Below are 91,030 nucleotides of genomic sequence, written 5' to 3'. Positions count from 1 at the left end.
GCAGCCAAAGCTTGGGCCTCACATTACCCGAACTTGGTTAAAGTATTAATTAATTTATGGGTTTATTATCCATACAAGAAATTAAACAAGGACAAAAAACAGTTGGCTTTTTGTTCACTACGTTCACTTATTTTAGCCAACTATTTTTTGCCTTTTAATTAGGCGTTATGTTTAAAAGGTATTTATGGAACCCGATACAATAACCACTGTAATAAACTCTCCTGAAAATTGGGTAAGATTTCTAGCAATTATTATTTCTGTTGTGATTGCGATACTTGTGCTCTTAGCTAATCAATATTTTGCAAATAAGCGTGAAAGGAAAAAAATCATTTGTGAAAAAATAGAAGAATTTTATGAAGCATCAATCAGTTATACAAAAGCATGTGATGAACTGATTACTGATATTCAACTTATGAAGTATAAAAGGGAAAGCGGTTATTATGATAACGACCCTGTAATTTATTCTCAACTCGTTGATTCACTAATTAAAATGGAGATGCTTCAAGGCTTATACTTTCCAAATATGGATTTTAAGAAAGAAGACTATAGTATCAACAAAATGCCAATAATTTGGGATGCAATTAGTGGTGAAATGGCTAGAAGAACAAGTGATGTAGAATCTAGCTACAAGCAATCCCGTAAGCACGTAGAAGTTAGCTCGGAGCATTTTCGCGAAATTTGTATATCGCTTATGCAGAAAACTAAAATTTAAACATAACAAGCGCTTCAAAACGGAACAAAAATAGCGGGCTATGTTTCGTTTCTCAACAAATTTTAGCCCACTATTTTAGTCCGCTTAAGCGGACGTTATATTCTCTAAGGTTACAATGAAAAAATCTATTCTATTAATAGTATTGTTAGTGCTAGCAATACCCATTATCTCTCCCGCTATTATTCGTATTTACCTTGAGTATATGCCTGGTGAAATGATTGGTAGTGTAGATGGTTGGCTAAGTTATCTAGGCGGTTACTCTGGTGGATTTTTAGCATTTATATCGGCTTACTTAATTTATAGAAATGACCAAAAAGGCAAAGAACGTACTCAATTGGTTATAAAGTCAGCAGAACTAACTGAAACAGATGATATTGATGATTTTATAGTTGTTTTTACTACTTTACCTTATGACCAAATATATAATCTGAAACGTGGTGAATTAACTGTACGTTATCCTATTTTCAATTGTTCCTTGAAAAATGTAAGCCCAAACTTTGCTAATTCAATTCGTTTAAACTTAAAACAAGGCAGGAAGTTACAAGCACCTTGGTCTTATGAGCGATCATTTAACCTCTATAGGCAGTATGATTCAATAGCTACTTTAGAAAGCAATCAAACAATTGATTTTAAGTTACAGTTGGATCCCATATTATTAAACTCGCATGAGCATCTAGATTTTGAGCTTTCATCTATAAATTTACAAGGTTGTACAGAAGTTCAAAAAGTAAGGGTATATTTCCAAAAAGACCATAAAAATTTCGTATTTGAACACCGAATATAACAAGTTGCTTCATCGGAAAAACTACTCGCTGGCGCTCCTATTTTTCCGCTGAACAAGGCGTTGAGGCTGTAGAATTACTCTTTTTAGGAACATATTCTACTATTTTCAATTGTTTGCTTTTAAGTTAATAAACAATAATAAACAAGACACCCATCCTAAAAGTTGTATTGCCTTTCGAGAAATTAACAAGACACCCATCTTAAATTTTGAAATTAAGATAGGTGTCACCCATTAGGAAAGATTAACAGAGACACCCATCCTAAATTTTGCTCTTTTCAAAATTTAGGACTACGTTTTAGTTAGTGCAAAAAACGAGCAGGGTGTCTTATGGCAATTGCAAGAAAGCGTCAAGTAAGTTTGGTTGATACAAAATACTATCACTGTATTTCACGCTGTGTTCGTCGTGCACTTTTATGTGGAGAAGACCGTTTTACTGGTCAATCTTACGAGCATCGACGAGGGTGGGTTGAAGATAAGCTGCTTGAATTAGCGAAGGTATTTTGTATTGATGTTTGTGCTTATGCTGTTATGAGTAATCACACTCACTTAGTCCTGTATGTAGATGATAATCAAGCAAACAGACTGAATGATAAAGCGATTGTTATTCGCTGGCATAAACTGTGTAAAGGCACAGTGTTAACGCAGAAATATGTACAAGGTGAAAAGTTAAGTAAAGTTGAGCTCATCTTTTTCAACCAAACGGTTAAACAATACCGCGAACGCTTATCAAGTATCAGCTGGTTTATGCGGCTCTTAAATGAAGACATTGCGCGCAGAGCAAATAAAGAAGATAACTGCACAGGACGATTCTGGGAGGGCCGATTCAAATCGCAGGCATTACTAGATGAAGCAGCACTTGCAGCTTGTATGGCCTATGTCGATTTAAATCCCATTAGGGCTAAAATGGCTAACACACCAGAAGAGTCAGACCATACCAGTGTACAAAAGCGCTTAACATGCGCGACAGAAGGTATACAGCCTAAACAGTTACTACGTTTTGCAGGTATGCCTCGTCAGATTATGCCCAAAGGGCTGCCGTTTGAGCTTAAATCGTACCTTGAACTTGTTGAGCTAACAGGGCGAATAATACGAGAGGATAAGCGTGGGCATATTGATAATATGACCCTTCCTTTGTTAGAAAGGCTTAATATATCCCCAGAAAACTGGTTAAAACTCACCACACAATTTACGCGCGTATTCCATGGTGCAGTAGGTAGGCCCACTTCACAAGCAAGTTACTGTGAGAATTTAAAGCGTAAACGGCGATCAAATATTAGCAATTGCGAAAAGCTACTCGCATAAAACTTAAGCTACTCAATAAAACTATTCAGTAATAAATCACAACTGCATTATGCAGTTATTTTCATGCGTGTAACTTAGGTTTAATAGGGCTAATGACTCATTTAACGGATGAAATAAAGTAACCCAGTAATAAAAGATAAATTCTTAACCTGAAGAGCGAATTTTTTGGCATAGTTTTGTTTGTTCAATTAAAGTGGCTGTCTAGTTTAGTCAGCTGTCTAGTTAAGTTTGCTAAATAAAAAATAGCCAAAAGGGTATTATTTTACCTAAAACCGTAAAATGAAGGAATATCCTGTACTTGCATGTCTTCATTTAATTAGTTGCACAATTTTAAAATATTTTTTATTGTTAACTACTTAATAGCTAAGTCATTACGGAGTCAAATCATCAAAGAGTTAACACCCAGAGACACAAGAGATATTGAAATATTTGAAAGTGTTGTAGGTATTGGATTTACTGCAATTGAGCGTTACCAATCTGGTGAGTGGGAGTGGTATAAGCTTTGGGATTACAATTTTGAAAAAGCTAAACCTCAAGTAGGGAAATGCGCATGTAAATTTGAAGCTCTCAGATTCTCGGGTAGGCGAAAAGGTTATCCATTAAGCATAATGGATTTGAAGCAATTAGGATTTAGCTTTATTTTGGTAGAAGGTGAAGATAGTTTGTATGTAGATTCGTTTTATGAATGTTCATGTGGACAAAAATGGAAAGAAGAATTTGTTGAAGCAATGCAATATAATGGTAATCATGCTTGGCCAATTAGTGATGGTCAGTTCAATTCACGAATATAAGAGCCCAAAAGCTTAGATTTTGTCTTGAGTAGATAAGCACTCCCCAAAAATTATTCTACTTGTATACATAAAAGGCAAGGGGTCAAATATTGACTTCATACATCAAAATATAAATTGGTTAAAAGGTTTTGATATTAGCTATTTTTACCCCTCTAAAAGCGCAGCGCCTCATAGCCTCTTTGTGAATTAGTCTTTAGAGATTACGAAGAGGGCATTAACTTGGGATGCAGTAGACGAACGCTTTAAGTTGAAAGTGGGCGTCACTTTAAACGTAAAACATCGGCGAATTAGCATCTCTAATACACGCCGATGTTTATAACTTATTTAAGTAACTACCTTATTAATAAGGTATTTAGCCTTAGTCTTGTTTACGGTTAAGGCTTATTAAACAGATTGCTAAAAGTAACGTTGCAATCATGCCTGAAGCGCCAGCAACAGCTGATGGAAGGAATCCATCACGGCCAAAGGTAATTAAAATACCATTGGCAAGCATTGCAACTCCGCCTGCTAGGGCTGTAAGGCCTCCAATGGCTTTGCCACCTTTAGCTATAAAAGACAGGCCAAAAACAAGAGCTGCTAATCCTAATAATAATTTAGCTGCGTAGTAAATCATGAATGACAAAGAAACCACGCCACCTATTAAAGGTTGTGCGCCTTCTACAGTGCCCGCAACTTTTCCAAATGTAGAAAACAAAGTAAGGCCAATACTCACCTGTACTATGTTAAGTACTGCGCTAAACGCGATTGCCGACCAGCCTAGTTGAGCGTTTTTTGCTTGCACCATAGATGTGCCTGCAAAGGCAACAAGTAAAGTAAATACCAGCGCTTCTAGCCCCCAAGCCACCTGCCTTGAAAAACTAATTTCTGCACTGTAAAGAACAGAATAAATACCCTGTGATATCGCCAATACCAATAATAAAGATGCTGTAATTAGCATGGTGCGTTTATTCGTAAATTCCATTATTTACCTCTTATAATTTTATATTTAATGCTTTAAAAAGATTCGACAGGTTTGAATACATCAAACAGGGAGCTTTTTAGCTAATTAGCTTTTACACTTAGCCTATAAGACAGGTAAAGCTATTTAATTATTTCATTTAAACCTATAAAAGTATTAATTAATAATAAATAGGCTAAAGCTTTGGCTTTTTAAATCAAAATTAAATTGTAAAACTGTTTTGATTCAAGCCATTTATGCTCTTAAAAGTGCAGCGACTAATTCCCTCTCAGTAAATCAACGTTTAACTATCTTAATTATCAAGAGGGCATTAATTTTGAATATGTGGTTAAACGGCTTAATACTTACGGCGTTAAGATAAAAACGTAAAATGAGACCAGTCACTTAACGCTGTAATAGTTTGCTTTGTAGGGGGCGCAACATAGATTAAACCTGCAATGGCAATAATTGATGCTAGCGTAATTAATTTGTTATCGAAGTCGGCTATTTTTAAAGCTGTCCCGAAAGAGCGTTTAATAGTGACATTGCTTAAATCTACACTGTAAATTTCATCTAGCAATAAATGAATTAACCCGCCTAATAAAATAAACCCACCCGTTAACCAGGCGAAAACGGCTGCTTGTGTGGTTGATTGGTCATTTAGTTTCCATACTACTTGGGTCGTTAATAGTGCGCATAACACTATAAATAGTAAAGAGTGGCAACTGCCTCTATGTACTGTGATCCATTCAAAAATTGGCCTAATAATGTATTTCATACATCCGTAAACCAATAACGGCACTACAATTAACTCAATAAAGCTAATTGTAATAATGAGCTCCGTGGTTATGTAATGCAGTACCAGTAATACAGCGCTGAGTGCAAATAAGTTAAAAATAGTATCGAGTGATGTGGAGTTATCTGAATCTATGTCGGGTAATAAGCCGCCGATTGAGCCTAAAAACCATAACCAGAGCGCGCCCTTTAATTCAATATGTCCTGCAGATAATAAGGTGGCGGAGGCTAAGCCTGTGATGATTACGGCAGTATTAAGATGAGTATTGAAGTTTGCCATTGTATCTCTTGATGGGAAAAAGTAGGGCATTCTATCAATTGAAAAGTTTATTGTTCAATGTTCTTTTTAAATAGATTTTGTATTACTTTGATTAATCGCTAATAGTACAATTGTTATTCTGTATTGTGGTTAGTGGTGCGAGCAAGTTGTAATTTTTTTGATAAAAATCAATAATACAGATAGTTTTTATTGCCTATTGGCCTTTTGTATTTTTACTAAAAGCCTAGCTATCAACTTATAAAACGGCTTAACTGAAATCCACATGAACCAAAATAGATATAAAGCATCGTTTCCTGCGCCTAATATTGGTAGTGAGTACTTTGTTTCATCAACATGGAGCAGTTATGGTTTCTGGGCTTTATTAGCACTGACTCCGCTTGCTCATTACATGATGTACTATAGCGTTGACGGTTTAGAACATGGCAAAGATTTAAACGCTGTAGGAATTATTGCGCTTGGTGCTCTTGCTTTGTTTGTTTTAAATATAGCAGCCCAATCTATACGTTGGTTAGGCAGGCTTTTGGCAGTGGTTTGCTTTAGCATTAGTCTGTTTTTTATATTATTGCTTATTTACCTCAGTGTATATTCACACTTTCCAATTGCTTATTTAGGTGCTATTTCTTATTTTGGGTTAGCGGCTTATTTTTATAATAAAGACTATTTGAAAGCCATAAAAACACTATAGCATTTACTATGTAGTTACTAATTCACGCCATCTAATTTTTTATATCGTCATAAAATGCAATTTTCCCTCGGCCTGTTTCTTTTATGTGGTAGAGCATATTGTCTGCGTTTACCATTAACGTAACTAATTCGTTGCCATCATTTGGGGACACTGCAATACCTATGCTTGCACCTACTGCGCATGTTTTATTTTGCGCAATATTAATATCGTGTTTTAACTCATTGAGTAAGGCGTTCGCTTTTTGTTGTGTTGCCGTTTTATCGTAGGTTTTAATTTGCTGTGCAACAATAAATTCGTCACCGCCTAGGCGGATACACATGTCGTTTTTTTCATGAAAAAGTGTTTTAAATCTATGCGCTATTTCAATTAGCACTTTGTCGCCAGCTTCGTGGCCGTAGGTGTCATTTATTGGTTTAAACTTATCTAAATCAATCATCATAAGCACTAAATGTTCATTATGTTTAATACATTCACGTAGTGCTTTTTTAAGGCGTTTTTCACCGGCGCGTCGGTTTAATAAGCCAGTGAGCGGGTCGTGATCGGCTTCAAAACGGGTTTGAAATTCGCGTTCTGCGCGCTCAGTTACATCATGTAAAATGACTTCAACTAAGTGTTCTTGCTGAGCGCTTCGCTTTGTTTCACGTTGCTCAGTTAATCTTACAAATAAGCAGTGCAACCAAATGGTTTTATGGCCCACTTTACACTCTATATCTAGGGTCGCTTGTGGCGGGTTTTTATCACAACGAATATCTGCAAGCAGGCTTTGTAACTCATCTACGTTATTTAATAGAGCAGGAAAGTGCAAGGTTGATAATTCTTCTTCGCCGGGTACGGTAAAGTAATGTTTAAACGCGGGATTAAAGGTGGTGATAATATTATTGTCATCTAATAAACAAATACCGGCGCTGGCTTGTTCAAAAATAAGTCTAAATTTTGCTTCTAGTTCTTGAGTTTTTTTACGAAGGGATTGCTCATTACTTATGGTTAACTTTAACTCATGCATTAGAGCGTTTATACCATGCGTTAGCCTGCTTATTTCGTCTCGCTTACCTTGTCTAAATTCTAGCATTGTCATGGTTTCGGGATTGGTAGGGTCAATTGTCGCAAAGCTGTCTGTTAGGTTTTGAATAGGCTGAGTAAGCCATTTGCGTACAACTAACGACACAAAAAAAGCGATGACGATTGATTGAATCAGCATTAAAAGAAATTCTTTTATAAGTGATGACTTTGCTTGCTGTTCAATAAATTTATCGTCGGGGTATATGGCAAGTACACCTATAAAGGAGCCTTCTATAAAGGGGTGAATTAATTTAATTAAAACAGCTTCATTTTTTTTGTTAGTAGAACCACTTGCAATAAATAACTCCATTTCGCCTTTTGCATTTGCTTCTCCTTCTAGGCTTGCGCCTTGCACTAAATCGTTACTTAGTAAGCCATTAATAATTTCTTGGCTTAATTCACGATCGTTTAAGTAGGCTGCTATTGCGGCTGTTTTTCTCATTGTTTGTGCTAACTGCTGCACGAGTAGGTAATTGGTGTTTTTCTTTTCTTTAAAACCCGAGTAATAAGAAAGTGTTGACGATACTAACGTAACTACAATAGCGACAATGGCGATTGATAGGGCAACGCGTACGTAAAGTGCTTGGCTAATTTTTATCAAATGTGTATACCACTTTTACTGCGTCTGTAACCTGCGATTGGGGAATATAGCCAATTGCAAATTGTGATGCCGCTATTTTGTTTAACGCGTCTTCAACGGATGTTGACGGTGTTGGGGGCTTTGCGCGCCCTGAAAACAATAACCTAGCCCAATAAGCATTAATTTTTTGCTCATCTTTGTTGACCAGTTGTAGGTAAAAGTCATTTTTTAATGCTGATTGCGCCGGCAAATCGAGTGGTTTAGAGGTTTCACCATCAGGGAACGTTAAATAACGGCCCATGTAAATATCAATAACTTCGCGCTTAGACAAGGCGTTAATTGTATTGCTTTTATTTACCACCACTACAAATTCTGTAGATTTTGCATTAACACTAACAAGGAGCAGGCATAGTGGCTGCAACAGATAAAGGAGTACGTTACGATAGCTCATCATTGTTAAAACACCATACTAGCGTTCAAACTTAGCATATGTACTTTGTGGCCTTCGTCTACATCAGCCGGATTACTAAGGCTCCATAACCCCGCGCCTACGGGCTTTATATCAAAGCGGTCTAGTTGGGCTTTTAGCACTAAGCGCTCCGATAGCTGCCATTTTACACCTATGTTAATTGAATTCTGATGAACATAAGGCACTTTAATAGCAGCTTGTGTTGCAAGTGCTAGCTGTTGTATTGGTTCTGAAATTTGCTCGGGTGTGCCTGGTGAAAAAACAGGAGCGTTTACTTGTATAACATCATGACGATTTTTTGCTGCTGAAAAGCTCGTGTAAAATATTGCATTGTTTACCCTATACCCAGCGCTAATATAAGTGCTGAAAACTGAGGGGGCAATTATCCAATCAGATTCTGAAATACCTACTTCAGATTGAATAAGCCAATTATCATGGTCGTAGGTAAGTCCAAACGCGGCATATTCTATACTGTGGCCTTTGGTATTAAATTTGTTAGATATAGTGTCTGCTTGTGGCCATATACTTTGTGGGACAGCGTCTAGTAAAGCTAAAAACTCATCTAGTGAGTCCAGCTTATAGTCACCAAAATCAGACTTTGAAAGTGAAAAGCGCACTGTCCAAGAATCCAGTGAATAGGTAGCACTTAAGGTTGTTAAATTATCAAAATCTATAAAAAAGTCTTTGTTGTATGCTTGCAGCTTTGCTGTAGAGCTACCATAGGCGAGCTTTAAGCGTAAAAACCCTTCATTAATGGCTTTACTGTATTCAATATCCACGCCGTCGTAATTTCCTGCAATGTTTGCAAAAGAGTAGTATTCGTGAGGAGGGCGTATCCATAAGTAGGCGTATCCTACATAAGGATATTCAGAGAGTAAGTAAAGATCGCTATTTAGCCGACCAGCACGGATAGCCCAATGGCGTGAGGGGCGGTAACGTACAAAGGCGAGCTCTAAAAAATTATCAAGACTTTTAAAGGTATGATCTTGTAAAACGACTTGTACCACGGAGTCCCAGTTTTTTGAGAGTGAGATATTAGCTTGCCCACCTAAAATTGAATCACGCGTTGCTGAAAAGCCTGTATCGTTTTCGTTTAAGTAATTAGATGCAAAGGCGATATCTGAATCGTCAGTGTAACTGAGTGTTAAGGATGCAAAACCGCTAAATTGCACGTCTATTTCATTTGCATAGCTTTTATTAGCAGCAGAAATAACCAATATAGCTATGGCAATTGTACCTCGGAACAACATGTTAGCGCTTATTTTTATGATATAGATAATAAAAAGATAGCACATTTTTTTAAATTACCAACTTTACTAACATACGTTTTTACCATAGGCATTAGGATGGCATGGGCAGGCAGCTTACATCCTTTAGTGTTGGTTTTTAATTTAACTTAAATTGTAAATTTAAAACATAACACTATTCTAAGTTTCACATAAAAGAGGCTATTTTAAGTTGCTTTAATTTTTACCTCTCAAAGTAATATTATATTAACTACGTAACGTTGTTTATCTTATTTGTTAATTTACAATGTTATATTGTTGCAATGCATATTTGATATAGTATAACATTCGTTCCTATGTAATTTCCCTAATTAGAGTTTTAGTGTGACAACACCTACCGCGATTAATAAAACACCACCAATTGAACAAAAAACGTTTGATAAACACGTTAGCAACACAGGCGCCACTTTAAACGATACGATGATTGAAGTGAGCTCTTTAAATTTTAGTATTAAAAATAACGCTATTTTAAAAAACTTAAGCTTTAGTGTAGCTGCAGGCGAGGTGTATGCGCTACTCGGTGGTAATGGTGCAGGTAAATCAACTACATTAAAAACGTTACTCGGGTTTAATAAACCAACTCAAGGCTCTGTAAAAGTAGCCGGTAAAGAGGTTACTCAAGCGCTTGATTTTGTACGTGGCAAAACCGCGTATTTGCCAGAGTCGGCAACACTTTACCCGCATTTAACTGCTCGCGAAAATGTTGAATATTTTTTATCACTTGCTGATATTAAAAAATCAGATGAACAAATTAACGCAGCTTTTAATCGTGTTGCATTACAGCGCGATGCGTGGGACCGCCACATGCAAACTTATTCAAAAGGCATGAGGCAAAAAACAGCAATTGCACTTGCGATACTACGTGAAGCTCCAATATTTTTACTAGATGAGCCTACATCGGGCCTAGACCCTGTTGCCATTGATGAATTTAATCAACTTGTACGCGAGCTTGCATTAACTGGTGCGACTATTTTAATGGTTACCCACGATGTATATGGCGCGTGCCAAGTGGCAAATCGTATTGGTTTACTTAAAAACGGTGAGCTGGTGGGAGAGTATGATGCGCCCCAAAGTGGGCGTATTGATACCGAGCAAGTACACGCTGCATTTGGGCATCACGCTAATAGAGGTGCTTAATGAGTATAAATAACTTTTCAAAGGTGGTGATTGTTGCCAAAGATGAGTGGCGTTATTGGCTTCGCTCAAAATTAGCAATGACCGTGCTTGCTATTGGTTTGGTGCTCACGGTTGCTTCGGTGATTGTAACGGCTATTACCATGATGGAGCTAAGCCACACACGGCATGAGTTACAGGCAACTAGCGATAAAAGCTTTGTTGATCAACCCGACCGTCATCCACACAGAATGGTGCATTATGGGCATTATGCATTTAGAACGCCTTCACCACTTAGTACGCTTGACCCTGGTATTGATGCCTACACAGGCAACTCAATATTTTTAGAAGGGCACAGACAAAATAGCGCAATGTTTGCAGATAGCCGCCAAGGTACTGCATTAACTAAATTAGGTAGTTTAACGCCTGCATTTATTGTACAAACACTCGCACCTTTATTACTGATATTAATTGGCTACAGCGGTATTAGCCGCGAGCGTGAGTCACAAACACTCTCGTATTTGTTATCGCAAGGTACATCGGGCGCAACGCTTATTGCAGGTAAAGGGTTGGCGCTACTTTCTGTTGTGGCTTTAATTTTAACTCCGCTAACGATATCGGCTTTATTTACACTTGGCTCAGGCGAAGGCTTACTTGCTGTTGCAAGCTTTGTGCTTGGCTACGCTTTATATTTAATTGTGTGGGTGCTGCTTATTTTACTGGCATCGAGTGTGTTTAGTAAAAACAGCGGCAGCTTTACAGCACTTGCCTTTGTTTGGATTTTACTGTGTATTGTAATGCCACGAGTAGCGAGTACAACAGCCTCCACGGCAGTGCCATCAGCAGGCAAAATAGAAACCGACTTTGCTGTAAAAGCCGAACTTAGAAAACTAGGCGACGGCCACAACACAAACGACCCCGCATTTAAGCAATTTAAACAATCGCTCCTTAATAAATACAATGTGAGCAGTATTGATGAGTTACCCGTTAATTTTAGAGGGCTAGTGGCAAGCGAGTCTGAGGCTAAACTCACAAGCGTACTCAATAAGTTTGCTGAGCAGCGTATGCAAGCTGAGCTTAAACAAACAAAGGTATCGCGTTATTTTGGTTGGGTTTCACCTATGGTGGCTATTCGGTCGTTATCGATGATTGTGGTAGGCACGAGTATTGAAACCCATCATCGCTTTTTACGCGAAACCGAGCAGTTACGTTTTGATTTTGTGCAAGGGCTTAACAAAGTTCATGTAGAAAAGCTTAGCTACCAAGACGACATGAACCGCAATGCTGATACTGCTGCAACCCAAAAGGCACGTGTAAGTGCTCAAAACTGGCAAATACTGCAAGACTTTACTTTTAATGTAGACAGGTCAAAAGCGAGAGCGCAGCGAAGTATCCCTGCTTTTTTACAGCTACTACTTTGGATTGCGGTGCTGTTAGGCGGTATTAAATTTGTAGGGAGGCGTTTGTTATGAGTTACCTATTAAAACAGCTTGCGCGTGAATGGCGCTTTTTACTTCGTCAAAAATACTTAGTGGTATTACTGGTGTGTACCTTTGTAATGTCGGGGTTTGCAGTTTTCAGTGGGCTTAGTGAAGTAACACAGCAAAAGCAAACTATTGAGCGCTTAAAAGCCGCCGATTTAACAGACCTAACTAACGTTCAACATAAATACGAAGATCCAGGCTTGCTTGCCTATTACAGTTTTCACTTAACGTATTCATCGCCTTCAAATTTAGCGTTTGCTGCTTTAGGCGAGCGCGATATTTACCCGTGGAAACACCGCTTAAATTTACTTGCCCTAGAGGGACAAATATACGAAAGCGATGCGCAAAACGCAGAGCTAGCGCAGGCAGGTAAAATTGATTTTGTATTTGTAGTAAGTGCATTAGCACCACTGATAGTTATTTTACTATTTCATGATTTGTTTGCTAATGAGCGAACAAGCGGTAGGCATGACTTATTAGTAACTACTGCTAGGTCTTACTTTGCATTATGGGGGGCACGTATAACCGTGCGGTTGATTGCGGTAATAGTGTGTTTAATGCTGCCATTTTATATAGGTACATTGCTTAGTCATTCGGCCCTTGCTGATGTGGCGTTTGTTACTTTTATTTGTGTAATTTACATTGCGTTTTGGACTGCGCTCAGTGTGTGGTGGGGTAAAAACGCCAGCAGTGCGCCGCGTGTTGCTTCAACGTTAATTGGTTTTTGGGTGTTAGTTGCTTTTATTATTCCTATTTTAGGCGATTTAGTTATAAACAAAACGGTGCACTCACCAAAGGGCGGCGACATTGTTCTTACTCAAAGAGAGGCCGTTAACGATGCATGGGACTTACCAAAGAAAACAACAATGGATGCTTTTGTTGCTTCAAATCCACAGTGGAAAGATCACGTTGATATGCAAAGCGAGTTTGAGTGGAAATGGTATTACGCATTTCAACAAGTTGGAGACGAAAAAGCAGGTGAACTTTCACATGCGTATCGTGATGCTGCGCATACAAAGTATCAATTAGCGGGAATTGTATCGTGGTTTTCACCGCCATTACTGTTACAACGCAGTTTTACACGACTGGCGAGCACTGATGCTTTAGCTGCATTTAGATACGAATACCGTATGCGAGGATTTCATAAAAGTTTAAGGGAGTTTTACTACCCTTGGCTCTTTATAAAGGGTAACCCACCAAAAGCGGCGCTTGAGAATATGCCTAGCTTTAAAAAAACAATGCTTAATGAAATGGATGAGCCTGAAGTTACAGGCGTTAAGCTAAAAGAAAATTTATCAGTTAACTAATTAACAAGGTTTATAATGAATACCAATAATAAAGGGCTAAAGCTCACCTATTTAAGCGCATGCTTAGTCAGTTTATTTAGCAGCCATGCTATGGCAGTTGAGCAAAACCAAAATGATGACAGCGTTAATAATAGCCCTATTGAAAGATTGGCTGTAATTGGTTCGCGTCAAGCGTATCAAGGTAAATTTAGTGCGTTAGAAACACCGCAATCAGAACTGAAAATAGATTTAGAAGCCCTTGAAAACGCAGGTGCGATAGATTTAAACCAAGCACTTGATTTATCGGCTTCGGTTGCTCGTCAAAATAACTTTGGTGGGCTTTGGAATAGCTTTGCACTACGTGGTTTTGTAGGCGATGAAAACTTACCAAGTAATTACCTTGTAAATGGGTTTAATGCCGGGCGTGGTTTTGGTGGTTCGCGTGATTTGTCGGGTATTGAGTCGGTTGAGGTTTTAAAAGGCCCACGCGCGGCTTTATTTGGCCGTGGAGAGCCTGGTGGTACAGTAAACCTTGTTACTAAACGCCCAACATTTGATACAAGTGGCGAGCTCAAGCTAAGCGTAGGCAGTTTTGATACCTACCGTGCTGATGTAGATTACACAACGCCCCTTAACGACGATGTAGCAATTAGACTGGTTGGTTTTTATGAAGACGCGAAAAGCTTTCGCGATACGATAGAAACAACTAAACAAGGCTTTAGCCCATCAATAACGTGGAATATTAATGATAATAGCCAACTAATATATGAGCTTGAATACAGCGACCAAGAAGTCCCTTTTGATAGAGGTGTATTAGCTATTGATGGTGAACTTGGTTTAATACCAGAAAGTCGCTTTTTAGGAGAACCAGGTGATGGCCCAATAGAGGCAGATGTACTTGGTCATCAATTAGAGTTTGTTCATGACTTTAATGATAACTGGAGCGTATTACTGGGCGCTAACTACCGAGATACATCGCTTGAAGGGTTTGCTACCGAAACCGGTTTTGCAGGTGTTGTTGATGGCGAGGTAAATCGCTTTAGGCGTTATCGTGATTACGATGCTAAATATCAGGTGTTTAGAGCTGAAGTAACCGGTAATTTAGAGGTTGCTGGGTTAGAGCACCGCTTAATAATTGGTGTGGATTCTGATAAATTCGAAAATGATCAATTTGTTCTTCGCGTGCGTGGCGATCAGTTTATTAATGTATTTAACCCCGTGTATGGTGCGTATGAGTTACCTACGCCAACGGCCAATACCGATAAGTTAGAAGTGCAAGAGTCGTTAGGTATATTTATACAAGACCAAATAAGCCTAACCGATAAGCTAGATATACGTGTAGGTGCACGTTTTGATGACTACGAACAAACACTTAATAACCGTTTAGCTGATACTCAATCAAAGCAAAACGAATCGCGTGTTAGTCCGCAGTTTGGTGTCGTGTATGAGGCGAGTGAGTTTTTATCTGTTTATGCTGCTTATGGCGAAAATTTTAGGCCTTTATCAGGCACTGATACAAATGGCGATGGTTTTGAGCCAAATCAATCAACGTCGTCAGAGGTAGGCGTTAAATTTACTTTAAACGATGGCGCACTGTTTGGCACCGTTGCTGTATTTAAAGTAGAACAAGACAATATGCTGGTAGTTGACGATCCGACTGCATTTACTTTTGCTGCAATTGGCGAAGCACAAAGCAAAGGCATAGAAATTGATATAAACGGTGATCTTACTGATGATGTAAGCCTTTGGTTATCTTATGCGTTTGTTGATGCAACCATTGAAAACTCATTTTTTGATGCGAACTTTGGTTATACAGTAGAAGCGGGAAGCTCTTTATTAAATATTCCTGAGCATCAATTTAGTTTACAACTAGTTAAATCGTCTGAATTATATGGTAAAGCCGTTAAATTTGGTGGAGGCTTAGTTTATGTAGGCTCACGAAACGGCTTTTTTGGTACCGATTTTGAGTTACCAAGTTACACAACAGCGCGTACATTTGTTGATGTTGACGTAACTAAAGCATTTGGTTTACGCGCAGAGGTAGACAATCTGTTTGATGAAACCTATTACACTAACTCATTTGCTGATGCGTGGGTTCAACCGGGGACACCGCGTAGCGTAAGGTTAAGTGCGACTTTTAAGTTTTAAACGTACACATTAAAATGATACAAATGAAAAGGCTGCTTTATTTAAGCAGCCTTTTTTGTGACTTAAGTCGTTTAATAATAAATACTAATGAGTTGCTCTGTCGCCCCAAATATCTTCTAGGCGGCTATCTCGACCACAACGCCAGCGATAGGTGTTGTAACGGATTGGGTTGTTTTTGTAATAATCTTGATGAAAGCTTTCTTTTCCTTTAATAGGGTAAAAGGTACTTGCGTTTAGTATTGGTGTAACCACAGTTTGATTAGGGAACTCGGCAACTACTGCAGCTTTTGTTTTTTCAGCTAATTTACGTTGTGCGTCGTTTTCAACAAATATAGCACTTAAGTAACTAGGGCCTTTATCGCAAAATTGGCCTCTGGCATCAAAAGGATCAATATTAACCCAGTAATGATCAAGTATGCCCTTGTAGCTTACTATGGCTGGGTCGTAAGTAATTTCTACGGCCTCGTAATGGCCTTTATGATTACCATTGTACGTTGGGTTTTTAAGTTTACCGCCAGTAAAGCCCGATATTACATCGGTTACGCCTTCTAGTTTTTCAAAGTCGCTTTCCATACACCAAAAGCAACCTCCAGCTAAAACGGCTTTTTCGGTTTTAGCTGCATGAGTAAATGTGCTAAACAATATTGCGGCAGATGTTAATGCTAATGCGAGTGATTTTTTCATAAAATTATCCACCTGTAGAGTGAGTTTATAAATGCTTGTAAAGTTAGACCCGCTAAGTGCTAATACTATTTCATTGTAGAGGCATTGTATTAGCAGGCTAACACTTATCTATGGTGCAAAATAATGTGCTTAAGTAAGTTTTATAGTGATAGGGCTTGTTGTTAGATCACTTTATAAGTGAGCAGCATGGTTTAATTAGTTTAGTCATATAAGTGTTATTTAATGGTGTGTTGAATTATGCTGGCTTGTTCATTAAAGTGACAACATTCGAGATATAAATTAGCAGGTGATAAATGAACCAGTTAACTGAAAAATCAATAAGCTGCCCTTATTGCGGCGAAAGTATAGAAGTATTACTTGATGCAGCAGATATTGATGAGCAATACATAGAAGACTGCCAAGTATGCTGTAAGCCTATTTCGTTTGTAGTATTTGAAGATGAAGACGAGTTAAACGTTAATGTTTATAGCGAAGACGAAGCGTTTTAATGAGTTAATTAGATACTAGGGTCTGTTGATCTTTCAAGGTTAAATTTGCAGCAGTCTGTTTGGTATTTAGGCAAGGCAGAGCCTATACAGTGTGGTTATTCCCCATAAATAGGCGATAACGTAGCATTAATGCCAAACAGGCGCTGCCCAAAGGGTTCTTCCTAGGGGCTATTTACTCTTTGTTGCTCGGTTTTTACTTAGCCCACTAGGTTACAAACCTCGCGCCGCGATTAAATAGCCCCTAGTTTGAACAAATTTCAATCCGCAAAGATCAACAGACCCTAGGCTGCAATTTTGCAGCCTTTTTAATGCGTATGTGTTTGGTTAGCTATTTTGTTCTCGCGCTAGTTGGTTAGGGAGAAGTTCTTCTACTATTTCGCGTGCTGGAAGTGTATAGCGTGTGCCGTCAAACATTACTGAGGTAAACTCGTTAATATTAGTAATGCCTGTTAAGGTCCAGCCTTCGCCGCGCTTTGGGCAATATACTGTGGTAGTGGGTTGTATTACTTTAAAATCGTCACTCATTACGTTATCTACTCTTTTTGCTTTAAAGATAATGCTTGTTAATGGGGTATGGTAAGTTAATAATGCTTGCCCATAAAGAGCTAATTTAACTAACCACTTAAATAAAATGTTTAATACCACAAAGCTTGAACGCGTTACGCTGCGTTTAATTACCCACAAACACGCTGCGTGTTTATTTAATATTTTAAACCATCCGCACGTGTCAGAATTTAACGACTACGATACACCCATTAGCAAAACACAAATTAAACAATTAATACAAGATGATATTAGCGCCTATTACGAAGGCGAAGTGATTAGAGTTGCAATTGAACATAATACATCTGGAAAGTTAATGGGTACTTGTGGGCTTTATAATTTAACGCCCTGTAAAAGTAATGCATTTATAGGATTTGAGCTGCACCCCGACTTTTGGGATAAAGGCGTAATGTTTGAAGTAGTCACTGGTTTCACTAAAGAGTTACTTGAGCATATTCCGCTTAAACATTTATCGGCTGAGGTGAGTGCACACAATGCACGCTCTCATAATTTACTTATGAAGTTAGGCTTTAGTTTAAGAGAAAATTCTATTTGGCATAAATCGCTTTAACGTAAAACGACAAATTATTAAATCTTTGCGAGTGTAAATAAAATACAAAAAATAACGGCTTTCTATTATAGTTAAGCGTAAGCAAATGAATTTGTTACCCGTGTTTTATTAAATATTTACGCTTAACAAGGATTTTATATGCTAGAAAAACTCTCTCAAGATGCACTTGTTATTTGGGCTACCATTGATCCAATAGGCACGATGGCGTTGTTTGCTGCGCTCACTTCTCACTTAACCGATAAACAACGTCGTAAAACAGCTTTTAAAACGGTGCTTTATGCAGGCTGTGTATTATTGGGTTCTATTTTAATAGGGCAACTAATACTTAATGCGATGGGAATTAGATTGGTGTCGTTTCAGTTAGGTGGCGGTATTATATTGTTTTTGTTTGGCCTGCAAATGATTTTTGGAAACGATTCTAACAAAGCTAAACAAGACCCTGAACACGATATTGCGGTGTTTCCGCTAGCTATACCAGCAACTGCGACCCCTGGTGCTATTTTGGCGGTGATACTACTTACCGATAACCACATACACCCAATTACCACTCAAATAGGCACAGCGCTTGTTACACTTGGTGTGCTTGGTATTACATTAATATTGTTGCTGCTTTCGGGTAAAATAATTAAGCTTATTGGTACTGGCGGCGCGTCTATTTTAACGCGTGTTATGGGGATGATTTTAGCCGCATTTTCGGTTGAGCTTATTATGACCGCGCTTGAAATAAAACAATGGGTTAAGCTCGATTAAATAACTCCTAAACATTTAAAGGAATGCCGCATGGCAATAAAAATAACAAAACACTATTTTATTAATTTAAGTTTAGCCGTAGTCATTTTTGCTATCGGTATTTTAGCTATACGTTATTACAACCATTATGTATCGGCCTATACCGATGTAACAATTAACTCAAGCGTGCTTAATGAGTCGCGCAAAGTGTTTATAAGATTACCCGCTAATTACAATCCTAAAAGAGCGTATCCGTTAATTATTAAAACCGACGGTAACTTTAATTTAGATACATGGGATAAAGCACTTACAAAACAAGCTAAGAGCGAAAAAGGGGATAAGGCTATATTGGTGTCTATTCCTAATTTGTTTTTTACAGATACACGTAATCGCGATTTAGTGCCTCCTTATGCTCGCCAAGATGTAAATACACAAGCGCGACCAGAGGGAGAAACACTTATAGAGCCAAATGGTGAAGCCGACAAGTTTTTAGCGTTTATTGAAACTGAGTTACTCCCTTATTTATCAGCAAAATATAAGCTTAGTAATAACCGTGTGTTAAGTGGTTTTTCGGCCGGTGGCAGCTTTGTACTTTATACACTGCATACAAGGCCTGAACTGTTTAATGGCTACTTTGCCTTTAGCCCAGCGGCTTGGTATGACGATATGACAGTGGTTAATAATGTAGAAGCATTTTTAACTACTCAAGCAAATAAAATTAAGTCGCCTACTTATTTATACCTTTCTGTGGGTGGAGCAGAGCATCCGTTAATGTTAAAAGCGTTTGATAATTTAGAGTCTGCTTTAACAGCAAACCCTAATAATAACCTTGTGTGGCAAAGCGCTATAAACGAAGGTGCTGAGCATTCAGATAATCCAACACTGAGTGTATCAAAGGCATTAGCTGGTTTTAGTAAGTTTATTAAAAAGTAGGTTAGATAGGTTTAATCGGTAGCTGTATGCATATACAGCTACCGGTGTTTTAACTATTTATGATAACGAATCAGCTTCATAGCACTTTACTTAGTTTAATGTTATTAACGACTTACAAAGGGAGTTGTTTTAATTTATTTTTACACAGTAAATACGCGCACTGTGTTTATATACAGCACGTAGGTGTTGAGTTAGAATACAGGCAGTACCTATGAGCATATATCACACCTATTTGTTACTGCTTTTAATTAGCCTTACGCCTTTGTGATCAGCAGTAATCAGTGCAAGCACTTTGCAATTTCAATATAGTTTAACCATTTTTATATACTCTTAATGCAATTAATATAAGTTAGCTGGTGGCTTTACAGCAAAAGAACACATCATACTAAATATTACTATAATGCTAAGCTTAGCAATAGAGTCAAATTGAAAAAAAAGTAATCAGGAAGGTAGTGCAAATAATCAAGTCTACGGTAACTTCAGCCAATAAAGATATAGATGCGAGTAGTTAACCTATTTGTGATTCGTTAAAATTTTGCTCGTTCATTGTATTGGGCAGCAAACGGTAGACGTAAAAAATAGGGGCATCGTGAGTTGATGTTATTACACATTAAAAAAACAATACCAGTGCGGCTGTTAATGCATTTGTTGAAATAGCCTTAAATGCAAAACCAAATATTCAACAAAGCATGGCGAAATAAAAAAAGCCCAGTTAAAAAAGTTAAAAGGGCTAAAAGGGTTGTGCTTAGGGAAGTTGTAGTCGTTTTTAACTTATATTTAGAGCTTATATTTAGAGCTTATATTTAGAACTTATATCTAAAACCAAATGCTATACCGTCGTCTTCCGACTGTTCCATTTGTGCTTGTTGATCGTCGTTATCACTTTCAAAGTCACTAAAGTCCTTACGTGCTTCTATGTAGGCAATAGTGGCTTCGTCAATTAAGTAATGTAGGCCAATAACAGCAAACTGACGCTTAAATACATCGTCAGGATCGGCGTTAAAGTTTGGCTGAATTACGTAATCATCGCCGGCATCAAACACGTTGTAGGCAATAAAAGGGCGAAAGTCGTTATCAAAACGGTATGATGCGAATGTTTCTATACCAATTGCGTCTTTAATTAAGCGACCAATGTTATCTGTGTCGTGGTTTTTGTTTTTATTTACGTTGGCAGCAACGTAAAGGCCGCGTTTATCAATGCTGCCCCACATAATACCGGCACCGTAAATAAGATCTTCAACATTACGAGTAGAGCCATCGCCAAACGTTAAATCAAACTCACCTCGGTTAACACCTGCCGTAAGCGTTAGCATATCGGTAGGGGTATAAGTAACAGACGCACCAAATGTGTAGTTAAATTCAACTTCTTGGGCTGCACTATCACCAGAGTTCCAAAGCGTTTCGCATTCTTCTTCTGAAATATCGCTTACGTCACAGGTATAAAACTCGCTGTTTTTAAGCTGCGCTTGTACTGCAAAGCTAAAATCGTTATAGCTATTGCGGTACTGGACTAACTTATCACCACGGCCAGTGCCATTTACAGCGCCATCGTCTTTGTTATAAGTGTAAACACCTGCTGCATTACCATCCCATACAAAGCTATTATTTGTTCCATAAACTACGTCGTACCATGCACCCCATTGTTTACCAATGGTAAGTTGACCGTATTTTTCGTGTGAAAGGCCTGCGTAACCTAAACGGTTATACAAAAATTCGTCCTGAATTGACTCAAAACGATTGTTATAAATAATATCGCTACTACCAACAGGGTTTACTCCCCATTCTACAAGAGCAAGGGCAGTCCAATCTTTCTTTAGCTCTCTAGTAAAACCAAAGTTAATGCGCGACGTACCGTTAACAACTTCGGTTTCGTTTTGTGTGTTAATTACACGCACATCAAGATATCCACCTACTTCTAGAGTGTTTTTGTCATCTTTGTATAACTCTACCGCCGAGACAGCGGGTGCGAATACAATACTTGCGCTAATCAGTGTCGCTAATTTTTTGCTCATCTTGTGTGTTGCCCTGTGTAAATTTTTAGTGTTTTTACGTAGGTAAAAATTCAGATTTGAAGACTAACAAAGCAATAAAGAGCTCAAAAGTGAAAAATACTCAACAAAATTGACAGGCAAATTCTATTGATATTCACTAGAGGTTAATTTTGTTTTTCAGGTGTTGCAGAAGTTTGTTTTTATATTGAATATATAGGTAAATAGGATGGTAAATTTGTGGTGTGTTAAAAATTTTATTTGAATTAATTTCATCTTGTTCAAAAAGTAGCAACTAGTGCAAAAGCTCTAAAAGTGCTTTATTTTCATAAATATAACTTTTTATTGTTACTTCGTGTACAAAAATGAGTTAAGTAAACACACAAACACGTTAAAAGTGTTTTTACTCTAATTCAGTATACGTAATTCTAAACTCCCTAGACGTATTAAAGTGAATATATTGATGAATTTTTACTTGTGTAAGCTGAATAAAAATTTACAAAACCATTTAATTTAATCTGTTATTTGAGTTACCTACTATACAGTGCTAATAAATGGCTAAAACGCGTTAGTTTGCCTTTAAACTTTCATAGAAAAACAGGCCATTTTGGTTTAAACTGCGCGCAATTTAATTACATCCATACTCCCTTGGAGGGTAGCGCTATTATTAGTACAGCTAATGTCACCATGCAATTTGGTGCTAAACCATTATTTGAAAATATCTCAGCAAAATTTGGCGATGGAAACCGTTACGGTTTAATCGGTGCAAATGGTTGTGGTAAATCAACATTTATGAAAATTTTAAGTGGTGAGCTTGAAGCGTCTTCAGGTAATGTTAGTACTGATCCTAATGAACGCGTTGCTAAACTAAACCAAGACCAGTTTGCCTACGAAGAATACTCAGTAATTGATACTGTGATCATGGGTCACAAAGAGTTGTGGAAAATTAAACAAGAACGCGACCGTATTTACTCTTTACCAGAAATGAGTGAAGACGACGGTATGAAAGTAGCCGATCTTGAAACTGAATTTGCCGAAATGGATGGTTACTCTGCTGAATCTAAAGCAGGCGAGCTTTTATTAGGCGTAGGTATTGGTACGGATCAACACTTTGGCCCAATGTCAGAAATTGCACCTGGTTTTAAACTGCGTGTGCTACTTGCACAGGTATTGTTCTCAGACCCAGACATTATGCTACTGGATGAGCCTACCAATAACTTGGATATTTACACCATCAAGTGGTTAGAAGACGTGTTAAACCAACGCGACTGTACCATGATAATCATTTCGCATGACCGTCACTTTTTAAACTCTGTGTGTACTCACATGGCCGACATTGACTACGGCGAGCTACGTATTTACTCAGGTAACTACGACGAATACATGTTTGCAGCAACGCAAGCACGTGAGCAGCTACTTAGCGAAAACGCGAAGAAGAAAAACCAAATTGCTGAACTTCAACAGTTTGTATCACGTTTCTCTGCTAACGCATCTAAAGCTAAACAGGCAACATCGCGCGCTAAACGTATCGACAAAATTCAGTTAGACGAAGTTAAAGCCTCTTCACGTCAAACGCCGTTTATTCGTTTCGACCAAGAAAAGCAGTTATTCAGAAACGCGCTTGAAATGAATAACCTAACGCAAGGTTTTGACGACAACACGTTGTTTTCTGGGCTTGAAGGTTTAGTAGAAGTTGGCGAGCGTATTGCTATTATTGGTGAAAATGGTGTTGGTAAAACAACCTTACTTAATACACTAGCAGGGCGCTTAGCACCTAAAGCCGGTGAGTTTAAGTTTTCTGAAAACGCGAACATTGGTTACTACGCGCAAGATCACGCAGATGAGTTTGCAACCGACATGAACTTGTTTCAGTGGATGGAGCAATGGCAACAAGAAGGCGACGACGAACAAGTGGTTCGCAGCTTCTTAGGTCGTATGTTGTTCTCTCAAAACGATATTAAAAAGTCAGTTAAAGTAATTTCAGGTGGTGAGCAAGGCCGCATGCTGTTTGGTAAAATTATGATGCATAAACCAAACATATTGTTAATGGATGAGCCAACTAACCACATGGATATGGAATCTATTGAAGCGCTTAACTTAGCACTTGAAGCCTACGAAGGTACATTAATGTTTGTATCGCACGATCGTCAATTTGTATCATCGGTAGCTACCCGTATTTGGGAAGTTAAAGATGGTAAAATTATTGACTTTAGAGGCAACTACGCAGAATACCTAGCGAGTAAAGAAGCTTAATTAGCTATTTACCCGTTAACCCTAAAAAGCCATGTTTAAACATGGCTTTTTTTGTTTTTGTGGCTTTGTATTAGTCGCAATTAATATGGCTTTGGGTATAATACCCGGCTTAAACAGGACATAAGTCCGCTATTTTGAAAATACATTACTGAGGAGTATTTATGACTGTTGGCATTATTATGGGTTCTAAATCAGATTGGCCAACCATGGAACATGCAGCACTTATGCTAGAGCATTTTGGCATTAAGTACGAAACTAAAGTCGTGTCTGCACACCGCACTCCTCAATTACTTGCTGATTATGCAAGTTCAGCCGCAGAACGCGGGATTAAAGTTATTATTGCAGGCGCTGGCGGCGCTGCGCATTTACCGGGTATGGCTGCTGCTTTTACGTCGCTTCCTGTACTGGGCGTGCCTGTAAAATCAAAAGCATTAAATGGTGTTGATTCACTTTTATCTATTTGCCAAATGCCTAAAGGCGTTGCAGTGGGCACACTTGCAATTGGTGAGCCGGGCGCAGCAAACGCAGGTTTACTAGCCGCGCAAATTTTAGGGTGTCAAAATCCAGAAATTTTTGCAAAAATTGAAGCGTTTCGTAAAGATCAAACCGACACTATATTAGCTAATCCAAACCCTGCAGAGTAATAATGAATATTTTAATATTAGGTGCAGGGCAACTTGCACGTATGATGAGCCTTGCAGGCGCGCCGCTTAATTTAAACGTAGTGGCGTATGATGTAGGCAGCAAGCAAATTATGCACCCGCTAACTGGTGAGGTTTATAGCACGTCACTTGAGCAAGCAATATCAAACGCTGATGCAATTACTGCAGAGTTTGAGCACATTCCTGATGACGTACTAACACTTTGTTGTAACAGCAATAAATTTTACCCAGGTAAAGCCGCGATTAAAACCGGTGGCGATCGCTCGCTTGAAAAAGCATTGCTTGATAAAACAAACGTAACTTGTGCGCCATATCAATTAATTACTGAAAAAGCGCACCTTGAACACGCTGTTAAAACCTTAGGTAAGCCACTTGTTATTAAAACATGCCAAGCGGGTTATGACGGGAAAGGCCAATGGCGTTTAAAATCAGATAGTCAAATAGACGAAATTTGGTCACAAATGGCTGATTTTATTGCATCGGGCACAGAGCTTTCGCCACATACAATTATTGCTGAAAAAATGATCCCGTTTGATCGTGAGGTATCTATTATTGGTGCGCGCGATAAATACGGTAATGTGGCTATTTATCCGCTAACAGAAAACGAGCACACAAATGGTGTGTTAACGCTTTCTATTGCCGGTAAAAATAATCAAAGTGTTGAAACTCAAGCAAACGATGCCTTTACAAAAATAGCAAACGAGCTTAACTACGTTGGCGTGTTAGCTATTGAGTTTTTTGATGTACAAGGTACGTTACTTGTTAACGAAATTGCGCCGCGCGTACATAACTCAGGCCACTGGACGCAACAAGGCTGCCATTGCTCACAGTTTGAAAACCACATGCGTGCTGTTGCAGGTTTACCGCTTGGTAATACAGAACTTAAACACATTACCGCGATGATAAACGTACTAGGGCAACCTAGTATTCCAGCTGACGTACTAAAATACGCAGATGTAACTAGCCACTGGTACGGTAAAACTGCAAAACCAGGTCGTAAAATGGGCCATATAAACGTATCGGCCAGCAGCATGAATGACCTAGCAGATAAATTAGGTGAGCTTACTGAATATTTACCTGAGCAAGACTACCCAGGTATTTTAAAAGCGGCAGCAAATTTAATACTAAGCCAATAATTTCTAATTATAGAATTAATTTGTTAATACCGGCTTGAGCCGGTATTTTTTTGTCATAAAAAAAGCTTTTGAATATGTAATACTGTTAAAGTCTAATTTTAAATTTGTGAAGTAAAACAATGAAACTAAAAACAATATATGGTGCGCTAGCCATTGCTACATTATTTAGCTTAAATGCATTTGCATCAGACTCTCTTCGTGTTGCTACTTTTAATGTAAGTATGGATGCGACAAATCACACGCCTAAAGGCGAGCAAGTTAAAAGTGATGCTTTAGTTAATGCACTTAAAGCAAACCACCAGCAAATTAAGAACATAGCGGAAATTATTCAACGAGTTCGCCCTGATATTATTTTACTTAACGAATTTGACTACATCCCAAAAGAGCAAGGCATTGAATACTTTAATAAGCATTTTTTAAATATAGGTCAGCAAAAACAAGACGCTATTAACTATCCTTACTCTTACATTGCTCCGGTAAATACTGGGCTTGCCACCGAGTTTGATTTAGATAACGATGGCAAAAAAAATGGTGTTATGGGCGATGCACAAGGCTTCGGCTTTTTTGAAGGCCATTACGGTATGGCTATTTTGTCAAAATACCCAATCGATTTTGATAAAGTAAGAACCCTTCAAACCTTTAAATATAAAGACATGCCAAATGCACTAATGCCAGTGATGCCTAAAACAGGTGAAAACTGGTATAACGCACAAGAATGGCAAGCGCTTAGACTCAGCTCTAAATCGTTTTGGGATTTACCTATTAACGTAAACGATAAAACCATTCATGTTATTGCATCTCACCCAACACCGCCTGTATTTGACGGTAAAGAGGATAGAAACGGTAAGCGTAACCATGATGAAGTAAGGCTAATTGCCGATTACGTTTCAAACGCTAAGTATATTTACGATGATAAAGGCGAAAAAGGCGGTTTAAAAACTTATTCTCGTTTTGTTATCTTAGGGGATTTAAATGCCGCCCCAGAGGGCGATAAAGCCCGTACAAATACCACAGATCAACTGCTTAAAAACCCACTTATTAACGCTCAATTTGTTCCAAAAAGTGAAGGCGCTAAAGAGCAGTATGACGTGCCCTATGCACAAAATTACAGTGCTAATTGGCAAGCGCGTGTTGATTACGTACTACCCTCAAACTATGGCTTAAAAATTAAGGACGGTGGTGTATTTTGGCCTACTAAAACTAGTAGTGAATATCGTTTAATTAAAGATAGAAACGCATCGAGCGATCACCGCATGGTGTGGCTTGATTTAATCGTTGAATAACGTCCACTAATAAAGGGGGCGTTAGTAAACTGAGCTTTACCCTGTTTAATGGCTATTTATCTTAAAAAATTGCAATAACTTGAGTGCTTCTGCTTAAATACGGTTTAATTATAATAACCGTATAGAAGCACTATGATTTTTAATCTTTCTTCATCTAAAACGTTAGTGGCCTTAGCTGTTGCCTCAAGTGTCATGCTTGCAGGTTGTAGCGCTACCGCTAACACCTCTTCAACACAGCAAAGTGCATTACCAGCAACTAAAATTGCTGCGGTTGTAAACACGCCAGCAGATATCGGCTCACAAAAAATAACGCTAGAACAAGCAATGGCCGATCCGGATTGGATGGGTAATCAGCCAGAGGGTGCTTACTGGGCGGGCGATTCGGCTACTATTATTTATGCTCAAAAAGAGCAGGGTAATACACTACGCGATTTATTTAGCCAATCGGTTACTAGCCAAACAGCAGAGCAAGTAGCTCTTAATAAACTTCATACTGTGGGTTCAAATAAAGCCGTTTATTCTAAAAATAAAACAATGGCGGCCTACACATTTAAAGGCAATGTATTTGTTAAAAACCTAAAAACCGGCGAACTTAAACAAATTACAGCTACATCAGCGGGCGAGTCAAAGCCACAATTTTTAAATAATGGCGATTTAGTTTACCGCCAAGGCAATGTATTTTTTAAAGTTGATTTAAAAACAGGCTTAACGAGCGAGCTTGCTAACTTAAAACTTGCTGATGAGCCAAAAGGTATTGAAGAGCCAAGCACGTATATTGCTAAAGAGCAGCATAAATTGATTAAATTTGTGGCGCTTCAACAAAAAAATAAAAAAGATAAGCAAGCACGCAATGAGCAAATTAATGAACAAAACGATTCAATTGCTAATACGGCTTACTACTTAGGTGACGGTAATAAAGTTGCAGAGGCTCAGCTTTCGCCAAATGGTGATGCGCTGTTAGTCGTTGTACAAAAGCAAACAGACTGGCGTGGTGATGGCGATATTATGCCTAACTACATTACAAATGACGCTACTATAGAACCTAAAAAAGCACGCCGCCGTGTAGCCGACGCTAAAGAAGAAACCTCAAAGCTTGTCTACATCAATTTAACTAACAAAGAGCAAACATCACTTAGCTTTAATACCTTACCGGGCTTTGATGAAGATGTTTTAGCCGCAGTTAAAAAAGAAAATTATGCACGTGATGGTAAAACATATAAGTCTAAAAAGGCACCTCGTGGTATTAACCTTATTATGGACTGGGGTTTTGAGCAAAGCCCAATAGTATGGAACGACGATGGCTCGCAAGTAGCTATAATGCTTGAAGCGTGGGACAACAAAGACCGCTGGCTTGCAACGGTAGATTTTAAAAACAACAAACTTGTGTCGCAACATCGCCTGCATGACGATGCATGGATTGCTTACGCATTTAACGACTTTGGGTGGTTACATAACTCAAACACGCTTTATTACCTATCGGAAGAGTCAGGTTACAGCCAGCTTTATAAAAAGCCTGTAAATGGTAATGCAACCGCACTAACACAAGGCCAATTTGAGGTTTCTAACTTAACGCTTACCAGCGACGACAGCGCAATTTATTACAAAGCGAATGTTGAGCATCCAGGGCTTTACGAAATTTACCGCGTTAACCCGCAAACAGGTAATAGCGAGCAAATTACTGACTTAAACGGCATGACTGACTACACGTTAAGCCCAGATGAAAATAAGTTACTCCTTAAGCACTCTACAATTACCATGCCTAATGAGCTTTACGTAGCAGATGCTAAAGCCAATACAAAAGCAACGCGCTTAACGCATACTGTGTCGGATGAGTTTTTAGCTAAAAAGCTAACAGCCCCTAAAATTGTTGCCGTACCATCGAGCCATACTGATCAACCAATATATGCAAAAGTATATTATCCAGCGGATTACGTTGAAGGTGAAGTAGGTAAAAATCGTAAAGCGGTTATTTTTAACCACGGCGCGGGTTACTTACAAAATTCACACATGGGGTTTTCGGTTTATTTTCGTGAATTTATGTTTCATTCATTGCTCGCTGATGAAGGTTACATAGTAATGGATATGGATTACCGCGCATCTAAAGGTTACGGGCGTGATTGGCGTACTGCGATTTATCGTCAAATGGGCACGCCTGAAACACAAGATTTAGCCGATGGCGTTAAATGGATGGCGCAAAATGCCAACGTTGATACCAAAGCAGTCGGTACTTATGGTGGCTCTTACGGCGGTTTTATGACCTTTATGGCATTGTTTACCGCGCCTGAGTTATTTCAATCGGGTGCGGCACTTAGACCTGTTACCGATTGGGCTCATTACAACACAGGGTACACGGCCAATATATTAAACCATCCTGATGTTGACCCGATTGCCTATGAGCGCAGCTCGCCAATTTATTATGCTGAGGGTTTAAACAAGCGTTTATTAATTAACTCACCAATGGTTGACGATAACGTGTTTTTTCAAGATTCAGTGCGTTTAGTCCAGCGCTTAATAGAGCTTGAAAAACAAAACTTTGAAACAGCTATATTCCCTGTTGAACCACATGGTTTTGTACAGCCTTCAAGCTGGTTAGACGAATACCGCCGTATTCATAAGTTATTTAAAGAAACACTTTAATCTTTAACTCTTAAACTCTTAAAGTATAAAAACAAAAATGCCGCATTAGTTTAGTTAACTAATGCGGCATTTTTATTGGATTGAACAAAATCTAACTTTATTTTTGCTTTTTAAAGTTCTTTTTAAAGAGCTCTATAGCCAATGGTATGGCAAGCAGAGTCCCGCCAATAACACCAATTAAATGTGCATCAATAGCTACAGTGGAGTTAATAAGCTTTCCTATATCAGCATTAGGGCCGCTAAATTGTTCAAACCCTATTTTAATCCATACGCCTATGAATAATAAATAACCCGATTTGAGCCCTACAGTTATATCTTTAACTGCACCCCAAATAATTACACCATGTAGTAGGGCACTTAATCCGGTATAAATATGTATGCTTGGGCAAAACCAATACACGCCGAGTCCGCACCACAGTGCTAGCGCAGTTGTATTAAAAGCGTAGCGAGTAGGGGATGTGTATTCGCCATGTAAAAGCCATATTAATAAAACACCACTGGCATTTAATCCCAAATGAGTCCAATTAGCATGAACAAATTGGCTTGAAAAGATTCGCCATAGTTCACCTTCGTCAATTAGACTTCGGTTAAATTCAAGTAAATTATTTAAATCAAATGCAGCAAAAATGGTACTAAAAAGCAGCAGAATAATAGGCGGTAATATATAACGAGGTTGAATAGGTAAATTAAGCATTTTATTATATTTTTTTAGTCAAAATTTTTGCATATTGTGCCCGTTTAACTTTAAGATGCCAAATACAACTACGTAATTAAGTGTTTTTAGTATTTTTATGCATTTTAAACTTAACTCATTATTTGCCATTGGACTGTGCGCAGTATCACTGCCTTCATTTGCACAGCAAGCAACTCAAATTGAAACTCGCGAACCTGAAGCCGCTACTGGATTAATCCATAAAAAAGTGGTGCAAGGTGATAAATACATGGTTGCTGCGGCAAATCCATATGCCTCAAGAGCCGGTCAACAAATTTTAGCCCAAGGCGGCAGTGCCGTAGATGCTGCCATTGCTACTCAACTAGTGCTTACTTTAGTTGAACCGCAATCGTCAGGTATTGGCGGTGGTACATTTATGATGTACTACAACAAAGCAAACAATAAGCTGACTAGTTTTGATGGCCGCGAAACAGCACCTGCAAATGCAGACGAAACTTTGTTTTTAGATAAGCACGGTAAAGCTGTTAAATGGATTGAAGCTGTAGTAGGCGGACGCTCTGTTGGCGTACCTGGTATTTTACATGCCTTTGCAAGCGCGCATAAACAATACGGTACATTGCCGTGGGAAGCGCTTTTTAAACCTGCTATTGAACTTGCAGAGCAAGGCTTTGTAATTTCGCCGCGTTTACATGGTTTATTAGCACGCCAGTTAAACCCAGGCGTGCTGAGCATGCCAATTATTAACGAATACTTTTACCCAAATGGTAAATTAATCGAAGCGGGTAGCGTTAAAAAGAATCAACCACTTGCTGATTTATACAAAGACATTGCAAAGCAGGGCATTGATGCATTTTACAAAGGCGAAAACGCTAAACAAATGGTTAATGCTGTACAGCACTCTAAAATTGCCCCTGGTAAATTAAGTGTGCAAGATTTAGCAGATTACAAAAGTAAAGAACGTGATGCGGTATGTATACAATACCGTGCTTATAACGTTTGTTCTATGGCGCCACCAAGTAGTGGCGGTGTAGCAGTACTACAAATGCTTGGCCTACTTGAGCATAAAGATATGAGCGCACTTAAACCAAATGGCGAAAAGGCGATTCATTACTTTAGCCAAGCTTCGCGTATTGCATTTGCCGATCGCGATATGTACATGGGCGATCCCGATTTCACTCAAGTACCTACAAAAGAGCTATTAAACAAAGATTACATTGCCTCACGCGCTAAATTAATTACCGAAACAGACCAAAAAGCCGTAGCCGGTAATCCAGTAGGGTACTTAAGTTATGCAATGGATGATTCATACGAGTTACCTTCTACTTCGCATGTCTCTATTGTAGATAGTAAAGGTAATGCCGTTTCGATGACCAGTTCAATTGAAATGGCGTTTGGCTCTACGGTTATGGTTAATGGCTTTATTTTAAATAACCAACTAACTGACTTTTCGTTATCGCCACGTAAAAACGGTAAGCTTGTAGCAAACCGTGTAGAGGCTGGTAAACGCCCGCGTAGCTCTATGTCACCGGTAATGGTATTTAATAAAGATGGCAGCTTACGTTTAATTGTAGGCTCACCTGGCGGTAGTCGTATCATAGATTACGTTGCACAAGTGGTTGTGGGTGTTATTGACTGGAATTTATCAGCGCAAGACGCTATTAACTTACCGCGTACAACAAATCGTAACGATTACACCAGCCTTGAAAAAGGCACAGTTATTGAAGCCATTGCGCCTGCGCTTACTAAACGCGGCCACAATGTACGTATTATTGACTTAAACTCGGGCTTACACGCAGTTGAAGTTAAAAATGACAAACTTTACGGCGGAGCTGATCCACGCCGTGAAGGTGTTGCGTTATCTGATTTAACTGATAATAACGCCACTATACAATTTTAAATTATGTATAATATACATGCGGGCAGTGAAGCCTGCATGTATTTTCTCTCAATGGTCTGACTAGCTTAATTGTCGTTGCAATTAAACCTTTAACACTGATAATGACAGATCATAACTTAAGACTCCGTTAAAGCCTGGAAATATGACAACTAATACTGATCCTAACTACTTATATATTCATCATTCTGGCCCTGGCCTAATTGAAACACCGCTATTAAATAAAGGCAGCGCCTTTAGTAAAAAAGAACGCGAAAATTTCAATCTTGCTGGTTTACTTCCTCCTCGCTTTGAAACAATTGAAGAGCAAGTCGAGCGCTGTTATCAGCAATATTCTAGCTTTACAGATAACCTTAATAAGCATATTTACTTACGTGCAATTCAAGATAACAACGAAACACTTTATTACCGTTTAGTGCGGGATCATCTTGAAGAAATGATGCCAATCATTTACACGCCTACAGTTGGGGATGCTTGTGAAAAATTCTCAGACATTTACCGCAGCGCGCGTGGCTTATTTATTTCGTATGAAGACAGATACCAAATTGACGACATTTTACGCAACGCTACTAAAGGTAAAGTAAAAGTTATTGTTGTAACCGATGGCGAGCGTATTTTAGGCCTTGGCGATCAAGGTATTGGCGGCATGGGTATCCCAATTGGTAAATTGTCACTTTACACTGCGTGTGGTGGTATAAGCCCAGCATACACATTACCTGTAATGCTTGATGTGGGTACTAATAACGAAAAGCTTTTAAACGATCCTATGTACATGGGTGCACGCCATAAGCGTATTGCCCAAGACGAATACGATGAGTTTTTAGATTTATTCATTAAAGCGGTTAAACGTCGCTGGCCAAATGTGTTACTTCAGTTTGAAGATTTTGCACAACCAAATGCAATGCCGTTACTTAAGCGCTACCGCAATGAAATTTGTAGCTTTAACGATGACATTCAAGGTACTGCGGCTGTAACGGTAGGTTCTTTACTTGCAGCGTGTCGCGTTAAAAATTCAACCCTTAGCCAACAAAAAGTAGTTTTTGTGGGTGCAGGCTCTGCTGGTTGTGGTATTGCTGAGCAAATTATTAGCCAAATGGTTTTTGAAGGTATTAGTGAAGCTCAAGCGCGTAGCCAAGTATTTATGGTTGACCGTTTTGGCCTACTTACAGAGGGTATGGAAGGCTTACGCGATTTCCAACAAGCACTTGCACAACCTCAAGGTTCAGTAAGTGATTGGACTTACAGCGGTGAATACGCATCACTTCTTGATGTTATGCACTGTGCACAACCAGACATTTTAATTGGTGTTTCAGGTCAACCTGGTTTGTTTACTGAGCAAGCTATTCGAGCAATGCACGCCGGTTGTGAACAGCCAATTATTTTCCCATTAAGTAATCCATCTAAGCAGGTAGAAGCGCATCCTGCTGATGTGATTAAGTGGACTGACGGTAAAGCGCTTGTTGCAACAGGCAGCCCGTTTGATCCGGTAGAACACAACGGTGAAATTTTTCCAATCCCACAATGTAACAATAGCTATATTTTCCCGGGTATTGGTTTAGGTGTTATTGCCGCTAAAGCGACACGCATTACAGATGCAATGTTAAGTGTGTCTAGCGAAATGCTTGCAGAGTCGTCGCCACGTGCAAACACAGGTAAAGGTAGTTTATTACCTGCCCTGACTGAAATTGAAACGCTAAGTAAGCGTATTGCATTTGCCATTGCTAAAAAAGCAATCGAAGAGGGCGTTGCTCTTGAGATTACTGATGATGCGTTATGGGCAGCAATCGACAAAAATTACTGGTTACCAAAATACCGTAACTATAAACGTTGTAGTGTTTAATAACGGTACCCGTAATTTAAAGTAAATGAGGCTGTACGCTAAGTTACAGCCATTAACAAAAAACAGGCAATTGCCTGTTTTTTTGTGCTTGTTCATATTTAATTAACCAAGTAAGGTCTTTAATAGCATTTACAAAATTAAAGGATCGACTTAATGAATACACTGACTCTTGTTTTAGGTAGTGCACTGGCTTTTAACGTACTTAGTTTTGATGCACTTGCGGCTGCGACTCCCGATGCTCCTCATATTTATGTTAAAGGCGAAGCGACTCTTACCACAATGCCAGATTACGTGCAGCTTAGCGTAGGTATTACCGAAGTTGATAAAGACTTAATTGCTGCTAAAAATAAAACCGACTTAACCATCGCTAAAGCAATTAAGCTCGTAAAAGAAATTGGTGTTAAAGAGGGAGGTATAAACGCCGGGCAAATTTCAATAAACCGTGATAGCCAATATAACCGCACTACCGGTAATCAAGAATTTAAAGGCTTTAAGGTTTCTCGTACATTAACTGTAAAACTTAGCGATATAAATAAATACCCTGAATTACTACAAAGCTTAGTTAACAACGGTATTAACGAAATTAATCAAACGCAATTTTTAGCAAGTAACTACAACGAGCTGCACAAAAAAGCGCAAAAGTTAGCAATTAAAGACGCACGGGATGCAGCAAAAGAGTTTAGTGAAGATTATGGCGTTGATTTAAAAGGATTGTACAGCGCATCACTGAGTCCACTCAATGTGCAGTCGCAGCCTTATATGCGCGCAGAAAAAGTAATGATGGCTGATAGCGCACCAAGTAACTATGTACCTGATGCCTACCATGCTGGAGAGATTAAAGTAACAGCGTCAAGCTATGCTGTGTACTACATAGATTAAAATATAGGTTCTTCCTAGGGACGATTAACTCTATGTTGCTCGGTTTTTACTTAGCCCACTAGGTTACAAACCTCGCGCCGCGATTTAATCGCCCCTAGATTGAACAAATTTCAATCCAAATAATTCAACACGCCCTAGTGGTGCTCAAAACGTGCCACCAACTTCTCCCCTTGCTCTTGGCTAATGCGCGCTATTGAGTTGAGCATATTAGTCACTTCGCGTCTGTCGTATTCATTAGTTACATGTTCATTTATGTCATCAACAATCGCATTTAAGTAATTAAATAGACTGTTTCGTGCATCGGTATCTTTATGGGCAATAAACAAAATATTTTTAAATGCCTCAAGCACATTTGTCATTACGTATGCATCGCCTTTGGCGTAATTACGCAGCGGTGTAAAATTGTCATGTAATAACTCATCAAAGCTTGTTTCATGAAGGTATAGTAATGGTCCATTATCACTGTGCTTAAACGAATAGTTAATATCGTTAATTGACAGCCGTTGAATAAGTAAAATACTCAGCATATCAATTGATTTAACCGCAGTACCTGGATCGTTTATGCCCGGGCTCATTGCCTTAACTGCAATTTCTGATATTTGCGTTAACCCATAACGGTAATGATCGCTAATGTACTCTTCTATATAAAAAATAAAGCAGTCGAGAATTTTATTTATCAGCTCTTCATCGTTTGATATGTCTTTATTACACTTTAAAAACGGATAGCCTTTAACTGTAAAATAGCCTTGGTTAACAGAGATATACACCTTTATATCTTGCTCTGCCAAAATGGCACAGAGCTTATCGGTTTGCACGCCTTTGTAATATCCCTCTGTTTTACTGCTAACCGAATGCCACTTACTAAAGTCTGGAAAGTCTTCAACTGGGTTTTCTTGTTGTCTTTGTATTATTGTTTTAATTTCGTTTTTAGTTTGGCTAAACAAGCCATTTAATACGTTATCAACCTGAATAGCACGAGAGATTGAATGTATAAAAAATACAAATAAACCTAATGAAATCAATCCAAAAACAAGTGCGAATAACACACCAATTGAAGGAATAGCCGTACTGCCACCTTCAAGTTTATTAATATTTATAAGCATAATAATTGAGTAAATTATGCTGCCTAAATAAAAGCCCAAAACCATTTGATGTGATTTACGCGTAATAAGCCCAGGCACTACGCGGGGCGATAAACTCGCACTGGCCGAATTTAAAACGACCATTACCATTGAAAAACTAAACACGGTAAGCGAAATAATACTCCCCGCTAAGGTGCTTAAAATAGTACGCGCATTTTCAGCGCTATCAACAAGTACAACTGATATAAACGATTTTAGCTGCTCAATAGGCGCTAAATATTCAACCGACATAGTAATAATGGCAAATGCTAAAAAGCCCACTGAAAGCATCGAAGGGTAAAAGCCAATACTGTTAATCATTTCACGGTAACTGTCGGCTACTTTGCGAGGTACAAACATAAAATCCTTATGTAATTTTCTACTTACTTAATACCCCTAGCTTAGCATAGGCATTTATTAAACTTCTGATAATGCTGCTCAAATTTATATGTTATTATCACGCCCACAATAATAAAGCGCATGCTTATGCGATAAAAATAACAGGAAAACGCCGTGATCATTTCAACTTATGCTGCATTACTTGCATTCTTTTACATTTATTTGAGCTTTAACGTAATAAAAGTGCGCCGCGCTGAGCAGATATCACTTGGTGATAACGGTAACGCAACGCTGCAACGTGCTGTACGTGCCCACGCTAACTTTATGGAATACGTGCCAATTGCTTTAATTTTACTCTTTTTGGCAGAGTATCAAGGACTTGCTAGCCATTACTGCCATATATTAGGTGGTGCGTTATTAATAGGGCGTGTATTTCAAAATTTAGGCATAGTAGAAAAAAGTCTGAAATATCGCCAAATTGGTACTATTGCTACATTTTTGGTGATTATTGTTAGCGCCTTTTTATTGCTAGTAACACGTGGCTAATTAAAGAAAAGCTAATGACCAAACTATTTATAATAGGTTTACCGCGTACCGGCACAACGAGTGTGTGCCACGCATTTTTAGAGCTCGGCATTACAACGGCGCATACCGCGTATACTAATGCTTGTTTTGAAAATGCTAACGCGATTGCCGACACTCCCATATTTAATGACTTTAAAACACTTGATATTCATTATCCAGACTCTAAGTTTATTTATTTAGAACGCGAGCTGAGTGCATGGCTACCTTCAATAAAACAGCTTTTAACGCGTATGCACACTAATTTAACCCGTGCAGATGGGGGCTTTAATATTCATATAAAACGCTGTTATTTAAATACGTTTAGTGAGCTTTCGCTTGATAATATTAGCGACGATAGTTACTTAGTAGACTGTTATGAAACACATTTTAATGATGCTCAAACGTACTTTAATAACCGTGACGACGATTTTTTATCCATTGATATAGCAAAGCCTGATAGTTACAAAAAGTTGTGTAATTTTTTAAGGTTAGAAAGTGATAAAACTGATTTTGAAAAAATGAATATGGGCGGAAAAGTCACCGCATGGAACGATATTAAACACCCGTTAAAAGTTGAGTCTACGGCTAAAGGGCGCATAGATAAATTACTGCCTTACAAGATTTTTTAAATCAAATACGTTAAAATCCCCGCATTATTATTTAAGTTGTACAGAACATGTTTGAATTAAAATACCACACCCCATTTGAATGGACCGAAGTTGTCCTTGCTGACTTTAATACTTTTTTACAAGATCATGCCGCTGCTGAAAAAAAAGCATCGGGTATGGCTATGTCTATGCTTTCGCATTATCCAGACAAACGTAAATTAGTAAAAGCCATGACCGATTTAGCACTAGAAGAATTAATACACTTTAAACAAGTGCTTAAGTTACTTTTAGAGCGCGATGTAAACTTAGGTGACGACAAAAAAGATCCGTACATAAAACAAATACGTGCACTATTTAGACACGGTCGTGATGGTTTTTTAATGGACCGATTACTAGTAGGTGGTGTAATTGAAGCACGTGGCCACGAGCGTTTTTCTTTAGTTGCACAAGCACTTCCCGAGGGTAAAGAAAAAGACTTTTATGTTGCTATTGCCAAATCAGAAGAAAAACATAAAAACCTATTTGTAGAACTCGCTTACGAATACTTTGAAAAAGAAGAAGTTGATGTTCGCCTAGAAGAGTTACTTATAGCTGAAGCAAAAATCTGTGAAAGCATCCCGTTTACAGCCGCTTTGCATTAATTAAAACTCGCGCAGAGCTTATTTTACTCGCTTTGCGCCATACACTTCTGCTCTTATTCCTATGATAATCTCTTCATGAATTGTTGATTTGCAATTTGCAAATCAAAATAATAAAAACCACATTTATAAACTTCAATCTACTGATAATAAAAATAAAAACCCTTGGTCTCATACTTGCTACCTATTCAATAAGCAAATTGAGGGAAAGGCTTATGTTAAAGTTTATTTTTATACTATTACTAATATCTTTTACCGCCATGGGCAGCGAAAGTCATTTAGATTATATAGAAAATGCAAATGGTGAGCGGGTACAAAAAGTATCGCACTTGGTTAAATGGACGCATACTCGCTTTGTGTTTACCCGTGATATTTCTCGCATTGCACTAGGCCACGAAACAACACTTGATGTGAACGTGGTTAATGGCCGTGAGCTACTAATTTTAGCTAAAAAGTTGGGCCGTACATCGATGATGGTATGGTACGACGATAAAAGCTCTGAAACATTTTTACTTGGCGTAACCGAAGATTACAGCGTGCTTGAAAATGCCCTCAACGATATTCACCCTGACGTACAGCTGACCATAGCGCCTGATCGCCATGCTGTTGTATTACGTGGTGAAGTACCGACTATAAATTATCGTCATGCCGCTTATGAAGCTGCAAAAAACTACCTTTATGCCAGTAGCTCACAAGCATCACAACCCGTTATTACCTCAAATCCTAACCAAGGTATGTTTAATTCACTTGCTCAACGCTTGCAAGGCTTAGGCAACGCAAACGGCGGCAGCTCTCAAAACTCGAGTAAAGTCGCTATTATTAATTTAATAAAAGTAACTCAAGCACCCAAGCCAAAAGAAGAGCGTATTAGCGAAGTAATTAAATCAATGGGTGCAGATAAAGTAACTATTAAGCGCATCTCGGTTGATGAATTGTCAAATGACGACAACGATGTGTTTTTACTCTCGGGCTCTGTAAAAAATCAGATAGAGCTAGTGCGCTTATTAAATACAATTAATAAATTATTCGAACCAGAGCAAGCATTACAAACTCAGGGTTCTCCTCTTGATCCTAATAATTTAATGGGCGGCGCAACGCAAGATAAAAGTTCAGGTATTGAAGTACTTGCCAACGAGTCAGGTGGTTTAATAAACGATGCTACATCAGGATTAAACTTAAGTAATGTGAGTTCTAATATTGCAAGAGCAACGCTTCTTTCAGTGGCTGACGGTAAAGTTTTGTCGAGTATTGAAGTTGAAGATTTACCGCAAGTGCGTGTGTCGGTGCAATTATACGAAGTAAATCAACGTAGATTAAAGCAATGGCGCCCAGATATTAGCGTGCTCTCTAATGGGTATGAAAAAGAAGCGGGCTTGTTTGGCCGTGACGGTATGACTAATCGCGAACCTGGCTCTGCAACAATAGAAAATGCGCTGCAATTAATTGGTGGTCAATTAACTAATAACTTACAGCTTTCTACCTCACAGTTTGCCATTGATATGTTGTTTTCATTACTTGAACAAGAAGGTATATCGCGAACGCTTTCTCGCCCTACAATTACGGTTTTAGCCGGTGAAAGTGCCGTATTTAAAGTCGGTGGTGAAGTACCTGTACCTACAAGTTATAGCCCATCTGGCATTACAAGCGGTCAGCAAGGTAGTAGTGGGTCAGTGTTTAGCGGTACGGAATTTAAATCATTCGGAGTTGAATTAAATGTACGCGCTATGGTTGACGACAAAGACAGAATAACACTTGATCTAAACCCAGTAATTTCACTACCCGATACCACGTTAACCGCCGAAATTGCACAAAGCACAGGCAGCAGTTTAAACAGTAGTGCATTTAATACACGCAGCATGCAAACATCAACGCGTTTAAAAGATGGGCAGCCTCTTATTATTGGTGGCTTAATTAGCACAGATAACAATGCAAGCCACGACTTTGTACCTGATGGCAACGGCAATAGCATGCTAGGCAAGTTAAGCGAAACAACCAGTAAAAGTGAAAACAACCGCGAGCTTATAATTGTTGTAACTCCAAACCTGGTGCGTGAACCAATTAACACATTACGTTCGTGGGAACAGGCAAATATAGACACACAGGTACTTAGCTATATACAGGAGCAAGGGCTATGAAAATATTTTATATTATTTTACTGCTTACTTTATCGGGTTGCGCTCATATTGATTACAAGCCAACAGTAAATCCTTACAACGCGTTGGGTGACATAGTAAAAAAATACCAATTAAATGCCCAACCATTAAAGTGCGAAGGTATTAATGCAAGTAACTGTTTGAACTTAGTCCATGAGGTGAATCAGCTCATGCTTGAACACCCTGATAACACAGCAATACTGTCGATATCGGCCTATGTACTTTATAAAAGTGGCCGTGCTAATCAATCTCAACAAGTTATAAACACTCTACTTAATAAAGCTAACCCGCCATTAAACGCAATTACTTTAGGGGTTACGTTAGCAATAGAGCAAGGTAATTTAGCTAAAGCAAAAAGCATTGCTCAATACGGCGTTGATGTTTTTGGTACACATGCTTCACCATACCTACAAATGGCCTCTATACATTATGCTCAGGGTAGTTACGTTATAGCTTCAAATTACTTAGAGCTTTCGGTTAAGTTTGGTTTAAATAGCACCGCCTATTTTTACCATAAAGGGTTAATTGAAGAAGCGAATGCTAATAATTTATTGGCCTGTGGCTACTATGAGCAAGTTTTACGTGCAGAACCCACACATCAAAAAGCACTTGCTAGGCGCGGAAAACTCTCTGTATTAGGTAATTGTTATTCTTAAGGCCTCCGGGCCTTTTTTTATGCCTACAATTTGGCATTATTAATACCAATCTGCTTATATATGGGGTCTATTTAACATTAAGAAAATTACGCTAGAACTAGGCAAAAATTTTTGTATCTAGTTGTTCTAAATAAAAAATTTTTAACGACGTTATAGTGCAATTTAATTCGTTAAATTGATCAAAGATTTATGCAGGTTGGTATAAGGAGCCAAAACCACTTTATTATTTATTAAAAATAGGAGTAAAGCTTTCGCTCATCCTACGTTTTATACGTAATCTCACAAGTCTCATTTTAATATTGATTTGCATTTTGCAAATCAAAAATAAAAAAAGCTAAAAAACACACACATAAAAACTATAACCACCTGTATTTAATAGCCATTTTCAATTGGCATGGTCCTCGCTATATATAAAGTGAGCATAAGCTCTTTTAATTTAAAGGCTACGATTATGAAAACTATTAAACATAACTTAAATGGCAAAAAGCAAAAAGGTTTTGTACTAACGTCAGAGCTAATCATTCTTTCTACATCAATGGTAGCAGCACTTGTAATTGGTTTATCTACATTACGTGACTCTGTAACCAGCGAGCTTGAAGATGTAGCTGAAGCAATTGGCTCACTTGACCAAAGCTATGTATTTGACGGCATGATTAACGCCGAAGGCACAGCTGAAGTGTCTGGCTCTGGGTTTGTAGATTCAGTTGACGTGTACGCAGGCGATGGTAGTTCATTCACTTTTGTTGCATCAGACTTTAGTGAAAGTGCCGCACTTGTTAATGCAACACCAAGCGGCGATGCTGCAACACGTACAGCAGCAGGCGGTTCACAAGGTAACTAACGCAAGGTAACCAGGTTTGAATACCAAGCTTAAGGCTCACTGCCACAAAAGTGTGGCAGTGAAAGTTACTCCGGAGGAATATTATGAAAAGTAAAAGTAACAAAGGCGCAACCACTGCGGCTCTCACATTACTCATCACCTCTGGCATGTTAGCTTCAGCTTTGGGAATTAGACAGGTAAACGATGAAAATAACGTAACAGCCTGGGTAGTAAACAAAAATATGTCTGCCGGCCAAACAGTAACTGTTCACGATGTAGAGCAAAAGAGTATAGATCCAAGTAACTATTCAAATATTGCACTGAGCGTTCAAAACCCACGTGCATTAATTGGTCAAAAATTAGCAACTAACAAAATGGTTGAACAACCCTTGTTTGACACAGATTTTATCAGAGCAAAAAGCCAAAACTTATCAGAAGCCATACCGGCAGGGCGTGTTTTATATACTTTAAAACTAAACACCTTGGATATTCCGCTTTCGCGCATACACAAAGGTGACCGACTCGACATAGTCGCTAAAACTAATCGCTTAGTAAGAACCGTTGCCCGTGATGTACAGCTTATTGGTGTTTCAAAAGGTCCTAAATCGCAAGCCGCTAAAAGTGGCGTAATGGATAATTTAGCTAAAGAGTCTAATTCTGCTGCGGGCGGTGTTTCATTAGTACTCGCGGTACTTCCAAAAGATGTTTATTCGTTGGCGGGTATAGATAACGCTGACAAAGTTTCAATTATTGTGCATAGCGCTTATGACATTGAACAAGGTCGTTTGCAAAACTTTTCACGCTTACAAACTAGTCGCACAATCGAAGTGGTTAAAGGCGTTAAAAATGAAGCTGTATATGTAGCTAAGTGAGTTTTTATGTTTAATTTATCAAGCAAACATGAAGAAGTTCAAAGCAGTTTAAGTACCTTTGAAGAGCTTAAAAAGCTATTGCATGATGCCGTTATCGAAGAGTACGAACAAGAACCAACCGCGCTTTTATCAAATAATGTTCTCGAAAAAATCTCTGCATTGTGCAGTGAAATTCCACAATTCAATCAATCTTCATTTAATCAGCATCAAAAAGAGCAGGTTGTTCAGGCTGTATTTGATGAAATTCAAGGCCTGGGTCCTATTGCACAGTTTATGCTGGACGATCAGGTAAGTGATATTTTAATAAACGACACGCAAGATATTTGGATTGATAAGCAAGGCAAACTACTTTGCACTGCCAGTAAGTTTGATGACGAACGCCATTTACGCCGATTTGTTGATCGCTTACTTGATGGCTGTGGTCGCCAGGTAAATGCGCTTATGCCAATTGTTGATGGCAAATTAAAAGATGGTAGCCGTGTTCATATTATTGTACCGCCTGCGTGTACCGGCGCCGCTATTGTGTCTATTCGTAAGTTTAATCATAAAAAAATAAACGATGACTTTTTAGTTAATAACCATTTTTTAGATAAAAACATCTTATTATTTTTAAAAAGTGCAGTTAAAACAGGCGTTAATATTTTAGTCTGTGGCAATGCGGGGGCTGGTAAAACGTCATTATTGAACGTACTTGCCAACTCAATTAATCCAAACGAACGTGTTGTAACCATTGAAGAAAGCGCTGAGCTTAATTTGCATCACAACCATGTTGTGCAATTGGAAGCCCACGACACTAACAGCGATGGTAAAGGTGCAGTAAGCCTAAGAGATTTAGTAAAAGCAGCCCTTAGAATGCGCGCAGATAGAATACTTGTAGGTGAGGTACGCTCAGGCGAAGTAATCGATATGCTCCAAGCAATGAACTGTGGCCACCAAGGTTCGATGACGACCATACATGCTAACAGTGCAAATGATGCCGTTATTCGCTTATCTACCTTAGTGCAGTTACACAATGCACAACTGAGCGATACCCATACAAGTTCGCTAATCGCGTCGAGTATTCAGCTCATAGTTCATGTTTCTCGCTCAACTAATGGCATCCGCACTCTAAAAAGTATTGGTGAAATTAAGCGTGTTAATGGCGGGGCACAATTTAGCCCGCTTTATAGTATTAACGAAGCAGAACCAGTACAAAGTGATTTAATAGATAACTCAAGTGTTATTGAGTTTATGAAAGGCCAAGGCGCAAATGCACAAGAATTGAAAGCATTACTGCACAATAACCCGGAGGCTAACAATGACTAAACTTGATTATTTATTAGCTATTGCGGCGGTTATAACTTTTGTACTGGCTGCGAGTGTATTGGCTTCTTTGTATGTGAATAATAAAAGCAACCAAAGCACTAAAAAAGCAGATATTTTAGAAGAAAAAGATGTCCTTACTCTGTCACTACGAGTGCTTGGTTTAAATATTAGTAACGCCTGGTTTATAAGCATGGCGTGCTCGCTCTCTAGTAGCTCCTGGTTTTTAGCTAAATTATATTACCCAGAGGCATCAACCAGCGCGTTTATTATTTCAATCGTGGTTTTTGTAACCTGTTTTATAACTGTGATTGACTTGGCTCATTATAAATTAGCAAAATTTGAGCATCACTTTTTAGAATTTATTGAAACCGTACAATCGTGTTTAAGCACAGGGCTATCGCTACAGCAATCAATGCAGTTTGCTGATGAACATGCAGACCCATATATAAAAAAACAAAGCACCTTACTAATACAACGCATGAGCATGGGTAGTGATGCCGAAACGTCGTTTGCCCCATTAATTGAAAGATACAACTGCGAAACCGTAAGATTGTTTGCTCATAGCATTATTACACATACACAAAGCCAATGTGATTTAACCGACATGCTAAAAAGCGTTTGCAACATGATGTCGCTAAGAACTCTCGACCGCCAACAGCTAAAAGCTAAGCTTTCGGGTACTAAATACGCTGCTGTGTTTAGCGGTTTTTTACCTTACGCACTAATTCCTTTATTTAGCTATACCGATCCAACCTGGTTTGAACCATTATTAAACGATCCTAATGGGATTGCATTTATCACGGTTGCGCTTCTTTGTCAGCTATTTGGCTTTTTATGGCTACGCCTTAGCTTAAGGGTAACATTATGATTGATATACTTTTACTTATCGGGCTTTTAGTAAGTATGGGATCATTTATCCATATTCATAGGCAATCGCTTAAAGTCGAATTAGATAAACCCGATACTAAAAACATTAACTGGTATCCGCTAATTATCATCTCTAAACGTCAACTAAGACAAGCAGGGATTCAAATTAATAAAATATTAATAAGCCTGTACTGCTTTAAAGTGGCAGCTACTTTTAGTGCATTTACTGTTATAGAGCTAACAGGGTATGAGCTGAGCCAATCGATTAAATTATTACTGTGTTTTATGTGTTTTTTTGCACCCGAATGCTGGTTTTTATTACGTAAAAATCAACGTCAAACCACTATTAATAATAGCTTAGAGTTTTTTTTACGGGTGTTACTGGTTTACATGCGCGCCGGGTTTTCGTTAGAACGTTCATTTGCACTGGCGGTTGATCATGCATTGAGTCAAAAACACCCATTATACAAAGAGCTAAAGTTATTTTTATTCGAACTAAGTGCAGGTAAAGATCGTGAATTTGCATTTAATTCACTTTTCGAAAGAACGGGTGTTATGGGCATTAAAAAGCTCGCCAACTTGATGTTAATAGGGTCAAAACTTGGTACCCCACTTATCCAAGCAGTAGAGGCTCAACTTGAAGGCCTAGCTCTAAAAAAGAACATTTTACTCGCTAAAAAAGTAAACAAAAAAGCGATGCACACAACTTTTCCCATTATCTTAATTTGTTTTCCGATGTTTTTGGTATTGGTGTTTTTTCCCGCAGCATTACAAGTAATGAACGTACTTAAAATGCTTGTAGAAGTGTTATAGGAGCCTGATATGAAAAAGCATTATCAACAAGGGTACATACTTACTATTGAGCTTATATTAATTATAACAATTTTAATTATTGGCTCAATTGGCGGGGTTATTTTAGTCAGGGATGCCCTTATTAAGCGCCATCAAACTAAGGTAGATAATCAAATTACCGTAGTCGATGCTAATAATAAACCACTCGGTATTGCAGTAAGTTTTGATGAGCACCAAGCACCACTCATTTTTTATACAGACCGTGGAGCAAACAACACGTACAGGGCATTAATAGGCATACGAGATGATAGGTTTACCTCGCGAGAAGCTGTTTATTACGATGCACCAAACTGCCAAGGTAACCCATGTTTAAAAGGCTTAAGCGACGAAGCAAGCGACAGCCAAGGCGTGAGCAAGTTAAATAATACCGGTAATGTAAGTTATATAAATGCGCTGCAGCAAGGTCCAAATTACGCAATAGGGCAGTTAGGTAATACCGCTATTGGTCAGTTGTTAAGAAGTACGCCACAACAATGCCCTGCTAATAGTGAACAAATTCTATCTCGTTATGTATCGCAAAAAGTGGTAACAGGCTCACCTTGTGAAAGCTTTGAAATAGATAAACAACCGGCCGATAGCAGTTGTTTAGTTGGGGTAACAGCTTTAGGTAATCCACTTTTAGGTACAAGCGACCAAGGTTTATCGCAATCGTGTGATACATGCCAAGCAGGCTACGAATCGCAAGGTGACATACTTGATTTATATTTACCCCAGGTAGAACCACTTTTAAATACAGCCCTTAATGCGCTGTCATTAGTTGGTATTGGAACAAGTGTTGATATAGAGCTTGGCACAATATGCTGCCCAGAAGGGACACGCTTAGAAGAAGATGAAAACATTGTAGAAACGCTTGTTTTTACTGTTTTAAAAACAACGTTTGAGCTGGTCGGAATCGACTTAGTCAACAACCTGATTATAAGCGAAACACTAAGCTTAATAGGGATTGAGCCAGGCGTTACATACTGTAAAACATCACTGAATTTAGTTAATGCAGAACAAGTAATTAATATCACCACCGGTGAACCTGCGCTTAGTAGCTTAACGCCACCATTTAAAGTTTTACTGCCAGTACACAGCGGTCAAAACAGTACAACGTGGATACATACTCCCCCAAAAGGGGAAGGAGAACGTCAATGAACGCCTCAAATATATTTACCTCACATGCTAATGTAGCAGATAAAAAAACTGATGAAATATCGACAGAAATTAAAGAAACGCTAACACTACTAAAACAGTTTTATGATGTTCCAATTGTTAAATTTATAGATTTTAGAGACATTTATTCTGAGCAGTTAATAACTTGCAACGATAAAGAAAGCGTTGAAAATGAGTTATTAAGCTATCAGCAACGCTGCACACAAGAAAAACTATATTTGTTTGAAGATACCTTTTTTGATGATGTATCAAAAAACACGCACAAGTTAATTCGTTTTTATGCACAATATCCAATTTATAGTGCCACTAATAAAATAATCGGCGTAATGCTGATGGCCGATTTAGCACCTAAAACATTAATAGGTTCACAAAAAGATCAGTTTATTTCATTTTCTCAGTTATTACAGACTCAGTTAAATAAAAATTCAAATTCAGTAAGTAATCAAAGTACTAATCCTGTGAAAAAAAATAATGGGGAAAAGTATATTCATGTATTTAGTTTAGCGCCTGTCGCTTTTTTAATTGCATTAGTATTATGCTCATTCACTGCATTACTGCTTTATACAGTAGAAAAAAAAGAGTTACAAAATAATTATAACCAACAAACCCAGCAATTACGTAAAACATTATTTAATGCATTAGAGCGATTTGATAATCAAGGATTGTATATATCGCAAAAAGATTTAGTTATTGCAGGTTTTTTACAAAGCCAAAATAACTATACAAAAGAGCAGCTTAATAATTTAGTTCAGAGCCAAGTTTCACAAAACTTAACCTACAAAGGGTATGTTGTGTTTGATTCTGAGTATAACCAACTTGCACTATGGTCAAAAAACAATTTTGATTTAGCCGCGTATGGGTTTACAAACTGGTTAGAAAAATTTAATAAAAGAGCGAATAAACAAGCAGTAGAAGTATTTACGGTTGCTGATACGGCCTTCTTAATTTCTGAAATAAAAATAAAACAAGGCTCTATTTATACGCTTACTGCATTTGATTTAAGTAAGTTTTTAAAAGCCGTTATCGGCAAATTAAATACTGAAAATTATAACGTTTTTATAGCAACACCACAGTTTACTTTAGGAAAACAAGGAGAAGTTAGCCCGAGTATAATTAAAAATAGTATTAGCGCTTTAAGTAGTCGTTTTCCACCTACATGGCGCTTACATGTGCAACCTATGAATAAAATAGTACGCCCACAAATAACTAAATATAGTTTAATTAGATTAGGGTTAATCTCTTTTTGTGTATTTGCCTTTGTGTATTATTTTTTACGTTTGCCAAGACGTTTACACAACGAAATAAAACAAAAAAATCAGTTAATACTCAATAGAGAAGAGCTTTTTTCAAGTTCTCTTGATGCACTGCCGCATGGGTTTGCTATTTTTAATAGCAACGAATTTCCTGTGATCACCAACAATGCATTTAACCTTTTATTTGCACAAGTGAATAAACAAAATAGTCAGCTATCGTATAGCCAGCTGATAAGTATTGCGCAGCAGAATAATATTATAAATCACTACCATGAACATCATAAGCTTGATGATGATCGTAACCAATTAATAGATATAGGTTTTACCGACGGGAAGTGGATAACTGTATTACAAAGACATACAGATTTTAATGGTGTCGTTTGCTACTTTAGAGATGATACAGAGGCACATCAAAAAGAATGTTTACTCGCTGATGTTCTTGAAAAATCAAAACAGACAAATCAATTAAAAGAAAAATTTGTTACAAGGCTTAGCCGTCAGTTAAAAACGCCTTTATCATCTTTAAAGTCATTAGTTGAAATATCTAAAGATCCAATAAGCTTTAACGAATTTAAAAACAATGTGGGGAATATTTCTGATGCATGCGATCAGCTCGAAAGTGTAATTCAACAACTCGTAAATATAAATAAATCGGAAATAGGTAAGTTAAAACTACAGGCCAAAAACGTTAACCTGAATCATATGATCAATAATAATATTTCGATTTTAACTAAAGAAGCTGAAAACAAAAAAATAATTCTTAAAAATAATATTACGCCTGAGTTAACCGTAGTAAGCGATGAAAAGTTAATTTCTCAATTGGTTATTCAGTTAGTGACAGAGGTTTTGGATTCATCAAATAATACAACGCTATCTATTAACGCTCAGATTAAAAATGAAAGTAATCGTAATTACTTACACCTAGACTTTTCATTAAGCAATTTAATCGACAGTAGTTACTTTATAACTGAGCTTAAAAGTATATCGGGTGATGATATAGCACGCTTTATAGATGATAAAGACGTGTCATTAGAGTTAAAGTTTTTTATCTCAATATTTAAAATGTTAGGTGGTAAAGCGATAACTGTAAGTAGTAACGCGAATAAATCAACGATAACGCTTTCTATGCTGGTAAACAAAGTAACGAAGCAAGATAAAGACAATGTGCAAAAAGTACCAAGTAGCTCATTAAATACTGATTTAGTAAAAGCGAGTTTAGTGACTAAAAATCACCAAAACACGCTACTACTTGTTGATGACGATCCACTTGTAGAAATTGTGATTAGGGCAATGCTAAAAGATCAGAATATCATAATAGATTACGCATGCAGTGCGATAGAGGCTATGTTGATGGTTTCGCAAAATAGTTACGACATTATTCTAATGGATATAGTAATGCCAGAATTGTCGGGAACTGACGCTATGTTAAAAATTAAAAAACACAGTGATAATTCTAAAACTAAAATAATTGCGCATACATCGACACCCGATACAGAATCTAAATATGTAAATCAGGGCTTTGATGACATGTTATTAAAGCCAGTGAAACAAGGTGTTTTAATAAACCAAATAACACGTATTTTAAAAAGATAAGCCGCTGGGGTAATAAATGAAAAACATTAATGAAAATATGGCAGAAGTTATCGAGTTTAAAGTAACGCCAATAAATAAAACTAAACGACTACTTTTAGTAGATGATGACTTACTAATAGAAATAGTAATAAGAAAAATGCTTAATGAAGAAAATATTTTAATAGATTTCGCATCAAGTGCTATAGAGGCGCTATTGATGGTTTCTCATAATATTTACGATATTATTTTAATGGATATAGTAATGCCGCAATTTACAGGCACTGATGCAATGCTAAAAATCAGGAAGCATGCTGACGCATCAGCAACAAAAATTATAGCTCATACATTTAGTGAAAACGAAAATAGTGATAATAAGTACGTGAAGCTTGGGTTTAACGGTCTTTTGTTAAAGCCAGTTAAGCAAAGCGTATTAATTGAAAATATTAGAACTTTCTTGGAATGATAAATAGAAACAGTAGGGCGGTTAACTATTTTTATTTATAGCTTATTAAAAAATTAAATTATAATTTTTTAAAGACTAATATTTATTTAGTGCTTTTGTGTATATGAACCTTTAATTTATTTAAATTTGTAAAAATCCTTTAATAAGAATAATTACTTCAAATTATTACAAACTACGCTTTTGTAATTGTTGCATGTATACGAGTCATCGTTTCACACTTTTTAAAGCGTTTCAATAATCTCAATTATTAAACGCTGTAATATTATAAAGTTAGTAAATTTATTTAGCCTAGAGCCCACGTATCACAAGGGTTTAACTTTTAAAACATTAATATTTTTTAATAACTAATAAATGCACATCTTGGGATGGAATTTGCTTTATAAGGTTATATTCTAATTTTATAGTTTATTAAACATTATAATTTTTAAAGTTAACGAGGCAAAATTATGAGCAAAACACAGTACGTTACAGTAGAAGGTCATCAAATTGCTTATCAAGAAATGGGACAAGGCACACCTTTATTATTAATACATGGCATACCAACCAACAAATTTCTATGGCGAAATGTGATGCCCAAACTCGAATCAGAACATCGAGTAATAGCGCCTGATTTACTAAACTTTGGTGAATCAGATATGCCAATTAACACCGATGTATCTATAAATGCGCAATGTAGAATAATGTGTAAGTTTATGGAAGAACTCGGTATTTCTAAAGTTAATATTGCTGCACATGATATTGGTGGTGGTGTTGCTCAATTAATGGCGGTAAATCATCCTGATAAAGTAAACGGATTAGTTTTAATAGATAGTGTATGTTTTGATTCTTGGCCAATACCAGAATTTGAACCTTTGCTAGAACCTGGCGTAGAAGAAAAGACAAGTGTAGCTGAATTTGTTGATACATTAAGAGATTTCATGCCTAAAGGTGTATACGATTCTAGCGTAATGACTGAAGAGTTAATGGAAATATACTTGAAACCATGGAGCAATGAGCAAGGAAAAGCCGCTTTATTTAGCAACATGCGCAGACTCAATAAAGAATATACACAAGCTATTGCAGGCGATCTTAAAAGCTTGCCTCATGAAACACTCATATTATGGGGTGAAGAAGACAAATTTCAAAAGCCAAAATATGCGCCAATGTTAGAAGAAGCAATTCCAAATTCATCATTGGTTTGGATAGATAAAGCCGCACATTGGGTTGTTGATGAGTATCCAGATAAAGTATCTGAGCTTATTAGTGAATTTATGAATGATAAAAAATTCTAAAGTCTCATCAAGTACATCAGTAGGATAGTTAAAAAGCCATTAAATTCAACATCTTGAATTTTACTGGATGAAATATCTACTAGGAAGTTATTGTTCATACCGCTTGGATATATTAATAACCAAGCGGTATTTTTATATGTTCAAGAAGCTAATAGCGTAAATGGGAAAAACATTAACTTATTAAGATGAGTAGGTTAATGCTTATTAAATAGTCAAAATGTCGCGTTTATACGTTAATTAATGAAGATGAGTAACTTAGTTATGTATTTATTTATGCTATTTAACATAATATAAATTATAGGTAGTTAATGTATATATAAGAAGAGCGCTTAAATGCGCCCTTACTATGTCCAATACTAGACGGTATCGGACATTAAGTGTTTTTATTTCAATAACTGGTATTACTAATACGGATACTTTATTTATCAAATTGTTTAATCAATACTTAGTAAACGCTCAGCTGTATATTCGTTAGTAATTAATCCACTGATCATGTTTGACCTTACTGCGCCCAAAATGGCTAACACTTTTTCTTCACCAGCAGCTATCGCATAAATCTGTTTGTTAGCATTTGTTTTTAATGGCGTACTTGCTACGCGCTGATTAACTGTGCAATCTAAAAGCATACCGTTTTTATCAAACACCCAACTAATCATTTCACCAACAGCACCAAGATCTTGCAACTCTTTAAGTTCTTGCGCATCAATAAAACCATCTATATGTAATGGCGACTTTTCACCTAAGCTACCAATACCCACAAATGTTACATCGGCATCTTTAGCGAGTTTTAAATTACCGGTAATATTTTGTTGTGCATGTAACTGTTCTTTTTCTTGAATACTTCTTGGTAAAACTGGTAATGGCATTGGGTAATGTTTTGCATTGGTGTGTTCGGCCATTCTTACTACAACATCATAAGGTGAAGCCGATCCATCTAAAGCCATATTACCTAACATTGCGACAATTTTATGTTGCGGACAATCAACGGTTCTAAGCTCATCGACACATGCACGTAAAACTCGACCGGTTCCCATAGCAAGAACTTTGGGTTGTTCTGATTTTAAATGGCGTTCTATTTCTGCCGCGCCAGCTTGAGCCAATCCTAATGTAGATGATGGTTCAGACGGATCACTCGGTACAACTTCACACGAATCTAACCCAAAACGGCTTTTTAATTTTTCGGCCAAATCCATACATTTAGCAATCGGGTGGTCAAGTCTAACTTTAATTAATCCTTGGCTAACAGATAGTGCGACCATTCTTTGTGCAGATTGACGCGATATATTTAGCTTTTTAGCAATTTCATCTTGTGTGTTACCGCCAACATAATATAACCACCCTGCTCTTGCTGCATCATCTAGCTTTCTAATTTCTGTATTTGATAGCTTTACCACGTAAACCTCTTAAAATAGAAGGAAAACCAAGTCCTTATTTTCATTACATAATTTTAATTATATGTGCTGCTATATAAATTATTTTATTAATTTTGGAGCATCTATTTATCAATAACGTTTTTGTTATTTATAATTGTAAATATACCATCCCTTAATAAAAAATACCTAGGTTTCATAGGATTATGTAATTAGAATTTAGTTAATAGCACCCTTATAAAGGTGCTATTTAAGGTAATTAAAAATAGGCTTTAGCGAATTGTTAAACCGTTATTATCAAACTTTAATACTTTATCAGCCGGTGCGCTTAGGTAAATACTGTCGCCATATTTTAATGGGCAATCACCGTCTGCTTTTACTGTTACGGTACCTTTGCCTTCAATATTTATATGTAAAAAGCTCTCCGAACCTAAATGCTCAATTACACCTACGGTTCCAGCCCAAGTACCTTGCTCAGTAGAGAGTGTTATATGCTCTGGTCGTATACCAATACAGCTAACATTCGCATCTTCATTTTGTGGAGCATCTATAAAATTCATTTTTGGCGAACCTATAAAACCAGCTACAAATTTGTTTACAGGGTTTTTATAAAGCTCTAAAGGTGTGCCTACTTGTTCAATAATACCGGCATTAAATACCGCGATTCTATCTGCCATTGTCATGGCTTCAACCTGATCGTGCGTAACATAAATCATTGTTGTAGCTAAACTTTTATGTAATTCAGATATTTCTAAACGCATATTTACACGTAATGATGCATCAAGATTCGAAAGCGGTTCATCAAACAAAAATGCCGAAGGTTGGCGTACAATTGCGCGCCCTATCGCTACGCGCTGACGTTGACCGCCCGATAATTGCCCAGGCTTTCGATCTAAATAATCGGTCAAATTAAGAATTTTAGCAGCGTTAGCAATTTTACTCTCAATTTCTGCAGGGCTTACCTTGGCTCTTTTTAAAGGAAAAGCAATATTATTACGCACGGTCATATGCGGGTATAACGCATAGGATTGAAACACCATTGCCAAGCCTCTTTTTGCCGGCGGTGTTTTTGTGGCATCAATGCCATCAATTTCTATATTGCCACTGGTGGTATCTTCAAGACCTGCGATCATACGAAGTAATGTAGATTTACCACAGCCCGATGGCCCAACAAAAACGATGAACTCACCGTCTTTAATTTCTAAGTCGAGCGGTTTAATTACGTTAACTTCATCAAAGTTTTTAGTGACTTGTTTTAGTGTGATGCTGCCCATGTGTATTCTCCTATTTTACTGCGCCGAAACTTAATCCACGCACTAATTGTTTTTGACTAAACCAACCAAGTATTAAAATTGGCACAATGGCCATGGCAGATGCTGCCGATAACTTAGCGTAAAATAACCCCTCAGGGCTTGAGTAACTAGCAATAAATGCCGTTAAAGGTGCAGCATTTGCAGCGGTTAAAATAAGTGTCCAAAACGCTTCGTTCCACGACAAAATAACATTGAGTAATAGCGTTGAGGCTATACCCGGTAAGGCTATTGGCAATAAAACATGGAATATTTCTTCACCAATTGTTGCGCCATCCATACGAGAAGCTTCAAGTATTTCGTTTGGTATTTCTCTAAAGTAGGTGTAAAGCATCCATACCATTATTGGTAAGTTAATGAGTGTCATTACAATAACCAAACCTAATTTTGTATCGAGTAATGCAAAGTCGCGAAACAATAAATAGATAGGAATAAGTACGCCTACTGGTGGTAACATTTTGGTTGAAAGCATCCACATTAATAAGTGCTTTGTTTTTTTAGTTTGCACAAACGCCATAGACCACGCAGCAGGTACCGCAATTAATAACCCCAGTAAACTTGAACCTAGTGATATAACTACAGAGTTCCAAAAATGGTTAAAGTATGGCGAGCGCGACAGTACATCGCGGTAATTTTCGAGCGTCCAATCAAACGCATATAAGCTTGGGCTTGCTGAAATTGCTTCGGCTTCCGTTTTAAAACTGGTGATTAACGTCCATAAAATTGGAAAGAAAATCATGCCGCTTATTGTCCATGCAGCAATGGTATAAATTAGTTTGGAACGACGGCTATCTTTTAAAGTCATAATTAACCCTCCAAGTTTTTGCCAATTAAGCGCATTAAAAATATAGCGACTATATTTGCAATAATAACTGCAACTATGCCCCCTGCCGAACCGCCGCCTACATCAAACTGAAGTAGCGATTGCGTATAAATTAAGTACGTTATATTGGTTGACGAATAACCAGGACCGCCACTGGTTGTAACTAATATTTCAGCAAAAATTGACAGTAAAAATATAGTTTCGATTAATATAACCGCAGTTACAGCGCGCGATAAGTGCGGTAAAACGATGTAAAAGAACTTACTAAATGGGCCAGCTCCGTCTAAATCAGCCGCTTCTAATTGTTCACGGTCGAGTGATTGTATTGCTGTTAGCAGTATTAAAGCTGCAAACGGTAACCACTGCCAAGACACAATTATGATGATTGAAAATAGCGGCATTTGAGCAAAAAAGTCGATAGGTTCAAAGCCAAGCCAAATAGCAAAGTGTGCAAATAAGCCATTAACTGGGTTCATTAGCATGTTTTTCCATACCAATGCCGACACAGTTGGCATTACAAAAAATGGGGCTAGTACCATAATGCGAACGTAGTTTCGCCCCCATATTGCTTGGTCTAGTAAAATAGCTAAGCCAATACCACCACAAATAGTGATAAGTAAAACCCCAGTTACTAGGTAGAGCGTGTTAAAAAATGATTCAAAAAAAGCCGGATCAGTTAGGAAAAATTCATAGTTTAAAAAGCCTACAAACTCTTTATCCCCTGGTACTAATAAATTGTAATCAATAAAAGAAAAATACAGTGTCATACACAGCGGAACTATCATCCAAGCAAGTAATAAAATTACACTTGGAAGAAGCATAAACCGAGCAAGCGTGCGCGAGTTAGTTGTTGCCATAAAGGTGACCTTAAAAAAGCCAATTCTATTTACTTGTTAACTATCAAGTGAAAATCAGAAACCCTTGATAGCGTTTATAACTAACAAGTAAATAGAATTGACATAAAATATTGGGTAAGTTTGAGTACTTACCCGCCCATTACATGCTATTTAGGATAGCGAGCTTTACGCATTGTTCGCTCAACGAGGTGCTGAGACGTACTAAGCGCTTGCTTAACGGTCATTTGGCCAGTTAATGCTGCTGAGAATTGTTGCCCAACAGCTGTACCAATTCCTTGAAACTCAGGAATAGCAACAAACTGAATACCTACATAAGGCACCGGTTTAACGGTTGGATTTTTAGGATCTGCAGATTGGATAGAATCTAAGGTAATTTGCGCAAACGATGCTGCGTCCATGTACTTTTGATTACTGTAAAGTGATTTACGTGTACCTGGCGGTACTTTTGCCCAACCTTTTTTGTCAGCTACAAGTTGAGTGTATTCTTTTGATGTCGCCCAGCTAATAAATTTCATTGCGGCATCTGGTTTTTTGCTGCTTGCCGGTACGGCTAAAGTCCAAGACCATAACCAGTTACCGCGTTTACCTAGACCATTATCTGGCGCAAGTGCAAACCCTACTTTATCGGCAACTTCTGAGTCTTTTTTATTAGTAACAAATGCGCCTGCAACGGTTGCATCAATCCAAATACCACATTTTCCGGTTTGGAATAGTGCAAGATTTTCGTTAAACCCGTTTGCAGATGAACCAGCAGGTCCTGACTCTTTCATTACATCGACATAATACTGAAGGGTATTTTCCCACTCTGGGGTATTAAACTGTGGCTTCCAATTCTCATCAAACCAACGAGCACCAAACGAATTAGCCATTGATGTAATAAGCGCAACGTTTTCGCCCCAACCTGCTTTACCACGTAAACAAAGGCCATAAACACCTTCTTTTTTATCTGTCATCGCTTTAGCAGCTTTGCGTATAAAGTCCCATGTTGGGGCTTTAGGCATTTTCAGCCCCGCTTTATCCATTAAATCGGTGCGGTACATAACCATTGAACTTTCACCATAAAATGGTGCAGCATAAAGTTTGTCGTTAATCGTTAAACCGCTTCGGATTGCAGGTATTAAATCGTCTAAATCGTAGTTTTCACCTAAATTATCTAATTCTTTTAACCAATTTTGTTTGCCCCAAATTGGTACTTCATAAGTACCTATGGTCATAACATCGTATTGTCCGCCTTTTGTTGCAACATCGGTAGTGACACGTTGGCGAAGAATGTTTTCCTCTAGAGTAACCCATTTTAGATCTATATCAGGGTTTTGGCTGGTAAAGTTACTGCTTAATTCTTTCATGGTGATCATGTCACCGTTATTAACAGTCGCTATTGTAATTGTTTCTTTTGCCGCAGCGCCCATGCTTATAAAGCCACACGCGAGCATAATTAATTTATTTTTCATCGGGTATTCCCCATACACGTTATGTTTTAACAAGTGCTATTAAATTTTAATCTATTGCCAATTCTATTTATGGCAGTTTTAAAACATAAAACTGCCCGCAAAGTGCCTTTTTAGGTTCTTTGTACAAATAGTTAGACTAGTCGGTTAACGACTTAAAATTTAACAGAGATCTCAGAAGTGAAGCCGTCAAATCCTTTACCGATTTGGCCGCCCGAATTAACACCTTCTTCTTGGTTAACATACTCAACTTTTAAAAGCGTTTTATCGTTAAACCAGTAACCTGCAGCTACTTGAATACGCTCTACTGTGTTGTCTGTTTGTTCAATTAAGTCGGAAGTGTTTTCGGCTTCTGCATAACGAGCCGCTACATATAGCTTTTTAGGGATTAAATATTGTTGTGCTTCAAACACGAAGTACTCAACCGATGAGTCACCTTCTATTACACTGTTTGAATCAAAAGTAGTGCCGTTTTCATCAGCTATGCCATTAGTACCAAAGTAGGTAATACCGGCAACTGCATTACCAGCTGCATCTGCGAACGTATAATCATCAGATGATTTACCAATCATAAAAATTAAGCTAGTTTCGTCAGATGGTTGATAAGCTAAATTTAACTGGATAATTGATTGCTCAAGGCCAGGCATGGCGCCAACATGTGTGTCACGCTCGTTTGAAGGTGACGCTGAGAAATTATAGTTTTCACCATCGCCGAAGCGATAGTTTGTTGTGGTTACACCATCAAGACTGGCTACACCGTTTTCAAAACGTAACTGGTCGCCTTGATTCGCTTTTAATAAATTTAAGCCTGCTTTAAAACCACCTTCAAATTCTAGAGTACCTTGAAGTCGGTAATTGTAACCTCTGTCTTCTTGAAACGCTTCACCGAAACTAGAAGTCGTAATGTGACCTGTAACATTATAAGCACGTACGACACCACTATCGAAAGTTTCGCTGTAACTTAACTGTGCGCCGTTTTCTGCGGTTGCGTAATCGGTAATACCATTACCAATAAGTGCATTACTTTGGTTATCTGCGCCGTCTTGAAAACCTTTAAATTGAAAAGGTGAGCCACCAATGTTACCTAAACGCAGTGTTAAATTAGCGTTTTCTTTTGGTGTGCCATAAAGACCTAGTAAATCAAACTCAACACCTGCGAAATCGTTGTGAAATGAAAAGTCACGATCTTCGCCACCAAAGTCATTAGGCTCTTCTGCAATATCTATATCGGCAGTGATGAACTCGTTAATATGAAATTTAAGCATTAGATTAGCTCTAATACGGCCAAAACCTGATTCTTGTTCTTCATCTTCTGGACGAAATGCGCCGTCTTTAGCTTGAATTGACTGAAAGTTTTGCATTAGTAAAAAGTCTACGTCAACGCGATCTAAATATTCAGAAATATCAGCCTGTGCTGGTGCTGATGTAGCCATAGCTGCCGCTATGAGAGAAATTGCAAATTTAGTCTTTTTATTATTCAACATAATAAGCTCTTTATTTAGTGTGGTGTGTGATGCCAACTTTATTAAATTACATATTCATTTAATGAAATTGGTATTAATTCAGTGTGTATAGATGAGGCTATCTGAGCAAAACATTAAATAGTTAATGAAATTACACTTGTGAGCATAAGCCCATCTAGTGAGCATAATCACAGAATGAATTTGGAAGGTCAACGATTTTTTATTACAAAACGTTTACAAAAAATCGAATTTATATGTAAATATTTTTGAATCAATAAGTTAAGTAGCAAATTTGTTACATCAAACTTTGAGGAAATAAGGTGTTGGATTAAGGGATTTATTGTAGATGCGTCATTATTGTTCAATACAACTAATGTATATATAAGTTAGTAGAAAATATGAAAGCAGGTAATCCTTTAAAAATAGGCTGTTGGGAAAACCTATAAACAGTTTATTTATTAGTGTTTTTTAAGTAACGTTCTTGAGCTTATGATGGGGTTAGCTTAGTATTAAAGCACTTAGATGTATTCAAAATAGAAGTAACCTACATATGGAATTTGTTCGCCCGCTAGAGCCCATCCTCATTATTGATGACGTTAAGGAAATTCGTGATTATCTAAACCAAATTTTAACTGACTTAGGGTTTGAAGATATATTAGAAAGCGCTGATTTTAGCTCTGCTAAACCTATTATGGACAATAAACCGCCAGGCGTAATATTTGTAGATGTCGATTTACCTGACTCTAACGGTGAAGAGATATTGGAATACATTAATAGTGCTTACCCACACACTCATGTTGTTATGTGTTCGGGCCACAATAGTCTCGAAAACGTACAAAACACGTGGGAAATGGGTGCTAAAGGCTTTATTGCAAAACCCTTTAACACAAAAAAAGTCGACACTGTAATGAAGCGTCTTGAAATAATAGAATAATAATAAGGTTAGCATGCATAGTACTGTTACTGCGATTATAGAAGATCTTTCGACTGTTATATTTGGTAAACAACAGCAAATAAAACTGGCACTTACATGCTTATTTAGCGAAGGGCATTTACTCATTGAAGATTTGCCTGGTATGGGAAAAACCACTCTCTCTCATGCATTGTCAGCTGTATTAGGTTTATCGTATCAACGTATACAATTTACCAGTGATCTTCTTCCTGCTGATATTCTTGGGACTAATGTATTTAACTCTACCGAGCATAGCTTTACGTTTCATAAAGGCCCTATTTTTAGCCAAGTAGTTTTAGCAGATGAAATAAACCGCGCAGGCCCCAAAACACAAAGTGCGTTGCTTGAAGCAATGGAAGAGCAACAAGTAACAGTAGATGGAAAAAAATATACGCTGCCAAATCCATTTTTTGTTATCGCAACACAAAACCCGCTGTATCAATCGGGTACTTATCCGTTACCCGAGTCACAATTAGACCGTTTTTTAATGCGCATAAGCTTGGGGTTTCCTCCTAAAGATGCCGAAAAACGCTTAATTTTGAATATGCAAAAACGAGATTATAGCCAATTACCACAGCGTATTAACCAACAAGAGTTAGCGGCAATTCAAACCCAGATAAGCCAAATTACTTTAAGTAGTCCAGTAGTTGACTACGTTATTGAACTCGTTAATTACACACGCACAAGCAATGCGTTTGCAGCATCGTTATCACCTCGTGCCAGTATGGCTCTCGCTAAAGCGGCTAGGTCGTGGGCCTTTATTGATGGCCGTGACTTTGTAATGCCAGAGGATGTTCAAGCCGTATTTGCAAGTGTGTGTCAGCATCGATTAGGTTTACATAATGAGTCGGGTGAGGCGCAGGTAAATGATATTTTAAAAAACGTTTTAGTTCCGGTATAAGCTTTTATGCCAAAAAAAACAGCTAAGCGCCCTTCTTTATTTAAGTCATTTAAGCAAAGTGTATTTAATAAGTTATTAAAAAATAAGCATTTAAAAAACTCAATTACACTTGAACACAGAACAATTTATGTATTGCCATCATCCCTTGGTTGGTACTTTGTAATTGTGGCTATTTTAAACTTTGTAATGGGCATTAATTATCAAAATAATTTAATTTTAATAATGTCTTATCTTATGTTTGTGGTTATGATTATTGCTGTATTAATGGGCTACAGTAACGCTAAAGGCTTAACAGTTAAATTTAAAGATGCATTTAACAGCTACGCTCCTCAAAAACCGAGTATTGTATTTGAATTACAAAGCCCTTCACTAACCCAATCTATTAATTTAACATATCAAGGTAGTGAGCAAACTCACAAATATACCGACGAAGTTGATAATAAACCTCAGATACTCACTCTTTGCTTACCCTACAGCTCACGCGGTAAATACACAGTGCAACGTATTAAAATAGCGAGTAACTATCCATTTGGTTTAATAACTGTTTGGAGCTACATTCAATTACAGACAGGTGTATTTGTATACCCGTCGCTTGAACAAGTGCACAGTGATGCGCATGTTTCTATGCTAGATGAGCAAGCCGATAAAGGTATTTCTACACAATCGGGCAGCGAAGAGTTTGAGGCACTCATCCCACACTTACCGGAAATGGGCTTGCAAAGAGTGTCGTGGAAGCATTACGCAAAAACACAGCAATTGTTAGTTAAAGAGTTTGTAGACTTTAAAATAGCGAATGCGCTCTTCGATTTTACGTTAATGAATGGAGATACAGAGCAGCGCTTAAGTCAGTTATGCTTTTTAGTGTGTGAAGCAACCGAGAAAAACACCCCTTTTATGTTAAAGCTACCGAGTAAAACGATAAACACAAATACCGGACAGCATCATAAGCAGCAATGTTTAGCGTTATTATGCTCATATAATGGTGGTGTTTAATGAGCATAATTAAAAACGAAAAAGTAATAAATTTTTCACTGTCTTTTATATATGCCTGTTTGATTGTATTTTTTATAGCGCATTTACCCCTTGTTTTTGTTGGTGTACTTGCACTTATTTGTGCATGGAACTTTTACATAACGCTTAGTAATAAACCAAAGCCAAATGCTTGGCTGGCAAACATACTTGCAGGTGTGTCACTAGTTTTAATGCTCTACACCATAGGCATGTCGAATACGGTTATTTTATTTGTGGCCATGCTGCTACTTGCTAGTTTATTTAAGCTGCTGCAGGCTAAAACCAAAAAACACTATCATGTAATTACAACGCTTACATTTTTTTCACTCTCATCTGTGTATTTATTCAACCAAAGCATTTTAACGACTTTAACTGTAAGTGGTTTATACATATTAAACTTTGCAGTACTTGGCCTACTCGAGTCCAAACATAATTTAAAAATAGCCTCTAAGCAAAGTGGGAAATTGCTACTTTTAGCGCTTCCTTTAGCTATATTTTTACTGCTTTTTTTACCCAAAATGCCCGCCTTTTGGCAACTTCCTGGACCTAAGCTTGCAAAAACAGGGCTTTCTGAACAAGTCGATCCATTCGATATCGCAAAGCTTTCAAATTCAGATGAACTTGTATTTAGAGCTAAATTTAACGAAGAAAAACCTGTAGCGCCTTATTATTGGCGAGCAATCGTCCATGATGAATTTAATGGCAATGCGTGGCTTACGTCTGACTTTTTAAAATATAATAATTTAAAAGCAAATACGCAGAGCAAAAATGATGAGCAACTTATTGCAAGCTACTCAGTTATTACAGAGCCTGCTACACAAAAGTGGCTTTATGGTTTAGCCTATTCCAGTAGTAACTCACAAAATGTTGAAGGTAATTCGCTAGGTTTATTGCGAAAAAAAAACCGACAAGCTAAAAACTTACAATACGATGTAAATAGCTTTAACTTTGCAACTTTACCGCTTGGCGAATTTGAAGAAAAACGCTACAAATACCTAACCCATAAAAAGAATATAAAAACATCATCACTTGCTAAAAACTTAAAGCAAAAAACACACTCTGACCGCGATTTTTACAATAGCTTATTGCAATACTTTGCAGGTACGGGATTTACTTACACGCTAACTCCTACACCTATGAGCGGCGATAATACCATTGACCAATTTTTATTTGATAATAAACGAGGTTTTTGTGGTCATTATGCAAGCGCTGCTGCGTACATTTTTAGAACTGCAGGTATACCCGCTCGATTAGTAAGTGGTTATTTAGGCGGTGAATTAAATCAAGATAATAATACGCTAACAGTTCGCCAGTACGACGCACACGCATGGGTAGAAGTATATTTACAAAACGAGGGTTGGGTTATTTTTGATGCAACCGCCGTTGTTGCACCAGAGCGTTTAAATGGCTCACTTTCTCAGAACGAAGAGCTGAATAACGAATTTAAAAGTAATCTTGATTTTGGTTTAGTGAGTTTAAGTAATTTCCCCGCTATTAATTGGTTAAGGTTGGAACTTGAAAATCTCGATTATCAATGGTCTAGCTGGGTACTTGGTTTTGATGAAGAAAAACAAAATGATTTTTTAAAATCAATTTTTGGTAGTAATAATATTTGGCTTGTACCATTAATAGTTTTATTAACAGCTGGTTTTTGTTTTGTAGGTTATTTTGTTTATTTAAACTTACCAAAACGTCCGGCTAAATTAGCGCCTATGGTTAAAGAGTTCTATGAAATAAAAGCATGGGCGAAAAAACAAAAAATAAATACACCCGATAATTTAACACCTAGTCAGCAGTTACGTTTTTTTGCTGAGCAACTTCCTAATTCTGCACAATCTATAAACACATTTAGCCAGTTATTTAACCAAGTTCGCTATGGTAAAAAACCTTTTACGAAAGAGCGTAAAACTCAGGCTAAAGATCTGATAAAATTAATTAAAATTTCCAAATAGAGAATACTATGAATGCTGTTGTTATAGGCGTTATTTTAATGCTCGGGCTATCTCTGGCTCGCGTTAACGTCATTGTTGCCATGATCATAAGTGCTTTAGTTGCTGGTTTAACCGCAGGCTTGGGTATAAAAGAAAGTGTTGATGCATTTAATTCTGGCCTTTCTGCTGGAGCTGAAATTGCACTAAGTTATGCCATGCTTGGTGCGTTTGCCGTTGCTATTTCTAAGTCGGGTTTAACACGCATTCTCGCTGATAAGTTACTTGCTAAAGTAAATGCTAAAGGCAGCGGGAATGAAACATTTTTAAGTTACTTCATTTTATTAATTATTTTAGGTTGTGCGATTTCTTCGCAAAACTTAGTACCTGTACACATAGCGTTTATTCCTATTTTAATTCCACCGTTACTCGTTGTTTTTAATCAGCTAAGGTTAGACAGGCGTGCTATAGCATGTATTTTAACATTTGGATTAGCAACCTCTTATATGGTGCTGCCTTATGGCTTTGGGGGTATTTACTTATATTCTATTTTGCATAAAAACCTGGTCGATAACGGCTTAGACATTGTAAATACACAAGTCCCTATGGCGATGATTATTCCTGCATTGGGTATGTTTATTGGATTACTTATTGCGGTATTTATTACCTACAAAAAACGTCGTGAATACACAGAGCTCCCATTAACAACTCAGAGTAAATCAGCTGATGTCGAAAAGCCTAAAAAAGTGATGATTGTAGGACTTTGCGCTGTGTTAGCCTCACTTGTTGCACAAAACCTAAGTGGCTCAATGATTTTAGGTGGTCTAGTAGGTGTAATGATATTTAGTGTATTTGGTGTAGTTAAGTGGGAAGAAAACGGCGACGTATTTAGTAAAGGCGTTGCGATGATGGCGATGATTGGTTTTATTATGATATCGGCACAAGGCTTTGCATCGGTTATGCAAGCTACCGGCGATGTAGCGAGCTTAGTACACAGTGGAGCCGCCCTTTTTGATGGCAATAAACCCCTTGCTGCGGGTGTTATTTTGTTAGTTGGTTTATTAATTACAATGGGAATTGGTAGTTCGTTTTCAACAGTGCCTATTATTGCAACGTTGTTTGTACCTCTATGTTTAGACCTTGGCTTTTCTGTTATGGCTACCGCTGCACTTGTTGGTACTGCGGGCGCTTTAGGTGATGCCGGATCTCCTGCTTCAGACTCAACGCTTGGCCCAACCTCAGGTTTAAATGCCGATGGTCAGCACGACCATATTAGAGACTCTGTTATTCCAACGTTTATTCACTTTAACATTCCGCTGCTGATATTTGGCTGGATTGCAGCAATGGTGCTTTAAAAAGTATTTACGTAAGTGTAATTAAAAGCTGAAGATAACCAAAAAGGTATGTTAAAAGCATACCTTTTTAGTATCCAAATCCAACAACTCTCCCCCCTATCAATCCCACCAGTTTGATTACTTTTTTTAGTTAATATTAACTCTGTTGTTGAGGTTATATTTAATAATCACTAAGTATGATGTGTTCTTTGTGGGTTTTTATATAAGCACCAACTAAGGTGCTCATATAACTTTACTCTATCTTGTATTTAAAGCTTTAAATTAGTCAAAACCATAAATCATTTTATCGCATACTACCGGTGTTGGTCTGTGGTTATCATCAACTGCAACAAACGTAAAGCTACCACTAATGGCTGAGTGCTTATCGTCTCTGTGCATAGTTTCTAAGAGTATATCTACATCAACTTTTAAGCTTGTGTTACCTACATGCACTACTTTAGCTATTAACTCTGCAAACGTACCTGCTGGTATCGCTTCTTTAAAATCAACTCTATCAGAGGATATAGTAACCAAAGGCTTACGACAAAAACGAGTCGCCGCTATAAATGCAACTTCATCCATCCACGCCAGTGCATCACCACCAAATAATGTATTGTGATGATTGGTGCGCCCTGGAAACACTGTTTTAGTTACCGATGTGGTTGAGTCTTCAATACGCTGAGCAATTATTGCATCGCGATTTACTTCAGTCATAATCTCTACTTTTTGTTTGCTAATGTATCTTGCATTAGTAATGCAGGATCAAGGCGTTCGCCTTTCCAGTTAAAACGCCAATCTAGGTGAGGACCCGTTACACGCCCTGTTGCACCAATTTCAGCCACTTTGTTGCCTTGCGTTATTGTGTCACCCACTTTTACATTAAGCTTACTTAAATGAATGTAAGTTGAGGTAATACCATGACCATGATCAATAATTAATGTACCGCCTGAGTAATATAAATCAGGTTCGGCATATACCACTGTGCCACTAATTGGAGCATAAACAGGAGAGCCTGTTTTATTAGCTATATCTAAGCCAAAGTGTGGGCGACGAGGCTCGCCATTAAAATAACGTTGGCTGCCATAAACACCCGATATACGTCCTTCTGCAGGCTTTAACACAGGGTCTAAAAAGTACAGTAAATCAGAGTCAACTTCTCTCGCTTTACGAACAGCAACAGCTTCGCGGCTTATACGTGCACTGACTTCTTTTGGCGGAGATACATACTTTTTAGCTACACCAGTAATTTTATCAATTTTGTACTCGCGCTTAGTAATAGCTATCGATTGTGAATGCGATTTACCATTGTTATCTACCCATTTTAAAGTATGAGTAGTATCAGCGTCACGACCAAAACCAAATACAAAATCACCATTTGGCGAAAGCTTTAAGCTTTTGCCATCTAAACTTACTGATTTAGCGTTTTCTAGCTTACCTGTAACTAAACCGCCTTGTGTTAAATGCCCTTTTAACTCAAGCGCCATAGCACTAAAGCTAGCAGAAGCGACAAGCGCTGTTGCTATAAGTGTTTTAAACATAACTAATCGATCCTTTTCCAACCCCTTCATAAGCGGTAACTTTTACTGCTTTTTCTGGGTATTGGGCTTTAATTTGGCCAGCTACATGTTCAGCAATACATTCTACAGTGGTGTCTACTGGTAAAATGTCGCAACGAGACTCGCTTATAGCCATTTCAAAATAGCCTTGTGCCGATGTGTAAGCAAAACATACATCATCCGCTTTGGCTGTTAGGTGTTTTAAATCAGCTGCGTTAATTTGATCTTCACTAGTGGCTAAGTAAATATCTTCCCACTTTTGAGACCATTCTTTTTGCAAGCGCGGCATAGAGATGCCGTCTAGGCTAATACCAATTTGAGAACGATGCCCATGAATAATACGTTGGCAATTACCGTCATGCTTTTTAAGGCCATGGCTGTAATGATAGTAAAAGCTCTGGCTGTGCTCAGGCTTAAGAGACAACTCAATTTTTTCTATGTTATCTGGTAGCTTTGGTAAAATAGTCGCAATTAAAAATTCAGTTACCGATTCAACAGTGACTTCGTTTGCGTTAATCATGCAATAAGCTTGATGAGGAGCACTCATAGCCAAGTGGTTGTTTTCACCAAATGTACAGTCGAGTGTTTTATGCTCGTCAAATTCAGATACAGTGCCATTAAGGCCCGTAGGAATTGCTAATCGGTGATCAATACACTCATCTATAATGCCTTTAATTTGCTTTTTAACTAAACCAAAGTCTAAAACCATAGACTCTTCGTTAAGTTTACCGTGCAAAGTTAAATCAACAATCCAGCTCTCGCCAACGGCGCCGCGTTTGTTACATAAGTAAGAAAAATCAATCACAGTTAGTGAGTTAACAAAAAGGATCATAAACTTCCTTTAGACTGGTTATAAGACAGTGCCAATTATAATGATTTCTGATTGTAATTGCGCGGTTTTATAGTGCAAAAACCAATCGCGCTGATTGATTGGTGATTTAATATGCAATATTTTGATTTTTTAACTGCTCCGAGTTGTTTAGCGTACAAGTGTACGCTAAAGTACTTGGCAATTTCTAAGCGAAGATAAGTGTTATGGAACCTAAAAATAGCTATACAAAAGAAGATTTGATCCTTTGCGGTCAAGGTGAAATGTTTGGTGAAGGCAACTGCCGTTTACCAAGTGACAACATGTTAATGATGGACCGCATTACCTCTATTACCGCTGATGGCGGAATTCATGGTAAAGGCGAGATTGTTGCTGAGCTTGATATTGACCCTAGCCTTTGGTTTTTCGATTGCCATTTTAAAGGCGACCCAGTAATGCCAGGTTGTTTAGGCTTAGATGCTATGTGGCAACTAGTTGGTTTTTACTTAGGTTGGTCTGGTGGCCCTGGTCTTGGCCGCGCGCTAGGTGTGGGTGAAGTTAAATTTACTGGCCAAATTTTACCAACTAATAAAAAAGTAACTTACCGCCTTGTAATGAAACGCGTAATTAAACGTAAATTGTTTATGGGCGTTGCTGACGGCACTGTAGAAGTAGATGGCCGAGTAATCTACGAAGCAAAAGATTTAAAAGTGGGCTTGTTCCAAGACACTAGCGCATTTTAATTTTTAAACGCACAAACAAAAAGGCCTCCAATGTGGAGGCCTTTTTGCTTAAATTCGATTATTGATTTTAGGTTTTGTACATGTTGCGGTTTTCAATCGCTTCACGCCAACCTCCTAACCACTCTGATTTTGGATCTACTTGTTGATAAGGGCATAGCTCTTTTGAGCGACCTGCTAAACCTGCTTTAAAACCTTGAGAATGAGCTCTTTCTAAACGATCTCTTTTCTGTCTCTTCATCGGTAATATCCTCACCTTTTTATTTATATATTGTGTAGCATTAGTGAAATCTACATTTAATGAATAGTTAATAAAAATGTAAAATTCAAATCGTAAAAGCAATTAAATTGTTTGACTTTAACTAAGCTGCTGATGCAAAAATGAATTAACATTTAAAAAAGTAAGTGGTCATACAACATTTAATTTGACCGGTTTTATGCTAAATAAAATGCGACTCAATAATCGCTAAAATGTACTTAAGTACATAAATTACGACCTGAGTAATTTAACTAAGTTCCAAACAAAAATGTAATCGTGACACTTTTATTTCAGTTATTATTACTCGCCTAATTTGAACTATTTTTAAACAATTTAAATTTACACTTGATTATTTAAAGTTGATCGGTCTAATATATACCTATGAACAAAAATACATCAACACCAATACGCCGTGGTCGCCCACCTAAAATAGCCAGAGAGAACGCCGATACAAAAGCGTTACTTATTCGCACGGGCCTAGAAACACTAACCGAATTTGGTTTTAGTGCCACAGGCCTCGATACTATTTTAAAAAAAGCCGCTGTACCTAAAGGCTCTTTTTATCACTACTTTAAAAGTAAAGAAGCCTACGGTATTGCGTTAGTTGATGCATACGACAATTATTTTATTGCCAAGCTTACCTATTACTTACAGCAAGAAGATGTTCCCCCACTGGAGCGAATCGTTAATTTTACCCAAAGCGCAATTAAGGGGATGAAAAAATACGATTACAAACGTGGCTGCTTAGTCGGTAACTTAAACCAAGAGCTTAATCATTTAAGTGAAGAGTTTAAAACCAGATTAATGCAAAGCTACACCGCTTGGCAAAACCATGTAGAAGCTTGCTTAAACCAAGCTAAGCAGCAAGGCACTATTGCAAGCCATGTAAACACAAAATTAATGAGTGAGTACTTTTGGATTGGTTGGGAAGGTGCTGTTATGCGCGCCAAGCTCACTAAATCAAATACCCCACTTACTTTGTATACAGAAATGTTTTTACGCGCATTATTAACCTAATGCGTTTTTATTTACCAATTAAAAGACGATCGGTCTAAAAGGATATCCCATGAGTAACCCAATTAAAGCCATTGTTATTAATAAAGAAGATAATAACTATAGTGCTTCATTATCTACTATCGAACATAGTGATTTACCAAACGAAAACGTATCTATCGACGTGCTATACAGCACACTTAACTATAAAGATGGCTTAGCAATTACTGGCAAAGGCCCCGTTGTACGTAGTTTTCCTATGGTGCCAGGTATTGATTTAGTGGGTACGGTTACAAATTCCACCAGCGATGAATTTAAAAGCGGTGATAACGTAATATTAAATGGCTTTGGTGTAGGCGAAAAACATTGGGGTGGGCTTGCTCAAAAAGCGGCACTTAATAGCGATTGGCTAATCCCCTTGCCTGCTGGTATTTCACCAAAACAAGCCATGCAAATTGGTACAGCCGGTTATACCGCCATGCTAAGTGTTATAGCTCTCGAAAAACAGGGTATTACGCCTGAGTCTGGCGAAATACTGGTAACGGGTGCTAATGGTGGCGTAGGCAGCTTTGCTATTTATTTATTAAATCAACTTGGGTTTAACGTAACAGCAGCAACGGGCCGATTAGATCAAAGTGAGTATTTAAAAGAGTTAGGCGCTAAACACGTAATTGACAGAAATGAGCTTTCAAATCCAGGTAAGCCCCTCCAAAAAGAGCGCTTTGCAGGGGCAATAGACTCTGTAGGGAGCCATACACTTGCCAATATTTGTGCATCACTAAAATATGGTGGCGTAGTAACCGCCTGCGGACTTGCACAAGGTATGGATTTACCAGGGTCAGTTGCGCCATTCATATTACGTGGCATATCGTTAATGGGGATTGATAGCGTAATGCGCCCTAAAGCCGACAGAATCGAAGCATGGGATCGGTTAGCTAAATTAGTAAGCACTGATTATTTAGATAAAATTTCGACAGAAATATCACTCGAACACGTAATTGATAACGCAGAGCAACTTATGGAAGGTAAAATTCGTGGTCGTGTTGTAGTTAATTGCCAAAGTTAAGATATTTACTCTGTTAAAGCCTCGTTATTAAATTTATAATGCAATTTGTATTTTAATAACGAGGCAACACCTATGAGCAACCAAGAACTTTTCAGTAATAACCCACTGCAAGGCGTAAAATTAGAACAAGTGGTTGAAGAGCTGGTTGAACAATATGGGTGGGAACTCCTACACGCTTATTTACAACTTAACTGCTTTAAAAACAATCCTGATATAAAATCCGCAGTTAAATTTTTACGTAAAACACAATGGGCACAAGAAAAAGTAGATAACTTTTACCTTTATCGTCTTAAAAACTTACCTAAACCTGATGATGTTCAATACGAATTGCCGCCACGAGATCGTGTGATTCCAGCAGATCATAAACCTGGTGAGCCATGTGAACTTAGCTTTGTTGACGCTAAACGTATTATAGAAAAGAAAGAATCAAAGCAACGTGCTCGCGATCGCAAACAGCGTTCAAACTCGAGTAACCCTTGGGGTAACTAAAAACTTACTAATTTAAGGTCTAAGAGCTATTTATAAGTAGCTCTTCGACTATCTTCTCATTAACTTCAATTATATCCGCGCTACATACAATAAATAACAATCAATATCCCCGGTTTTTCCAAAAGTCTGTTTCAGTGCGCTCTGCCTCTAATGCCACGTTAAATGTCTTATCCGCAATAACTTTGCCATTAAGCTCAATCGTCATACGCCAGTCACCCAATTTATTTTCTATTGGCAGCCAAAGCGTATCGCCTAAGTAAAAGTTCCAATCGCTATTTTTAACGTATACATCGCCTTCAAATGGGTCCATTACATCGCCGTTACTATCTGGAATATCTGGATGGTAAATACAATAATGAAGCTTTTCGCCTTTACCTTTTTTAATATTTACGATTAAACCAAACTCAATATCTACCTCAGCTATTACATTTGTTGTAAATTGCTCTATTTGTGGCAACGCCTTACTTTCGCTATCCCACGTGGAGTAAATGCCGTGGCTTTGTAGCGTAACAACAGGTTTTATTTTAGCCATTAAGATAGCCTTTTATATTACTTAATTACTGTTAGTTTAACTTTTTGAAATTTTAAAATAAAACACAATCTAATAAAGTTAAATTTCAACTTAGCGCTAATAATCTGCCTATTTACATAATTGCTAATTTGTCATCATTGTTTACACACTATTTGCACAATTGCTGATTATTATTTGATTAACTTAATTGATCAGGTAGGCAGCAATGAAACAATACGAACTTAATAATAAAAATAGAAATAGGGTAAATGCTTTAAAGCTCACTTCTCTGTCTTTAATTGTTTCATCATTAATTGCATGCGGAGATGGAGAAGGCATAGCTATTGATAACTCAACAACTACAGATTCATCCCAAACCACCACAGATAATGGCACAGGTACGAGTAGCTCAACTCAGGGTGTACTTTGTGAATATAGCTACAGCGAATATAACGAATCTGAGTCCGTACAAGCCACCAGCGCAGCAGATTGGTCATGCACAGGAACTACACGTGACTTAGTAGCTAATGGCATACCCGATCATGAAGTAGGCACTTTTCCTAATGCCGACAACCCAAATACTATTTCTGAGCAATCTTTAAATGAAAGCTACACACTTGAGCCTATAGAAACAACACAAGCAACTATGCTTGGTGGTCCTCGTGGAATGATAGGCGTTGTACTTAACGGCATTAAAATAGACGCAGGCACAGGCGGGAGTTGCGATGATTCGGGCACCGATTGCGATTTGGGCGACAACAGCGGCAACTGGAACATTGAAGCCTTAAGCCAAGACACGTTTAGCTTTGGAACAGACGACAACAACGCACACGTGCAACCCGATGGTACATACCACTATCACGGTATGCCTGAAGGCTTTGTAACACTGCGTGGTGGCAATAGCACCACTATGACTCTAATAGGCTGGGCAGCAGACGGCTTTCCTATTTATGCACGTTACGGCTATTCGGACTCAAGTGATGCAACTTCAGCCCTAACCGCAATGACCGGTAGCTACCAACACGTAACAACCGTTAGCGCAAACCGCCCTTCTACCGATATATATCCCTTAGGTACATTTGGACAAGATTGGGAATACGTAGCAGGCTCTGGTGATCTAGATGAATGTAATGGCCGCGTTGGTGTAACACCTGAGTTTCCCGATGGGATATACCACTATTACGCAACAGACACTTACCCGTTTTTTCAACGCTGCGTTAAAGGCGAAGTTTAGTTAGGAGTAAGCTATGCCTTATATAAAATCACATCTGCTAAGTATGACTACCTTGGGTTTGTTGATTATGCCAAATTTAGCAAACGCACATTTAATGGTTGCAGAGCACGGCACGCTAAACTTTGTTGATAATAACGTGTTTATTGTACTTTCAATCCCTATGTCGGCTTTTAAAGGGGTTGATGAAAATAAAGATGGCAAAATATCAATAGTTGAGTTTAATGCTCACAAAAAACAAATAAGTAAGCGAGTTACAAAGAACGTTTATTTAGCGGATCATCAGTATAAATTTACTATTGACGGACTTTTGCTAAACCCAGAAGCGTCGCATACACATAAAAGCGACAATATAGACCAAGTAACCATTACTGGGCGCTACTCTATGCCCAGTAAATTAACCAAAGTTAACTTTAACGTTAAGCTATTTAGTAACAATGAGCACAAGCAGCATTATCAAATAACAGCGACTAATAAAACGCAAAAACTTACTCACAAATTTGAGCTATCACCAACGTCGCCCTTTAGTAAGGTGTTTTAATAATTAGTAGTACTTACCAAATAATTAAGTAGCAAAGAGTACAAGTTGAACAAACTTGTGCTCTTTTTTTATCTTTGTCTTTTCATTCAGCACTCTTAATTTAAGTGCTCTTTCTACAAAGGTACAAGCTTGGGGTTTTTAGGAAAGTAATGCTCTTCTTGCTGCTCACATAAACTAAACTCACGGGTATTTTTATATGGGAGTTTCATAAAGCCCGCAACACCAACGTCAGTAATATTTACCGCGTATTGCATGAGTTTATTAAGAAGGCGTTTAAACTCAACTTCTTTGGTCGAATCGAGTAATCGGTAGTAATGGTGAATTTTCATTCTGTCCGGCAGTGCTTCAAAAATAATACAGCCGGTATGATGAATTTGGTTAAGCTCAAATACGCACTTAATAACTTTTTTAGGTAGCTGTAGTTGCTCGTCAGGGTCTTTACCGTCTTCAAAGTATGAATGCGGGCGGGTTATGTCATTTGCTTTCATACTTACTACTTCGTATTCAAGCTCTGGTAAGCTATCAAACTTAAATGCCCCCGTGCCATCTCGCTCTAGTTGAATAGTTTTACGGGCATCAAACAAACAGCACTTAAATAACCCTTTTTGATTAATCGCTTGCGCAAGCATCACCGTGTTATTAATCGCATCACTAAACGCATCACCCAATGATTCATCATGCATAATTAAAGACGATTCAACAAACAGCGAATCATCCCTCCAATGAAAACTAAGTCCACCAACCACCGGATACTTAGCTAATCGGCTTATTGATGCTAAAAATGCTTTTTCGGTATCGCCTGTATCAAACAAAAACTCTTTGTAATAACGGTCAAGTTGCGCGTCGTTTATATCTAGTAGTTGTTGATTATGATCAGCCTGGCGTAAAAATTGTTTTCGTGAGCTATACACAACCGTATCTGGCTGCTCATCGCTACCATACCAAAAAGGAATATCTGCTTTTTTTTGTTTTTTAGCAAACTCAGGTAAATACGCTTTCGCCATAGTTGTAATGTTACGCATAAAGTAATCACCAGCACCATCACGTTGAGCTTTACTTTTAGAAAGCATACCGTCAATGACTTTAGCCAGCTCTTTTGGAAGCCCTAAGCTGCTTGCAGGGATAGCTTGTGCACCAAAGCGACATGACTGCGCCGACGCTAGCGCATACAACGTAGCGGCTACACCTTGTTCGTCAAATCGTGGGGATGATTGCTCCCCCGACATTTGCGCTTCACCAATAAAGTACACATCGCCCATACGCGCATTCGTTGTGCTTAAATCGCCCGACATTAAATCCATAAAATTACTCGCAACAGGATTACCATTACTATCTAACTGTGCATACACAGAGCTACCCCAATCGACTAACGACAGCGCATCAGTGCTTGCATCCCATACAAGGTTTGAAGGCTTTATATCGCCATGCACTATAGGTTGTGGGCTAATGCCATTTTTATGACTGCGTAAATCAACCAGTACATTACGAAGCCTAACCGCGAGCGCCATTATTTGCGCGGCACTAAAGCGCCCTGTTTTAAGCGATACTTTTTCAAGGTCCTCTCCAATGGCGCGTGCCATCATTAAAATCCCTTGTTTTTTAATACGTTCAAAAGCATAAAAGGTAGGCACTAACGGATTATCAATTTGCGAAAGCATATACGCTTCATCTTCTAAGCGGTCACGCACACTTTGGGCAAGAGTAATACGCGAAAACTTAAATACCCAAGGTAAGCCGTTATCGTCATCTCCTGCAAACACAAAACCAAAAGCACCCGAGCCAATCATTTCTACATTTTTGTACCCCAGCAGTGTTAACTGCTTAATACAAATGTTAAGCCACTGACGGTGCTTTTTAGCATCGCGGTGCGAAAGCAAATAAACAGATTGCTCTTCGTTAATGTAAAAATTGCGGATTTCTTTGGCTTTCAATACGGGCTCTCTGTCTTGTTAGTGTTATACAGTTATTTAAAGCACTCGATTATTAGTTTTATGTAATAAGATTACAATAGCGTGCGGCGTAGTTTTTAAGTTACCCATCTTTACTCACCCCTAAATAATTACAAATAACCAACAAATGTTGCATCCAATAAATTATCTAAGCCGTATTTAACATAGCTGCATTAATAACAAATACATTAGATAGGGATTTTAGTCATGAGAACATTAGCAATTTTAGCGCTAGGCACTTTGTATAGTGGTTATAGCTATGCAAACATAGAAAAATTAACCGTTTATGGTCACAGAGATGGGCTAATTGGTGAGTCAATCAGCGCATCTAGCGGTATTATTGGTCAAGGTGAAATTCAGCAGCGCCCAATGTTAAGAAGCGCCGAAATGTTAGAGTTAATCCCAGGTATGGCGGTCACTCAACATAGCGGCTCTGGTAAAGCTAATCAGTACTTTATTAGGGGGTTTAATTTAGATCACGGCACCGACTTTGCCACCAGCATAGATGGCATGCCAATTAATATGCGCAGCCATGGCCACGGACAAGGTTACACCGACCTAAACTTTATAATCCCTGAGTCTATTTCAACTATTAACTATCAAAAAGGCTCATATAGCGCAAGCCAAGGTGACTTTTCAACCGCTGGAAGTGCTCAATTTCAACTTGCTGATAACCTAAAACATCACCAAGTAGAACTCAGCATAGGAGAAGATAATTATAAACGCGCTGTTGTACTGGGATCTACTAACATTGCAAAAGGTAAGCTCATTGCAGCGGCAGAATGGCAAGGCTATGACGGCCCATGGGATGATATAAACGAAGATGTAAATAAAAAGAATGCCCTACTGCGCTATGTTGGTAAAGCTTTTGATGGTGACTTATCAATAAGTGCCATGGCATACGACAATACATGGAATTCAGCAGATCAAATTCCACAGCGTGCGATATCACAAAATTTAATTACTCAATTAGGCTCTCTTGACACCACACTTGGTGGCAGCTCTAGCCGTTATAGTTTATCTAGTAACTGGCAAGGTGAGCATATTAAAGCCAGCATTTATGCCATAAATTACGATTTAACTTTGTATTCTAACTTTAGTTATTTTTTAAATGATCCAATTAATGGCGATCAGTTTAATCAGCAAGATAGCCGAAATATCTATGGAACAGATATAAGCTACCAGTTTGAAACCAAAACATCAGATATAAACATACAACATACCGCAGGTATTGAGCTTCGCCACGACGTCATAGATAACGTAGGGCTTTATAACACTCAAGCAAGAGAGCGACTTAGTACGGTAAGGCAAGATGCTCTAAAGCAAACTAGCTACTCAAGCTTTTGGGAGTCTAAACTTTTACTTACTCCAAAACTTGAAGCAACCGTTGGCGTTAGGTACGACTATTTTGATACAAACGTGACTAGTATTACCGCCGTAAATTCAGGAAAAGCAAAGGATGATTTAGTAAGTTTTAAAGGGAGTTTAAATTACCGTTTTACAAATTTACTAGCTGCATATGCTAATTGGGGACAATCTTTTCATTCAAATGATGCGCGCGGATCTACTATTAATATTGACCCTATTACCGGTGAGCAAGCTGAGCAAGTTGACTTATTAGTTAAAAGTGAAGGCGCTGAAATAGGCGTCCGATTTGCTGATGAGCAAAAGTTTAATCTATCAGCTGCACTTTGGTGGCTAACACTCGACTCAGAGCTTTTATTTGTTGGCGATGCGGGTAACACAGAACCAAGTGATGCATCTGAGCGTTACGGATTAGAAATAAGCGCTTATTATTGGATTAACGACAGCTTTAGTATCGACGCAGAAGCATCGTTCACGCATTCACGTTTAGATATTAATGACAATAATGATTATATAGAAGGTGCTGTTCCGGTTGTTGCAAGTACAGGTTTAAATTGGCACTTAAGTGAGCAATGGCAGTCATCAGTTAGAGTTCGCCATATTGGCAAACGTACATTAACTAGCGATGGTGACGAGCGTTCGGAGCCTTTAACAGTAGTAAATAGCGCAATTAGCTATGAGCAGACTCACTGGAAAGTAAACTTTGAATTACTTAACTTATTTAATAGCACCGACCACGATATAGATTACTATTATGCATCGCGTTTACCTGGCGAATCAGCACAAGGCGTTGAAGATAACCACTTTCATCCAATAGAGCCAAGAACAGCGCGACTAACATTAAGCTTGTTATTTTAGTATTCATTGAGATTTACAGGGGTACTGTATATAAAAACAGTGCCACTGTAAAACATACCCTTAGCCAATAAGTATCTTAGTAATTAATCCGATGCCTCAACAAGCTGGCTGATGTTACTCAACAATGCGAAGTTGATTTATTGAATTAACAGCAACATGTGTTTGATAGTAATATTTATTGGTTTTTCTGCCTTTACTTAAAAAATCGATAGTTACCCGCTTCGCTTCACCTGTTACTTCAATTGCTTTACCAATAAAAAATGTGTCGGCTGATTGTCCGTATTTTTCTGTGAGTTTAGCAGCTACGTTTGAATCAATTGAAATTGTAATAGCACGTCGATCACGATAGTCAGCTTCGGTATTTAAAAATACGTCACCGTACTGAGAGCCTGCAGTTTTAATATAAAACTGAAATGTACCGCTAACACCTTGTGGCGCGCTCTGCTCCGAAAGAGCTATTAAATTCATATTAGCAATAGTGCCTTCGCCAAGCGCCGGTAAGTGTTGTACAGAGCTGCAAGCACTAAGTGTTAATACACTTAAAAGAGTAAGGTATTTCAAGATATAACATCCTTTTTTATAAGTAGATGTTAATAGTAACATTTATATATTTTAAGTTTCTATAAAAGAAACAAATTTAGCCCAGTTAAGGGCTAAATTAGTTATATTTTAAAAGTATTCGTTATGGGGCATTTCGCTGCGATGGATTTGATTTAAAGCTTTTTAGCATCTGCTCAGGATCTTCAACGCCACTCTGATTTTTAGCCGCTTGCGCCCACCAAACCAATTGCCCAAAAGTACGGTGAAAATAATTAAACCACGATGACTGCTCTTCACCAACTTGCACAGATCCATTATCATTAAATACTTCTTGCGCTTTTGGAACATGGATCATTGCAGATACAGGCAAACAGCCAAGCTCTGATAAAAACGAGCGCATACTAATTGCCGCTCTGAGTCCACCCCACTGCCCAGCAGAGTAAGTAACAATAGCACTGGGCTTATATGAAAATAGTGAGCTACCAAAGTGATTAAGTAAGTCAGCGAGAGCTGGGCTCATACTGTGATTATATTCAGGGCTAACCATTACATATCCATCAGCCGCTTTAATTTTATCAGCTAAAGTATTTAGCATTGAAGGCGCCTTACCCTGAGCATAGGCAAAATGCGGTTTAAAAACTTGCTCACTTGGGTAATCAAGTACATCTATAAGCTCAAACTCATGTTCGGAGAATTGCTCGTTTAAGCACTCCATGCAGGCTTTAGACACTCTCTCACCTAAGCGAGCAGGTTTTGGTGGCGTGCTGTTACGCACTGTCCCTAAAAACACTAAAAACTTCATATGTAATCCTCATATGTATTTGAATAACATCTAAACACTAACACTTTTAGCTAATGTGTATTACACATATCCGTTTTTTATTATTTTAAAACACTAATAATTAAATTTAAAACTGCGCTTTAGCAACCACACACTGTTAAAGGTTTTGTATCATGTGCTTATTTTGTCGTTCTCCATACTTTTTGCACATTTAGCCAGTAATATGCCACAGTATAAGTACACCAAAACCTATACTGAAAAGGATACAAGTAATGGGCTCAAATAATTACAGCGCGTTTGCAATCATTGTTACCGCAACAGTTTTAACTCTAAGTGGCTGCGACGACTCACCAACTAATAAAAATACTAAGCAAGTCAGTAGCTCCCTTAGTGAAGTACAAAAAACGAATCAAACAATAAATTTATCTATGTTTAAAAAAGGGGCCTTTTTATCTGAGCCTAACATTGTTGATTGCGAAACGGCGCAAGGAACTAAAACTAAGTGTTATGAGTTAATTACATCAGGCGCACCTGCAGGTAGAGAGCCGGGTCCATTTTGCCCGCGCACATCGACCGATGGCGCTGATGTAACTGGCAGTTGGTTTAGTAAAGAAGGTACTGGTGATTTAGTTGATTTAACAGGCCAATTTGTCCTAAAGCTTGATGAATACTACGGCGATGAAAAGTGGGTACTTTACGACACTAAAACAAATGAAATTAGATATACAGCTACAAAAGAGTCTTGCGCTGGTGCAGCTCGCCCTGATGTTGAAGAGCAATATAAACAAAATTGTATTGAGTGTGAACTTTCGTATTTAGAAGATAATTTTTCATTAACGTATTTAATTCCTGTTACACCTATTCCAGCATCTGATACTGGCCGATTAAGAACAGTAGGTATAGCACTAGACGGTACTGAGCTATCAGGGCCTGCTCCAATTAATGCAATTTTAGAGAGCTATACCATTGCGGCATTTGATGATTGTGGTGGCCATATAAATTTACACCAAGGTTATCACTATCACTCTACCACTGGTTGTACTGACTCAGCTGCTACAGAAGGTGGACATGCACCTCTTATAGGTTATGCAATAGACGGTTATGGTATTTATGCAATGCGTGATACAAGCGGTAAAGAAGAGTCACTTGATGAATGCCGAGGTAATACAGATGAAGTAAGGGGTTATCACTACCACGCAGCCAGTCCTAGTGAAAATATGTTTATAGGGTGCCTACATGGAGAATCAGTTAGGCCTGCAGGTGGACCACCGGGTGATCACAACGGTCCACCGCCAAGCCATGATCCTGAAAAGCATTAAAAAGGAGTTGTTATGTTTATAAAAAGTAGTTCTTTAAGCTTGTTTGGTATGGCTTTACTTGCAGCACCCACATTTTTAAATGCTCATTCAGGGCCGTTAAATGGTGTTGCAGTTAAAGCCTGCGCAGATAAAGTAAAATCTCAATCATGTAAATACGAAGGCGGCCATAACGATTTATATATTGGCAGCTGCCAATATATGGCTGATGATTTAATCTGTGTACGAAGCCAACCGATTCAAAAAATTGATAATGGAATTTCCGCCCCTATAAAAAGCCACACTCACGAAAAAGAAAAGAGTGATTTAAAAACCAACGTTAATAAAGCTATGTAAATTTAGGGCTAATTTTTATTGATAAACTCTTAATAAGCAGCACAACCATTTTATTGAGCTGCTAACTTTTAACGATATAGATAGCTCAGACCAATACCACTCCATAACACGTTTTTTAAAATTTGATCACCCACAAAACGCTCAGCGTTTTTATTAATTGCCATGGTGTAGCTAGTATATGCGTATACTTCAAGCTGCTTAATAACTTTATACGACACGTTAGCTGTAAGCTTAAGGTTGTTAATACCATTATGGCCATCACTTACATAGCCTGCATTAAACCCTAGCCCCGTTTGAAAATCGATATTAACAGCTTCATTTATCTCGTAGCCTTTGTTTATCGCAAGCTCTATAAATGTGCCTTGAGAATCAAACGAATAATATGCGCTGCTAGTGAGCTGAAATTTATTATCGTAAAAATACGAAAAATCTAAGCTAACCTCATTGTCGTGAGCATTAGAGGTATTTTCACGCGATCTTAAATGGTTGTAACCAATAAACATATCAACGGTATTAAATAACTGAGTTGCGTAAATAGCATTTAAGTTAAACTCGGTATAATCGCTATCAACACCCGTTGCAACCCACGGAATAATAGCTATTTCATTATAATTGAATTCAGTTGCGATTGAGGCAATACCTTTACCCGCTAAATTGTCACGGCCCTCACTTACATATCGGCCTTCCCAAAGTGGATGCACATGAAAATCAAAACCGTCATCAACATAAGCCGTACTTGCCTCATCTAGCTTAATATTTCCGCCAACACCTAATTCAGGCTCAAGTGCATGAACGTCTTGGGCCTGCACTTTAGCTAAAAGAGATGTACAAATAAGAGCTGCAAGCAAAGTACTCAATAACGTTTTATTCATTTATAGATACCTAAAGCCAAAATATATGCGCGTAAAAAATAGTCGAACATAGTATTTCGCAATATAAAAATAAGCTATCAGTATTTAATAATTTGAATTTAAAAAATCAGGAAATCTAGCATTCATACATTTTTTATTCGCCACAATTTAAGGGTACCAAATAAGTAAAATGACCCATAAATGCAGCAGATTATCGAGCTTATAATCCAAAATTGAATAGAATTCTGATGAACGATTTGGCTTGAAGTTAAAAAAGGAATGATTAAACCCGCAATACCTCGTATTAAATACACTGCGGTTATTAATACGAGCGCAGTTTTTAAAAGTGACAGTTTTAAAATGACGCCCGCACCAGAGAGCGCATAAAAGCCCCAAATAGCAATAATAACTGAAATAGTTAAAGTTACATAAGTAGGATACATACTGCCCTGCTCTGTCATTTGAGCCATTTGCTCACCAGCACCCAAAAGGCGATACCAGTCAGGCCCTCCAAAAACACAGGCTACATGTAAAAGTGATGCTATAAAGCTTAAAATGCCTGCTGTAAATAACGTATTGTTATTCATGTAACTATAATTTAATGACTCATGTAGGCAACAAAGCCAATTAATAGCACGTAAAAGCTAAACCCGAGCACACAAATTAAATAAACATTTTTAGCTTTATTCGCCTTAAACGATACGTAATCGGTAATATCGCTTTTAAACTTACCAAAGGTAACTATTTTTAAAATAGTACAACCTGTTGAGTAAATTAAAAAACCTAAAATAGTCTCTACCATTAACCAAATAAACAGATCAAATGCAAAACTCATAACGTTCATCCAATAAACACTGTAAAAATAGCCTATCAAATATTTATTCGATTACAAACTTATTACTATCATTAAGGTGTAACAGTAAATTTCGTTAAACCTATTAACTGACCTGATTCGGTGACTACTTTTACTTGCCACTTACCAACAGAGTCTTTAGGAAAGTTTACTTTGTGTGTCCACGCTCTATAACCTAGTTCTCTCCCACCGTTTATATTTAACGTGATCCGATCAACTTCTTTTTTATTATGAAGCCACACATGAAATATTTTTTCGTTTAAGCCTCTTGGTGCTTTAACAGCAGTCCAACTATATAAACCTTGATGGTGCAGCGTATAAGAATCTAACTGTTTAATACTCCCTACTGGCTTTTTATGCTGTAAATCAACTTCATGAGCTAACGTAATATCGGTTAATCGCAGCGCTGCAGGAGGCACATAGCTTCTTAATTGCCACACTGCTGTGCTTAAAGCACATAAAATCAATACAAGAATAGGAAAACGCCACCAGCGAGCATTAGGCATTAAATTGTTTAAACTCGGAAGAGTAACCACGACAGCAGTTACAAGTGCGGCAGCTAAACTTTGGCTCGTTGTAAGGTTTAACAAAATAGGTAACGTAACAAGCAAAACAACAAATAAAGCAAAGTTATGAAACACGCTAAATAGCGTGCGGTTTCTAGCAAGTTTTTTATAATAAAAGGGATCGATAACCGATATAACTGCACACAAAGCAATAAGGGAAGTAAAAATTGCTTGAGGATGATCCCACTGCGTAACCGCTAAAAAAAATGGCAACGCAAAAAATAGGCTTTCTTGCTGCACCATTTGTAACGCAAAACGCATTACATTAGGCGATACCGCTACACCAAACTTTTCTTCTACTTTATCACGCAGCCAATTATCAATAATTAACCACAACCAACTAATAAGTAAAAATATTGCAATAAATTGCGAAAAAGACTCTTTTCTGTCTACAAGTACAAAGCTAGCAACGCCCGACAAAAATGCCAACACAGCCAATAATCCAGGCCGCTTTTGCATCGCGCTTATAAATTTAGCGATTATATTTTTACAGTAATCCATGTATGAGTGTTTCCGTACGGGTACGTACTTTATTATTTTTATTCAGAGTACGATTAGTTTAACCAAGTTTAAATGAACAACAGATAGATGGATGGATTCAAACGCGCCATTTAACAGTACATCAAACTAACCATTTAATTAAATAAAAGCCCGGCATAGCGCGTCATTGGTACGTTTATTAATTTTTTTAACGCGTGTGCTTTAGCAAGTAATTCATCTTCACTAAGTGCAGGCATTTTATTGTTAAAAGCGAACACAATTTTATTACCGCCTTCAATAATAAAACTAAGAATCTTTCCTGCAAATTCTTTCTCAAGTAGTTGATCAAACACTTCCCTTTGCCCAATTTTGGTATGGCAAATATTAAGTACTAAAACACCATCAAAAGTGAGCGCATTTTTACAATTACGTAAGTAGGATGATTGCACCTGATCTGACTCCATCCCATCTGAGCTATATAAATCAGAAAAAATAACGTCTGTTTTTATCTGCGTTTTTTTCATGTAGTTTGCCGCATCATCAATATGAATAAACAAACGTTCTGATATCGGGACTTCAAAATATTTTATAGCCATATCAGCAACGGCTTTACGATATTCAACGGTATGTATAGTCAGCGCGGGAAACGCATGATAAAGACTTTTTGCGATAGAGCCCGCCCCAAGTCCCATTATCATCGCGGTTTTTAAATGCGGAATAAAAAAAAGCGCAGCCATCATAGCTTGCGTATAAGCTAAGCTTAACCCGTTAATATTATTTAATTTAATACAGCTTTGATAAATTTTTCCGTCAAAGCTGAGAATAAGATTCTTTTTTGTTTGATATACATAAACAGGGCCATGCTCATCAATAGTTGATGCAATACAAGTGCCTTTGATATCCACGAATACTCAATAGGTGAGGTGATGAAAAACGAGTATAACTTACTTAACGTACTGCCATGGCTATTATATAGCCTTTTATTAATTCACAGGCATTTATATACGTACTCAGAAAAGTCGGTTTATCTTTTGAGATTAGATTAGCTAAGGTATCTACTTATATAGCTAGCTGGAACTTACCCGTGACGACATTTATTATAAACAGCGATGCAATATGCTAAAAACCAACTAATACACTGATATAGCTACAAAAAAACTCTTTGAATATTCCTCATGTTTAACATGAATAAAGTACACACTAACGAAAAGGAAGTCTAAACGGCTAAACATCCATCCTTTATTTTTATCAATTTATGCCTTTTTTTCGTCAATTACTACGTAATCGCATCTAACAATAATGTGTAATGAATATGACTCATGTTTTATGTGAAATTAAACCGTTTTTCTTCATATGCCAATCCACGTATAAATTACTCATCCCTTAGCGCTAAACACTATTACTAACAACTTAAAGCCGCTGAATAACAAAACCAGCGAAGTAAGTTGCAAGGCTAATAAAGCGCAGAGCATCAATCAGGTTTAAATTATAAAATTGGATATAAACACGATGAAAAAAGATTTTACATTTAATATTAAGAGCGTTTCACTCGACGAAAATTATCATCCATCAACTAATACGCGTATCACAACCAACTTTGCTAATTTAGCCAGAGGTGAATACCGCAAAGCAAACTTGCGTAACGCCTTAAACATGATTAACAACCGTTTTAATGCCCTAGCCCACTGGGATAACACCAAAGGTGAGCGTTATGCTGTTGAGCTTGAAATTGTCTCTGTTGAGATAGGTATTGAAGACGGCGGCGAAAGCTTCCCATCAATCGAAATATTAAAAACAAATATTGTTGATCATAAAACTAATAAGCGCATTGAAGGCATTGTAGGAAACAACTTTTCATCGTATGTGCGCGACTACGACTTTAGCGTACTCCTACAAGAGCACAATAAAGGCAAGCCTCAATTTAGTATTCCTGATGACTTTGGGGTTTTACATGGCAAGCTATTTCAGTCATTCGTAAATTCGGATACATACAAACAAAACTTTAAAAAACCACCGGTTATATGCCTAAGTGTGTCAGATAACAAAACCTACAACCGCACTGAAAACCAACACCCGGTACTTGGCGTTGAATACGAACCAAATGAATCGTCTTTAACTGAGCAATACTTCAAAAAAATGGGCTTACAGGTACGTTATTTTATGCCACCAAATAGTGCCGCGCCTTTAGCATTGTTTTTCTTTGGCGATTTACTTAATGATTACAGCAATCTTGAGCTTATAAGCACCATTAGTACGATGGAAACATTTCAAAAAATCTACAGACCAGAGATTTATAATGCCAACGCAACAGCGGGTAAATCATATAAACCAAACTTAAAAAACTTGGATCACTCACTAACGCAAATTGTGTATGACCGAGAAGAGCGCGGCAAGTTAGCGAATGAGCAAGGCAAGTTTGCACAAGAGCATTTTATCAAGCCGTACCAAACGGTTCTTGAGCAATTCTCTACTCGCTATCTGTCATAACAACTAATAGTAACAACCAGTAATAACGCGCTTAACGCTACGTTTAATAATTAACTAAAATATACGGCATTATTTATTATGAAAAAATTACTACCTACATCTACCGCTGGCAGTTTACCTAAGCCTTTATGGCTTGCAGAGCCAGAAACACTTTGGTCACCTTGGAAATTACAAGGTGATGAATTAACTCAAGGCAAACACGACGCCCTACGCTTGTCATTATTCGACCAGCAACAAGCAGGCATTGATATTGTTAGCGATGGCGAGCAAACAAGGCAGCATTTTGTAACTACATTTATAGAGCACCTAAATGGCGTTGATTTTGAAAAGCGCAAAACAGTAAAAATTCGTGACCGATACGACGCAAGTGTACCTACCGTTGTGGGCCCTGTTAGCCGCCAAAAGTCAGTGTTTGTTGAAGACGCCAAGTTTTTACGCAAGCAAACCAAGCAACCAATAAAATGGGCATTGCCAGGCCCAATGACAATGATTGACACGCTTTACGATGACCATTATAAAAGCCGCGAAAAACTAGCGTGGGAATTTGCCATAATTCTAAATCAAGAAGCAAAAGAGTTAGAAGCCGCAGGCGTTGATATTATTCAATTTGACGAGCCCGCGTTTAATGTATTTTTTGATGAAGTAAACGCCTGGGGAATTGCCTGTTTAGAGCGCGCAATTGAAGGGCTCAAATGCGAAACCGCCGTGCATATTTGCTATGGCTACGGCATTAAAGCCAATACAGATTGGAAAAAAACACTAGGAAGCGAATGGCGCCAGTACGAAGAAGCATTCCCTAAGCTTCAGCAATCTAATATCGATATTATCTCATTAGAGTGCCATAACTCACATGTACCAATGGATTTACTAGAACTCATTCGCGGTAAAAAAGTAATGGTAGGCGCTATTGATGTAGCAAATCATACTATCGAAACGCCAGAGGAAGTAGCTAATACGCTACGTAAAGCACTGCAATTTGTAGATGCCGACAAACTCTACCCATGTACAAACTGCGGTATGGCTCCACTACCTCACCATATAGCTAACGGCAAATTAAATGCCTTGAGCGCTGGGGCTGAAATTATAAGAAAAGAATTACTAAAAGAGAATTAGAAAAGTAGCTATAAAATACAGATTGTAAACAATAACAGCTGTCGCACCATGCCATAGTAAAATCCATAAACATGGTGCGTTAGTTAAAATCTACTAACAAAATTTAGGTTAGATATTTAATTTTTTTTATTAAAAAGCTCTAACCTATTTTTTGAAAAATCGATAACTGCTTGGTATTGAGTAAAAAAGGGAGAGCCTAACAAACCATGTACTCCCTTTTCACCACCCGCTACCTGAACATGGTCAAGATTAAGTGACACAAAGTCAGGACTTTCAAACAAGGCATTTCCAAACTCTATTGAATGAACTTCTATATCACCCATAGCGTGATCCGAAGTGCCCAAGCCTGCTGCATTCTCAACATTGAGTGTTTCTTCAATGCTTAACTCACTTAGGCATCCCCTGTCTAAAACTGACGTTCCAGCGCCAGTATCTAAAATAAAACGTAACAATTTACCGTTAATTTTAGCTTCAACAATTTGGTGGCCTGTTTCTGATATTTCAAACTCAATTACGGTTTTGTCTTCAAATATATTCATATACGTTCCTTGTTATAAAGTTTTTAAATATTACTTACTATTTTCAGCTTCCCACAATTAATAGCCTATTTTACTAGTCGCCCACCTCAGGGCATTTTGTTATATGGCTATTTTCAATCTAGCCAACATTTTTCAAACACTACTTGGTTTGAATTAGAAACAATTAACTTATGAACAAAACTCAAGTCATCCAAGGGAGCAGGATTATTGCCTACCATGTCAGTAACGCTTGATGAATTTACCCAATTACCATTAATACTAACTGACGCCTCATTTTTTAATAGTAATCCCTCGAATAGCCCTTGATATCCAGCCATAACATGAATAGCTTTACTCAACTCTCGTCCTTGCAAGCCATCTGTTGCAATTAAGAGGTTTGAGTGGTCTATAAGTTTTTTTTTGGCAATTTAGATAAGCTTTAAAGTATCTAAGCTTTAGCGTCTTTTAAATATGCCTTATGGTTTGCCATATTATTTTTAACAAAGTCTATCGCTTTTGATACAGGTAAAATTACCTTTGAATAATTAGTTTTGTAGAAAATGGCTGGAAGCTCATAAGATTCGGGATGCACTAATTCAGATTCCCATTTAACTGGATATTGGGTTGACTCACAAGGATCAGATTCTGCTTTCACAAAACCAGAAACTAAAAAAACCGCTAAAACTAAAATTTTCTGCATACTTTCCCTAGCTATAGTCCTGCTTAGTTGGCTTGTTATGTAACCTTTATACCACTTTCCTCAAAAAACTTTTCTAATTTACTTTTATTAATGTTTGATAGAAAAGCAAAAGATCTAAAGGTAATACCGACTTTAGATTTAAAGTCTATTAGGTGACCCAGCGGACCAAGATTATAGGAGCGTATTTCTTGAAGTGAATCAAGTGCAATGTCATCTTTAAAAAAGCCATAACCGTAAAAGTACAACCTATTTTGATGAATTTGAAAAACAGGCTTACTTAAAGCTCTAATAGACCAAACCCAAAGGATAAAACCAACACCAAATAAAATAATCAAAGTAAAATCTAAACGATAGTTAAGCAAGCTAAGTAATAATTCATCATCACTCCTATTACGAGCCTCTAAGAAATAAACACCTAAAAAGGTTCCTATCGGAACTCCAGGTATTACCCAGATGTACATCAAGAATGCTTTCCACATTGGATAATGTTCTGTGGACGAGTTTCTCCAGAATTTCACGATTCTTCCTTGGTTACATAACGAGCCTGTAGATTAACTCGTTTTTAAATTTGTTTTTATTGATAAACAAACCATAGCTGAGTTCCTATTTTGGTTCAATTGATTACTGTATTTTTACGCACAATATTGAAGTCTTTGATATTGTTTTAATTGGCGTTTTGGAAGGGATTACGGGTGTTTGAGTGGCTTTTATTTAGGGTAAAAGGGCTTACCCTTCTTAATGCATCGTGTTTTGCAGCTTTTCTATATTATGAACAAGGCAATACAGTTGCCACACAATAAAGTAAAGGCATTCACTTTCATTTGACCTCGTAAGGTCAATTTATTCATCCTTTTATTCACTGTAATGTTCCGCTTTTTATTTAAAAGAAAGCCGGTTCGATACAGCTGAGTCGTTTGCCATTCTTTAATAAACAGCTATTGTCGTCCGATTGAGCTGTCTATTTTTTCTTCCCTTTTGTCTACATAGTTAAGCTTTTTACGTGATTCATTATTTATAACAATGCACTCTTCATACTGTTTTTATTGGCCTTTTTCGTAATAGTTAGGATGGGTGTCATCCTAATTTTGCTCATCATACTGAGCTACTGTTCATATTGTAAATTTTAGTTTTCATCTTGTAATTCTAGGTCTGTTATCGTTACGGATGTCTCACCGTAATTCTTAGCTCTTACTTTCATTAACTCCTTTAACCTGGTTATTTCTCTAGGTGAAAGTCTGAACTTTCCACCTGTGTTCGCGTCTTTAGTGACTTTATCGGTCAATGCATAATTTCTTGATATTCCTATTGATGCTGCTGAGTTAGTAGACATGCCCCCACCAAAGACTCTTTTACTTCCAAATAGATCAGCAATTGCCCAATTACTTACAATGGGTTCAATTTTATCCGACTTATTTATTATTTCTTGGGTTGTTTTATCAGCAAATTGCAACAGATGAACTTTGAGGTCATTGCTAAAATTAGGAAAATAATCAGCATTTCTCGCATAATAACTAGAGACCTCTAAACTATTTAGAGAATCAATTTTTGTACCTCTATTCGAATTGACAAAATCTGTTGCATTATTTTTTAATAACTTATATACATTTTCACCTGAAAAGGCTTTTTTATTGATATTTGGGCTGCCGATATACCCTTGATATAATCCATAAATAATTAAAGGTTCTTTACTATAGTTTTTATCTAAAATCCCATACTGTATGTCACTGAGACTCAACTGAAGACTACCAATATTTACTAGCTTTTTATCCAATAGTGAGTCAGGACCAGTTAATATTTTTTCTAAACTAACTATTGGATACCGCTTAACAATTTCGTTAATTAAAGTAATGTTATAAAGATTAAGCCAATAGGCCAATTGCTCTTGTTTTGAATATAAATTAAGGTTGTTTTTCTCGGGCAATGATTCTAAATATTTTTTAACATCATTGACTAAACTTTTTTGTTTAGGGGATTTTATCAACTCATATGTGAATCTGTTACTTTCATTATGGGTAGCACTGGGAAAAACATTTCTTAACTTAGTACCTATCGGAGGTTCGTCAAGTTTAGCATTTTTTCTTCTGGATGGACCCATATCAAGAACATTCGATTCTAATAATATATCCACAGGTTCAAAGTTTATTGTTAACTTAGATTTAGGTGAATAAACGCTAAATTGAGGGTAGGCTTTATCTTCAGCGAGAAGATATTTTGGGGCACTTAAAAGCAATAACAAACAGCTAAACTTGATCAATAAACTAACTAATTTAAATAAACTCATAAAAAATCCTTATTTTGAGTAGAATAGCCCATATTCTTCATGAGCAACATAACGAGCCTTTAGATTAACTCGTTTTTTATTTATTTTTATTGATAAACAAACCATAGCTGAGTTCCTATTTTGGTTCAATTGATTACTGTATTTTTACGCAAAATATAGAAGTGATTGATATTGTTTTAATTGACGTTTTAGAAGGGGTTGCGGCTGGTTGAGTAGCTTTAATTTAGGGTAAAAGGGCTTACCCTTCTTAATGCATCGTGTTTTGCAACTTTTCTATTTTATGAACAAGGCAATACAGTTGCCACACAATAAAGTAAAGGCATTCGTTTTCATCTGACCTCGTAAGGTCAGTTTGTTCACCCCTTTATTCACTGTAATGTTCCGCTTTTTATTTAAAGGAAAGCCGGTTCGATACAGCCGAGTCGTTTGCCATTCTTTAATAAACAGCTATTGTCGTCCGATTGAGCTGTCTATTTTTTCTTTTATTTTGTCTACATAATTAAGCTTTTTGCGTGATTCATTATTTATAACAATGCACTTTTCATACTGTTTTTATTGGCCTTTTTCGTAATAGTTAGGATGGGTGTCATCCTAATTTTGTCCTCATTACGGCATAAGCACATACATCAATACAAAATACTTTAGCTAATTCAAGCAGCTTATCTTCCCCCCCCCCTCATCGATGCTCATAAGATTGACCTGTAAAGTGATCATCACCACACAAAAAAGCACGACGCACGCAACGTGAAATACAATGGTAGTATTTTGTATCAACAAAACTTATTTGACGTTTTCTCGCGATTGCCATAAGACACTCTGCTTGTTTTTTAGACTAAATAAAACGTAGTCCTTAATTTAAAAAAGAGCAAAATTTAGGATGGGTGTCACTGTTATTCATTCGAGTTCTAAATGAGGCGCTACCTCGACTCCAAAATAATTTCGCGTGTTAGAGCATTCTTCTTGTTAACGAGCTTTTCGCTCTTGTGACTATACTGTGTCGTCTAACATGTTGTTAATTTAGCTAAAGCTGAT

At 37.7% G+C, this 91,030-nt stretch carries 85 protein-coding genes and 1 pseudogene; 51 read left to right on the top strand and 35 right to left on the bottom strand.

Annotation, left to right across the window (positions count from 1 at the left end):
- Nucleotides 1-184: 184 nt before the first annotated feature.
- The 4 genes from I6E80_RS19005 to I6E80_RS18990 all read left to right on the top strand — a co-directional run bounded on the left by I6E80_RS19005 (nucleotide 185) and on the right by I6E80_RS18990 (nucleotide 3,589).
- Nucleotides 185-712: a hypothetical protein gene (locus I6E80_RS19005; protein ID WP_182674298.1), complete on the top strand. Its 528-nt coding sequence runs from the start codon at nucleotides 185-187 to the stop codon at nucleotides 710-712.
- 115 nt (nucleotides 713-827) lie between these two features.
- Entirely contained in the window at nucleotides 828-1,496 is a 669-nt protein-coding gene (locus I6E80_RS19000) for a hypothetical protein (RefSeq protein ID WP_182674297.1), read from the top strand.
- Between the two features lie 327 nt (nucleotides 1,497-1,823).
- A complete protein-coding gene (locus tag I6E80_RS18995) occupies nucleotides 1,824-2,798 on the top strand; it encodes a transposase (RefSeq protein ID WP_197186227.1) in 975 nt (324 codons plus the stop codon).
- Between the two features lie 320 nt (nucleotides 2,799-3,118).
- Nucleotides 3,119-3,589 carry a hypothetical protein gene (locus I6E80_RS18990; protein WP_169060925.1) on the top strand — a complete coding sequence of 157 codons (471 nt, stop codon included), beginning with the start codon at nucleotides 3,119-3,121 and terminating at the stop codon, nucleotides 3,587-3,589.
- Between the two features lie 358 nt (nucleotides 3,590-3,947).
- Here the strand turns inward: I6E80_RS18990 and I6E80_RS18985 are convergent, their stop codons facing one another.
- Complete coding sequence (locus tag I6E80_RS18985; protein ID WP_197186226.1) at nucleotides 3,948-4,550, bottom strand: thiamine biosynthesis protein ThiC; 603 nt, start codon at nucleotides 4,548-4,550, stop codon at nucleotides 3,948-3,950.
- A gap of 349 nt (nucleotides 4,551-4,899) precedes the next feature.
- Nucleotides 4,900-5,601 carry a metal-dependent hydrolase gene (locus I6E80_RS18980; protein ID WP_197186225.1) on the bottom strand — a complete coding sequence of 234 codons (702 nt, stop codon included), beginning with the start codon at nucleotides 5,599-5,601 and terminating at the stop codon, nucleotides 4,900-4,902.
- Between the two features lie 262 nt (nucleotides 5,602-5,863).
- On the opposite strand from I6E80_RS18980, the gene I6E80_RS18975 reads away from it, so the two are divergent.
- A complete protein-coding gene (locus tag I6E80_RS18975) occupies nucleotides 5,864-6,286 on the top strand; it encodes a hypothetical protein (protein WP_024598372.1) in 423 nt (140 codons plus the stop codon).
- A gap of 31 nt (nucleotides 6,287-6,317) precedes the next feature.
- On the opposite strand, the gene I6E80_RS18970 is transcribed toward I6E80_RS18975, so the two are convergent.
- The 3 genes from I6E80_RS18970 to I6E80_RS18960 are packed head-to-tail and all read right to left on the bottom strand — an operon-like array spanning nucleotide 6,318 to nucleotide 9,644.
- Nucleotides 6,318-7,946, bottom strand: coding sequence for a sensor domain-containing diguanylate cyclase (locus tag I6E80_RS18970; RefSeq protein WP_197186224.1), 1,629 nt, complete (start codon nucleotides 7,944-7,946; stop codon nucleotides 6,318-6,320).
- Nucleotides 7,933-8,379, bottom strand: coding sequence for a hypothetical protein (locus I6E80_RS18965; protein ID WP_197186223.1), 447 nt, complete (start codon nucleotides 8,377-8,379; stop codon nucleotides 7,933-7,935). The genes I6E80_RS18970 and I6E80_RS18965 overlap by 14 nt, the downstream gene beginning before the upstream one ends.
- 2 nt (nucleotides 8,380-8,381) lie before the next feature.
- A complete protein-coding gene (locus I6E80_RS18960; RefSeq protein ID WP_197186222.1) occupies nucleotides 8,382-9,644 on the bottom strand; it encodes a hypothetical protein in 1,263 nt (420 codons plus the stop codon).
- 360 nt (nucleotides 9,645-10,004) lie between these two features.
- Between I6E80_RS18960 and I6E80_RS18955 the strand changes: the two genes are divergently transcribed.
- The 4 genes from I6E80_RS18955 to I6E80_RS18940 are packed head-to-tail and all read left to right on the top strand — an operon-like array spanning nucleotide 10,005 to nucleotide 15,711.
- Nucleotides 10,005-10,817 carry an ABC transporter ATP-binding protein gene (locus I6E80_RS18955; RefSeq protein WP_197186221.1) on the top strand — a complete coding sequence of 271 codons (813 nt, stop codon included), beginning with the start codon at nucleotides 10,005-10,007 and terminating at the stop codon, nucleotides 10,815-10,817.
- Entirely contained in the window at nucleotides 10,817-12,265 is a 1,449-nt protein-coding gene (locus I6E80_RS18950) for a DUF3526 domain-containing protein (RefSeq protein ID WP_197186220.1), read from the top strand. Before I6E80_RS18955 ends, I6E80_RS18950 begins: the two co-directional genes overlap by 1 nt.
- Complete coding sequence (locus I6E80_RS18945; RefSeq protein ID WP_197186219.1) at nucleotides 12,262-13,584, top strand: DUF3526 domain-containing protein; 1,323 nt, start codon at nucleotides 12,262-12,264, stop codon at nucleotides 13,582-13,584. The genes I6E80_RS18950 and I6E80_RS18945 overlap by 4 nt, the downstream gene beginning before the upstream one ends.
- Nucleotides 13,585-13,599: 15 nt before the next feature.
- On the top strand, nucleotides 13,600-15,711 hold the full coding sequence (locus I6E80_RS18940) for a TonB-dependent siderophore receptor (RefSeq protein WP_197186218.1): 2,112 nt from the start codon (nucleotides 13,600-13,602) through the stop codon (nucleotides 15,709-15,711).
- 84 nt (nucleotides 15,712-15,795) lie between these two features.
- Here the strand turns inward: I6E80_RS18940 and msrA are convergent, their stop codons facing one another.
- The gene (gene msrA / locus I6E80_RS18935; protein ID WP_197186217.1) at nucleotides 15,796-16,395 is read right to left on the bottom strand and encodes a peptide-methionine (S)-S-oxide reductase MsrA; all 600 of its coding nucleotides are present in this window, start codon (nucleotides 16,393-16,395) and stop codon (nucleotides 15,796-15,798) included.
- A gap of 293 nt (nucleotides 16,396-16,688) precedes the next feature.
- On the opposite strand from msrA, the gene I6E80_RS18930 reads away from it, so the two are divergent.
- Nucleotides 16,689-16,883: a CPXCG motif-containing cysteine-rich protein gene (locus tag I6E80_RS18930; RefSeq protein ID WP_024593951.1), complete on the top strand. Its 195-nt coding sequence runs from the start codon at nucleotides 16,689-16,691 to the stop codon at nucleotides 16,881-16,883.
- A 324-nt stretch (nucleotides 16,884-17,207) separates the two neighbouring features.
- On the opposite strand, the gene I6E80_RS18925 is transcribed toward I6E80_RS18930, so the two are convergent.
- On the bottom strand, nucleotides 17,208-17,408 hold the full coding sequence (locus I6E80_RS18925) for a hypothetical protein (protein WP_002962626.1): 201 nt from the start codon (nucleotides 17,406-17,408) through the stop codon (nucleotides 17,208-17,210).
- Nucleotides 17,409-17,514: 106 nt separating this feature from the next.
- Between I6E80_RS18925 and I6E80_RS18920 the strand changes: the two genes are divergently transcribed.
- The 3 genes from I6E80_RS18920 to I6E80_RS18910 all read left to right on the top strand — a co-directional run bounded on the left by I6E80_RS18920 (nucleotide 17,515) and on the right by I6E80_RS18910 (nucleotide 19,659).
- Nucleotides 17,515-17,997, top strand: coding sequence for a GNAT family N-acetyltransferase (locus I6E80_RS18920; protein WP_197186216.1), 483 nt, complete (start codon nucleotides 17,515-17,517; stop codon nucleotides 17,995-17,997).
- 138 nt (nucleotides 17,998-18,135) lie between these two features.
- Nucleotides 18,136-18,747, top strand: a complete 612-nt coding sequence (locus tag I6E80_RS18915) for a MarC family protein (RefSeq protein ID WP_076924648.1) — start codon at nucleotides 18,136-18,138, stop codon at nucleotides 18,745-18,747.
- A gap of 30 nt (nucleotides 18,748-18,777) precedes the next feature.
- On the top strand, nucleotides 18,778-19,659 hold the full coding sequence (locus I6E80_RS18910; protein WP_197186215.1) for an alpha/beta hydrolase: 882 nt from the start codon (nucleotides 18,778-18,780) through the stop codon (nucleotides 19,657-19,659).
- Nucleotides 19,660-20,462: 803 nt separating this feature from the next.
- Here the strand turns inward: I6E80_RS18910 and I6E80_RS18905 are convergent.
- Nucleotides 20,463-21,671: a porin gene (locus I6E80_RS18905; RefSeq protein WP_197186214.1), complete on the bottom strand. Its 1,209-nt coding sequence runs from the start codon at nucleotides 21,669-21,671 to the stop codon at nucleotides 20,463-20,465.
- Nucleotides 21,672-22,310: 639 nt separating this feature from the next.
- On the opposite strand from I6E80_RS18905, the gene I6E80_RS18900 reads away from it, so the two are divergent.
- The 5 genes from I6E80_RS18900 to I6E80_RS18880 all read left to right on the top strand — a co-directional run bounded on the left by I6E80_RS18900 (nucleotide 22,311) and on the right by I6E80_RS18880 (nucleotide 29,618).
- Complete coding sequence (locus I6E80_RS18900; RefSeq protein WP_076915491.1) at nucleotides 22,311-23,900, top strand: ABC-F family ATPase; 1,590 nt, start codon at nucleotides 22,311-22,313, stop codon at nucleotides 23,898-23,900.
- Between the two features lie 161 nt (nucleotides 23,901-24,061).
- On the top strand, nucleotides 24,062-24,544 hold the full coding sequence (purE, locus tag I6E80_RS18895) for a 5-(carboxyamino)imidazole ribonucleotide mutase (protein WP_197186213.1): 483 nt from the start codon (nucleotides 24,062-24,064) through the stop codon (nucleotides 24,542-24,544).
- A gap of 2 nt (nucleotides 24,545-24,546) precedes the next feature.
- Nucleotides 24,547-25,698, top strand: a complete 1,152-nt coding sequence (locus I6E80_RS18890; protein ID WP_197186212.1) for a 5-(carboxyamino)imidazole ribonucleotide synthase — start codon at nucleotides 24,547-24,549, stop codon at nucleotides 25,696-25,698.
- A 119-nt stretch (nucleotides 25,699-25,817) separates the two neighbouring features.
- A complete protein-coding gene (locus I6E80_RS18885) occupies nucleotides 25,818-26,981 on the top strand; it encodes an endonuclease/exonuclease/phosphatase family protein (RefSeq protein WP_197186211.1) in 1,164 nt (387 codons plus the stop codon).
- A gap of 132 nt (nucleotides 26,982-27,113) precedes the next feature.
- A complete protein-coding gene (locus I6E80_RS18880) occupies nucleotides 27,114-29,618 on the top strand; it encodes a prolyl oligopeptidase family serine peptidase (RefSeq protein ID WP_197186210.1) in 2,505 nt (834 codons plus the stop codon).
- Between the two features lie 97 nt (nucleotides 29,619-29,715).
- Here the strand turns inward: I6E80_RS18880 and rrtA are convergent, their stop codons facing one another.
- Nucleotides 29,716-30,312 (bottom strand): rhombosortase, encoded by a 597-nt coding sequence (rrtA, locus tag I6E80_RS18875; protein WP_197186209.1) that lies wholly within the window; start codon nucleotides 30,310-30,312, stop codon nucleotides 29,716-29,718.
- A gap of 97 nt (nucleotides 30,313-30,409) precedes the next feature.
- On the opposite strand from rrtA, the gene ggt reads away from it, so the two are divergent.
- The 3 genes from ggt to I6E80_RS18860 all read left to right on the top strand — a co-directional run bounded on the left by ggt (nucleotide 30,410) and on the right by I6E80_RS18860 (nucleotide 34,904).
- A complete protein-coding gene (gene ggt / locus I6E80_RS18870) occupies nucleotides 30,410-32,188 on the top strand; it encodes a gamma-glutamyltransferase (protein WP_197186208.1) in 1,779 nt (592 codons plus the stop codon).
- Nucleotides 32,189-32,330: 142 nt separating this feature from the next.
- Complete coding sequence (locus tag I6E80_RS18865) at nucleotides 32,331-34,025, top strand: NAD-dependent malic enzyme (protein ID WP_170070897.1); 1,695 nt, start codon at nucleotides 32,331-32,333, stop codon at nucleotides 34,023-34,025.
- A 153-nt stretch (nucleotides 34,026-34,178) separates the two neighbouring features.
- On the top strand, nucleotides 34,179-34,904 hold the full coding sequence (locus I6E80_RS18860; RefSeq protein ID WP_197186207.1) for an SIMPL domain-containing protein: 726 nt from the start codon (nucleotides 34,179-34,181) through the stop codon (nucleotides 34,902-34,904).
- Nucleotides 34,905-35,038: 134 nt separating this feature from the next.
- On the opposite strand, the gene I6E80_RS18855 is transcribed toward I6E80_RS18860, so the two are convergent.
- Nucleotides 35,039-36,385 carry a DUF2254 domain-containing protein gene (locus tag I6E80_RS18855; RefSeq protein ID WP_197186206.1) on the bottom strand — a complete coding sequence of 449 codons (1,347 nt, stop codon included), beginning with the start codon at nucleotides 36,383-36,385 and terminating at the stop codon, nucleotides 35,039-35,041.
- Between the two features lie 153 nt (nucleotides 36,386-36,538).
- Between I6E80_RS18855 and I6E80_RS18850 the strand changes: the two genes are divergently transcribed.
- The 14 genes from I6E80_RS18850 to I6E80_RS18785 all read left to right on the top strand — a co-directional run bounded on the left by I6E80_RS18850 (nucleotide 36,539) and on the right by I6E80_RS18785 (nucleotide 51,413).
- Nucleotides 36,539-36,910: an MAPEG family protein gene (locus I6E80_RS18850; RefSeq protein ID WP_024604385.1), complete on the top strand. Its 372-nt coding sequence runs from the start codon at nucleotides 36,539-36,541 to the stop codon at nucleotides 36,908-36,910.
- 14 nt (nucleotides 36,911-36,924) lie between these two features.
- A complete protein-coding gene (locus I6E80_RS18845; RefSeq protein WP_197186205.1) occupies nucleotides 36,925-37,557 on the top strand; it encodes a sulfotransferase in 633 nt (210 codons plus the stop codon).
- A 47-nt stretch (nucleotides 37,558-37,604) separates the two neighbouring features.
- Complete coding sequence (locus I6E80_RS18840) at nucleotides 37,605-38,177, top strand: tRNA-(ms[2]io[6]A)-hydroxylase (protein WP_007586685.1); 573 nt, start codon at nucleotides 37,605-37,607, stop codon at nucleotides 38,175-38,177.
- Nucleotides 38,178-38,389: 212 nt separating this feature from the next.
- Nucleotides 38,390-40,309 (top strand): pilus assembly protein N-terminal domain-containing protein, encoded by a 1,920-nt coding sequence (locus tag I6E80_RS18835; RefSeq protein ID WP_197186204.1) that lies wholly within the window; start codon nucleotides 38,390-38,392, stop codon nucleotides 40,307-40,309.
- On the top strand, nucleotides 40,306-40,983 hold the full coding sequence (locus I6E80_RS18830; protein WP_197186203.1) for a lipopolysaccharide assembly protein LapB: 678 nt from the start codon (nucleotides 40,306-40,308) through the stop codon (nucleotides 40,981-40,983). Before I6E80_RS18835 ends, I6E80_RS18830 begins: the two co-directional genes overlap by 4 nt.
- Nucleotides 40,984-41,434: 451 nt before the next feature.
- Nucleotides 41,435-41,824: a hypothetical protein gene (locus I6E80_RS18825; protein ID WP_076925982.1), complete on the top strand. Its 390-nt coding sequence runs from the start codon at nucleotides 41,435-41,437 to the stop codon at nucleotides 41,822-41,824.
- Nucleotides 41,825-41,907: 83 nt separating this feature from the next.
- Nucleotides 41,908-42,675 carry a hypothetical protein gene (locus I6E80_RS18820; RefSeq protein ID WP_182733528.1) on the top strand — a complete coding sequence of 256 codons (768 nt, stop codon included), beginning with the start codon at nucleotides 41,908-41,910 and terminating at the stop codon, nucleotides 42,673-42,675.
- 6 nt (nucleotides 42,676-42,681) lie between these two features.
- A complete protein-coding gene (locus I6E80_RS18815) occupies nucleotides 42,682-43,980 on the top strand; it encodes a CpaF family protein (protein WP_197186202.1) in 1,299 nt (432 codons plus the stop codon).
- Nucleotides 43,973-44,848, top strand: coding sequence for a type II secretion system F family protein (locus I6E80_RS18810; protein ID WP_182695949.1), 876 nt, complete (start codon nucleotides 43,973-43,975; stop codon nucleotides 44,846-44,848). The genes I6E80_RS18815 and I6E80_RS18810 overlap by 8 nt, the downstream gene beginning before the upstream one ends.
- Nucleotides 44,845-45,660: a type II secretion system F family protein gene (locus I6E80_RS18805; RefSeq protein ID WP_197186201.1), complete on the top strand. Its 816-nt coding sequence runs from the start codon at nucleotides 44,845-44,847 to the stop codon at nucleotides 45,658-45,660. The genes I6E80_RS18810 and I6E80_RS18805 overlap by 4 nt, the downstream gene beginning before the upstream one ends.
- A gap of 9 nt (nucleotides 45,661-45,669) precedes the next feature.
- On the top strand, nucleotides 45,670-46,836 hold the full coding sequence (locus I6E80_RS18800; protein ID WP_197186200.1) for a hypothetical protein: 1,167 nt from the start codon (nucleotides 45,670-45,672) through the stop codon (nucleotides 46,834-46,836).
- Nucleotides 46,833-49,700 (top strand): response regulator, encoded by a 2,868-nt coding sequence (locus I6E80_RS18795; protein ID WP_197186199.1) that lies wholly within the window; start codon nucleotides 46,833-46,835, stop codon nucleotides 49,698-49,700. The genes I6E80_RS18800 and I6E80_RS18795 overlap by 4 nt, the downstream gene beginning before the upstream one ends.
- A 16-nt stretch (nucleotides 49,701-49,716) precedes the next feature.
- Entirely contained in the window at nucleotides 49,717-50,142 is a 426-nt protein-coding gene (locus I6E80_RS18790) for a response regulator (RefSeq protein WP_197186198.1), read from the top strand.
- Between the two features lie 446 nt (nucleotides 50,143-50,588).
- A complete protein-coding gene (locus tag I6E80_RS18785) occupies nucleotides 50,589-51,413 on the top strand; it encodes an alpha/beta fold hydrolase (RefSeq protein ID WP_197186197.1) in 825 nt (274 codons plus the stop codon).
- 434 nt (nucleotides 51,414-51,847) lie between these two features.
- On the opposite strand, the gene I6E80_RS18780 is transcribed toward I6E80_RS18785, so the two are convergent.
- The 6 genes from I6E80_RS18780 to I6E80_RS18755 all read right to left on the bottom strand — a co-directional run bounded on the left by I6E80_RS18780 (nucleotide 51,848) and on the right by I6E80_RS18755 (nucleotide 58,705).
- Nucleotides 51,848-52,807: a sugar-binding transcriptional regulator gene (locus I6E80_RS18780; protein ID WP_197186196.1), complete on the bottom strand. Its 960-nt coding sequence runs from the start codon at nucleotides 52,805-52,807 to the stop codon at nucleotides 51,848-51,850.
- Nucleotides 52,808-53,055: 248 nt separating this feature from the next.
- Complete coding sequence (locus I6E80_RS18775) at nucleotides 53,056-54,057, bottom strand: ABC transporter ATP-binding protein (RefSeq protein ID WP_007377154.1); 1,002 nt, start codon at nucleotides 54,055-54,057, stop codon at nucleotides 53,056-53,058.
- A 10-nt stretch (nucleotides 54,058-54,067) separates the two neighbouring features.
- The gene (locus tag I6E80_RS18770) at nucleotides 54,068-54,898 is read right to left on the bottom strand and encodes a carbohydrate ABC transporter permease (protein ID WP_197186195.1); all 831 of its coding nucleotides are present in this window, start codon (nucleotides 54,896-54,898) and stop codon (nucleotides 54,068-54,070) included.
- A gap of 2 nt (nucleotides 54,899-54,900) precedes the next feature.
- Nucleotides 54,901-55,773 carry a carbohydrate ABC transporter permease gene (locus tag I6E80_RS18765; protein WP_002960879.1) on the bottom strand — a complete coding sequence of 291 codons (873 nt, stop codon included), beginning with the start codon at nucleotides 55,771-55,773 and terminating at the stop codon, nucleotides 54,901-54,903.
- Nucleotides 55,774-55,919: 146 nt separating this feature from the next.
- Nucleotides 55,920-57,224, bottom strand: coding sequence for a sugar ABC transporter substrate-binding protein (locus tag I6E80_RS18760; RefSeq protein WP_197186194.1), 1,305 nt, complete (start codon nucleotides 57,222-57,224; stop codon nucleotides 55,920-55,922).
- A 152-nt stretch (nucleotides 57,225-57,376) separates the two neighbouring features.
- Nucleotides 57,377-58,705 (bottom strand): hypothetical protein, encoded by a 1,329-nt coding sequence (locus I6E80_RS18755; RefSeq protein WP_154903130.1) that lies wholly within the window; start codon nucleotides 58,703-58,705, stop codon nucleotides 57,377-57,379.
- A 529-nt stretch (nucleotides 58,706-59,234) separates the two neighbouring features.
- Here I6E80_RS18755 and I6E80_RS18750 point away from each other — a divergent pair.
- The 5 genes from I6E80_RS18750 to I6E80_RS18730 are packed head-to-tail and all read left to right on the top strand — an operon-like array spanning nucleotide 59,235 to nucleotide 64,831.
- Nucleotides 59,235-59,618: a response regulator gene (locus I6E80_RS18750; protein WP_096793086.1), complete on the top strand. Its 384-nt coding sequence runs from the start codon at nucleotides 59,235-59,237 to the stop codon at nucleotides 59,616-59,618.
- A gap of 13 nt (nucleotides 59,619-59,631) precedes the next feature.
- Nucleotides 59,632-60,537, top strand: a complete 906-nt coding sequence (locus tag I6E80_RS18745) for a MoxR family ATPase (RefSeq protein ID WP_197186193.1) — start codon at nucleotides 59,632-59,634, stop codon at nucleotides 60,535-60,537.
- A gap of 6 nt (nucleotides 60,538-60,543) precedes the next feature.
- On the top strand, nucleotides 60,544-61,530 hold the full coding sequence (locus tag I6E80_RS18740) for a DUF58 domain-containing protein (RefSeq protein ID WP_197186192.1): 987 nt from the start codon (nucleotides 60,544-60,546) through the stop codon (nucleotides 61,528-61,530).
- Nucleotides 61,530-63,500 (top strand): DUF3488 and transglutaminase-like domain-containing protein, encoded by a 1,971-nt coding sequence (locus I6E80_RS18735; RefSeq protein WP_197186191.1) that lies wholly within the window; start codon nucleotides 61,530-61,532, stop codon nucleotides 63,498-63,500. Before I6E80_RS18740 ends, I6E80_RS18735 begins: the two co-directional genes overlap by 1 nt.
- 8 nt (nucleotides 63,501-63,508) lie before the next feature.
- The gene (locus I6E80_RS18730) at nucleotides 63,509-64,831 is read left to right on the top strand and encodes a Na+/H+ antiporter family protein (RefSeq protein WP_024593634.1); all 1,323 of its coding nucleotides are present in this window, start codon (nucleotides 63,509-63,511) and stop codon (nucleotides 64,829-64,831) included.
- A gap of 261 nt (nucleotides 64,832-65,092) precedes the next feature.
- On the opposite strand, the gene I6E80_RS18725 is transcribed toward I6E80_RS18730, so the two are convergent.
- The 3 genes from I6E80_RS18725 to I6E80_RS18715 are packed head-to-tail and all read right to left on the bottom strand — an operon-like array spanning nucleotide 65,093 to nucleotide 67,198.
- Nucleotides 65,093-65,524, bottom strand: coding sequence for an acyl-CoA thioesterase (locus tag I6E80_RS18725; protein WP_024595365.1), 432 nt, complete (start codon nucleotides 65,522-65,524; stop codon nucleotides 65,093-65,095).
- A gap of 5 nt (nucleotides 65,525-65,529) precedes the next feature.
- Nucleotides 65,530-66,348 carry a M23 family metallopeptidase gene (locus tag I6E80_RS18720; protein ID WP_024597966.1) on the bottom strand — a complete coding sequence of 273 codons (819 nt, stop codon included), beginning with the start codon at nucleotides 66,346-66,348 and terminating at the stop codon, nucleotides 65,530-65,532.
- Nucleotides 66,341-67,198, bottom strand: a complete 858-nt coding sequence (locus I6E80_RS18715) for a 6-carboxytetrahydropterin synthase (RefSeq protein ID WP_197186190.1) — start codon at nucleotides 67,196-67,198, stop codon at nucleotides 66,341-66,343. Before I6E80_RS18715 ends, I6E80_RS18720 begins: the two co-directional genes overlap by 8 nt.
- Nucleotides 67,199-67,401: 203 nt before the next feature.
- Between I6E80_RS18715 and fabA the strand changes: the two genes are divergently transcribed.
- On the top strand, nucleotides 67,402-67,917 hold the full coding sequence (gene fabA / locus I6E80_RS18710) for a bifunctional 3-hydroxydecanoyl-ACP dehydratase/trans-2-decenoyl-ACP isomerase (RefSeq protein WP_007582756.1): 516 nt from the start codon (nucleotides 67,402-67,404) through the stop codon (nucleotides 67,915-67,917).
- Nucleotides 67,918-67,984: 67 nt separating this feature from the next.
- On the opposite strand, the gene rmf is transcribed toward fabA, so the two are convergent.
- Nucleotides 67,985-68,155 carry a ribosome modulation factor gene (gene rmf, locus I6E80_RS18705; RefSeq protein ID WP_002960897.1) on the bottom strand — a complete coding sequence of 57 codons (171 nt, stop codon included), beginning with the start codon at nucleotides 68,153-68,155 and terminating at the stop codon, nucleotides 67,985-67,987.
- 399 nt (nucleotides 68,156-68,554) lie between these two features.
- Here rmf and I6E80_RS18700 point away from each other — a divergent pair, with 399 nt between their 5' ends.
- The 3 genes from I6E80_RS18700 to I6E80_RS18690 all read left to right on the top strand — a co-directional run bounded on the left by I6E80_RS18700 (nucleotide 68,555) and on the right by I6E80_RS18690 (nucleotide 70,721).
- The gene (locus tag I6E80_RS18700; protein ID WP_197186189.1) at nucleotides 68,555-69,190 is read left to right on the top strand and encodes a TetR/AcrR family transcriptional regulator; all 636 of its coding nucleotides are present in this window, start codon (nucleotides 68,555-68,557) and stop codon (nucleotides 69,188-69,190) included.
- A 49-nt stretch (nucleotides 69,191-69,239) separates the two neighbouring features.
- On the top strand, nucleotides 69,240-70,232 hold the full coding sequence (locus I6E80_RS18695; protein WP_170070920.1) for an MDR family oxidoreductase: 993 nt from the start codon (nucleotides 69,240-69,242) through the stop codon (nucleotides 70,230-70,232).
- Nucleotides 70,233-70,304: 72 nt separating this feature from the next.
- Nucleotides 70,305-70,721: a VF530 family DNA-binding protein gene (locus tag I6E80_RS18690; RefSeq protein ID WP_024599091.1), complete on the top strand. Its 417-nt coding sequence runs from the start codon at nucleotides 70,305-70,307 to the stop codon at nucleotides 70,719-70,721.
- A gap of 100 nt (nucleotides 70,722-70,821) precedes the next feature.
- On the opposite strand, the gene I6E80_RS18685 is transcribed toward I6E80_RS18690, so the two are convergent.
- Entirely contained in the window at nucleotides 70,822-71,253 is a 432-nt protein-coding gene (locus tag I6E80_RS18685; RefSeq protein ID WP_197186188.1) for a DUF3859 domain-containing protein, read from the bottom strand.
- 205 nt (nucleotides 71,254-71,458) lie between these two features.
- Here I6E80_RS18685 and I6E80_RS18680 point away from each other — a divergent pair, with 205 nt between their 5' ends.
- Nucleotides 71,459-72,466: a YHYH protein gene (locus I6E80_RS18680; protein ID WP_197186187.1), complete on the top strand. Its 1,008-nt coding sequence runs from the start codon at nucleotides 71,459-71,461 to the stop codon at nucleotides 72,464-72,466.
- 13 nt (nucleotides 72,467-72,479) lie between these two features.
- Nucleotides 72,480-73,004, top strand: a complete 525-nt coding sequence (locus tag I6E80_RS18675) for a hypothetical protein (RefSeq protein WP_197186186.1) — start codon at nucleotides 72,480-72,482, stop codon at nucleotides 73,002-73,004.
- A gap of 113 nt (nucleotides 73,005-73,117) precedes the next feature.
- Here I6E80_RS18675 and I6E80_RS18670 read toward each other — a convergent pair whose 3' ends face one another.
- Nucleotides 73,118-74,935, bottom strand: coding sequence for a serine/threonine protein kinase (locus tag I6E80_RS18670; protein WP_197186185.1), 1,818 nt, complete (start codon nucleotides 74,933-74,935; stop codon nucleotides 73,118-73,120).
- A gap of 225 nt (nucleotides 74,936-75,160) precedes the next feature.
- Here I6E80_RS18670 and I6E80_RS18665 point away from each other — a divergent pair, with 225 nt between their 5' ends.
- Nucleotides 75,161-77,176: a TonB-dependent receptor gene (locus I6E80_RS18665; protein WP_197186184.1), complete on the top strand. Its 2,016-nt coding sequence runs from the start codon at nucleotides 75,161-75,163 to the stop codon at nucleotides 77,174-77,176.
- A gap of 114 nt (nucleotides 77,177-77,290) precedes the next feature.
- Here I6E80_RS18665 and I6E80_RS18660 read toward each other — a convergent pair whose 3' ends face one another.
- Both I6E80_RS18660 and I6E80_RS18655 read right to left on the bottom strand, forming a co-directional pair.
- A complete protein-coding gene (locus I6E80_RS18660) occupies nucleotides 77,291-77,737 on the bottom strand; it encodes a hypothetical protein (RefSeq protein ID WP_197186183.1) in 447 nt (148 codons plus the stop codon).
- Between the two features lie 121 nt (nucleotides 77,738-77,858).
- Nucleotides 77,859-78,518 carry an NADPH-dependent FMN reductase gene (locus I6E80_RS18655; RefSeq protein WP_182695970.1) on the bottom strand — a complete coding sequence of 220 codons (660 nt, stop codon included), beginning with the start codon at nucleotides 78,516-78,518 and terminating at the stop codon, nucleotides 77,859-77,861.
- Nucleotides 78,519-78,769: 251 nt separating this feature from the next.
- Between I6E80_RS18655 and I6E80_RS18650 the strand changes: the two genes are divergently transcribed.
- Both I6E80_RS18650 and I6E80_RS18645 read left to right on the top strand, forming a co-directional pair.
- Nucleotides 78,770-79,816 carry a YHYH protein gene (locus I6E80_RS18650; protein ID WP_197186182.1) on the top strand — a complete coding sequence of 349 codons (1,047 nt, stop codon included), beginning with the start codon at nucleotides 78,770-78,772 and terminating at the stop codon, nucleotides 79,814-79,816.
- A gap of 12 nt (nucleotides 79,817-79,828) precedes the next feature.
- Nucleotides 79,829-80,149, top strand: a complete 321-nt coding sequence (locus I6E80_RS18645) for a hypothetical protein (RefSeq protein ID WP_197186181.1) — start codon at nucleotides 79,829-79,831, stop codon at nucleotides 80,147-80,149.
- A 68-nt stretch (nucleotides 80,150-80,217) separates the two neighbouring features.
- Here I6E80_RS18645 and I6E80_RS18640 read toward each other — a convergent pair whose 3' ends face one another.
- The 5 genes from I6E80_RS18640 to I6E80_RS18620 form a co-directional block, all read right to left on the bottom strand.
- Nucleotides 80,218-81,021 (bottom strand): hypothetical protein, encoded by an 804-nt coding sequence (locus I6E80_RS18640; protein ID WP_024599081.1) that lies wholly within the window; start codon nucleotides 81,019-81,021, stop codon nucleotides 80,218-80,220.
- A gap of 122 nt (nucleotides 81,022-81,143) precedes the next feature.
- Complete coding sequence (locus I6E80_RS18635) at nucleotides 81,144-81,587, bottom strand: hypothetical protein (protein ID WP_197186180.1); 444 nt, start codon at nucleotides 81,585-81,587, stop codon at nucleotides 81,144-81,146.
- 11 nt (nucleotides 81,588-81,598) lie between these two features.
- The gene (locus I6E80_RS18630) at nucleotides 81,599-81,835 is read right to left on the bottom strand and encodes a hypothetical protein (protein ID WP_170070932.1); all 237 of its coding nucleotides are present in this window, start codon (nucleotides 81,833-81,835) and stop codon (nucleotides 81,599-81,601) included.
- Nucleotides 81,836-81,906: 71 nt separating this feature from the next.
- Nucleotides 81,907-82,920, bottom strand: a complete 1,014-nt coding sequence (locus I6E80_RS18625) for a DUF5924 family protein (RefSeq protein ID WP_197186179.1) — start codon at nucleotides 82,918-82,920, stop codon at nucleotides 81,907-81,909.
- Nucleotides 82,921-83,054: 134 nt separating this feature from the next.
- Nucleotides 83,055-83,804 carry a spermidine synthase gene (locus tag I6E80_RS18620; protein WP_197186178.1) on the bottom strand — a complete coding sequence of 250 codons (750 nt, stop codon included), beginning with the start codon at nucleotides 83,802-83,804 and terminating at the stop codon, nucleotides 83,055-83,057.
- Nucleotides 83,805-84,408: 604 nt separating this feature from the next.
- Between I6E80_RS18620 and I6E80_RS18615 the strand changes: the two genes are divergently transcribed.
- The gene (locus I6E80_RS18615) at nucleotides 84,409-85,386 is read left to right on the top strand and encodes a DUF1852 domain-containing protein (RefSeq protein ID WP_007582790.1); all 978 of its coding nucleotides are present in this window, start codon (nucleotides 84,409-84,411) and stop codon (nucleotides 85,384-85,386) included.
- A gap of 78 nt (nucleotides 85,387-85,464) precedes the next feature.
- Nucleotides 85,465-86,499, top strand: a complete 1,035-nt coding sequence (locus tag I6E80_RS18610) for a methionine synthase (protein WP_197186177.1) — start codon at nucleotides 85,465-85,467, stop codon at nucleotides 86,497-86,499.
- Nucleotides 86,500-86,615: 116 nt separating this feature from the next.
- On the opposite strand, the gene I6E80_RS18605 is transcribed toward I6E80_RS18610, so the two are convergent.
- The 6 genes and pseudogenes from I6E80_RS18605 to I6E80_RS18580 form a co-directional block, all read right to left on the bottom strand.
- Nucleotides 86,616-87,038: a retropepsin-like aspartic protease gene (locus I6E80_RS18605; protein ID WP_197186176.1), complete on the bottom strand. Its 423-nt coding sequence runs from the start codon at nucleotides 87,036-87,038 to the stop codon at nucleotides 86,616-86,618.
- 113 nt (nucleotides 87,039-87,151) lie between these two features.
- Nucleotides 87,152-87,355, bottom strand: coding sequence for a hypothetical protein (locus I6E80_RS18600; protein ID WP_197186175.1), 204 nt, complete (start codon nucleotides 87,353-87,355; stop codon nucleotides 87,152-87,154).
- Between the two features lie 110 nt (nucleotides 87,356-87,465).
- Nucleotides 87,466-87,717 (bottom strand): hypothetical protein, encoded by a 252-nt coding sequence (locus tag I6E80_RS18595; RefSeq protein ID WP_197186174.1) that lies wholly within the window; start codon nucleotides 87,715-87,717, stop codon nucleotides 87,466-87,468.
- 35 nt (nucleotides 87,718-87,752) lie between these two features.
- Nucleotides 87,753-88,235, bottom strand: a complete 483-nt coding sequence (locus tag I6E80_RS18590; protein ID WP_024591717.1) for a hypothetical protein — start codon at nucleotides 88,233-88,235, stop codon at nucleotides 87,753-87,755.
- 605 nt (nucleotides 88,236-88,840) lie between these two features.
- Nucleotides 88,841-89,998, bottom strand: coding sequence for a DUF547 domain-containing protein (locus I6E80_RS18585; RefSeq protein WP_197186173.1), 1,158 nt, complete (start codon nucleotides 89,996-89,998; stop codon nucleotides 88,841-88,843).
- Nucleotides 89,999-90,602: 604 nt separating this feature from the next.
- Nucleotides 90,603-90,806 (bottom strand): annotated as a pseudogene (locus tag I6E80_RS18580) (Mobile element protein); the annotation flags it as partial.
- Nucleotides 90,807-91,030: the final 224 nt, after the last annotated feature.

The sequence above is a fragment of the Pseudoalteromonas sp. NSLLW218 genome, assembly GCF_015864775.1.
Classification (GTDB): Bacteria; Pseudomonadota; Gammaproteobacteria; order Enterobacterales; family Alteromonadaceae; genus Pseudoalteromonas.
This window is presented reverse-complemented; position numbering and strand designations above follow the sequence as displayed.

Bases quoted from the DNA above. Each gene is read 5' to 3' on its own strand.
- I6E80_RS19005 (WP_182674298.1), top strand. From the start codon at position 185: ATGGAACCCGATACAATAACCACTGTAATAAACTCTCCTGAAAATTGG.
- I6E80_RS19000 (WP_182674297.1), top strand. From the start codon at position 828: ATGAAAAAATCTATTCTATTAATAGTATTGTTAGTGCTAGCAATACCC.
- I6E80_RS18995 (WP_197186227.1), top strand. From the start codon at position 1,824: ATGGCAATTGCAAGAAAGCGTCAAGTAAGTTTGGTTGATACAAAATAC.
- I6E80_RS18985 (WP_197186226.1), bottom strand. From the start codon at position 4,550: ATGGAATTTACGAATAAACGCACCATGCTAATTACAGCATCTTTATTA.
- I6E80_RS18980 (WP_197186225.1), bottom strand. From the start codon at position 5,601: ATGGCAAACTTCAATACTCATCTTAATACTGCCGTAATCATCACAGGC.
- I6E80_RS18975 (WP_024598372.1), top strand. From the start codon at position 5,864: ATGAACCAAAATAGATATAAAGCATCGTTTCCTGCGCCTAATATTGGT.
- I6E80_RS18965 (WP_197186223.1), bottom strand. From the start codon at position 8,379: ATGATGAGCTATCGTAACGTACTCCTTTATCTGTTGCAGCCACTATGC.
- I6E80_RS18960 (WP_197186222.1), bottom strand. From the start codon at position 9,644: ATGTTGTTCCGAGGTACAATTGCCATAGCTATATTGGTTATTTCTGCT.
- I6E80_RS18950 (WP_197186220.1), top strand. From the start codon at position 10,817: ATGAGTATAAATAACTTTTCAAAGGTGGTGATTGTTGCCAAAGATGAG.
- I6E80_RS18945 (WP_197186219.1), top strand. From the start codon at position 12,262: ATGAGTTACCTATTAAAACAGCTTGCGCGTGAATGGCGCTTTTTACTT.
- I6E80_RS18940 (WP_197186218.1), top strand. From the start codon at position 13,600: ATGAATACCAATAATAAAGGGCTAAAGCTCACCTATTTAAGCGCATGC.
- msrA (WP_197186217.1), bottom strand. From the start codon at position 16,395: ATGAAAAAATCACTCGCATTAGCATTAACATCTGCCGCAATATTGTTT.
- I6E80_RS18930 (WP_024593951.1), top strand. From the start codon at position 16,689: ATGAACCAGTTAACTGAAAAATCAATAAGCTGCCCTTATTGCGGCGAA.
- I6E80_RS18925 (WP_002962626.1), bottom strand. From the start codon at position 17,408: ATGAGTGACGATTTTAAAGTAATACAACCCACTACCACAGTATATTGC.
- I6E80_RS18920 (WP_197186216.1), top strand. From the start codon at position 17,515: ATGTTTAATACCACAAAGCTTGAACGCGTTACGCTGCGTTTAATTACC.
- I6E80_RS18915 (WP_076924648.1), top strand. From the start codon at position 18,136: ATGCTAGAAAAACTCTCTCAAGATGCACTTGTTATTTGGGCTACCATT.
- I6E80_RS18910 (WP_197186215.1), top strand. From the start codon at position 18,778: ATGGCAATAAAAATAACAAAACACTATTTTATTAATTTAAGTTTAGCC.
- I6E80_RS18905 (WP_197186214.1), bottom strand. From the start codon at position 21,671: ATGAGCAAAAAATTAGCGACACTGATTAGCGCAAGTATTGTATTCGCA.
- purE (WP_197186213.1), top strand. From the start codon at position 24,062: ATGACTGTTGGCATTATTATGGGTTCTAAATCAGATTGGCCAACCATG.
- I6E80_RS18890 (WP_197186212.1), top strand. From the start codon at position 24,547: ATGAATATTTTAATATTAGGTGCAGGGCAACTTGCACGTATGATGAGC.
- I6E80_RS18885 (WP_197186211.1), top strand. From the start codon at position 25,818: ATGAAACTAAAAACAATATATGGTGCGCTAGCCATTGCTACATTATTT.
- I6E80_RS18880 (WP_197186210.1), top strand. From the start codon at position 27,114: ATGATTTTTAATCTTTCTTCATCTAAAACGTTAGTGGCCTTAGCTGTT.
- rrtA (WP_197186209.1), bottom strand. From the start codon at position 30,312: ATGCTTAATTTACCTATTCAACCTCGTTATATATTACCGCCTATTATT.
- ggt (WP_197186208.1), top strand. From the start codon at position 30,410: ATGCATTTTAAACTTAACTCATTATTTGCCATTGGACTGTGCGCAGTA.
- I6E80_RS18865 (WP_170070897.1), top strand. From the start codon at position 32,331: ATGACAACTAATACTGATCCTAACTACTTATATATTCATCATTCTGGC.
- I6E80_RS18860 (WP_197186207.1), top strand. From the start codon at position 34,179: ATGAATACACTGACTCTTGTTTTAGGTAGTGCACTGGCTTTTAACGTA.
- I6E80_RS18855 (WP_197186206.1), bottom strand. From the start codon at position 36,385: ATGTTTGTACCTCGCAAAGTAGCCGACAGTTACCGTGAAATGATTAAC.
- I6E80_RS18845 (WP_197186205.1), top strand. From the start codon at position 36,925: ATGACCAAACTATTTATAATAGGTTTACCGCGTACCGGCACAACGAGT.
- I6E80_RS18840 (WP_007586685.1), top strand. From the start codon at position 37,605: ATGTTTGAATTAAAATACCACACCCCATTTGAATGGACCGAAGTTGTC.
- I6E80_RS18835 (WP_197186204.1), top strand. From the start codon at position 38,390: ATGTTAAAGTTTATTTTTATACTATTACTAATATCTTTTACCGCCATG.
- I6E80_RS18830 (WP_197186203.1), top strand. From the start codon at position 40,306: ATGAAAATATTTTATATTATTTTACTGCTTACTTTATCGGGTTGCGCT.
- I6E80_RS18825 (WP_076925982.1), top strand. From the start codon at position 41,435: ATGAAAACTATTAAACATAACTTAAATGGCAAAAAGCAAAAAGGTTTT.
- I6E80_RS18820 (WP_182733528.1), top strand. From the start codon at position 41,908: ATGAAAAGTAAAAGTAACAAAGGCGCAACCACTGCGGCTCTCACATTA.
- I6E80_RS18815 (WP_197186202.1), top strand. From the start codon at position 42,682: ATGTTTAATTTATCAAGCAAACATGAAGAAGTTCAAAGCAGTTTAAGT.
- I6E80_RS18810 (WP_182695949.1), top strand. From the start codon at position 43,973: ATGACTAAACTTGATTATTTATTAGCTATTGCGGCGGTTATAACTTTT.
- I6E80_RS18805 (WP_197186201.1), top strand. From the start codon at position 44,845: ATGATTGATATACTTTTACTTATCGGGCTTTTAGTAAGTATGGGATCA.
- I6E80_RS18800 (WP_197186200.1), top strand. From the start codon at position 45,670: ATGAAAAAGCATTATCAACAAGGGTACATACTTACTATTGAGCTTATA.
- I6E80_RS18795 (WP_197186199.1), top strand. From the start codon at position 46,833: ATGAACGCCTCAAATATATTTACCTCACATGCTAATGTAGCAGATAAA.
- I6E80_RS18790 (WP_197186198.1), top strand. From the start codon at position 49,717: ATGAAAAACATTAATGAAAATATGGCAGAAGTTATCGAGTTTAAAGTA.
- I6E80_RS18785 (WP_197186197.1), top strand. From the start codon at position 50,589: ATGAGCAAAACACAGTACGTTACAGTAGAAGGTCATCAAATTGCTTAT.
- I6E80_RS18775 (WP_007377154.1), bottom strand. From the start codon at position 54,057: ATGGGCAGCATCACACTAAAACAAGTCACTAAAAACTTTGATGAAGTT.
- I6E80_RS18770 (WP_197186195.1), bottom strand. From the start codon at position 54,898: ATGACTTTAAAAGATAGCCGTCGTTCCAAACTAATTTATACCATTGCT.
- I6E80_RS18765 (WP_002960879.1), bottom strand. From the start codon at position 55,773: ATGGCAACAACTAACTCGCGCACGCTTGCTCGGTTTATGCTTCTTCCA.
- I6E80_RS18760 (WP_197186194.1), bottom strand. From the start codon at position 57,224: ATGAAAAATAAATTAATTATGCTCGCGTGTGGCTTTATAAGCATGGGC.
- I6E80_RS18755 (WP_154903130.1), bottom strand. From the start codon at position 58,705: ATGTTGAATAATAAAAAGACTAAATTTGCAATTTCTCTCATAGCGGCA.
- I6E80_RS18750 (WP_096793086.1), top strand. From the start codon at position 59,235: ATGGAATTTGTTCGCCCGCTAGAGCCCATCCTCATTATTGATGACGTT.
- I6E80_RS18745 (WP_197186193.1), top strand. From the start codon at position 59,632: ATGCATAGTACTGTTACTGCGATTATAGAAGATCTTTCGACTGTTATA.
- I6E80_RS18740 (WP_197186192.1), top strand. From the start codon at position 60,544: ATGCCAAAAAAAACAGCTAAGCGCCCTTCTTTATTTAAGTCATTTAAG.
- I6E80_RS18735 (WP_197186191.1), top strand. From the start codon at position 61,530: ATGAGCATAATTAAAAACGAAAAAGTAATAAATTTTTCACTGTCTTTT.
- I6E80_RS18730 (WP_024593634.1), top strand. From the start codon at position 63,509: ATGAATGCTGTTGTTATAGGCGTTATTTTAATGCTCGGGCTATCTCTG.
- I6E80_RS18725 (WP_024595365.1), bottom strand. From the start codon at position 65,524: ATGACTGAAGTAAATCGCGATGCAATAATTGCTCAGCGTATTGAAGAC.
- I6E80_RS18720 (WP_024597966.1), bottom strand. From the start codon at position 66,348: ATGTTTAAAACACTTATAGCAACAGCGCTTGTCGCTTCTGCTAGCTTT.
- I6E80_RS18715 (WP_197186190.1), bottom strand. From the start codon at position 67,198: ATGATCCTTTTTGTTAACTCACTAACTGTGATTGATTTTTCTTACTTA.
- fabA (WP_007582756.1), top strand. From the start codon at position 67,402: ATGGAACCTAAAAATAGCTATACAAAAGAAGATTTGATCCTTTGCGGT.
- rmf (WP_002960897.1), bottom strand. From the start codon at position 68,155: ATGAAGAGACAGAAAAGAGATCGTTTAGAAAGAGCTCATTCTCAAGGT.
- I6E80_RS18700 (WP_197186189.1), top strand. From the start codon at position 68,555: ATGAACAAAAATACATCAACACCAATACGCCGTGGTCGCCCACCTAAA.
- I6E80_RS18695 (WP_170070920.1), top strand. From the start codon at position 69,240: ATGAGTAACCCAATTAAAGCCATTGTTATTAATAAAGAAGATAATAAC.
- I6E80_RS18690 (WP_024599091.1), top strand. From the start codon at position 70,305: ATGAGCAACCAAGAACTTTTCAGTAATAACCCACTGCAAGGCGTAAAA.
- I6E80_RS18685 (WP_197186188.1), bottom strand. From the start codon at position 71,253: ATGGCTAAAATAAAACCTGTTGTTACGCTACAAAGCCACGGCATTTAC.
- I6E80_RS18680 (WP_197186187.1), top strand. From the start codon at position 71,459: ATGAAACAATACGAACTTAATAATAAAAATAGAAATAGGGTAAATGCT.
- I6E80_RS18675 (WP_197186186.1), top strand. From the start codon at position 72,480: ATGCCTTATATAAAATCACATCTGCTAAGTATGACTACCTTGGGTTTG.
- I6E80_RS18665 (WP_197186184.1), top strand. From the start codon at position 75,161: ATGAGAACATTAGCAATTTTAGCGCTAGGCACTTTGTATAGTGGTTAT.
- I6E80_RS18655 (WP_182695970.1), bottom strand. From the start codon at position 78,518: ATGAAGTTTTTAGTGTTTTTAGGGACAGTGCGTAACAGCACGCCACCA.
- I6E80_RS18650 (WP_197186182.1), top strand. From the start codon at position 78,770: ATGGGCTCAAATAATTACAGCGCGTTTGCAATCATTGTTACCGCAACA.
- I6E80_RS18645 (WP_197186181.1), top strand. From the start codon at position 79,829: ATGTTTATAAAAAGTAGTTCTTTAAGCTTGTTTGGTATGGCTTTACTT.
- I6E80_RS18640 (WP_024599081.1), bottom strand. From the start codon at position 81,021: ATGAATAAAACGTTATTGAGTACTTTGCTTGCAGCTCTTATTTGTACA.
- I6E80_RS18635 (WP_197186180.1), bottom strand. From the start codon at position 81,587: ATGAATAACAATACGTTATTTACAGCAGGCATTTTAAGCTTTATAGCA.
- I6E80_RS18630 (WP_170070932.1), bottom strand. From the start codon at position 81,835: ATGAGTTTTGCATTTGATCTGTTTATTTGGTTAATGGTAGAGACTATT.
- I6E80_RS18625 (WP_197186179.1), bottom strand. From the start codon at position 82,920: ATGGATTACTGTAAAAATATAATCGCTAAATTTATAAGCGCGATGCAA.
- I6E80_RS18615 (WP_007582790.1), top strand. From the start codon at position 84,409: ATGAAAAAAGATTTTACATTTAATATTAAGAGCGTTTCACTCGACGAA.
- I6E80_RS18610 (WP_197186177.1), top strand. From the start codon at position 85,465: ATGAAAAAATTACTACCTACATCTACCGCTGGCAGTTTACCTAAGCCT.
- I6E80_RS18605 (WP_197186176.1), bottom strand. From the start codon at position 87,038: ATGAATATATTTGAAGACAAAACCGTAATTGAGTTTGAAATATCAGAA.
- I6E80_RS18600 (WP_197186175.1), bottom strand. From the start codon at position 87,355: ATGGCTGGATATCAAGGGCTATTCGAGGGATTACTATTAAAAAATGAG.
- I6E80_RS18595 (WP_197186174.1), bottom strand. From the start codon at position 87,717: ATGCAGAAAATTTTAGTTTTAGCGGTTTTTTTAGTTTCTGGTTTTGTG.
- I6E80_RS18585 (WP_197186173.1), bottom strand. From the start codon at position 89,998: ATGAGTTTATTTAAATTAGTTAGTTTATTGATCAAGTTTAGCTGTTTG.